This is a genomic window from Micromonospora rubida (assembly GCF_009908295.1).
Taxonomy (GTDB): Bacteria; Actinomycetota; Actinomycetes; order Mycobacteriales; family Micromonosporaceae; genus Micromonospora; species Micromonospora rubida.
In genome coordinates, this window is the sequence record NZ_JAAALO010000006.1 from 228,355 (window position 1) to 343,187 (window position 114,833).

Below are 114,833 nucleotides of genomic sequence, written 5' to 3' on the forward strand. Positions count from 1 at the left end.
TTGCCGTCGACGTAGCGCAGGCCGGTGCCGGTCTTGCCGGCCACCTGGTAGCCGGGCACCGCCGCGGCGAGCCCGGTGGCCCCGTCGACCGTGGTGACCGCCTGGAGCAGGGTGCGCAGCGCCGCCGCGTTCTGCGGGCTGAGCACCGAGCGGGTGACCGGCGCCTTGCTCGGGGTCCGGCTGCCGTCCTTCCCGTTGATCACCGCTCTGATCAGGTGCGGCTGGACGTAGGTGCCGTTGTTGGCGATCGCCCCGTACGCGGCGGCCATCTGCAGCGGCGTGGCGTCGACGCTGTGCCCGATCGGCACCGACCCCTCCGACGACCCGCTCCACGCCTCGGCGGGGAGCAGCCGGCCGCTGGCCTCGCCCGGCATGCCCTCGCCGGTGGGCTGGCCGAGCCCGAAGCGCTTCTGGTAGTCGATGAGCCGGTCCCGGCCGAGCTTGTCGGCGACCTCGATCGTGCCGACGTTCGACGAGTACGCCAGCATGCCGGCGAGGCTCATCTTCTGCCCGTTGGCCGGGTGGGTGTCGCGGAAGACCGTGTCGCCCTTGGTGATGGTGTTGGCGATCGGCAGCGTGGTGTCGGGCGTGACGACGCCCTCCTGGAGCGCCGCGCCGAAGGTGATCGCCTTGTGGATCGAGCCGGGGTCGACCACGAAGCTGCTGGCGGCGTCCTCCCGGTCGGTGGGCGCGCTCTCCTCGTGCTTCGCGGCGTTGTAGGTGGGGTGGCTGGCCTGGGCCAGCACCTCGCCGGTGGGCGCGTCGAGCACGACGACCGCGCCGACGCTGCCCCGGGCTTTGTCCGTCTGGTCCTTCAGCACCTGCTGCGCCTTGAACTGGAGGTCCCGGAGGATGGTCAGCTCCAGCGAGCTGCCCGGTTTGGGCGGGGTGGTGCTGCTGTAGCCGCCCGGGATGGGGGCGCCCAGGTTGCCCTGCCCGGCCTCGTACACCCGGCGGCCGGTCTCGCCGCGCAGCAGGTCGTCGTAGCGGGCCTCCAGGCCCTCCAGGCCGACCATGTCCTGGCTGGTGAAGCCGAGCAGGTTTGCGGCCAGGTCGGCGCCGGGCACCTCGCGCCGCTCGTCGCGGTGCACGCCGATGCCGGCCAGGTCCAGCGCCATGATCTTTTTGGCGGTGGGGATCTCGACGCCGCGCGCCAGGTACTGGAACTGGGACTGGCGGCCGTTCTCCAGGGTGCGCGGTTTCATCCGCCCGGCCAGCTCCGAGGCGGGCAGGCCGAGCAGGGGCGACAGCGCCCGCGCGGTCGCCGCGCGGTCCTTGACCTTGGTGGGGTCGGCGAAGACGTACCGGGCCTCGACGCTGTTCGCCAGCGGGGCCCCGGTGCGGTCGTAGATGGCCCCCCGGGGAGCGGGCAGGTCGACCCCGGTCAGCCGGTCGTCGAGTCCGCCGCCGGCGTACGCCGGGGTGTCGACGGCCTGGAGGAAGACCAGCCGGATGCCGATGGTGGCGAACAGCACGAGGACGAGCAGGGTGCCCAGGCGCAGCCGGCGCCGGGGGTCGGCCAGCCGGGGTGGCTTGCGGGGCTTGCGCGGCGAGCGCCGGGCGGTGGGCCGCTCCGGGCGGCGCGGGGCGCGCGGGCCGGGCCTGCGGCGCGGCGGGGGCGACGCGTCATCGTCGTCGGCCGGAGCGCGGGCCGACCGGGCCTGGACGGTGCGGATCACCCCGGAGCGCCCGGCCGGGACGCCCTCCCGCCGGCCCGCGCGGGTCGAGCCGACCCGGCCGCCGTCGAGCACCTGCAACGCCGGCCGGAACGGGTCGCCGCCGGCCCGGGTGCTGCGGGGGGTACGCCGCTGCTCGGCGCCCCCGGCGCTCGGCCGGCCGAGCGCGCCGCGCTCCTCGCGGATGGTCCGCCCCCGGGGGGTGTACGCCCGCGCGTCGGAGATGCCCCCCACGCCGGGCTCGCCGGCACGCGGCTCGCCCCGACCGCTGGTGGAACGCGACGAACCGCGCCGGGACCCCGTGGGGTCCCGGCGCGGATCCTCCGATCTCGGCGGCACCGGTCAGCCTCCCGCGCCCTGCTGGCTGGTGACCGAGGGCTGGCCGTTGGCCGGCTGCGGCACGCCGATGATCCGGCCGTCCGGCATTCGGATGTACGCCGGCTCCTCGGCCTCGACCAAGCCCAGCCGCTTCGCGGAGGCGGTGAGGCTGCCGGGGGCCTCCGCGTCGGCGATTTCCTTCTCCAGCTGCTGCTGGTCCACGTCGAGCTTGGCCTGCTGCTGCTGGAGCCGCTCCAGCCGGAAGGAATTCTCGTTGATCTTGGTGTTGACCAGCAGGATGCCGAGCACCCCGCCGACGACCAGCACCAGGATCAGCGCGACGAAGGGCGCCCGCGGCACCGACACCGGCGGCGGCGGGGCGACCCGCAGCCGTGGCGACGGGGTCGCCGCCGGGCTGGTCCGCTCGGCCGGGCTGGTCCGCTCGGCCGGGCGCAGCGCGGCGCTGCCGCTGGTCGGGAACTCGCGCGCCCCCCGGGCGCGAGCCTCCCCCTGCCGGTCGAACCGGCCGGTCCCCGACGCCGGAACCCCGGTCCGCGTGGTCCGCTGCGCCGCGGTCCGGCCCCCCGACCGCGGTGTGCGCTGCCCAACGCCGGTGTCCCGGCCGTCGCGCTTGTCAACGTTCATCTTCCCTCCCCCTCTTCGTCCGTCCCTGCCCCTCGCCCGGCACCGGCCGCGGATCCGCCGACCCCGGTTGGTGCATCGCCCTGACCCGCCGGCGGGACCGTTCGCGGTCGGCCCGCCCCTGCTGCTCCGCCTCCGGGTCGATCCGTTCCGCGGCCCGCAGGCGCACCGAGGCGGCGCGCGGGTTCGCGGCGACCTCCTCCTCCCCGGGCAGCTCCGCGCCCCGGCTGAGCAGCCGGAACGTCGGAGCCGAACCGGGAAGTTCGACCGGGAGGTCGACCGGGCCCTTGCTGCGGACCCGGTCGGCGAGGGCCGCCTTGGTGAGCCTGTCCTCCAGCGAGTGGTAGGACAGGACCACCATGCGACCACCCACGGTGAGCTTGTCGAGAGCAGCCGGCAGCGCCGTCTCCAGCGCTGCCAGCTCCTTGTTTACCTCGATCCGTAAAGCCTGAAACGTTCTCTTGGCCGGGTGTCCGCCCGTCCGTCGGGCTGCTGCCGGGATGCTCTCCCTGACCAGTTCGGCCAGCCGCGCCGACGAGGTGATCCGGGCCCGCTCGCGCTCCCGGAGGATCGCCGAGGCGACCCGCACGGCGAACTTCTCCTCGCCGTACACCCGCAGCACCCGGGCCAGGTCCGGGTGGGGATAGCTGTTGACCACCTCTTCGGCGGTCACCCCCCGGGTCTGGTCCATCCGCATGTCCAGCGGCGCGTCCTGCGCGTAGGCGAACCCGCGGTCGGGCGCGTCCAACTGGAGCGAGGAGACGCCCAGGTCGAACAGAATGCCGTCGATCGCCGGGTAGCCGAGCCGGTCCAGCACCTCGGGCAGCTCGTCGTAGACGGCGTGCTCGAGGTGGACCCGGTCGGCGAACCGGGCCAGCCGGACCCGCGCGTGGGCGAGGGCCTCGGTGTCCCGGTCCAGCCCGATCAGCACCGTGCGCGGATGCCGTTCCAGCACCGCCTCGGCGTGACCGGCCAGACCCAGCGTGGCGTCGACGTGGACCGTGCGGTCGCCCCTGTCCAGCGCGGGGGCCAGCAACTCGAGACACCGCTCAAGCAGCACAGGCACGTGCGTGCCGCGAAGCTCCCCCATGTCGACCCCCACTGGTGTGATCCGTCCGTTTCTCTCCGCGCCTGCCGCCGGACGACGCCTCCGTCGTACCGCCAGATCCCCATCCGCTCCCGCCCTCCGGAGGCCGCGGCCCTCCGATGAGATCGTGCGCCTGGCACCGGGGAAGGGGTGCCAGGAACTCGAAAGCGGCTGGAGATCTCGCAGTACGTCGGTCGGGCGCCGTCACGCCCTACAGACCGCCCGGCAGCACCCCCTCCTCGATGTCGGCGAAGTCGTCTTCGCTCTCGGAGAGGTAGGTCTCCCAGGCCACCTTGTCCCAGACCTCCACCCGCGTGCTCGCCCCGATCACCACCAGGTCCCGGTCGAGCCCGGCGTACGCCCGCAGGTGGGGCGGGATGGTGACCCGCCCCTGCTTGTCCGGGACCTCGTCGTGCGCGCTGGCGAAGAAGACCCGGCTGTACGCCCGGGCCGCCTTGTGCGTCATGGGTTGCGCGCGCAACTGGTCGGCGATGCGCTGGAACTCGGGCATCGGGAAAACGTAGAGACAGCGATCCTGCCCTTTGGTGACCACGACACCCCCCGCCAACCCATCCCGGAACTTCGCCGGAAGGATCAACCGGCCCTTGTCGTCCAGGCGCGGAGTGTGGGTGCCGAGAAACATCGGCCCAACCCCCTCGCCCTTTCAGCGGCGTTCGCGGCGCCGCTTCCCCCCGGGCCGGTGGGCCCTACCGGCCTCACCATTGGGCCCCACTCTACTCCACTTCCCTCCACCTGCAACCAGAATCACCCGTGCGGCGCGGCGTTTCCGAACGCAAAACCGCACGTCAAAGGGGGTGGAGCGGAGTGGAGGGGCGGAGCGCCCCCACCGGGGCGTCCACTACCCGACATAGATCGACTCCATCCGGTCGAGCGCGCGCTGACCGTCCGCCGGACGTCCCCGGCCGAACGGTTCACAGTCGGCGGCGATCTGGCGGGGGCGGCGGTCCGGTAACCTCGCTCGGGTGACGGACGCGAAGATGCCCCTGCGGGCGAAGGTGGCCAGCTCGGTGTCGCGGACCGCCGCGGCGCTGTCGAGAGCCGCGGGTCGTGGTGACGGTTCGGTGATCGGCGGGTGGATCGGCCTGAAGATCGACCCGGACCTGCTCGCCCACCTGTCTGCCGGGCGGGCCATCGCGCTCGTCTCCGGCACCAACGGCAAGACGACCACCACCCGGCTGGCCGCCGCGGCGGTCGGCGTCCTGGGCCGGGTGGCCACCAACTCCTTCGGCGCCAACATGCCCACCGGCCACACCTCGGCGCTGGCCAAGGCCGGCAGCACCCCGTACGCGGTGCTGGAGGTCGACGAGCACTACCTGGCCCAGGTTCTGGAGGCCACCGAGCCGCACGTGGTGGCGCTGCTCAACCTCTCCCGGGACCAGCTCGACCGGGCCAAGGAGGTCGCCATGATGGCGCAGCTCTGGCGGTCCGCGCTGGTCAACCACCCGGACGTGCGGGTGGTGGCGAACGCCGACGACCCGATGGTGGTGTGGGCCGCCACCCCGCCCGGCGACCCCGCCCGCGGCATCCGGCCGCCGCACGTCACCTGGTTCAGCGCCGGCCAGCGCTGGCACGACGACTCCTGGGTCTGCCCCGAGTGCGGCCACACCATCCAGCGCTCCGGCGAGCAGTGGTGGTGCAGCGGCTGCCCCCTGCGTCGGCCGCAGCCGCAGTGGGCCGTCGAGGACGACGGGGTGCTCGACCCGACCGGGGCCTGGCACAAGGTGAGCCTCCAGCTCCCCGGCAAGGTCAACGTGGGCAACGCGGCGACCGCCCTGGCCGTCGCCGCCGAGTTCGGCGTACGCCCGGTCGACGCGGTCTCCCGGCTGGGCTCCGTCACCTCGGTCGCCGGCCGCTACGCCCAGGTCGACCGGGACGGGCGCAACATCCGGCTACTGCTGGCGAAGAACCCGGCGAGCTGGCTGGAGGCGTTCGAGATGGCCGACGTGGCCCCGACGCTGCTGTCCATCAACGCCCGGGACCCCGACGGGCTGGACACCTCCTGGCTGTTCGACGTCGACTTCGCCCCGCTGCGCGGCCGGCAGGTGCTGATCACCGGCGACCGGGCGTACGACCTGGCGGTCCGCCTCGACGTCAACGGGGTGCCGTTCCAGCACGTGCGGACGTTCGCCGAGGTGGTCCGGGCGGTGCCACCCGGCCGCCTGGAGGTCATCGCCAACTACACCGCCTTCCAGGACATCCGAGCGGAGCTGGACCGTGTCAACTGAGAGCCTGCGTATCGTCTGGATCTACCCCGACCTGCTGTCCACCTACGGCGACCGGGGCAACATGCTGATCCTGGCCCGCCGGGCGCAGCAGCGCGGGATGCCGGTGGAGGTGCTGGAGGTCCGCTCCGACCAGCGGCTGCCCGCCACCGCCGACATCTACCTCGTCGGTGGCGGCGAGGACGGCCCACAGGCGCTCGGCGCGCAGCGGCTGCGGGCCGACGGTGGCCTGCACCGGGCCGCCGCCCAGGGGTCGGTCGTGTTCGGCGTCTGCGCCGGCTACCAGCTCCTCGGCACCTCGTTCTTCGCCAAGGGCGTCCAGTGCACCGGGCTGGAGCTGCTCGACCTCTCCTCCGACCGGGGCCCGAGCCGCGCCGTCGGCGAGCTGGCCGGCGACATCGACCCCCGGCTCGGCGTGCCGGCGCTCACCGGCTTCGAGAACCACGGCGGCCGGACCCACCTCGGCCCGGGGGTGTCCCCGCTGGCCCGGGTGACCGCCGGGGTCGGCAACGACGGCGCCACCGAGGGCGCGTGGCGGGGCAAGTTGCTCGGCACGTACTCGCACGGCCCCGCCCTGGCCCGCAACCCCGCCCTGGCCGACCTGCTGCTGCGCTGGGCCACCGGCGCACACCAGCTTCCGCCGCTGGACGACACCTGGGCAGACCGGCTCCGCGCCGAGCGCCGCGCCGCGGTGACCGCAGCCCGGGCATGATCCAGGCGGTCCGGCGGCTGCTCCGGCAGCCGTCGGCACGCCGGTTCGCCCTGCTGCTGCTCCTGCTCGCCGCCTTCGGGGCAGCGCTGCTCGTCGTCGGCCTGCCCACGGCGGAGGAGCTGCCCGGGCTGGCCGACCGGCTGGGCGGGCTCGCCCCCGTGGCGGCGGTCGTCGGCGGGGCGCTGCTGCTGGTCGCCCTGGTCCCCCGCACCTTCGTCACGCTCGCCGCCGGCGCGATCTTCGGCCCGCTGGAGGGTGCCGCGTACGCGCTGGGCGCCGCGCTGCTCGCGGCGGCGCTGGGCTTCGCGGTCGGCCGCCTCCTCGGGCGGGAGTTCGTCGCCGACCGGGTACGCGGCCGGCTGGCCCGCCTCGACGGCTGGTTCGCCCGGCAGAGCGTGCTCGGTGTGATCACCGTACGGCTGCTGCCGATCGCCGGGTTCGGGCTGGTCAGCTACGGCTACGGCACCACCGGGGCCCGGGTGCTGCCGTTCCTCGCCGGCAGCGTGATCGCCTCGGCGCCCACCGCCTTCGGCTACGCGGCGGTGGGCGCTGCGGTCACCTCCCCGGGCCACGTCAACTGGTTCGGCGTGGCCCCCGCCGCGCTCGGCCTGGTCGCCAGCGTCGTGCTGATCCGCCGCTGGTGGCGCGCCGAACGGCAACGCCGCCCCACCCCACGCTGAGCCCTCCGCACGCCCCCCCGCACCCCCACCCTGCGCGCCCCGCACCCCCACCCCGCGCACCCCGCACCCCGCCCCCGCCCCCGCAAATTCACGGAAAGAGTGGCCATTCCACGCGTGGATGCCACTCTTTCCGTGAATTTGCCGCCCCCCTCCCCCTCCCCGCACCCCACGGGGGGGCGGGGGAAGGGGGCGGGGTGGGGAGGGGTCAGGCGACGACGGAGACCATTCGGTCCTTGATCACGATGACCTTGCGGGGGGCCTTGCCGGCCAGCGCGGACTCGACCGCCGCCAGGGCCGCCGCGCGTACGTCGTCCTCGGACGCGTCGGCGGCGACCTCGACCCGGCCGCGGACCTTGCCGTTGATCTGCACCGGGTACGTCACCGTCTCGGCGACCAGCAGGCCTGCGTCGGCGACCGGGAAGTCCGCGTACGCCAGCGAGGCGTCGTGGCCCAGCCGGCGCCACAGCTCCTCGGCGACGTGCGGGGCGAACGGGGCCAGCATCAGCACCAGCGGCTCGGCCACCTCGCGGGGGGTGGCCGGCAGCCGGGTCAGCGCGTTGGTCAGCTCGATCAGCTTGGCGATCGCGGTGTTGAACCGGATCCCCTCCATGTCGCCGCGTACCCCGTCGACCACCTTGTGCAGCAGCCGCCGGGTGGCCTCGTCGGCCGGGGCGTCGGTGACCCGCAGCTCGCCGGTCTGCTCGTCGACGACGGCCCGCCAGACCCGCTGCAGGAACCGGTACGACCCGACGACCGCCCGGGTCTCCCACGGGCGGGACACCTCCAGCGGGCCCATCGACATCTCGTACACCCGGAAGGTGTCCGCGCCGTACGCGGCGCACATGTCGTCGGGGGTGACCACGTTCTTCAGCGACTTGCCCATCTTGCCGTACTCGCGGCGCACCTCCTCGTCGCCCAGGAACCAGGCGCCGTCGCGCTCGACGACCTCCTCGGCCTGGACGTAGGAGCCCCGGGGGTCGACGTACGCGTACGCCTGGATCATGCCCTGGTTGAACAGCTTGCGGTACGGCTCGAACGACGAGACGTGGCCCAGGTCGTACAGCACCTTGTGCCAGAAGCGCGCGTACAGCAGGTGCAGCACGGCGTGCTCGGCGCCGCCGACGTACAGGTCGGTGCCCCCGCAGTCGCCCTCGGCGCGCGGGCCCATCCAGTACCGCTCGTTCTCGGCGTCGACGAACCGGTCGGAGTTGGTCGGGTCCAGGTAGCGCAGCTCGTACCAGCAGGAGCCGGCCCACTGCGGCATCACGTTGGTCTCCCGGGTGTACCGCTTCGGCCCGTCACCCAGGTCCAGCTCCACCTCGACCCAGTCGCGCCGGCGCGACAGCGGGGTCTCCGGGTTGCTGGCGGCGTCGTCGGGGGCGAACGTCTTCGGGGAGAAGTCGTCCACCTCCGGCAGCTCGACCGGCAGCATCTCCTCCGGCAGCGCGATGGTCGCCCCGGTCTCGTCGTACACGATGGGGAACGGCTCGCCCCAGTAGCGCTGCCGGGAGAACAGCCAGTCGCGCAGCCGGTAGGTGACCGCGCCCGTGCCGTGCCCGTTCGCCTCCAGCCAGGCGATGATCGCCGCCTTGGCGTCGGCGACCCCCAGGCCGTTCAGGTCCAGGCCGCGATCGGGCGCGGCGCTGTTGACCGCCGGGCCGTCCCCGGTGTACGCCTTGCCGTCGAAGCCGTCGGCGGGCTGCACGGTGCGCACGATCGGCAGGTCGAAGACCTCGGCGAACGCCCAGTCCCGCTCGTCCTGCGCGGGCACCGCCATGATCGCGCCGGTGCCGTAGCCGGCCAGCACGTAGTCGGCGATGAAGATCGGGACCTGCCCGCCGGTGACCGGGTTCGTGGCGTACGCGCCGACGAAGACGCCGGTCTTCTCCTTCGTGTCGGACTGCCGCTCCAGGTCCGTCTTGGCCGCCGCCGCCTTCCGGTACGCCTCGACGGCCGCCCGGGGGCTGGTGTGCCCGCCGGTCCAGGCGTCCTTCGTGCCCTCCGGCCAGGCTGCCGGCGCCAGCGCGTCGACCAGCTCGTGCTCGGGGGCCAGCACCATGTAGGTGGCCCCGAAGACGGTGTCGGGCCGGGTCGTGAACACCCGCACCGGCGCGACGGCGGTCGGGAAGTCGATGTGCGCCCCTTGCGACCGGCCGATCCAGTTGCGCTGCATCAGCTTGATCGGCTCGGGCCAGTCCAGCGTGTCCAGGTCCTCCAGCAGCCGGTCGCCGTACGCGGTGATCCGCATCATCCACTGCTTCAGGTTCCGCTTGAACACCGGGAAGTTGCCCCGGTCCGAGCGGCCGTCGGCGGTGACCTCCTCGTTGGCCAGCACGGTGCCCAGCCCCGGGCACCAGTTCACCGGCGCCTCCGAGACGTACGCCAGCCGGTGGTCGTCGACGATCTTCCGCTGCTCGGCGACGGTCAGCTCCGCCCAGGGGCGGCCGTCGGGGGTGGGCCGGGTGCCGCCGGCGAACTCGGCAATCAGCTCGGCGACCGGGCGGGCCTTCTTCGCGTCCTGGTCGTACCAGGAGTTGAAGACCTGCAGGAAGATCCACTGGGTCCAGCGGTAGAAGTCGGTGTCGATGGTCGCCACCGAGCGGCGGTCGTCGTGGGCCATTCCCAGCCGGCGCAGCTGTTCCTTGTACCGGGCGACGTTCGCCTCGGTGGTGGTGCGCGGGTGGGTGCCGGTCTGCACCGCGTACTGCTCGGCGGGCAGCCCGAACGCGTCGAAGCCCATCGCGTGCAGCACGTTGCGGCCGGCCATCCGCTGGTACCGGGCGAAGCAGTCGGTCCCGATGTACCCCAGCGGGTGCCCGACGTGCAGGCCCGCCCCCGACGGGTACGGGAACATGTCCAGCACGTACAGCTTCTCCGCGCCGGCCCGTGGGTGGTCGGGGTCGGCCAGCGGGCCGGTCGGGTTCGGGGCGTGGAAGGTGCCCTCCCGCTCCCAGGTGTCCTGCCAGCGCCGCTCGATCTCGTCGGCCAGGGCCGCGGTGTACCGGTACGGGGGGATGTCGCCCGCCGGTGCTGCCTCACTCATGGTGTCTCCTCGCTTCGCTCGTCGCCGCCGGCCACGCCCCGGCCGGGCTGGGTGCTGACCTCGCTCGGCGCGGTCATGTGTCAATGGGGAGTGCTCCGCCCGCCCGCCGCCGCGCGGCGGCAGGGACCGTGTCGCCCGTCGCCGGAGGGGGCCCGACCGGCGGAGGGCACAAAAAAGCCCCTCGCGCAGGAGGGGCCGCCGTGCTGTCGCGCGTCAGCGCATCAGCACGGCCCGGTAAGAAGCAGGAAGACTCCGGCCATGTCGGGGAGTGTACCCCGCGGGCCGGGCGCGCACGTCGCCCGCCACCGCGACGCGGAGCCGGGGCCGGGCGCGCACGTCGCCCGGCACCGCGACGCGGAGCGCCGGCGCGGCCCGTTCACCGACGGGGCGGACTCCCCCGTCCGGCGAATATTCGGGGCGTAACCGGCCGAGTTCCTGCGGGGGTCGGCTATCGCGACAAACATGGTTAGCCTGAGGGGCCTGTGAGATTTCTGCGGCAGACGAGAATTCTTTCCGCTGCGAACCCAACGGCGGGTCCAGGTGCTCTGTACAGAGCTGCCGTTCCGGCGACGAGGAGGAGGCCCGTGACACAACAGACCTGGGACGAGGTGGGCGGTCTGCTACCGCACGACGAGTTCCGCGCCGCCAGCGAGGCCATCGTGGCCAACATCGAGCAGGTCATCGAGGGCAAGACCGCCACAGTGCGGCTCGCCCTCGCCGTCCTGCTCGCCGAGGGTCACCTCCTCATCGAGGACGTCCCAGGCGTCGGTAAGACCAAGCTGGCGAAGTCCCTCGCCCGGTCGATCGACTGCTCGGTACGCCGCATCCAGTTCACGCCGGACCTGCTGCCCAGCGACGTCACCGGGGTGAGCGTCTACAACCAGGAGACCCACGACTTCGAGTTCCGGCCCGGGGCGGTCTTCGCCAACCTGGTCGTCGGCGACGAGATCAACCGTGCGTCGCCGAAGACCCAGTCCGCGCTGCTGGAATGCATGGAGGAGCGGCAGGTCACCGTCGACGGGGTCACCTACCAGCTGCAGACCCCGTTCATGGTGATCGCCACCCAGAACCCGATCGAGATGGAGGGGACGTACCCGCTGCCCGAGGCGCAGCGGGACCGGTTCACCGCCCGGATCGCCATGGGATACCCGGACCCGGCGGCCGAGCTGGCCATGCTGGACGGGCACGGCGCGGCCGACCCGCTCCAGGAGTTGGGGGCCGTCTCCGACGCCGACACGGTCCGCCGGCTGATCGCCACGGTCCGCGAGGTGCACGTCGCCGACGCGGTGAAGCAGTACGCGGTCGACCTGGTCACCGCCACCCGGGAGTCTCCCGACCTGCGACTGGGCGCGTCCCCCCGGGCCACTCTCCAGCTCCTGCGCACCGCCCGGGCCGTCGCCGCCCTGGAGGGCCGCGACTACGTCCTGCCCGACGACCTCCAGGCGCTCGCGGTGCCGGTGCTCGCCCACCGGATCATCCCGACCGCCGACGCCCAGCTCGCCCGGCGCACCACCGACGCGATCGTGTCCGAGCTGGTGCACCGGCTCCCGCTGCCGCACGACCGCCAGCGCTCCCCGTACGACACCCGGCCCAGCGGCGAGGGCAACGGCCGAGCCCCGTACGAGCCCCGGAGGCGGTGACCGTGCGCGACGGGCTCCGGGGCCTGACCACCCGCGGCCGTTCCTTCCTGGCAGCGGCGTTGGCCGCGGGCGTCTCCGCCGCGATCCTCGGCGAGAAGGACCTGCTGCGGGTGGCGGTGCTGCTGGCCGTCCTGCCGCTGATCGCCGCCGCGTACGTCGGGCGCAGCCGGTACAAGCTGGCCTGCAACCGGTCCCTGGAGCCACACCGGGTGCCGGTCGCGGCCAGCTCCCGGGTGGTGCTGCGGTTGCAGAACATGTCCCGGCTGCCCACCGGCACCCTGCTGCTGGAGGACCGGCTGCCGTACGCGCTGGGCAGCCGGCCCCGGGTGGTGCTGGAACGGCTCGGCGCGCACCAGGCCAGCTCGGTGGCGTACACCGTCCGCGCGGACGTGCGCGGCCGGTACGGGCTGGGCCCCCTGGTGGTCCGGTTGACCGACCCGTTCGGGCTGTGCGAGCTGAGCCGGGCCTTCCCCGGCACCGACCACCTCACGGTGATCCCGCAGGTCACGGCCCTGCCCTCGGTCCGGCTCCCCGGCGAGTACGCGGGCAGCGGCGACAGCCGGGCCCGCTCGGTGGCGGTGCACGGCGAGGACGACGCGGCGACCCGGGAGTACCGGGTGGGCGACGACCTGCGCCGGGTGCACTGGAAGTCGACCGCCCGCACCGGGGAGCTGATGGTCCGCCGCGAGGAGCAGCCCTGGGAGAGCCGGGCCACCGTCGTCCTGGACACCCGGGGGTACGGCCACCAGGGCGACGGGCCGACGGCGAGCTTCGAGTGGACCGTCTCCGCGGCGGCCAGCATCGCCGTGCACCTGCGCCAGGCCGGGTACAAGCTGCGCCTGGTCACCGGCGGCGGCGCGGACGTCGACGCGACCGAGGGTGCCGGGGACGGCGTGCTCCTCGACCACCTCGCCGAGGTTCGGCTCGACGGGCGCGGCGAGATCACCACGCTGGTGCAGCGGGTCCGGCAGCGCGCCGACGGCGGCCTGATCATCGCGCTGTTCGGCTCGCTGAGCACCGCCGAGGCCGAGCTGCTCGCCGGGCTGCGCGGCAACAACGCGACCTGCGTCGGCTTCCTGCTGAACAGCTCCACCTGGCTGAACCTGCCGGCCCGGGCCCGGGCCGAGGCCGACCACGCGCACGGCGCCGCCGCGCTCGCCCTGGTGCGGAACGGGTGGCGGGTGATCGGGGTCGACCACGGGGCCCGGCTGCCGGCTCTCTGGCCGCAGGCCGGCCGGGGCTCGCAGGGGTTCGCCCTGCGGGCGGCGCTGGCAGAGACGGTCGCGGGCGGCGTGAAGTGACGCTCCGGCCGGGGCGGCGAACCGACGCTCCGGCCGGGGCGGCGAACCGACGCCCCGGCCGGAGTGGCGAACCGACGCTCCGGCCGGGGCGTGAGGTGACGCTCCCCGGGCGGGAGCACGCGAGGGGCCCGGCACGCCGGGCGTGACACACACCGGAAGGGTGGTCCCGTGACCGCGACCCGCAACCTCGGCTTGGTGGCCGCCGCAGCGACCCTGCTCGCGGCGGCCCCACTGTCGGCCATCTTCGAACGCTGGACCTGGCTCATCCAGGCCGTCATCGCGGTCGCGGTGGTGGCCGGGGCGGCGGCGTTGACCCGGCTGATCCGGGCGCCGCTGTGGGGGCAGGTGCTGGGCATGCTCGCCGGGCTGGTGCTCGCGCTGACCTGGATCTTCCCCAGCGGCGGGGAGCTGGTGGCGCTCGTGCCCACCCCGGCCACCTTCGCCCACTTCGGCGAGTTGGTCGGGGCGTCCGCGCAGGACATGCGCTCGTACGGGGTCAAGGTGCCCGACGCCAAGCCGCTGCTGTTCGTCAGCGCGCTCGGCATCGGCGGGGTGGCGGTGGTGGTGGACGTGCTCGTCGTCGGGCTACGCCGCCCGGCCCTGGCCGGCCTGCCGATGCTCGCCATCTACTCGGTGCCGGTCGCGGTGTACGTCGACAGTGTCCCCGCCGTGCCGTTCGTGGTCGGCGCCGCCGGCTACCTCTGGCTGCTGGTCGCCGACAACGTCGACCGGGTGCGCCGGTTCGGCCGCCGGTTCACCGGTGACGGCCGGGGCGTCGACGTGTGGGAGTCGTCCCCGCTGGCCGCCACCGGCCGCCGGCTGGCCGTGGTGGGGGTCGCGCTGGCGGTGGTGCTGCCGCTGGCCGTGCCGGGGATGACCGGCGGGCTGCTCGACACCCTCGGCTCCGGGGCGGGCAACGGCACCGGCCGCGCCGGCCAGGGCGGCAACCCGAGCAAGGTCGACCTGTTCGCCGCGCTGAGCGGCGAGCTCAACCAGTCCGAGGTCGTCGAGATGGTGAAGGTGACCACCACCGAGCCGAGCCCGTTCTACCTGCGCTTCGGCGTCTTGGACAAGCTCCGGGCGGACGGCTTCCGGATGGGCGACCCGACCGGCCGGCCGGTTACCCGAGGGCTGCCCGACCCGAGGCGGGCCGGGGAGGGCGTCGAACAGCAGCAGCACCGGGCCACCGTCGAGGTGACGAAGAACTTCCCCATGCCCCTGCTGCCGGTCTACGGCGAGCCGGTGCGAACCGAGGAGCTGGGCGGCAACTGGCTGTACGACTCGGCCCTCCAGGTGATCTTCTCCAACCGGGACAACTCCCGCGACAAGCGCTACTCGTTCGACTACATCCGGTCGACGTACAGCACGACGGCGCTGCGCCGTGCCCCCTCGCTGCCGGCCGACCACCCCGTCCGGGTCCAGCAGACCGAGACCCCGCCGGTGCCGCAGGTGGACACCCTCGTCTCCGAACTCATCCAGGGCAAGCGCACCGACTACGACAAGGTGCGGGCGATCTACGACTACTTCTCCTCGGACAACGGCTTCACCTACAGCCTGACCACCAAGGGCGGCACCAGCGGGCAGGACATCGTCGACTTCCTCAACAACAAGGCCGGCTTCTGCCAGCAGTACGCGGCGGCGATGGCGTGGCTGGTCCGGGCGGCCGGCATCCCGGCCCGGGTGGCGCTCGGCTTCACCAACGGCACCGGCCGCACCGGCGAGGGGTACGTGCTGACCAACCGGAACCTGCACGCCTGGACGGAGGTCTACTTCGACGGGATGGGCTGGGTGCCCTTCGACGCCACCCCGGCGGGCGGGGTGCAGGGGTCGACCCGCTCGGCGTGGGCCCCGGACACCGACGCCCCGGAGTCCGTCGCCCCCGACCCCGGCACGTCGAGCGCCCCGGGCGAGAACGGCCCCTCGCCGGAGGCCGACGGCCCGGACCCCGCCGACCGGGATACCGACGCCGGGCTGGCCATCGGGGCCGGCGGCCCCACCCGGCAGGCCCCGGTCTGGCCCTGGTGGACGGCGGGCGTGCTGCTCCTGCTCATTCTGCTCGCGGTGCCGGCACTGCGCCGGGCGGCGCTGCGTCGACGCCGGGGCACCCGGGTGGCGGCGGCCCCGAAGGCGACCATGGTGGACGCCGGCACCGGCCGGGACGGCGTCGAGCGGACGATCGTGGTCGGGGTGGACCCCGCCCGGGCCCGGGCGGACGCGCACGCGGCCTGGGACGAGCTGCTCGACACCCTGGTCGACTACCGGGTCCGGGTGGACCCGACGGAGACCCCCCGGGCGACGGCCGAACGCCTGGCCACCGACGCGCTGACGGAGGACGCCTCCGCCGCCGCGGCGGCGCGGCTGCTCGGGCGTGCCGAGGAGCGGGCCCGCTACGCCCGGGACCCGCTCGCCGGTGAGGACCTGACTCCGGCCCTGCGCAGCGTCCGCGGCGTGCTCGCCGTCCGGGCCGGCCAGCGGACCAGGCTGCTCGCCACCGTGTTGCCCCCGTCGGTGCTGCTGCGCTGGCGGACGGCGGTGAGCGACACGTCCTCGCGGGTGGTGGCCACCACCGGCGCCGCCCGGTACCGGTTGTTGCGCTGGAACCCCCGCCGCCTGCTGGCCTCCCGCAGCAGCCGCTGACCCACCGGGCAGCAGACCACCACTCCCATCTCGTCGGCCAGGCGCAGGACGTCGAGGCTCGCCGCCGCCGATGGTGCCCGACGGTCAGTCACGGAGATCGTCTGTCGCGTGCCGGCATCCCGCCCGGCGTGTCGTGCCGGTGACTCGCAGACGATCAAGGGGCGACACAGAAGGACAGCGGCGGCACAGAAGGAAGCCGGCCGCCCCTCGGCAGCCGAGAAGGCCCGCGCGGCATCGGCGTGGACACGCAACAGCGGCCCGTCGTCGGACAGGCCGAACTCAGCGCGGTCCCGCCGGGTCGGCGGGACCGGGAATCAGCGGAGGGGCCGGGTCAGCGGTGCCCCTCCGGGCGCTGCCGCCACCGGTCCTCCATCCGGTCCAGGAACGACGACCGCCGGCCTGACCGCCCACGCGGACGGCGCCGACTGGTCGTCCCGCCGACCACGTGCAGGTCGGGGGACTGCGCCCGCCGGTGCGACTGCACCGCGTACGCCGCCGAACCCAACATGATGACGAACCCCGCCACCGCGAGCGGTGGAGTCTTGATCACCGCACCGTAGACCAGCAGGGCCAGCCCAACGATGATCGCGCCGGCAGCGACAAGCAGGCGACGCCGCGCATGGAAGCGCGGATCGCTGGCACGCACGGCCGAGGCGAATTTGGGGTCCTCGGCAAGCGACCGCTCGATCTGATCGAACAGCCGCTGCTCGTGCTCCGAGAGCGGCACGGCACTCCTCCCCGGTCACGTAGGTCGGCCCGGGCGGGCCGACAGACCGTGGCAGCCGACCGGCTGCTTACCGCCAAGTCTACGAGGGGGGTCGCGCGTCGGAAAGCGGGACGACCTATGGGCGGGGTGGATTTTCATTTCGCCCTCGGTCGCGACGACCGAGCAGACTCGCCGGACCTATGACGGACCGCCCGAAACGGGCAGCTGCGGCGTCCGCGGCGGCCTCCGCCTCCCGCCAGCCGCGCTCGGGGGCGCCGAGGGTGAGCTGCTGCGGGGTCTGCTCCGCCGGCGCGAGGCCCTCCAGCCGCACCCCGACGAGGCGGATCCGCTCGCCAGGGTCGAGAACGGTGTAGAGCGCCCATGCCGTGTCGAAGATCTCCCGGGCGGTATCGGTGGGGACACCGAGGGTGCGGGAGCGGTTGACCGTGCGGAAGTCGGCCATCCGCACCTTGATCGACACCGTCCGGCCGACCTGACCGGCCCGGCGCAGCCGGACGCCCACCTTCTCGGCGAGGGCGAGCAGCGACCGGCGGATCTCCAGCGGGTCGCCGACGTCGACGTCGAAGGTCACCTCGGCGCCGATCGACTTCTCCACCTGCTCCGGGCTGACCCGGCGTGGGTCCCGCCCCCAGGCCAGCTCGTGCAGGTGGCTGGCGGCGGCCGCCCCGACCGCCTTGCGGAGCATGCCGAACGGCGCCTCGGCCAGGTCACCGACGGTGGCCAGCCCGAGCCGGCGCAGCGTCTCGGTGGACCGCTCCCCCACCCCCCAGAGCGCGGAGACCGGCAGCGGGTGCAGGAAGTCGAGCACCCGGTCGGCGGGCACCACCAGCAGCCCGTCGGGTTTGGCGCGGGTGGAGCCGAGCTTCGCCACGAACTTGCTCGGCGCCACCCCCACCGAGCAGGTCAGCCCCTGCTCCCGCTCGACCCGGGCGCGGATGCGCCGGGCTATCCCGGCCGGTGCGCCGAAGAGCCGGCGGGCGCCGGCCACGTCGAGGAACGCCTCGTCGAGCGAGAGCGGCTCGACCAGCGGGGTGACGTCCCGGAAGATCTGCATGACCGCCTGGGAGGCCGCCGTGTACTGCGCGAAGTCGGGCGGCAGGTAGACCGCGTGTGGGCAGAGCGCCCGGGCCCGCCCGGTGGGCATGGCGCTGCGTACGCCGTACCGTCGGGCCTCGTAGCTGGCGGAGCTGACCACGCCGCGCGGCCCGACCCCGCCGACCACGACGGGCCGGCCGCGCAACTCGGGGCGGCGGCGCACCTCGACCGAGGCGAAGAAGGCGTCCATGTCGACGTGCAGGATCGGGCAGCCGGAGTCGTCGCCATCGGGCCCGAAGCGCGGGTCGCCCCCGCGCGGCAACGACTGACTGCGGCCCATCCCCGCAGGCTAGCCCCCGGGTACGACGCCCCGGGGACCGCACGGCGGCTCAGCCGCGGACCACCAGCAGCGGGATGGTCATCTCGGCGGCCGTGTCCGCCCCGTGGTACGCCACCAGGCGCGACTCGATCGGCTGCTCCGACCGGGTGGCCACCACCGCGGACGTGCCCCGGCAGACCACCACCACGTCGCCGACCCGGCGCAGGTGCTCCTCCGGCACCGGGCCGAACCAGCCGGTGGCCACCGCCTCGCCCCGGTGCAGCACCCGGGCCGCGTCGCCGAGCACCGCCGACCAGGCCGCCACCACGTCGTCGGCCGCGCCGGGCTCGACGTGCAGGTAACGGACCCGGGGTTCGCCGGCCAGCACCCGCACCCCGGCCCGCAGCCCGGGGTCGGCGTCGAAGTCGACCCGGTCCGCCACCGGCACGTCGAGCTGGCCGTGGTCGGCGGTGACCAGCAGCGCGGCGTCCTTCGGGAGGCCGTCGACCAGCCGGGCGAGCAGCCCGTCCACCACGGTGGCGGCGACCCGCCACGGCGCGGAGTCCACCCCGCTGAGATGGCCGTGCCGGTCCAGGTCGGGGTGGTATCCGGAGACCAGGGTCGGCCCGGTACCGGCGGCCAGCGCGGTGAGCATCGCGGCGGCGAGCGCGTCGGCGTCAGCGGCGCCCCGGTAGTCGCCGCCCCGGTTGGCGGCCAGGGTGAGGCCGCTGCCGGCGTGCTCGGGGCGGCTCACCACGGTCACCGCGACCCCGGCGGCGCGGGCCCGTTCGAGCTGGGTGGCGACGGGCTGCCAGCGCAACGGCTCCGGGTCGCCGGCCCACTCGATGTGGCTGAGCACCCGGTCGGTGCCGGGCACCCGGACCTTGAAGCCGAGCACCCCGTGCGCGCCGGGGGCCACGCCGGTGCCCAGAGTCACCAGGCTGGTCGGGGTGGTGGACGGGAAACCGCAGGTGAGCGGGCGGCCGACGGTCGCTGCCAACCCGGCCAGGGTCGGGGCGTACGGGGCGGCGGTGGGGATCTGGTACCAGCCGAGCCCGTCGACCAGCAGCACGGCTACCCGCCGCACCCCGGCCAGCCGGGGGGCCAGCCCGAGCAGGTCCGCAGCCCCTGGCACGCCGAGCACCGCCAGCGCGCTGGGCAGCACGTCGGCCAGGCTGCCGCCGCCGTACCGGGGCGCGACCGGCTCCAGCGGCGCGACCGGGAAGTCCGGCCCCGGCGCCGGGCGGTCCGGCGCGACCGGGAACACCGGCCCGACCGACGGATCGCCGGGCGGGGGCGACACGGGCCCGGTCACGCCGGGCGGCGGGCGAACAGGTGCAGCTGGGCGGCGAGGTCCCGGTACGGCGGCCGGGAGGCCAGGGCCCGCTCCAGCTCGACCAGGGCGGCCGGCTGGCCGTCCGCGACGGCGGCGGGGAGCAGGTCGGCCAGGACGCGTACCCCGTGGATCTCCTCGACCGCGAGACCCCCGTCGGTGAGCAGCGCCGCGGCGCGGTCGGCGTCGTAGCGCCGGAGCAGGGTGTCCCGGGGGCCGGCGGCCCCGGCCGGGTCGGCGGCCACGGTGGCGGCCAGGTCGAGGTGGCCGTTCATCGCCCGGCCCAGCACCGCGGCGGCCTGCCCGGCGACCAGGACGCTGGCGGCACCGCCCGGGCGCAGCGCGGCCACCAACGCGGCCACCACCGGCGCGGGGTCGTCGACCACCTCCAGCACCGAGTGGCAGAGCACCAGGTCGACGCTCGCCGGCTCGACCAGCCCGGCGAGCGCGTCGCCGTCGCCCTGCACGGCGCATACCCGGTCGGCGACGCCGGCCTCGGCGGCCCGCCGGGTCAGCGCGGCCAGCGCGTCGGGGCTGGCGTCGACCACGGTGACCCGGTGCCCGGCCTGGGCCAGCGGCACGGCGAACCCGCCGGTGCCGCCGCCGACGTCGAGGACGGTGAGCAGGTCATCGGCGCGGCGGTCCAGCTCGGCCCGGAGCACGGACCAGATGACGGCGGTACGGGGGGTCAACGGCGGGCCGGTGAGCCGGCCACGGGTCTGCTCCACACGGTCGAGCCTAGTCACCTGGTCCAGCCGCCCGGCGCATCCGGTGGCCGGGGATCGGCGACCGGTGGAGCCGGGCGGGCTCCCGACCAGGGTGGGTCAGGACTCGCCGCCGCCGGCCGGGTCCTCCTCGGCACGGGACCGGCGGGCGTTGGCCACCGGGCCGTCGGTCACCGAGTACTCGCGAATCTCGGTGGTGTGCGCCGCGACCCAACCAGCATCGAGCCGGGTGCGTCGGACGTTCGCCACCGCACCGTTGTAAGTGTCGTTACCCGCCACTTGCTCTTACCCCCTCATGGAACCCGGGCGACTCTGCCCGCGCGCGATCAGCAAGTCTCCCTCGCGATCGCCCGCCACACTGTAACGTCGATCACCGGAAGTCGCGGGAGGCCGGGGCGACCGGCGGCTCGATCGGGTCGAGCCGGTCGGCGGTGAGACTGGTCACCCCCTCGTGCCGCTGCAACCGGCCGCGCACCACCAGGGCGGCGCTGGTCCGCGCCACCCGACGGTAGCGCTGCCACAGCCCCGGCGAGCAGGTGACGTTGAGCATCCCGGTCTCGTCCTCCAGGTTGAGGAAGGTGACCCCGCCGGCGGTGGCCGGCCGCTGCCGGTGGGTGACGATCCCGCCGACCCGGATCCGCCGACCCGGCTCCACCCGGCCGAGCCGGGCGATCGGCACCGCGCCGAGGGCGTCCAGGCGGTCCCGGATGAACCGGGCCGGGTGGCTCTCCGGCGACAGCCCGGTCGCCCACACGTCGGCGACGAGGCGGTCCACCGCCTCCATCCCCGGCAGGGTCGGGGCGCTCGTGCCGGTCACCGTGCCCGGCAGCCGGCCCGGCCGGTCCTGGGCCGCCGCCCCGGCGGCCCAGAGCGCCTGCCGCCGGGTCAGCCCGAAGCAGGCGAAGGCGTCCGCGGTGGCCAGCGCCTCCAGCTGCGCGGCGGTGAGACCCACCCGCCGGGCCAGGTCCGACATGTCCCGGTACGACCCGTGCGCCGCCCGCTCCGCCTCGATCCGCTCGGCCACCCCGTCGCCGAGGGTACGCACGCCGCCCAGCCCGAGCCGGACGGCCGGCCCGCCGAGCCCCCACTCGTGCGGGGGCTCCCCGGGGGCGCTGCCCCACCGGGTGGTCGGGGTGGATTCGAGCACCGCCTTCGCGCCGCTGGCGTTGACGTCCGGCCGGCGCACCTCCACCCCGTGCCGGCGGGCGTCGTCGACCAGGGTCTGCGGCGAGTAGAAGCCCATCGGCTGGGCGTTGAGCAGGGCGGCCAGGAACGGGCCCGGGTGGTAGCGCTTGAGCCAGGAGCTGGCGTACACCAGGTAGGCGAAGCTCATCGCGTGGCTCTCCGGGAAGCCGTAGCTGGCGAACGCGGTGAGCTTGCGGTAGACGTCGTCGGCCAGCTCCCCGGCGATGCCCCGCTCGGCCATCCCGGCGTAGAGCCGGTCGGCGATCTGCGCCATCCGCTCCACCGAGCGCTTGGCCCCCATCGCCCGGCGGAGCTGGTCGGCCCCGGCCGCGTCGAAGCCGGCCAGGTCGATGGCGAGCTGCATGAGCTGCTCCTGGAACAGCGGCACGCCGAGGGTCTTCTCCAGCGCGTTGCGCATCAGCGGATGGGCGAACGTCACCGGCTCCTGGCCGTTCTTGCGCCGGATGTACGGGTGCACCGAGCCGCCCTGGATCGGGCCGGGACGGATCAGCGCCACCTCCACCACCAGGTCGTAGAACTCGCGGGGCTTGAGCCGGGGCAGGGTGGCCATCTGGGCGCGGCTCTCCACCTGGAACACCCCGACCGAGTCGGCCCGGCAGAGCATGTCGTACACCTCGGGGTCGTCCAGCGTCATGTCGCCCAGGTCGAGGGTCTCGCCGATCATGTCGTAGCCGTAGTGCAGGGCGGAGAGCATGCCGAGGCCGAGCAGGTCGAACTTGACCAGGCCGACGGCCGCGCAGTCGTCCTTGTCCCACTGGAGCACGCTGCGGCCGGGCATCCGGCCCCACTCCACCGGGCAGACCTCGATCACCGGCCGGTCGCAGATGACCATCCCGCCGGAGTGGATGCCCAGGTGCCGGGGGAACGTCTGCAACTCGTCGGCGTACGCGACGACCTGCTCCGGGATGCCCTCCACGTCGACCGACGCGACGGAGCCCCAGCGGTCGATCTGTTTGCTCCAGGCGTCCTGCTGGCCGGGCGAGAAGCCGAACGCCTTCGCCACGTCCCGCACCGCCGACCGGGGCCGGTACGAGATGACGTTGGCGACCTGGGCGGTGTGCTCCCGGCCGTACCGGGCGTAGACGTGCTGGATCACCTCCTCCCGGCGGTCGGACTCGATGTCGACGTCGATGTCGGGTGGGCCGTCGCGCTCCGGGGCGAGGAAGCGCTCGAAGAGCAGCCGGTGCCGGACGGCGTCCACGTTGGTGATCCGCAGCGCGTAGCAGACCGCCGAGTTCGCCGCCGACCCCCGACCCTGGCAGTAGATGTCCTGCTGGCGGCAGAACGCGACGATGTCGTACACCACCAGGAAGTAGCCGGGGAAGCCCAGCTCCTCGATCATCCGCAGCTCGTGGTCGAGCTGCCGGTACGCGTCCGGGTGCGCCTCGCGGGGGCCGTACCGCTCCTGGGCCCCCCGCTCCGTCAGGTGGCGCAGCCAGGTCATCTCGGTGTGCCCCGGCGGCACCGGGTACGCCGGCAGCCGGGGCGCCACGAGCTGGAGGTCGAACGCCAGCTCCGCGCCGAACTCGGCGGCCCGGGCCACCGCACCCGGGTACGCGGCGAACCGGGCCGCCATCTCCTCCCCGCTGCGCAGGTGCGCGGTGGACGCGGCGGGCAGCCAGCCGTCGATCTCGTCCAGGCTGCGCCGGGCCCGCACCGCGGCCAGGGTGGTGGCCAGCCGGCGTCGGCCCGGCGTGGCGTAGTGCACGTTGTTCGTGGCCACCGTGGGCAGCCCCGCCGCAACGGCCAGCTCGGCGAGGGCGTCGTTGCGGTCGGCGTCGACCGGATGGCCGTGGTCGGTCAGCTCCACCGCCACCGTGGCCGCCCCGAACAGCGCGGTCAGCCGGTCCAGCTCCCGGGCCGCCGCGTCGACGCCCTCGGTGAGCAGGGCCGCCGGCACGTGCCCCTTGCGGCAGCCGGTGAGCACCAGCACGTGGTCGCGCAGCTCGGCGGCGACCTCCTCCAACTCGCCGTAGTCCGGGCGGCCCTTCTCCCCGCCGCGTAGCTGGGCGCGGGCGATGGTGCGGGCCAGCCGGGCGTACCCCTCGGGGCCGTGGGCCAGGGCGAGCAGGTGGGTGCCGCGCGGGTCGGCCTCGCCGTTCTGCGGGCCGGGCAGGCCCAGCGACAGCTCCGCGCCGATCACCGTGGGCAGCCCCAGCGTACGGGCCGACTCGGCGAAGCGGACCACGCCGTAGAAGCCGTCGTGGTCGGTGACGGCGAGCGCGGTGAGCCCGAGCCGGGCCGCCTCCTCGGCCAGTTCCTCGGGGTGGCTGGCCCCGTCCAGGAAGCTGAAGTTGCTGTGCGCGTGCAACTCGGCGTAGGGCACCGCGCCGCCGGGGCGGGACAGCTCCGGCGGCCGGTACGGCTCCCGGCGGCGGCCCCAGGCCGGCCCGTCGCCCCCGTCGGCGTCGACGGCGAGCGGGTCCACCACGTGCAGGTGCCGCCCGCCCGCCGTACCGCCCGCCGTACCGTCGCCGGATCGCCCGGAGAGCACCCGCTCCAGCTCCACCCACGGCATCCGCGGATTGTGGAAACTCACCACGCCCCCGGCTCGGCGGAGATCTTGGAAGATTCCGGCCCCTGGAGGGGCCCAAATCTTCCAAGATCCGCAGGCAGGGCGGCCCGCCGGTCAGTCATAGATGGCCTCCACCAGCCACTGGCCGGCCTCGATCGCGAGGAGGAGGGCGGCGCCATCGGCCAGGCAGACCTGGAACCGGGCCCGGCGGCGGGCCTCGGCCGGCGCCCACCAGCGCTCGTCCACCGGCCACGGGCCGGCCCAGCCGACGATGTCCACCGGACGGGCCGTGCCGACCACCAGTCGGGCGGGGGCGGCGCTCACCTGGAGCCGGGCGCTGACCCCGACCGGCTCGCCAACGGCGTCGTACACCGTCGCGGCCAGCGGCGCGGGGAGCACCACGGCCGGCGCGGGCGGCGGAAGGCGCCCCGGCCACGGGGGAACACCGGCCCCGGCGGCACCATCGGACCGTGCCGACCCGGCGGCACCATCGGACCACGCCGACCCGGCGGCACCATCGGACCACGCCGACCCGGCGGGCCTGGTCGCCCGGCCCGGCACCGACACTCCACGCTGCCTGGCGGTGCCACCGGACGGCGTCGGCCCCGCCGACCGCACCGCGCCACCGGACCCCGTCGGTTGCACCGGCGCCGGCAGGGCCTCCTGGCCCGGCCAGCTGGGCTCGCCCGGGCGGGCGGGCAGCCGCTCGTCACCCCAGGGCACCAGCCGCACCTGGTCGGCCGGGGACCGCCCGCCGCCGAGCACCGCGGTGACCACCGCCTCGGGGCCGAGGATGCCCTGCACCCGGCTCAGCGCCCGGTGCGCACGCTCCCGCTCCTCGCCCGCCTCCCCCCACAGCCCGGGTTGCAGGCCGGCCTGGGCGAGCACCCCGTCGGGCACCAGCCGCAACCGGATGATCCCGGCCGTCGGCCGGGCCGGGCGGGCGCCGGGCCGCCCGGTGCTGCCGGAGAGCCAACCGTCGAGCTGCCAGCGCACCCGGTCGGCGATGGCCGCGGCGGTGAGCAGGCCGTCGTGCCGCCAGACCCGGTGCAGCTCCTGACCGTGCGCGGTGACCGCCTCGATGCCGAGCCGGGTGCAGGCCAGGCCGTGCGCGGCCAGCCGGTCGTGCAATCGCTCAGCCAGCGCACGGGCGGCGAAGGCCGCCGCGTCCACCCGGTCGATCGGCTCGTCGTGGTCGGCGGTCACCGCCAGGTCGGCCGGGGGCTGACGGACGGCCAGCGGCCGGTGGTCCCGGCCCGCGGCGAGCCGGTGGGCCAGCACACCGTCGAACCCGAACCGGGCCAGCACGTCCCCCGCCGGCAGCGCGGCGAAGTCCCCGAGGGTACGGATGCCGAGCCGGCGCAGCAGGTCGGCCAGGGCCGGCCGGCCGAGTGCCTCCACCGGCAGGCCCGCCAGGAATCCGGGCGTGCCGCCGGCGGGCACCACCTGCCCGACGCGGGCGGCGAGGCCGGCGGCGAACACCCCGTCGGCGATCCCCACCTGGCTCTCCACCGCGCAGGCCTGCGCGACGTGCTCGATGATCCGCTCGGCGGCTGGCTCCTCGCCGCCGAGATAGCGGCTCGGACCCCGCGCAGCCAGCGCGCAGGCGCCCGGGCGGACCACCTCGACCCCGGCGGCGACCTCCTCGACCGCGGCGACCACCGGCTCGAACGCCCGGGCGTCCCGGCCGGGATCGTGGTCGACGACGGTCAACTGCGGGCAGCGCCCCTGCGCCTCCCGCTTGCGCAGCCCCCGGCGGACGCCCTCGGCGCGGGCCCGCTCGGAGCAGGCGACCACCCGGTTGGCGTGCAGCACGGCGACCGGCCCGACGGCCGGCACCCCGTCGACGATCTCGGCGGCGAGCACCGGCCAGTCCGGGCACCAGAGCAGCAGCGTGCGCGTCGGCACCCCGGTCACCCCGGCACCGACCGCGAACCCGGCGAGCCTGAGTCGGCCGGTGCCGAGGGACCGGCCACGGCAAGCCCGCCACGGTCGGGCGGGACGTCGGAGGCAGGCGCGCCACGACGGGGTGGGGCGTCACGACGGGGTGGGGCGTCACGACGGGGTGGGACGTCACGACGGGGTGGGACGTCGGAGGCAGACGCGCCACGACGGGGTGGGACGTCGGAGGCGGTCGGGAACGTCGGGAACACCGGGGGCGACGGGGGTACCGGGCGGAGCCGGCCGGCGGTCGACCGGCCGGTGACGGAGGCGGTCGGGATGGCGGCCGACCGGGGGATGACCCGGGTGAGCCCGTCGCCGGGGAGCCAGACCTTGATCTCCTTGGGCCGGGCTGCCGCGCCCCGCCCTCGGGCGGAGACGGTGACCTCGCGCCGGCGCAGCCGGCCCCGGCCCTGTCCCAGCCCCTCCCAGACGCCCCGGACCACCTGCAACGTGACGTCCGCGCCGTCCCAGCGGCCGTACGGGACGAGCACGCTGCCCCGCTGCCGGGCCCGGGCCGCCAGCCGGTTGGCGACCGAGGCGGAGACGGTGGCCGGCACGGCGGCCACCACCACGTCCACCCCGTCGATCAGCGCGGCGACGACGGTGGGCCACTCCGGCCCCGGCTGCGGCACCAGGGCGAGCCGGTCCAGGGCGATCCCGGCCTCGGCCGCCGCGCCCGCGCCGAAGGTCGGCACCCCCACCACGGCGCACCACGAGCCGGCTCGGGACGCCTCGGCGAGCAGCGCCAGCACCAGCGACGTGCCGCCGCTGCGCCGGGGCTGGCCGACGGCGACCGCGATCGTGCTGCCCCGGCGCAGCCCCCGGTTGGGCAACAGGCCGGTCAGCTCGGGGGGCACCGGGAGCACCCGCTGCCCGCCGGCCGGATCCGGCGCGCTGGCCGGGCGTACCAGGCCCGCGAGCGCGGCGGAGCCGACCACCATCAGGCCCGCCATCGGACCTACCCCCCGTCGTGCTCGTCGTGCCGGAATCGTGCGTGCTGGGCCGCCCCGCCGATGACCAGCGCCCGCCGGGCGGCTCGCTCAGGCGGCCAGGCCGTCGAGCGCCGGCTGGTGGGCCAGCCCGAGGGTGCTCTCCACCACCGTCACGAACTCCTCGGCCGCCCGGAGCAGGTCGTCGGCCTGCCGGGCGGTGACCACCCGGGGGATGCCGGCCTCGGCTGCGGCACGCTTGCTGGCGCCGGCGGCGAAGAACGCTGCCCACTCGTCGAGCTCGGGGGCGACGGCGGCGAGCAGGACCCAGACGCTGGTGATCCGGTTGCGCCGGACCGGGGCGGGACGGGCACGGGCGGCGAGCAGGGCCGCGGCGGCGCGCAGCGCGGCCAGGTGGGCCGCCGCGTAGCGCAGCCCGTCGGGGCCGGTCCGGGCGGCCTCGGTCAGCCCGTGGCGGGCCACCGCGAGAAGCTGGGCCGGGGTGCGGTGCGGCAGCACGTGTGCCGGCACCGTCGGTGGCTGGGCCGGGTTGGTCGGCATGGGCTGTCTCCTCCACGTGGCCGGGCGGGGCGCGGACGACCGGGGCCGCCGGCGCGCGGGCCGTCGAGTGGTGCGGAGGAAGACGCACCGGCGGGAGCCGGCCGGGTGTGGACGCTTCCCCACACCACACCCGGCCGGCGTACCGGCGGGTTCGTCGCCCGCCGCCCGGGGGTCGTGGGCGGCGGGCGACGCTCCTGCCTGTCGGGCCCGGACTCGCGACTGCCCAGGGCCCAAGGTGCGGCCCGCGAAGCCGCACCGCCCGGGGCCGGCGCCGCGAAACACCGCCCGGGCCGTTGGAACGGGTGTTCGAGGCAATCGAACACTCGTTCTAACTGCTGCTGACAGTACACCCCGCGCCCGACGAAAACGCAACGTGTGGCGGACGGCGCGGCGGGGCGACGACGGCCGGTCGGCCCCGCACGTCGGACCGGCTCCCCACACCCGACAGGACCCGACCGCCCGGCGCCCGGGCGGGGCCCGGACGGGTAACGAGCGCATGCCCCTGGGCCCCCTGACGACCACGGCGCTAGCCTCTGCTCGTGACGACCCCCCGCCCCGCCCTCGGCGTCGCCATGGTGCTCGGCTCGGGCGCCCTGTTCGCCGTCAACGGCACGGTCTCCAAGCTGGTGCTCCGGGCCGGCCTGAACGCCCAGCAGCTCACCCTGCTGCGTGCGCTCGGCGCCGTCGCGGGCCTGCTCCTGCTGAGCCTGCTGCTGCGCCCGGGCGCGCGCCGGCTCCGGGTCACCCCCCGGCAGATCCCGCTGCTGGTCGCGTACGGCCTGACCGGCTTCTTCCTGGTGCCGATGCTCTACTTCGTCGCCATCTCCCGGCTGCCGGTCGGCCTCGGCCTGCTGTTCGAGTACTCCGCCCCGCTGCTGGTCGCCCTCTGGGCCCGGTTCGGCCAGCGGCACCGGGTCCGCCCCCGCCTCTGGGCGGGCCTGGCGCTGAGCCTGGCCGGGCTGGGCTGCGTGGCCGAGGTGTGGGGCGAGTTGAAGCTGGACGGGCTCGGCATGCTCGCCGGCCTCGGCGCGGCGGTCTTCCTGGCCGTCTACTACGTGCTCGGCGCACGCGGCGTGCAGGGGCGGGACGCCCTGTCGCTGTGCACCTGGGCGTTCGGCGCGTCCGCCGTGGCCGGGCTGCTCACCCGGGTCGCCGCCGGCACCGGCGGCTGGGAGCCGCTGACCGGCAGCGCGGCGGGCGTCCCGGTCGCCCTGCTCTGCGGGTACGTGGTGGTGCTCGGCTCGATCGTGCCGTACCTGCTGGTGGCGGGCGCGATGCGGCACCTGCCGGCGACCAGTGTCGGGATCGTCGGCATGGTGGAGCCGGTGCTCGCCGCGGCGGTCGCCTGGATGGTCATCGGCGACGGCGAGACGCTCAACGCCGCCCAACTCGGCGGCGGGGCGCTGGTGCTGCTCGGGGTGGCGCTGGCCGAGACGGCCCGGGTGTCCACGCCCCGGGCGACCGCGCCGCCCGCGCCCGACACCGTCCCGCTCGGCACGGCCCCGCCCACCCGGCCGGTCGGGGGGCCGACCAGGTCGAGGGTGGCGGGGAAGCGGGGGCGGCAGTGCCGCCAAGACGCCGCACTTCGTGCTTCTGGACAGCGGACTGGCGGGAACGAGCGGGCCTGACGAGGCTCGGGCCGCCCCTGGGAGCCGGGCGGGAGCGGGCCGGGAAGAATGGGCGGCATGCAGCCACACCCGAACGTGCGGGCCGTGCAGGAGGCCCTCGATGCCGCGGGCGCGCGGGACGGCTCCGGCCGACCCAGCGCGGTTCGCCTGCTGCCCGAGGCGGTGCACACCGCCGCCGCGGCGGCCGAGGCGCTCGGCGTGGGCGTCGGCGCCATCGCCAACTCGCTGGTCTTCGCCGCCGACGACGCGCCGCTGCTGGTGCTCACCTCCGGCGCGCACCGGGTGGACACGGCCGGCCTGGCCGCGTCCCTCGGGGTCACCCACCTGCGCCGGGCCACCCCCGAGTTCGTCCGGCAGCACACCGGCCAGGTGATCGGCGGGGTCGCCCCGCTCGGCCACCCCGCGCCGCTGCGCACCCTGGTCGACACCGCCCTGGAGGGGTACGACGAGGTCTGGGCGGCCGGCGGGGTGCCCCGGGCGGTCTTCCCCACCACGTACGCGGAGCTGCTCCGGATCACCGCCGGCACCCCGGCCGAGGTGGCGTGAGCGGCGTACCCGAGCTGGTCACCCTGCACGTCTGGCGGATCGGTCGGGCCGCCCTGCCCGGTGCGCTGGCCCGGATGGCGACGCACCCGACGCGGCTGCGCCGCACCCCCGGGGTCCGGTTCGGCAAGCTGCTCGGCACCGGGACCGGCACCGGCTTCGGCCCCGGCGACGCCGACCTGACCCGCTGGGCCGCGCTGGCCGTCTGGGACTCTCCGGCCGCTGCGGCCGGCTTCACCGACTCGCCGGTGGGCCGCTCCTGGGCCCGCATCGCCCACTCCCAGGTACGGGTCGACCTGCGCCCGCTGACCAGCCGGGGCGAGTGGTCCGGGCGGCGGCCGTTCGGCGAGCCGTCCGGCGGCCGGGTCGCCGGCCCGGTGCTGGCGCTGACCCGGGCCCGGCTGCGGGCCCGCCGGGCGGCCACCTTCTGGCGGGCGGTGCCGCCGGTGGCCGCCGCCCTGCACGCCGCGCCCGGCCTGCTGGCCCGGTTCGGCGTCGGCGAGGCCCCGCTGGGTTGGCAGGGCACGGTCAGCGTGTGGCGCGACACGGCGGACCTCGTCGCGTTCGCGTACCGTCACCCCGAGCACCGCGCCGCGATCACGCGCACCCCCACCGCGGGGTGGTACGCGGAGGAACTCTTCGCGCGGTTCGAGGTGCGCGACGTGGTCGGCGACCGGTCGGTGCTGGGTTGGGTCGCCGACGGCGATCCGAAGACGGCGAAGGATGGGCGGGCATGAGGTTGGTGCGCTGGACGCCGGACGACCTGGTCCGGCGGCTGGACGACGTGGTGACCGTCTACGGCGAGGCGATGAACTACCGGACGGACCTGTTGGCGGCCCGGCGTGGCTACATCGCCGCCCACGTGCGCCGCCCCGGTTTCCGCGCCGTCGCCAGCCTCACCTCCGAGGGCCACCTGGCCGGCTTCGGGTACGGGTACCTCGGCGCGGCGGGCCAGTGGTGGCACGACCAGGTGCACCGGGCGCTGGACGGCGACGCCCGGCGGCGCTGGCTGGCCGACTGCTTCGAGGTGGTCGAGCTGCACGTCCGGCCGCCCGCGCAGGGGCACGGCCTGGGCGCCCGCCAGCTCACCGCCCTGCTCACCATGGCACCGGGCAGCACCACCCTGCTGTCCACCCCGGAGGCCGACGAGCAGCGCTCCCGCGCCTGGCGGCTGTACCGCCGGTTCGGCTTCGTCGACGTGCTGCGCCACTTCCACTTCCCCGGCGACGAGCGCCCGTTCGGCATCCTCGGCCGGGACCTCCCGCTCACCCCGCAGGCCCCCGTGGACCGGGCGGCCGCCGCCCCGGGCCCGGGCGTGCCGTGACCCGACCCCGACCACCCCGACCCCGGCTGCCCTGGGCCGGGCTGGACCGCCGGCTACCCCGAGCTGGGCTGGACCGGGCCGGGCTGGACCGCCGGCTGCCCTGGGCCGGGCTGGGCGTGCTGGTCCTGGCCCAGATCTGCTACCCGCTCACCACCGGTGCCACCCGGGCCGGGCTGACCGTGGCCACCGTCGTGCTCGGGTACCTGATCTCGGTCGGTCACGCGCTGCTCACCCGGGGGGTCCGCGCGGCGGCGGCGCTGGTCGCCGTGGCCACCGGCGGCGGCTTCGCGATCGAGGCCCTGGGGGTGGCCACCGGCTTCCCGTTCGGCAGCTACGACTACTCCGGCGAGTTGGGCCCGAAGCTGGCCGGGGTGCCGCTGATCATCCCGCTCGCCTGGACGTGGATGGCCTGGCCGGCCTGGCTGACCGCGGCCCGGCTCACCCCGCCCGGGGTCGGCCGGGTGGCCCTCGCCGCCGTCGGGCTGGCCGCCTGGGACCTCTTCCTCGACCCGCAGATGGTCGCCGAGGGCTACTGGGTGTGGCGGGACGCCACCACGGTGCTGCCCGGCCTGCCCGGCGTGCCGGTCAGCAACTACCTCGGCTGGCTGCTGTTCGCGGTGTTGCTGATGGCGGCGCTGCGCCCGCTGGCCGGGCCGGTGGTCGGCCATCCGGACCCCCGGGACGCCCCGATGTTCGCGCTCTACCTGTGGACGTACCTGTCCAGCATCCTGGCCCACGCGGTCTTCCTCGGCCTGCCCGCCTCGGCGGGGTGGGGCGCGGCCGGGATGGCGGTGGCCGCCGTGCCGCTGGCCCTGGCGCTGGGCCGGGACCGCCGAAGGCGCCAGCCGCCCCGGCCGGTCGACGCCACCGCATGACCGGCGTCCTGCTGCTGGTAGCGGGCGTCGCCGGGCTCACCCTGCACACCTGGGTCAACGCCACCCGGTGGCTGCGCCGCCCCGCCGACGGGCCGGTCGAGGTCGCCGAGACCGTCGCGGTGCTGCTGCCGCTGCGCGACGAGGCCGCCCGGGTCACCCCGTGCCTGCGGGCGCTGCTCGCCCAGCGGGGCGTGCCCGACCTGCGGATCATGGTGCTCGACGACGGCTCGGCCGACGGCACCGCCGACGTGGTCCGCGCGGTGGCCGGCGCCGATCCCCGGGTCACCCTGCTCACCGGGGTCGCCCCGCCGCCGGGCTGGCTGGGCAAGCCGCACGCCTGCCACCAGCTCGCCACCCGGGCCGGCCCGGCCGCCACCGTGCTGGCGTTCGTCGACGCCGACGTGGTGCTCACCCCGTACGCGGTGGCGGCGGCGGTGGCCGAGCTGCGCGCCGCGCGGGTGACGCTGCTGTCGCCGTACCCCCGGATCGTGGTGGCGACGGCGGCCGACCGGCTGGTGCAGCCGCTGTTGCAGTGGCTGTGGCTGACCTTCCTGCCGCTGCGGGCGATGGAGCGCTCGCCGCGGCCGTCGCTGGCCGCAGCCGGCGGGCAGTTCCTGGTGGCGGACCGGGCCGGGTACGACGCGGCCGGCGGGCACGCCGCCGTGCGCGCGCGGGTCCTGGAGGACATCGAGCTGGCCCGGGCGGTCAAGCGGTCCGGCGGCCGGATCGCCCTCGCCGACGGCTCCCGGCTGGCCGCCTGCCGGATGTACGACGACTGGCCGCAGCTGCGCGACGGCTACACCAAGTCGCTGTGGGCCACGTTCGGCCACCCGGGTGCGGCTGCGGCCGTGCTGGCCCTGCTGCTCCTGCTGTACGCCGCTCCCCCGCTGATCGCGCTGGTCGCCCTCGCGGCCGGCGCGCCGGCGGTCGCGGCGCTGGCGTCGCTCGGCTACCTGCTCGGGGCCGCCGGGCGGGCGGTCAGCGCCCGGGCGACCGGCGGCCGGTGGTGGCCCGACGCGCTCGGCCACCCCGTGTCGGTCGTGGTCCTCGGTTGGCTGACCCTGCGGTCGTACCATCTGCGGAAGCGGCACCGCCTGTCCTGGCGCGGCCGCCCGGTCAGCTAGGAGGGCACGTCATGGCGCGGATCGTGGTCGTCGGCGCCGGGGTGGGCGGGTTGGCCACCGCCGCCCGGTTGGCCGCCACCGGGCACGAGGTGACCGTCTTCGAGCGGGCCGACACCGTCGGCGGCAAGCTCGGCCGGTACGTCCACGACACCCCCGGCGGGTCGTTCCACTTCGACACCGGGCCGAGTCTGCTCACCCTGCCGGAGGTCTTCCACGACCTGTTCGAGGCGACCGGGGCGAAGCTCGACGAGTACCTCGACCTGGTCCCGGTGGACCCGATCGTCCGGCACGTCTTCCCCGACGGGGCCACGCTCGACTCGTGCGCCGACCCGGCGGAGTTCGCTGCCCGCGTCGGGACGGCGTTCGGCGACCGGGCCGCCGCCGACTGGCAGCGGCTGTGGCGACGCGCCGCCCGGGTCTGGGACGCCTCGCACTCCGACGTCCTGAGCCGGGCCGTCGACTCCCCGCTGGACCTCGCCGGGCTGGCCTGGCGGGTGGGCGACCTCGCCGCGATCGGTCCCGGCCGCACCCTGCGCGGGCTGGGCCGCCGGCACCTGTCCGACCCCCGGCTGCGGATGCTGCTGGACCGGTACGCCACCTACACCGGGGCCGACCCCCGCCGGGCCCCGGCCGCGCTGGTCGCCGTGCCGTACGCCGAACTGACGTTCGGCGGCTGGTACCTGCGCGGCGGCCTGGGCACCCTCGCCGACGCGCTGCTGACCCGGTGCCTGGACCTCGGCGTGGTCGTGCGGACCGGCACCGCGGTCACCCGGATCGACGCCGCGGGCGGCCGGGTGCACGGGGTACGCCTGGCCGGCGTCGCCGCGCCCGTCCCCGCCGACGTGGTGGTGGCCAACGTGGACGCGCTGACCGTCTACCGGGACCTGCTGCCCAGCCCGCGCCGGCTGGCCGGGCTCACCGACCGCAGCCTCGCCGGCTTCGTGCTGCTGCTCGGGGTGGCCGGCGACACCGGGCTGGCCCACCACAACGTGTTCTTCCCACGCGACTACGACGCCGAGTTCGACGCGGTCTTCGGCCACCCGGGGCGCGGGATCCGGGCCCGTCCCGCGCCCGACCCGACGGTCTTCGTCACCGTCGCCGACGACCCGGCCGTCCGCCCCGAGGGCCACGAGGCGTGGTTCGTGCTGGTCAACGCCGCCCGACACGGCACCGCCACCGGGGCGGTGGACTGGCGCCGGCCGGGGCTCGCCGACGCGTACGCCGACCGGGTCCTCGACGTGCTCGCCGAGCGGGGCGTGGACGTGCGGGACCGGCTGGCGTTCCGGGAGGTCCGCACCCCGGCCGACCTGGACGCCACCACCGGCGCGCCCGGCGGGTCGATCTACGGCACGGCCGGCGGCCTGCTCCGCCCGGCCAACCGGGGCCCGGCGGCCGGCCTCTGGCTGGTCGGCGGCTCCAGCCACCCGGGCGGCGGCCTGCCGATGGTCGCCCTCTCCGCGCAGATCGTCGCCGACGAGATCGGCCCCGCCTGGGCCTAACCCCCCACCCTCCCCACGCCCCAAGATCATCGCAAATTCACGGAAAGGGTGGCCTCGACGAGCCTGGAGGCCACCCTTTCCGTGAAACTGCGCGCCGTCGGGGGGTGGGGTGGGGTCAGGGGGCGTTGACGAGGGCGCGGCGGACCGTGGAGAGGAGTTGGCCCAGGCCGAAGCCGGCTAGCAGCACCCAGACCGCAGTGGCCATGGTGATGGTGCCGGCGGTCAGGTCCGGGTCGATCAGTCCGGCCAGCCCGGCCAGCAGCAGCCCGACCAGGGCCACGCAGACCCGGGTGGGACGCTCCCCCACGGTGACCGCGCCGATCTCCCGCATCCCCGCCGAGACCGCCCGGGCCCGGACGTACTCGTGCAGCCAGGACAGCCCGCCTGCGGCTACGACCAGCGCGCCCGGCGCGCCCAACAGCCAGAACGCGGCCAGCCAGGCGACCTCGCCGAGCCGGTCGGCCACGGAGTCGTAGACGTACCCGAGCCGGGTGGTGCGGTTGGTGGCGACCGCCACCGCACCGTCCACGCTGTCGGCCACCGAGGCGGCCAGCACGAACAGCGCCCCGATGACCGGCCCGTTCACCGGCCGGACGGCGAACAGCGGCACACAGAGGCAGAGCAGCACGCCCGCCACGGTGACCGCGGTCGGAGTGACCCGCAGCCGGCCCAGCACGTACCCGACGTGGTAGGCGAACCGCAGCCAGGCGCGTACCACCGGGGCCGCCGCCCGGGGGTCGAAGCCCCCGTGCAGCCGCGCCCACGCCGTCGCGTACTCGTCCCAGTTCAGCTGACTGCCCACCACGGAACAACCGTCGCATCGGCGCCCAGGTGTCGCCCCACGGGGGTCACACCCTGGTGCCGACCTGCAACTGCTGCCAGACCTCCCGGGTCGCGGTGGACCGGTTGAGGGTGATGAAGTGGATCCCGGGGACGCCCTCGTCCAGCAGCCGCCGGCACATCTCGGCCGCCTGCTCGATGCCGAGCCGGCGGACCGCCTCCGGGTCGTCGGCGACCTCGGCGAACCGCGCGGCCAGGGCCGGCGGGAACGGCGCCCCGGAAAGCTGCGCCGAACGCTCGATGGTGCTCAGCTGGGTGACCGGCATCACCCCGGCCAGGATGGGGGTGTCGCACCCGGCCGCCGCCACCCGGTCGCGCAGCCGCAGGTATTCGTCGGCGTCGAAGAACATCTGGGTGATCGCGAACTCCGCGCCGGCCCGGCACTTGCGGACGAAGTGCGCGGTGTCGCCGGCCACGTCGGCCGAGCGCGGGTGCTTGTACGGGAAGGCAGCCACCCCGACGCTGAAGTCGCCGGCGTCGCGGACCAGCCGGACCAGGTCCTCGGCGTAGAGCACGCCCTCGGGGTGGCGGACCCACTCCCCGCCCGGGTCGCCCGGCGGGTCACCCCGCACGGCCAGCATGTTGCGCACCCCGACGCCGGCCAGCCGGCCGATGACGTTGCGCAGCTCGGCGACGGAGTGGTTGACCGCGGTCAGGTGCGCCATCGGCAGCAGGGTGGTCTCGGTGGCGATCCGCTCCGTCACCGCGACCGTGGTGTCCCGCGTCGACCCGCCGGCCCCGTAGGTGATCGACACGAACGACGGGCGCAGCGACTCCAGCTCGCGGATCGCCTGCCAGAGCAGCCGCTCGCCGTGCGCGGTCTTGGGCGGGAAGAACTCGAACGAGAAGGTCGGCTGACGGTCGCGGATCAGCTCCCCGATCGCCGGCTGCGGATTGGGGAGGACCGAGGGAAGACCGAGCGCCACGGATCGACTCTAGCCGCAGGCGCGTGCCGGAGACAGAGTCCTTCCCACAGAGCGCGACGGACACGCCCCGGCGGACACACCCCCCGGCGGCCAGGGCCGTCATGCCCTGGCCGTCAGGGGGTCGAGGCGCTGCTGGAGGCGGCACCGCGGGTACTCCTCGACGGGCGTCCGCAGGCGTCGATGTGATCGATCCGCGCCGCGTCCCCGACGACCGGCCGGGCAGACCGTCGTACCCCCGGGGTAGACAGTTGGGCAGCGCGGGTGGGGCCGGCGGGAGCCGGCTTCGGGGGGCCCGCGCGGGGGTCAGCACCGACTGCGGCACACCGGTCCCGCCCATCCGGGAGGGACCGGCGTCGCCACCGCGCCGACCCCCTGGAGGACCGATGACGCCGCCCACGCCACCCGGCCCCGAGTTGCTCGGGCCGCTGCTCGCCCGGCTCCGCCTGGCCCGGGGCCGCAGCCAGCAGCTCCTCGCCGCCGAGCTGTGCGCCGCCTCGGGCGTGCCCACGCTGAGCCGGCACGAGGTGTCCCGCTGGGAGCGGCAGCTCCGCGTGCCGGGGGGCTTCTGGCTGGGGTGGCTCGCCGTGGTCCTCGCCGTGCCGGTCGAGCTGCTGGCCGAGGCCGCCGCGCACAGCCGGCGGCCGGGCCCGCCGCCCGGGGCGGTCGATCCGGCGGGCTCCCGGTCCCGCGCGGCGCGCTGGTGCGGGCCCGGACCGGGTACGCCGGGTCCCGACGGCACGCCAGCCCCGGCCTGCGGGCGCTGCTGCTGCACCGGGTGGCCCTGGCCGCGGCCCTCGGCGGCCGGCCGGAGGCGGCCCGGCAGGCGCTCGCCGCGGCCGGGCGGTTCACCGGGGCCGTCGAGCCGGACCGGGAGCCGCCCTGGCTGTGCTGGCTCGATGGGCCGGAGCTGGCGACGATGACCGGGCGGACGCTGGCCGCGCTGGGCCGGCCCCGGCGGGCCGACCACCGGGCGGGCCGACCACCGGGCGGGCCGACCACCGGGCGGGCCGACCACCGGGCGGGCCGACGGTCACCGCCCGTGACCAGAAACTGAACCCGTCGCGACGAGATCGACGGCCGGGGCGGTCCACAGCACGCCACGGGCCACGGATGCGGCACGGTCCCAGGCGACCCGCTAGCGTCGGGGCGTGACCCACGCTGCTCCCGTGTCCCCCGTCGACCGCGCCGGCCTGCGTCAGCGGGTCGACAAGGCCCTGACCGAGTTCCTGGCCGGCCAGCGCACCTGGATGACAGGCGTCGACGACGCCCTCGTGCCGGTGGCCGAGGCGATCGAGGCGTTCGTGCTGGGCGGCGGCAAGCGACTGCGACCGGCCTTCGCGTACTGGGGATTCCGGGGTGCCGGCGGGGGTGACTCGGACCAGGTGGTGACCGCGCTGGCCGCGCTGGAGTTCGTGCAGGCCAGCGCGCTGATCCACGACGATCTGATGGACCGCTCGGACACCCGGCGCGGCGAGCCGGCGGTGCACCGGCGGTTCGCCGCCCGGCACCGGAACGCCGGTTGGGGCGGCGACGCCGACGGGTTCGGCGACGCGGCGGCGATCCTGCTCGGCGACCTGTGTCTGGTCTGGTCCGACGAGCTGCTGCACTCCGCCGGGCTGGACCCGCGGATCGTGGCCCAGGCCCGCCCGGTCTTCGACGAGATGCGCACCGAGGTCACCGTCGGGCAGTACCTCGACGTGCTCACCCAGGCCACCGGCGACACCTCGGTGGAGCGCGCGGGCAAGGTCGCCCGGTACAAGTCGGCGAAGTACACGGTCGAGCGTCCGCTGCTGCTGGGCGCCGCGCTGGCCGGCGCGGCGGCGGACGTCCGGGCGGCCTACTCGGCGTACGGGCTGCCGCTGGGCGAGGCGTTCCAGTTGCGCGACGACGTGCTGGGGGTGTTCGGCGACCCGTCGCAGACCGGGAAGCCGGCCGGCGACGATCTGCGCGAGGGCAAGCGGACGTACCTGGTCGCGGTGACCGTGGAGGCCACCGACGCGGCCGGCCGGGAGCTGCTGCTCGGCCGGCTCGGCGACCCGGGCCTGGACGAGGACGGGGTGGTCCGGCTGCGTGAGCTGATCACCTCGACCGGGGCGCTGGCCCGCACCGAGGAGCGGATCGCCACGCTGACCGACACGGCGCTGGCCGCGCTGGCCGCCGTCGACCTGGAGACGGAGGCCCGCCAGGCCCTGGTCGACCTCGCCATCGCCGCCACCCGCCGCGCCGACTGACACCCGCCTTACCCGCCACCCCGCCTGCCCGTCCAGCCTGCCCACGCCAGCCTGGCCGGCCGGCCGGCCTACCAGGTGCGGCCCGGCCGGTGTGACGGGAACAGGGGTCGGGCGGGCGGGTCAGGGGGTCAGAAGCCGAGGGCCTGGGCGCGGCGCTTGACCTCGCGGGCGTGGTCGCCGCCGAGCGTGGCGGCCGGGGTGCCGCCGGACAGGGTGTCGTCGGGCTCGTAGAGCCAACGCAGCGTGGCCTCGTCGTCGTAGCCGGCGTCGGTCATCAGGGTGAGCACCCCGGGCAGGTGCTTGAGCACTGTCTGGTTGGCCACCAGGTCGATGGGAATCCGGCGAATGCCGTCGCGGCGCACCGCGAGCAACTCCCGGTCCCGGATCATCTGGTGGATCTTGCTGATCGACAGGTCGAGGCGCTCGGCGACGTCCGGCAGGTTCAGCCAGCGGGCCGGATCGGTCGGGCCGGCGGGGCCGGCGCCGGAGGCAGCCTGGTCGGAGGGTACGGAGTCGGTCACCCGATCACCCTGCCACGCCGCCGGCAGCAGCGGCGAGGGCACCCCCTCGACCGGTCCGGACGGGTGCCGGGAGGACTCCGGAGGGCGACGTGAGCACGGCGGGCCGGATCCTGTCGCCAGCCGGCTGTAGCATCCTGTTCAACCTCCACCCTCTGGACACATAGACTGCCTGCCGATGGACACACAGGTCGCCGACACGTTGCTGGGCTCGCTGATCGACGGGCGCTACCGCATTCGCGGTCGCGTGGCCCGTGGCGGCATGGCGACCGTGTACACCGCCACCGACGAGCGCCTGGAGCGCACCGTCGCAGTCAAGATCATTCATCCGACCCAGGCCGCCGAGACACGGGCCCGGATGGCCGGGTTCCTGGAGCGGTTCACCGACGAGGCGAAGACCATCGCCCGGCTGACCCACCCGAACGTGGTGGCGGTCTACGACCAGGGCACCCACGCCGGCCTGCCGTACCTGGTGATGGAGTACGTGCGCGGCCGGACGCTGCGCGACGTGCTCGCCGAGCGGCGCCGGCTGCACCCGGACGAGGCGCTGGCGATCATGGAGCAGATGCTCGCCGCGATCGCCGCCGCGCACCGGGCGGGCCTGGTGCACCGCGACGTCAAGCCGGAGAACGTGCTGGTCGCCGAGGCACCCACCGGCGGGGTCGCCAACCTGGTCGACAGCGTGGTCAAGGTCGCCGACTTCGGGCTGGCCCGCGCGGTGGAGGCCAGCGCCGAGGACGAGCCGGGCAACCAGCTCATGGCCACGGTGGCGTACGTCGCGCCGGAACTGGTCACCGACGGGCGCTCCGACACCCGCACCGACGTCTACTCGGCCGGCATCGTGCTGTTCGAGATGCTCACCGGCCGGGTCCCGTACGACGGCGACCGGCCGGTGGACGTCGCCTGGCAGCACGTCGACAACGACGTGCCGGCCCCCTCGACGCTGGTGCCGGGGCTGCCGAAGACGCTCGACGACCTCGTCGCCCGGGCCACCCGACGCGACCCGGAGGCACGGCCGGCCGACGCCGGCGTCCTGCTGGCCGAGGTCCAGGTCGTCCGCGACGAGCTGGGCGACCAGAACGCGCACACCGCCGTGCTGCGTGTGGTGACCGACGACGCAACCCCGCTGACTCAGCCCACCATGGTGGTCGCGGCGGTCCGGCCCGCCGAGCGCCCCGCCTGGGCCCGGCTGCCCGAGCACAAGGAGCAGCGCCCGCACCGGCGGCGGGCCGAGCCGGAGAGCCCCGGTCCGAGCGGCCGGATCGCCGCCCTGCGGGCCCGGGTGCTGGGCGACCAGCGGGGGCGGGTGGGCCTGCTGGCGGCGGCCGTGGTGCTCGTCCTGATCGCCGCGCTCACCGGCTGGTGGTTCGGCGTGGGCCGGTACACGGTCGCCCCGGAGCTGGTCAGCCTCAGCAAGGCCGAGGCGCAGGCGCAGGCGACCCGGGGCGGCTTCACCCTCGAGTACGCCGAGCCCCGCTACGACGAGAAGGTCCCGCGCGACGGCGTGGTGGCGCAGAGCCCCGCCTCGGCCGCCCGGATCCTCAAGGGCGGCGCCATCACCCTCACCCTCTCGCTGGGGCCGGACCGGTTCCCCGTGCCGGACGTGGTCGGCAAGGAGTTCGAGCTGGCCGAAGCCGACCTGGTCAACGCCAAGCTGGTCGTCGCCAAGGGCACCCCCCGGTACGACGACAACCTGCCCGAGGGCGTGGTGTTGGACACCAACCCGAAGGTCGGTGCCGAGGTGAAGCCGGGCGCGAAGGTCACCGTCATCCTGAGCAAGGGCAAGGCCCCGATCTCGGTGCCGAACCTCGTCGGCAAGAACGTCAACGAGGCCCGCACCGCCCTGGCCCAGCTCGGCCTGGTGCCGGTGGAGACGTACAAGGACTCGGACAAGCCGAAGGACGAGATCCTCGGGCAGAGCCCGGCGGACGGCGCGGGCGTGGAGAAGGGGGCCCAGGTCAAGCTCGACGTCAGCAAGGGCCCCGCCCCGGTGGTCGTGCCCCGGGTGCTCGACCTGCCCTGCCAGCAGGCCAAGCAGCAGTTGGAGGGCCAGGGCTTCCCGGTGAACGTGCAGTTCAACCCGAACGGCATCGTCCGGTTCCAGAACCCGGGCGAGAACGCCCAGGTGGCGCCGGGCACCCAGATCACGATCGGGTGTCTGTAGAGATGTCGGCGTCCGCTCTCCGCCGGCCGGTCGGCTCGCACACCCCCACGTCGGGTGGGCTGGCGAAGGCGGCTTTGCCGTACGTCGACGCCGCCGGCTCCGAGGCCGTCCAGGTCTACGTCTCCAACTCCCGGGGCTGGGCGCTCCCGACGGGCGACCCGGCCCAGGACGCGCTGTTCCGCGAGGGCTGTGCCGAGCGGGGCGTGCCGGTGTTCGTCCACGCGTCGCTGCTGGTGAACCTCGGCTCCCCCACCCCGGCCACGGTCGAGCGGTCGGCGCAGACCCTGGCCCACGCGCTGCGCCGGGGGCGGGCGATCGGCGCCCTCGGGGTGGTCTTCCACGCCGGCAGCGCGGTCGACGCGGGCCACGCCGACGCGGCCATGCGTCAGGTACGCGAGGCGCTGTTGCCGCTGCTCGACGAGACGCTGGCGACGGGTGGCCCGCTGCTGCTGGTCGAGCCGAGCGCGGGTGGCGGCCGGTCGCTGGCCTCCCGGGTGGAGCATCTCGGCCCGTACCTGGACTCGGTGGACCGGCACCCCGGCCTGGGCGTCTGCTTCGACACCTGCCACGCCTGGGCCGCCGGGCACGACCTGGCCGTCGACGGCGGCATGACGGCCTGCCTGGACACGCTGGTCGCCACGGTCGGGCCGGACCGGCTGCGGCTGGTGCACGCCAACGACTCGAAGGACCTGTGCGGCTCGACCCGGGACCGGCACGAGAACATCGGCAAGGGCAACATCGGCGAGTCGGCGTTCGCCGAGCTGATGACCCACCCCGCCACGGCGGGCATCCCGGTGGTGGTGGAGACCCCCACGGAGAAACACGAGGGCCACGCCACCGACATAGCCACCCTCACCCGCCTCCACCCCTGACCCACCCACACCCCCCACCGGCCCGGCGTCCGCCCGCCCGTCTCGCCCCGCCCGTCTCGCCCCGGTGATCAAGAGGTTTACGTCACCCGAGCGCCGGATCCTGACGTAAAGCTCTTGATCACCGGGGCGATCGGGGGCGATCGGGGGTGGGGTGGGTGGGGTTAGGGGTTGAGGAGGGTGGTTAAGGTCTGGGCGGCTTGGGTGATGGCCGTGTCGTCGACGTCCAGGTGGGTGACCAGGCGGGCGGAGCGCGGGCCGAGGACCGAGATCAGCACGCCCTCGGCGCGGGCGGCAGCTGCCAGGCCCCGCGCGTCGAGCGGGGACTTCGTCAGGTCCAGCGGGACGATGTTCGTCCGCACCGCTGTGGCGAGCACCCCGAACGGGGCGACCGCCTCGGCCAGCCGGGCCGCCTTCGCGTGGTCGTCGGCGAGCCGCTGGACGTGGTGCGCCAGGGCGTACCGGCCGGCGGCGGCGAGCACGCCGGCCTGGCGCATTCCGCCGCCCATCCGCTTGCGGACGAACCGGGCCCGCTCGATCTTCTCCGCGCTGCCGACGACGAGCGAGCCGACCGGCGCGCCGAGGCCCTTGGACAGGCAGACCGACATGGTGTCGAACAGGGCGCCGTAGGCGGCCAGCGGCACGCCGTCGGCGACGTGGGCGTGCCAGATCCGGGCGCCGTCGCAGTGCAGGGCCAGCCCGTTGGCGTCGGCGACCCGGCGCAGCTCGCGCAGGGTGGCCAGCGGGATCACCCCGCCGCCGCCCCGGTTGTGGGTCTGCTCCACGGCGATGGCCCGGGTCGGCACCGCGAAGTAGCCGTCCGGCCGGACCATGTTGGCGACCAGGTCGGGGTCGATGTCCGCGCCGACCGCCGGCCAGGTCCGCGACGAGATCCCGCCGTACGCCGCCGCCGCTCCGATCTCGTACGTGACGATGTGCGCGTCGGCGTCGCAGAGCAGCTCGTCGCCGGGCGGCACCGCCAGTTGCAGGGCGATCTGGTTGGCCATCGACCCGGTCGGGGCGAACAGCGCCGCCTCGTGCCCGAACAGGGCGGCGACCTCGGCCTCCAGGGCGTTGACCGTCGGGTCCTCGCTGTAGACGTCGTCGCCGACCTCGGCGGTGGCCATCGCCTCCCGCATCCCGGCGGTGGGCCGGGTCACGGTGTCCGACCGCAGGTCGATGAGATGGTCAGCCACGGTTGTCCCTTCGGCCGCCGACTGCGGGGCTCGCAAGCTCACTCCTCGGGTCAGCCACGGAGCATCTCCGCCACCAGGAAGGCCAGCTCCAGCGACTGCTGGGTGTTCAGCCGCGGGTCGCAGGCGGTCTCGTACCGGTCCGGCAGGTCGAGGTCCTCGATGCCCTGGGCGCCGCCGAGGCACTCGGTGACGTTCTCTCCGGTCAGCTCGACGTGCAGGCCGCCCGGGTGGGTCTCTAGGCCCCGGTGCACCTCGAAGTAGCCGAGCACCTCGTCGACGATCCGGTCGAAGTGCCGGGTCTTGTAGCCGTTGGAGGACTCGTGGGTGTTGCCGTGCATCGGGTCGCACTGCCAGACGACCTTCGCGCCGGCGGCGGTGACCTTCGCCACGATCGGCGGCAGGGCGTCGCGGACCCGGTGGTTGCCCATCCGGCTGATCAGGGTCAGCCGGCCGGGGATGTTCTCCGGGTTGAGCTTCTCGCAGAGCTCGATCGCCTCGTCCGGGGTGGTGGTCGGGCCGAGCTTCACGCCGATCGGGTTGGCGATGCGGGAGATGAAGTCGATGTGCGCGCCGTCGATCTGCCGGGTGCGCTCGCCGATCCACAGGAAGTGCCCGGACAGGCCGTACGCCCGGCTGTCGGAGACCCGGGTGAGCGCCCGGTCGTACTCCAGCGCGAGGGCCTCGTGGGAGCAGTAGAGGGTGACGGTGCGCAGCGCGTCGTCCTCGGTCATCCCGCAGGCGTTGATGAAGGCCAGCGCCCGGTCGATCTCCCGGGCGATCGCGTCGTAGCGCTCGCCGGCCGGGGAGCTCCTGACGAAGCCCTTGTTCCAGTCGTGCACCGCGTGCAGGTCGGCCAGCCCGCCCGCCAGGTACGCCCGGAGCATGTTCATCGCGGCGGCCGAGTTCGCGTACGCCCGGATCATGCGCTGCGGGTCGGCGACCCGCGCCTCCGGCGTGGCCTCCAGCGAGTTGATCAGGTCGCCGCGGTAGGCCGGCAGCCCTCGGGCGTCGGTCGGCAGCGATCGGGGCTTGGTGTACTGCCCGGCGACCCGGGCGACCTTGATCACCGGCAGGGACGCGCCGTAGGTCAGCACGATCGCCATCTGGAGCAGGGTGCGGGCGTTGGCGAGCAGGTGGCTCTCGGTGTTGTCGACGAAAGTCTCCGCGCAGTCGCCGCCCTGGAGCAGGAACGCCTTGCCCTCGCAGACCAGGGCGAGGCGGTGCCGGAGCTGGTCGACCTCGTAGGGCGCGACGACCGACGGCACGGTGTCGAGCACCTTGCAGACCTCGGCGACCGCGGCCGGATCCGACCACGGCGGGATCTGCGTCCGGGGCAGGTCCCGCCAGCGGTCCAGGCCGAGGGCGGCGTCCTCGGCGGAGTCGACGGTCGGACGGCTGGTCTGGAGGCCGGGGCTGCCCACCGCGGGATGGCTCAGCTGATGCCACTCATGGCGCATGGGGAAAGCCTACGGCGGCCCCCGGAGGGGCCGGGCGTCGAGGGGGACGGTTCCGGAGGTTGGGAGCCCCGGGCCCCCACGGCCCGGGATGGCGGGAGGTGGTCAGGGGGTGACCGTCGGCTCCGGGGTGTGCCCGCCCGGCGCCTCCCCCGCGACGCACCAGTCGGCGCCGCTGCGGGTGACGGTGAACAGCAGCGGCCGGGTGGCCTCGCGGGCGCCGACGGTGACGGTGATCGACGTGCTGACCTCCTGCCCGGCCGTACCGGGGCGGACGTCGGTGATGGCCGCCTCCGTCACGGTGAAGTGGTCGGCGAAGTCGCCGTTCGGGCCGGTGGCGGCGGAGTCGAAGCCCTCCTGGGCGGGGGCGCAGAGCTGGCCGCGCCCGGCCGCGGTGTCCTTGGCGATCATCGCGTCGAGGTAGGCCTGCACCCGCTCGCGGGCCTTGGTGGCCGCCTCCTCGGCGGGTGCCCGCCCGGGCTGCTCCGCCGCCTTCTCGTCGTCGTCGCCGAGCCCGCAGCCGAACAGGGTGAACGGCAGGAGCGCGAGCGCCGCGACGAGCGCCGACCTGGAGTGAGTCACAGCCATCCGTCCCTCCCCTCGACCCGGCACGGGCAGGTGCCGATGCGCGAGTCTGACACATCGCCCCGGTCCCGCCGAGCACCCGGTGCGCCACGGCGGACGCCGCGCCGGGGCCGACGAGCGGGCGGGGAGGGACCGGTGCGTGGTCCCTCCCCGCCGGGTGGGTGTTGCGTCGGCCCTCGGCTCAGCCGAGGCCACCCTTGATGGCGCCGATCAGCTCACCGTTGCTCGTGTCACCGGAGAGCTCCCAGAAGAACGCGCCACCGAGGCCCTGGTTCTTCGCGTACGTCATCTTGCCGCCGATGGTCGACGGGGTGTCGTAGCTCCACCAGTTGCTGCCGCACTTGGCGTACGCGGTGCCGGCGACGGTGCCGGTGGCCGGGCAGGTGTTCTTGAGGACCTTGTAGTCCTCGATGCCGGCCTCGTACGTGCCGGGGGCCGCGCCGGTGGCGGTGCCGCCCGGGGCGGCCTGGGTGACCCCGGTCCAGCCCCGGCCGTAGAAGCCGATGCCGAGCAGCAGCTTGTCGGACGGGATGCCCTTGCTCTTGAGCTTCTGGATCGCCGCGTCGCTCCAGAAGCCCTGCTGCGGGATGCCCGTGTACGAGGTGAGCGGCGAGTGCGGGGCGGTGGGACCCTGCGCGGCCCAGGCGCCGAAGAAGTCGTACGTCATCGGCATCAGCCAGTTGAGGTTCGGTGCCGCGCCGGCGTAGTCGGTGGCGTCGATCTTGCCGCCGTTGCTGCCGTCGGCGGTGATCGCCGCGGTGACCAGCGCCGAGGAGCCGAACCTGGTCCGCAGCGCGGAGATCACGTTCTTGAAGGCGTTGGGGCCGCTGGCGTCGCAGGTGAGACCGCAGGCGTTCGGGTACTCCCAGTCGACGTCGATGCCGTCGAAGACGTCCGCCCAGCGCGGGTCCTCGACCATGTTGTAGCAGCTCTCGGCGAACGCGGTCGGGTTCTGCGCGGCCTGGGTGAAGCCGCCCGACCATGTCCAGCCGCCGACGGAGTAGATGACCTTGATGTTCGGGTACATCTTCTTCAGCTTGCGGAGCTGGTTGAAGCTGCCGCGCAACGGCTGGTCCCAGGTGTCGGCGATGCCGTCGACGCTGTCCGCGGCGGTGTACGCCTTCTCGTAGTCGGCGTAGCTGTCGCCGATGCTGCAGCGACCGCCGGTGGTGTTGCCGAAGGCGTACAGGATGTGGGTCATCTTCGCGGCGGACCCGCTGGTGTGGATGTTCTTGACGTGGTAGTTGCGGCCGTAGACGCCCCACTCGGCGAAGTAGCCGACGACCTTCTTGCCGCCCGGCGGCGGCGTGGTCGGCGGAGGGGTGGTCGGCGGCGGGGTCGTGGGGGGCGCGGTGGTCGGCGGGGCGGTCGTCGGCGGCGCGGTGGTCGGCGGGGTGCCCCCGCCGCACGGGGCGCCGTTGATGGTGCAGTTCAGCGGCGCCTTGTACGCCCCGGCGCCGTTGTAGCCCCAGCTGAAGCTCGCCCCGGGGGCGAGCGGGCCGGCCCAGCTCTTCTTCACTGCGACGTAGTGGTTGCCGCTGCTGGTGACGTCGGCGTCCCAGGAGCTGCTGATGGTGGTGCCGGCAGGCAGGTCGAACTCGATGCGCCAGGTGCTGATGCTGGCGGCGGAGTCGTTGGCGACGGTCACCCGGGCTTCGTGACCGGTCCCCCAGTCCTGCGCCTTGGCGAACGTGGCGGTCACACTTCCGGCGCCGAACGCCGAGGTCATCGGGACCGCCGCGACGGTCACCGCGATCACGGCGCCGGCCCAGGCGGCCCGGCGGAACGATCTCTTCATGTGGCGTCTCCCCAAACAGTTAGGAAACTTTCCTAAAGGATGGTGAGACGCTACTCACGACGTCATCACTTCGTCAAGATGTACATACGTCGATATTTGGGAACCCCGGTTCCGTCCGGCCCGTCGCGGCCGGTCGGTAGCCTCGGCGGATGACCGTCTTCGACACCCAGATCGACGCGCTGACCGGCGGCCCGGCGGACCTCGCCCGCCACCGGGGCCGGGCGCTGCTGGTGGTGAACGTGGCCTCCCGCTGCGGCCTCACCCCGCAGTACGCCGGCCTCCAGGCCCTGCACGAGACCTACGCCGACCGGGGCCTGGTGGTGCTCGGCGTGCCGTGCAACCAGTTCGCCGGCCAGGAGCCGGGCACCGCCGCCGAGATCGGCGAGTTCTGCCAGGTCAACTACGGGGTGACCTTCCCGCTGACGGAGAAGGTCGACGTCAACGGGCCGGCCCGGCACCCCCTGTACGCGGAGCTGGTGACCACGCCGGACGCCGACGGGCACACCGGCGACGTGCGGTGGAACTTCGAGAAGTTCCTGGTGGCGCCGGACGGCACGGTGGCCGCCCGGTTCGCCCCGACCGTCGCGCCGGACTCCCCCGAGCTGCGCGCCGCGATCGAGAAGGTCCTGCCGGCGTAGCCCGGCGACCCCTTCCCCGAATTGATCGAGGCCGCGCGCCCACCCGGTGGGTGGGGGCGCGGCCTCGGAGGTCACCGGCCGGGGCTGGCCCGGTCAGCCCGCAGCGGTGCGGAACACCGGGTAGTAGCCGCCGGACTGGCCGGCCGCCGTCGGGTGGTACGAGACGCCGATGTTGAGGAAGTTCAGGGCGTGCATCCACTTCTCGCCGTAGCTGCACAGCTGGTGGCCGACGAAGGCCGAGCGCACGTCGGCGAACGTGAACCCGGCCGAGGTGGCGGCGGTGCGGATGATGTCGTCAACCAGGTTGATGCCCGCGTTGAGCTTCGTCCGGGAGGTCACGGTGAGGCCGACGCAGGTCGTGCCGAGCTGGTAGAAGACCGGGTAGCCGACGACCACCACCCGGGCCGAGGGCGCCTTGGCCTTGATTCCGTTGTAGACGTTCGCCAGCTTGCCGGGCAGCTCGGTGCGGGCCTTGGTCTCGGCGGCGGCCACGGCGGCCACGCAGGCGCTCTCGCCCTGGAGCACGCAGGTCGACATGATGGTGGAGAAGCCGACGTCGTTGCCGCCGATGGTGACGCTGACCAGCGTGGTGCTCGACGACAGCGCCGAGAGCTGATTGTTGATCACGTCCGTGGTGACCGCTCCGGAACAGGCCACCGACTTGTACGAGGCGGGCTTGATCTTGGTGTTGTACAGCGCCGAGTACGCGTTTGTGCTGCGCTTACAGGCACCGCTCTCGGAGGTGTAGCTGTCCGCGCCGACGCCGGAGGCGTACGAGTCGCCGAGGGCGACGTAGTGGTCGCTGGCCGACGCCTGGGCGGGAACGGCCAGCGTGAGCGTGGCACCGAGGGACGCCGCAACACTCACGGCGAGGGTAATGAGGCGGGATCTCCGCACGTCGCACTCCTGGGGGTGGGGGAAGTGGTGGTGAGAGATAGGTATCACTAGATGCAGGCTTTATGGAAGATCACCGATTGCCTACAGGGGTGAATAGGGGTGGTCGGTCCGCAACCGTCCAGAGTGGCAGAAGGCGATAACCAACCCGGCCGTCCGAACGGAGCGGCACTCGGGCCGATCGTCGGTGATCCCGGACAACCGCCCACCCGGCACGTACTCGAAGATCATCTCCAGGCTCACAAGCAACTCCCACAGGAGAACCCCGAGATGATCAACAAGTACGCCGGGCGCTGCGGCACGTGCAGCGCACGGGTGGAGGCCGGCGCCGGTCAGGCCGTCAACGTCGATGGTCGTTGGAACTCGTACCACCACGGGTGTGTCCCGGTCCGGGTCGCGCCGCCGGTCGGCCGTCACGCCGGGTGGCACGACCTGCCGGTGGTGGGCTTCGACCTCGAGGGCACGCTGCCCGAGCCGATGGAGACCCGGATCATCTCCGCGGCCCTGGTCCACTCGGACGGGACGACGCAGGAGTGGCTCATCGACCCGGGCGTGCCGATCCCCGCCGACGCGACGGCCCGGCACGGCATCACCGACGAGATGGTCCGGGGCGGCGGCCGGCCCGCCCGGGAGGCGCTGGCGGATCTGGGCACGGCGGTCGCCAAGCTGATCGCCGACGAAGTTCCGCTGGTGGCCTTCTGCGCCCCGTACGACGTCACGGCCCTGCACACGGAACTGGCCCGGCACGGCCTGCCCGCCATCGACTGGGACCGAGCCGTCATCATCGACCCGTCGGTGCTGCACAAGGAGGTCGAGCCCCGCTGGTACGGCAGCAGGCAGTTGGGCGATCTGTGCCGGTACTACGAGGTCACGCTGGAGACCGCCCACGAGGCGGCCAGCGACGCGCGGGCGGCGGCCGACATGGCCCGGTCGATCGCGGCCCGGCACGAGCGCATCGCCCGGATGCGGCCGGACCTGCTGCACCAGGCACAGGTCGGCTGGTACGCCGAGCAGTCCCGGGACCTCCAGAGCTACTTCGACCGGCAGGGCCGGGACGAGACGGTCAGCACGCAGTGGCCCCTGGAGACGAAGTCGCGCGACTGACGGCGGACCGGCCGGGGCAGCCGTCAACGGGTGAAGGTCTCGGGCAGCCGGCTGCGCCCGGCGGGAACCCCCGCCGCGCGCAGCCGCAGCCGCGCGCCGGCCAGCATGGCCGGCGGCCCGCAGACGTACACCTCCTGCCCGGGCTCGTGGTGATCAAGGGCCACGGTGAGGGCGTCGCCCCGCTCGGCCGGCTCGGCGAAGACGTCGTGTGAGAACGCCGGCACGATGGTCAGCCAGCCGTGGGCGCGCTGGAGCCTGTCCAGGCTGATCGCGTCGTACAGGTCGGCGAAGGTGCGGGCACCCACGACGAGGGTGACCCGGCGGCCGTCCGGGGCGGCGGCGGCCTGCTCGACGAGGCGGGCCGCCGCGTCGGCGTACCGGAAGGTCGCCGCCCACGACGCGGCCTCGGTGGCGGCCGGCGGCCCGGCCTCGTCGGCGAAGGCCCGGCCCGCCGCCTCGACCGCCGCCGCCGGCAGGTCGCGCGCCAGCAACACCCCGGTCAGGTAGTCGACCACCCGCCGGTGCTGCGCCTCGGTGAGCCCGAGGCCGCGCCACGCGCCCGCCGCCGGGCGGGCGATGTCGCCGGCCGGGCCGCCGAGCGCCGTCGTGAGGGTCAGGGCCAGGTGCCCGGCGAGCCGGGCCTGATCAACCCCGACGAGGTACGGCGACAGCTCGGCGTCCGCAGCGACCAGCCGCAGCCAGCGCGTCACCACGTCACGCACCCCTGCCGGCCCGAGCCGGCCGAACGATCCCATCCGGTACGTCACCGCTGGCCTCCGTTGGTGGAGAAGTGGAACGGCACCGGGGCGGGCGGGGACGGTGGAAGCGCTCGGGGTGACGCTCCCACCGGAGCCCGGCACCCGCCCCGGGCCATGCGTCCACCCTCGCCGGCCCCGTGACCAGGGGCTACAGCGTCAAAGGAGCTGAAATGTCGCACAACTGAGGCATCTGGGTATCTGCCGAACGTACGGAGCGTCACTAGAGTGGTCCCGAGCACGAAGGGACGGTGCCCGTGGCACTCAAGCGACACCGGCTGTGCCAGCGCCGTAAGACACTCGGCTTCAGTCAGGAACGGCTCGCCGAAACACTCGGCGTCGACCGTTCCACCGTCGTCAGGTGGGAGAACGCGGAGACCGACCCTCAGCCTTGGCATCGCACCCGCATCGCGGCTGCCCTCCAGGTCACGCCCGACCAGCTCGACGGCATGCTGGGCGATGTATCGATCGCACGGAGGCGAGGGCAAGTCGTGGGAGATGACGCGAAGGCAGCCCCGGCTCGCACAGAGCTACTAGACCCCTTGCGGGCCTTCCTCACCACCAGCTACCTGCCGCCAGCAATTCGGCTCGCGCCTCGCACCGTGGATGTCCGGCGTAGCGTCGGGCAACTCCATCGCTTGTACCAGCAAGCTAGCTATGACGACGTGGCCCGCCAGGTTCCAGACGTCCTCAGCCAAGCGACCGTTCTGGCGGGCAACAGCTCGGGTCTACAGCGGAGCACAGCCATCAAACTGCTGGCTGCCGCATACCTGGCCGCGTCGAAGCTGGCTGTCAAGGCCGGAGACGGAGAGATCGCCCTCGTCACCGCTGACCGCGCCGCCACCGCCGCACATCTCGTCGAGGACAAGGCCCTCGCCGGAGTGGCTGCGTATCAGGCATCCTGCGCCTACCTGCGCTTGTCTGGCCACATGCACGAGGCGGAACAGACGGCGCTGGCGAGCATCGAGCAGTTGTCAGTACGCCAACGGGTCGATGATCCGGACCTGCTCTCCGTTCGCGGCGCACTGACACTGCTGAGTGCCGTCGTCGCAGCCCGGCTCGGCCGTTCAGACGACGCGAACTCACGCCTCGCAGACGCCGAGCGGTTGGCCGCGAATCTAGGGGCGGACGGGAACCGGATGTGGACCGCATTCGGGCCGACCAACGTGGTCATTCACCGCGTTTCGGTAGCAGTCGATGCCGGCCAGTACGACCGAGCATTTGAGGTCAGCAAGCCCCTTGACACCTCAAAGCTTCCGGCGGGCTTGGTCAGCCGACGAGCTCAGGTTCACCTCGACCTCGCAGTAGCCAGCGCAGCGGGCAACGAGGGACCGTCACTGGCCGTGCTCCACCTCCTGGAGGCCGAGCGGGTTGCGCCAGAGACGATCAGCGCCAACATTCATGCCCGCACGCTTGTGACGAACCTGCTGTCGAAGGAGCGCCGATCAGCAACGCCCGGGCTTCGGCCGTTGGCTATGCGAGCTGGGCTGATTTCGTGACCGGCCGTCCGGTCCTGTACCTGGTGGTGTGCGCCGCTCCCCCGGCGCAGCGGATCGGCGAGCTGGTCGAGCTGCTGATGCGCGACGGGTGGACGGTGTGCGTCATCGCCACGCCGACGGCGGCCACCTGGATCGACCGGCAGGCCCTGGCGGAGCAGACCGGTCACCCCGTCCGCTGGAGGCCGCGGCTGCCGGGGGAAACCGACCCGCATCCGAAGGCCGACGCGGTCCTGGTGGTCCCGGCCACCTTCAACACCCTCAACAAGTGGGCGCTCGGCATCAACGACACCGTCGCCCTCGGCATCCTGAACGAACTGCTCGGCTCGGGGCTGCCGATCCTGGCCTCTCCGTACGCCAAGGAGTCCCTGACGGCGCATCCCTCGTTCGGCGGGCACCTGCGGCTGCTCGCCACGGCCGGTGTCGAGTTCACGAAGACGGACGCGCTCAGGCCGAGCGAGCCGACGGCCACGTTCCGGTGGCCGCTGATCGTCGCACGGGCGGGGCGGCACCTGCGGGCGTCCGACGCCTGACCCGCACCCGTCGGCCGACGGGTGCGCCTGCGGCGGCGGACGCGTCAGCCGGCGGGCGGCAGGCTCAGGCGCAGCGTCGGGCCGGTGGTGGGCACGAACCCCAGCGACCGGTACAGCGGCTCACCGTCCGCCGACGCCCGCAGGTCGATCTTGCCCACCCCGCGCTCCCGGTACCAGTCGAGCAGCGCCTCCAGGCAGGCCCGCGAGTACCCCCGCCGCCGGTACGCGGGGGCGGTGACCACGTTGAAGACGTACCCGACCAGGCCGGTGGGGTTGGCGGGGCCGCCGAGCCGGCGCTCGATCGTGCCGACCGCGACGGCGGCCAGCTCCCCCGGTCGGTCCGGCTTGTCGACGACGAAGACGCCCATCGTGTCCTGCGGCTCGGCCAGCCGGTCACGCAGGTTCTTCCGCGCGGCGTCCTGCCAGGGGCCGGGCGCGGGCTCCGCCCCGTCCACCGACGCCAGCATGACGCCACGGAGCCGGATGACCTCGGCCGCGTCCCCGACGACCGCGCGACGTACGTTGATCATGTCCGGACCGTACCCCGGTCCCGGCGATCGCGGGGGGCGAGCGGCGGGTGGTTGGTGGGTGCCCTTTCAGACGGGGCGGCGGCCGGCGAAGCCGCATTCGACGCGGTGGTACCACCGCACGTCGGAGTCGCCCTCCAGCCAGCACCACAGCACCGGGCGGCCGGCCCGCTCGCCGGGGAAGTCCAGCAGCACCGGGGCGATGCCCTTGATCTGGATGTCGTGCTCGTGCAGCTCGTCCACGATCCCGTGCAGCCGGGCCTCCAGGCCCTTGACCTCGGCCAGGCCGCCGAGCGGGCTCAGCCCACCGTCGGCGAGGTCGACCCGCAGCTCGGCCAGGTCGGCCCGGAGCCGGATCAGCTCGTCGACGCGTGGGTGCAGGGTGGCCACGAGGTACCGCGCCTGGGCGAGTGTGAACACCGCGACAGTATGGGGCACCCGGGTCATCACCGCGTGCCACCCGCCCGCCGACGGGACCGTGAGGTGGACGGCCGGCGCGACGTGGACGGCAGAGGCCCGCCCGCCTCGGGCTACTCGGACTGGGCGGCCAGTTCCCGGGCCCGGTCGCGGGCCGCCTCCAGCGCGGCGAGCATGGCCGCGCGGACGCCGTGGTTCTCCAGCTCCCGGATCGCCGAGATCGTGGTGCCGGCGGGCGAGGTGACCGCCTCGCGCAGCTTCACCGGGTGCTCGCCGGAGTCGCGCAGCATCACCGCCGAGCCGATCGCGGTCTGCACGATCAGCTCGTGGGCGACCTGCCGGGGCAGGCCGAGCAGGATGCCGGCGTCGATCATCGCCTCGACCAGCAGGTAGAAGTACGCCGGCCCGGAGCCGGACAGGGCGGTCACGGCGTCCTGCTGGGACTCGGGGACCCGGACGGTCGCGCCCAGCGGCTTGAACATCTCCTCGGCCAGGGCCAGGTGCTCGCCGGTGGCGTGCGCGCCGGCCGAGATCGCGCTCATCGCCTCGTCCACCAGGGCCGGGGTGTTGGTCATGACCCGGACCACCGGGGTGCCCTCGGGCAGCCGCCGGTTGAAGAAGGCGGTGGGCAGGCCGGCGCAGAGCGAGATGACCAGCTTGTCGGCCGGCACCTTCAGCCCGATCTCGTCGAGCAGGGCGGCGGCGTCCTGCGGCTTCACGGAGATGGCCAGCACCGCCGCCTCGTCCACCGCGGTCAGGTTGTCGACCACCCGGACGCCGTAGCGGGCCGTCAGCTCCTCGGCCCGGCTCGGCCGCCGCGCCGTGGCGAGCAGCCGTTCCGCCGGCCACCCGGACCGCAGCAGCCCGGAGAGCATCAGCTCGCCGATCTTGCCGGCCCCGATCACCGCCACGGTGTGTGTCCCCGCCGCCATGGCCGTACCCCCTCCGTCGCCCGCCTCGCGTCGCTCCAGGGTGTCGTCGCCGCCCGGTCGGACGCCCGGCCCGGGGGCCGCGCCAGCGCGACGGCCGCCGCGGACGCCCTGGACCGGCCGCGGCGGGAGCCCGGCGGCGCGTGCGGCGCCCCGCCAGGGGGTGCCGCACGCGCCGCGTGGGCGTCAGCTGCCGAAGAAGACCTCGGCCTCTTCGTACCGCTCGATCGGCACGGTCTTCAGCTCGCGGGTGGCCTCGGCCAGCGGCACCCGGACGATGTCCGTGCTCTGCATCGCGACCATCTTGCCCCAGTCGCCCTCGTGCACCGCGTCGATGGCCTGGAGGCCGAGCCGGGTGGCGAGCACCCGGTCGAACGCGGTCGGGGTGCCACCGCGCTGGATGTGGCCCAGCACGACGGTCCGCGCCTCCTTGCCGGTCTTGGCCTCCAACTGCTCGGCGAGCCACTGGCCGATGCCGCCGAGGCGGACGTGGCCGAACGAGTCGAGCTCCTGGTTGTGCAGCACCATCTGGCCGTCCAGCGGCTGGGCGCCCTCGGCGACCACGACGATCGGGGCGTACTGGTGCTGGAAGCGCTTCTCGACGTACCCGGCGACCTGCTCGACGTCGAACTGCCGCTCGGGCAGCAGGATGACGTTGGCGCCACCGGCCAGGCCGGCGTGCAGGGCGATCCAGCCGGCGTGCCGGCCCATCACCTCGACGACCAGGGTGCGGTGGTGGCTCTCGGCCGTCGTGTGCAGCCGGTCGATCGCCTCCATCGCGATGTTGACGGCGGTGTCGAAGCCGAAGGTGTAGTCGGTGGCGCCGAGGTCGTTGTCGATCGTCTTCGGCACGCCGACCACGTTGACGCCCAGCTCGTACAGCTTGGTGGCGACACCCAGGGTGTCCTCGCCGCCGATCGCGATCAGCGCGTCCACGCCCTGCGCGGCAAGATTGTCCTTGATCCGCTCGACGCCGTTCTCAATCTTGAACGGGTTGGTGCGGGACGAGCCGAGGATCGTGCCGCCGCGCGGCAGGATGCCCCGCACCTCGGCGATGCCCAGGGGCTTGGACAGGCCCTCCAGCGGACCCTTCCAGCCGTCCTGGAAGCCCACGAACTCGTGACCGTAGTTGGCGACGCCCTTGCGGACCACCGCCCGGATTACCGCGTTGAGACCCGGGCAGTCGCCGCCGCCGGTGAGCACGCCGATACGCATGATCTGCATCCTCCTGGAGCATCAGGTGAAGCCCGATTTGCCCCAGGATATGTGTCAGATCAGACCATCGGCGCCATTGCCGGCCCGGGGCGGGCCGTCAGTGCGAACTCTAGCCGCCGTACCCGCACAGCGACCGCGCGCCCCGGGCAGCCCCGCCTGCCGCTCAGAAGGTCACCTCCCGGTTCTCCCCCGCCCTCGGCTGCTTCCCGGTGACCGCCGCCCTGGCGAAGCCGAGCAGGCTGACCACGGTGCCGCTCGGCGAGCCCCAGTACTCCGCGGAGCTGGCGTGCACCTTGATCAGCGTCAGCCCGGGGGTGTCCGGACCGTCCGGGAACCAGGTCTTCAGCAACGGGTTCCACAACTGTTCGGCGCGGGCCCGGTCGTACCCCTCCTGCGCGGTGCCGGACAGCGACACCCAGGCGTTGTTCCGCTGGTCGGAGAAGCCCACGTTGACCTGCGGGTTCACCCGGAGCTGGCGGACCTTCGCCGAGTCGGCGTGGGCGAAGAACCACAGGTCGCCGTCGAACTCCGCCGCCTGGAGCCCCATCGGCCGGCTGACCAGCCGCCCGTCGAGGCCGATGGTGGTCAGCATGCAGATCCGCGCCTCGCGGACCAGCTCGGTGACCCGGCGCCGGGCGTCGGCGGCACTTGTCAGCTCACTGCTCATGGCGGTACCCCCTCTATCGACCGGATGTCGAGGCGGTGCCCGGGACAGACCGGGCCAAACCTGAGGGAGCCGACGAAGGTCAGCGGGCGGTCATCGCGTGCCAGCGGGCGAGGTTGTGCCGGGCGTCGACCAGAGCGTCGTGCCGGGCGGCGTCGGCGTTCGGCAGCGACGGCCGCCCCCGGTCGTCCCAGAGCTGCCGAAGGTCCTTGGTGAACCGGGGGATCTCCCGGGGCAGCGCCGGCATCGCCCCCCAGAGCTGGGCCAGCACCACGTGGTCGTACGCGGCATACCAGGCCCACAGCTCCAGTTGCTCGCCAGGCCGGTCCCGGACCGGCTCGACCAGGAACTCGTAGAGGTCGTCGCGGATCCGCTCCCGCGACCGCCAGGCCCGGTCGGCCGGCGAGGGGAGCTTGTCCAGCACGTTGCGGCGCACCCAGGGCACGGCCCGGGAGTCATCGAACTCGGTGGAGACGGCGTAGAACTCGCGCCCGTTCTCGTCGACGACGCCGATCGACACCAGGTCGACGGTGCGCCCGTCCTCGATGAACTCGCAGTCGTAGAAATAGCGGTAGACCATCGTGCCCATCCTGGCCCACCCGCGTCACCCGCCGTCGGCCGGGGCCCGCCCCGCCGCCCTTCGTCGCAGCTCGGGAGTGTCACGGAAGTGTTTCCAGGGGTGTACAGCAAGCGACTGGACCGTCATGATCTGATGTGTACCGCTACCGGACGCCGAACCGGTTCAGAACCTCGCACCGGGGCTGTCAGATTCGCCCGGATGCGAGTTGTGGTCCTTGACCGGGGAGGGGTTGGGCCGTGGAGATGCGCCTGCCGGAGCCGGGTGACGCCCTCACCGGCGTCGACATGTTCGCCGGCCTCGAGCCGGAGGTGCGCCAGCGGGTGATCGCGGCGGCGGTGCCGCGGACGTACCGCAAGGGTCAGTTGCTCTTCGTCGAGAACGACCCGGGCGAGTCGCTGATCGTGCTGCGCCGGGGCGCGGTGGCCGTGTTCCGCACCGCGCCGACCGGCGAGCGGGCCGTGCTGTCGGTGATCCGACCCCCGGACGTGCTCGGCGAGGTCTCCCTGCTCGACGCGTCCACCCGCTCGGCGTCGGCCGAGGCAATCGAGGACTCCGCGGCGCTCGCGCTGTCCCGCCCCGCCTTCATGGAGCTGGTGCACTCCAACCCGCGCATCCTCGACGCGGTGATGCGCTCACTCGGCGGGCTGATCCGCCGGCTGACCGAGCAGAACGCCGATCACGTCTTCCTGGACCTGCCCGGCCGGGTCGCCAAGACGCTGGTCCGGCTGGCCGGCGAGAGCCAGGCCCCGATGATCACGATCGAGCTCAACCAGAGCCAGCTCGCGGAGATGGCCGGCGGCTCCCGGCAGAGCGTCAACCAGGCGATCGGCTCGTTCGCCAGCCGGGGCTGGCTGCGTACCGAGGGCCGGCGAATCGTGGTCACCGACGTGGGGGCGCTGCGCCGCCGGGCCGGCATGAACGACCGCTGACGCCACTCCGGCCGAGCCCGGCGGCCCCTGACGACGAAAAGGGCCGGCGGGCGAGGCCCGCCGGCCCTTTCACGTGTTATTGATGTGTCCCGTTACTCACTTGCCCGGCTCGTCCGCGGGCGGCGCACCCGGGCCAGGACCGATCGGTGTCGGATCGGTCGGCTTGGGCGGCGGCGGGGGCGTCGACGAGGTGTTCGAGGTGTTCTCGGGACCAGTGCCCTGGCCTTCCGGTGCTTCTACCATGCCTTGCTCCTCCAGTGAGGCGAGAGTGACGGCGTCGACCTCTACCGTGTCACCCGGGGCCCACAGGGTCCCGCGCGAATCCGTCCACGGGGCGGACAGTCGTACGTGCACGGCACTCTCCTGACGGTGTATCTCCTGAGTGGAAGCTTAGTGTGGCCCGATCAGCCGCACAGTCCGCCCACATATCGGGTAGCCGACTCGGCGGCGGGGGCGTGATACTGGGGCTACCTCGCGCTATGGAGCCGACCATCGACCTCAAGTGTGGACACTGCTCACGCGGAGCCGGTCCCGACGACCGCTTCTGCGGCGGGTGCGGGCAGGCACTGAGCCGGAGCTGCGCCCGCTGCGGGCACCCCAACAGCGCCGAGGCCAACTTCTGCACCAGCTGCGGCCAGCCGCTGCACGACCGGCCGGTGGCCGCGCAGGAGGACCGCCGCCAGGTCAGCGTCCTGTTCATCGACATCGTCGACTTCACGACGTACGCCGAGCAGGCCGACCCGGAGCAGGCCCGCAGCCTTCAGCAGGGCTACTTCGCCACGGTGCGCCGGCTGGTGCACCAGTACGGCGGGGTGGTCGAGAAGTACATCGGCGACGCGGTGATGGCGCTGTTCGGGGCGCCGGTGGCCACCGACAACGACGCGCTGCGCTGCGTACGCGCGGGGCTGGAGCTGCAACGGAACCTGGCCCGCCAGCCCGCCGGCCCGCACCCGCCGCTCGGGTTCCGGGTCGGCATCGCCACCGGCGAGGCGCTGGTCGACCTCTCCGCCGCCCGCGACGGCGGGCAGGGCTTCGTCACCGGGGACGTGGTGAACACGGCCTCCCGGTTGCAGTCCCTCGCCCCCTCCGGCGGGGTGGTGGTGGACGAGAGCACCTGGACGGCCACCCGGCACGACATGGAGTACGCCGTCCAGCCCTCGGTGACGCTGCGGGGCCGCTCGGCGGTCAGCCGGATCTGGCTGGCCGTCCGCGCGCTGCCCCAGCGGGACCTGAGCACCGCCGAGCTGAGCCCGATGGTCAACCGGGAACACGAGCGCGGCCTGCTGGTCAACGCCCTGCACCGGACGATCACCGAGCGCACCTCGCAGCTGGTCACCGTCTTCGGGCCGGCCGGGGTGGGCAAGAGCCGGCTGCTGCGCGAGCTGGCCCGGCACGCCGCCAGCCTGCCCGGGCCGCCGGTCACCTGGCTGGTCGGGCAGTGCCCGCCGTTCGGCGAGAACGTCGCGTACGCGGCCCTCGCCGACATCGTCAAGGGATGGGTCGGCGTGTCGGAAGTCGACGACCCGGCGGCCCTCGACGACCTGCTGCGGCGCCGCCTGGGCGGGCTGGCCGACCGGCACGGCGTCCGGCTGGCCGGTCAGCTCGGCCCGCTCATCGGCCTGCCCGGCGAGCGGCTCACCCCGGGCGAGACCGAGGCGTCCTGGCGGCGGTTCCTGCTCACCCTGGCCGCCACCGGCCCGACGGTGCTGGTCTTCGAGGACATGCACTGGGCCGACCAGTCCATGCTCGCCTTCGTCGAGCAGCTCGGCGCGGCGGCACGCGGCGTACCGCTGCTGGTGTTGGCCACCGCCCGCCCGGAGCTGCGGGAGCGCCACCCCGCCTGGACCGGGACGATCAGCGGGGCGATGTCGATCTCGGTGCCGCCGATGCACGACGCGGACATCGACACCCTCTACTCGCTGCTGCTCGGGCAGTCCGCGCTGTCGCCGGAGTCCCGGGGGCCACTGATCGAGTTCGCCGACGGCAACCCGCTCTACGCCCAGGAGTACGCCCGGATGCTGCTCGACGGCGGGATGCTCGCCGCGACCCGGCCGGACGGGCGGCTCGACCCGGCCGGCTCCCCGGGGATGCCGCGCACCGTGCAGGCGGTCATCGCCAACCGGCTCGACCTGCTCGACGCGTCCGACCGGGCCGTGCTCCAGGCCGCCGCCGTGGTCGGGGTGCAGTTCTGGCCGGGGCCGGTGGCCACCGCACTGAGCCGGCCGGTGGAGTGGGTCGAGCGGGCCCTGGACCGGCTGCAACGCCGCGACCTGGTCTACGAGCAGCCCATCTCGACGATGCCCGGCCAGCCCGAGTACCGCTTCCGGCACATCCTGGTCCGGGACGTCTGCTACCAGCGGCTGCCTCGGGCCGAGCGGGTGCTGCGCCACCAGCACACCGCCGACTGGCTGGAGCAGGTCACCGACGGCCGGCAGCACGACCTCGTCGAGGTGCTGGCCAACCACCGCTGGACGGCGCACGAGATCGCCCGCACCGTCGGCCTGGACACCGCCCCGTACGCCCCGGCGGCGCGGGCCGCCCTGCACCGCGCGGCCCGGCGGGCGAACGAGCTGCACGCGCTGGACACCGCCGCGATCCTGGTGGGGCGGGCGCTGGCCCTGGCCGGCGAACCCGACCCGACGCTGGAGCTGTTCGACGCCGAGCTGGCGTTCTACCGCGACGGCGACGCGTTCCTGGTGGCCGGGGGCACCGGCAGACTGACCCGGCTGGCCGACCGGCTGGCCGAGGCCGGCGAGCGGACGGGGGCGGCCCGGGCCTGGACGCTGCTCGCCACGGCGGCGTGGAGCCGCGCCGACCGCTCGGAGACGCTGCGCTGCCTGGACCGGGCGCTGGGCATCTACGTCGACCTGCCGGACACCGAGGAGAAGGCGGGCGCCCTGCTGGAGCTGGCCCGGGTGCACATGCTCAACGCGGAGACCGACCCGGCCTGCGCGGCGGCCCGGACCGCCGCCGGGCTCGCCGAGCGCCTGCAACTGCGCGAGGTGAGCGCGAACGCCCAGATCACCCTCGCCGTGGCCCGCTACCTGTCCGGCGTCGGCGAGGCGTACGCCGAGCTGGCCGAGATCACCGAGCACTGCCGGGTGGAGCGGCTGACCAGCCGCCGCCGGGCGGTGCACAACCTGGCCTGGGTGTTGCAGGAGGAGGGCGACCTGGTGGGGTCGGCCCGGCTGGTGGACGAGCAACGCTCGCTGGACCTCGGCGGCGAGCACAGCCTGGCGACGAGCTTCGAGGACCAGTGGGCCCGGTCGTACTACGCCGGGGACTGGGGTTCGGCGGCGGCGCTGGTGGCCGAGTCGACCCGGCGGCCCACCGCCGAGTGGGACCTGCACATCGTCGCGGTCTCCGGCTGGCTGAGGGCGCTGCGCGACCACCCGGAGCGGGCCGGGGCTGCCGCCACCGGGGCGGATGGGGGCGCGGCGGGCGGGGGCGCGGCCGTCAACGGGGGCGCGGCCGAGGAGGGCGGCGAGGGCGATCAGGTGGAGCGGGCGGTGCTGGCCGCCCGACGCTCGGGCTTCCACCGGGTGCTCCGCTCGACGCTGGCACACGCCGCGCTCTGCCAGGCGGTGCAGGGACGCGACGCCGAGGCGCTGCGGCTGCTCACCGAGCTGGACGAGGACTGGCGGCGGACCCGGATGATCCCGTTCGCCGAGTGGGTTCCCGCGATCGGGCACGTCGCGGTGGTGCTCGGCGGGGACGCCGCCCGACGGGTCCGGGAGCTGCTGGCCCGCTCGCCACGGACGACCCCGTGGGCCCTGGCGGCCGGCCAGGAGGCGGAGGCCGCACTCGCCCGGGCGGCCGGGGACACCCTCGCCGCCGCCGGGCTGTTCCGGTCGGCGGCCGAACAGTACCGCCGGATGGGCGACGCCACCGACCACGCGCTCGCCCTCGCGCTCGCGCTGCCCACCCTGCGCGAGGTGGACCAGCAGGACGCGACCCGGGTGCTGGCCGAGGTGCGGGAGTTCGCCGCCCGCAACCTGGCGCCGGGCCTGCTCCGACTCGCGGGCGTCGCCCCGGAGGCGTAGCCCTCCCGCCGCCAGGCGCTTGCCCGGCACGCGCCCGTCAGGCGGTGACCGCCTTCCGTGGGGACGCCTCGGCGGACGGCGGGGACTTGCCCTTTTGCGCGTAGACGTCGACGTACTCGCGCCCGGAGAGCTCCGTCAGCCAGCCCTTGAGCCCCTTACCGGTGAAGTACTCCGCTTTGGCGATGAATGTGACTTTTCGCTTGACGACCAGCGGCGTGAAGATCGAATCGGAGAAGGACAGGTGGTTGCTCGCGAGGATGACCGGCCCGACGTCGGGCACGTGGCGCAGGCCCTCGACCCGAGGGCGGAAGATCAGCCTCAGCAAGGGGCCGAGGATGATGTACTTCATCAGCCAGTACAGCATCGGTGTCCTTCCCGAGAGGCGGCCGCGACGCCACCGCGGCCGGCGGGCCGGGCGCCTGGGAAGCGCCCGGGCGGGCCCGCGAGGGCGCCGTCGGCGAGCGGGACTGTCGGCCATGAGCCGACGAACCAGGAGCGGCACGCCACAACGCACTCCCGGAACGGGGCCCCGACGTGTCACGATTCAGGGCACGGCGTGTGGGCGCCGGGGCGACCGCACCGTGAGGTGCGCCGAGGGAGGATGTCCGGTGTCAGCGGGTGGGGCCCGCCGAGGGCGGCGGGACAACGGGCTCGACGCGAGCGAGTACGCCGTCGCCGGCGACGTGGATCCGCGCGTCGGCGAGCATCTGCTCGACGTGCTGGCCGCCGGCGGCATCGCGGCGTACCTCCAACCGTCGGCCGACCTGAACCCCGTCACCCGCACCACCACCGTTCCGTCCCGGCCGGTCGACCGGCTCTACGTCGACCGGTCGCACCTGACCACGGCGCGTGACTACCTCACCCAGCTCGCCGACGAGGCCCCCGCCGAGCCGGCCCGCAACGAGCCGGACGTGGACGCCGAGTGGGCCCGCATCGTGGCCGGCTTCCACACCGCCCCGGCCGCCGGGGCACACCCCTGGCCCGCGGCGGAGGACGTCGACGACGAGCCGGGCGAGCCGGCGGCGGGCGGAGCCGGCCGGGTCGGGGTGGACGAGGGCGGGACCGCCACCGACGTGCGCCGGCTGCCCTGGGCCGCCGACGTCTCCGGCGTCTCCTTGGGCCAGGGCCGGCAGGACGAGCCGTCGCTGCTGGACGGGCTGGACACCTTCGGCGCCGACCTGCCCGACGACGCGGAGGACCGCTACACCCCGCCGCCGCCCCCACCCCTGCCCCGGATCTCCAAGTACGCGGTGGCCGGCGTGCTCGCCATCATCGTCGGCTTCGTGCTCTTCCTGAAGCCGACGCTGCTGCCGGTGGACTCCTCGGTGGTCACCCTGTTCGGGTTCACCGGGATACTGGCCGGCTTCGTGACGCTGGTCTGGCGGCTGCGCCCCGGTGACTCCGACGACGACGACCCGGGCAACGGCGCCCAGGTCTGACGCCCCAGTCAGGCCCCATCCGATCGCCCACCCGTCCCGACCCATGATCATGCCCGGCCCGCAGCGAGCAGGCAGCAGGCTCCGTCGCGTACCGTTCCCGGGCACGGACGCCGGGTGCCCGAATTGCGGGACGCCCGCCGCCCGCCGCGACAGGCGTAACAGTGGTGTAACTTACTGTCAGTAGGAATACCGCTGTACGTCAATTCCCCCACTGACTGCCCGGTTGTTCCTCGCTCGTGGTGGTCGGTCTCTGCTGATCGGAATGCCCGAGATGCGACAGAGTTCACTCGTGGTGGTGGCCAACCGCCTCCCCATCGACGACAGTGTGGCGCCCGACGGCGCCTGCGAGTGGCGGAGCAGCCCCGGCGGGCTGGTGAGCGCCCTGCACCCCCTGCTCCGGCACACCCCGGCCACCTGGGTCGGCTGGGCGGGCGGCACCGGGCCGGCGCCGGCCCTGCCCGACGTCGACCGCGTCCGGATGCACACCGTGCCGCTGAGCTCCGAGGATCTTCGCGACCACTACGAGGGCTTCGCCAACTCCACCCTGTGGCCGCTGTACCACGACGCGGTCGAGCAGCCCGAGTACCACCGCCGCTGGTGGGAGGCGTACCAGCGGGTCAACCAGCGGTTCGCCGAGGCGACCGCCGAGGTGGCCGAGCGGGGCGCGGTGGTCTGGGTGCAGGACTACCACCTGCAACTGGTCCCCGGCCTGCTCCGCGAGCTGCGCCCCGACCTGCGGATCGGCTTCTTCCTGCACGTGCCGTTCCCGCCGCCGGAGCTGTTCATGCAGCTCCCCCGCCGGGCCGAGCTGCTGCGCGGCATGCTCGGCGCCGACCTGATCGGCTTCCAGCGCGCCCAAGCCGCGCACAACTTCGCCCAACTGGTGGCCAAGGTGCTGGATCTGCCGGCCACCGACCGGCGGGTCGGCGTCGGCGACCGGGTGGTCCGGATCGGCGCGTTCCCGGTCTCGATCGACACCGCCGAGATGGCCGCCCTGGCGGGCCGCCCCGACGTGGCCGCCCGGGCCCGGCGGCTGCGCCACGACCTCGGCGACCCCGACCACGTCATCCTCAGCGTCGACCGGATGGACTACACCAAGGGCATCGAGCAGCGCCTCAAGGCGTACAGCGAGCTGCTGGCCAGCGGGCACGTCAAAGTGCGCGACACGGTGCTGGTGCAGGTGGCGGTGCCCAGCCGGGAGCGGGTGACGCAGTACCAGATCCTCCGCGACCGGGTCGAGCGCGAGGTGGGGCGGATCAACGGCGAGTTCGGCCGGGTCGGCGAACCCGCCATCCACTACCTCACCCAGCCGTTCGACCGGGCCGAGCTGGCCGCGCTCTACCGGATCGCCGACGTGATGGCGGTGACCCCGCTGCGGGACGGGATGAACCTGGTCGCGAAGGAGTACGTGGCGGCGCGGGTCGACGACACCGGCACGCTGCTGCTCAGCGAGTTCGCCGGCGCGGCGGCGGAGCTGCCGCAGGCGTACCTGGTCAACCCGCACGACCTGGAGGGGCTCAAGCAGAAGCTGCTGACCGCGCTCCAGGCCGACCCGGCCGACGTCACCGCCCGGATGCGCGCGATGCGCGAGCACCTGCACCGCAACGACATCCACGCCTGGGCGCGCTCCTACCTCAGCGCCCTCGACGACGGCGGCTCGCTGCTGAACCACATCAGCACGACCGGCTGACCGGCCTGACCCGCGCCGGCACGGCCGCCGCCCAGGCCGCGCCGGCGCGGGTCAGGCCGGGGTGTGCTCCTTCTCCAGCCAGTCCAGGATCGCGTCGATCGGCTCCCGCCAGCGGGCGTCCAGCATCAGGTCGTGCCCCATCCCGGGGAAGAGCAGCGGGGCGCCGCCGTGCCGCCGGGCGGCCCGGGTCAGCGCGGCCGGCGGGACCACCCGGTCGTCGGGGCTGCCCAGCACCAGCACCGGCGGGTGCCCCACGGCCGGCTCCGGGTCGCGGTGGGTCAGCAGCTGCCACTGCGCGCGCCGGCCGGCCCGGCCGATCCGGGCGGCGTACCGGCGGGCCTCGGCGTCGGGCAGCTCACGGCTGAACAGCTGCCGGCGGCTCAGCCGCAGCCCGCCGCCGACCAGGGCCGGCAGGGTGCCGCCGGGGTTGCGGCGCAGCGCGGCGCCCAGCGTCCCCCACTCGCCGAGCACCGGGGCGACCAGCACCGCCGCCCGGGCCGGGTAGCGCGCCAGGGCGTGCCGGACCACCAGGGCCCCGGCGCCGTGCCCCACCAGCACCGCCTGGCGCGGCAGGCCCGCCGCCACCTGCGTCACGTCGTGGGTGTACGCCCGCAGCGTCGCCTCCGGCGCCGGCTCGCTGCCGCCGTGCCCGCGCAGGCTCAGCGCGTACGCCGGGAAGCCGCGCCCGGCGGCGTGCTCCAGCCAGTGCTCGGCGAACGCCCACGCGCCGTGCCCGAAGCCGGGCACGAACAGCAGCGGGGGGCGGCCCTGCTCCAGCTCGGGGAGCACGCTGAGCACCTCGCGGCGGGCCGGGCGGACCGGGCGGGCCCACTCCCGGCCACGCAGGACCCGCACCCGCTCCCCGCCGCCGCTCACTTCTCCTCCAAGTCGTACATCGCGCGCTGCACGGCGCGCAGGTAGTCGGCGTGGCCGACCTCGAACCAGTGCCGGCTGCTGTCCTTGACCTTGCCGGCGTAGCGCTCGCCGACCCCGGCCGCGGCCCGCTTCGCGAACGCGGCGGCCCGGTCGGGCCGGGTGATGCGCAGCGCGAGCAGCCGGGCGAAGAGCACGGTCTGCCAGTGCGACAGGGTGAAGATCCCCGAGTCGGACTGGACCAGACCGGCGACGGCGAGGGTCGGATGGCCGGGGGCGAAGGCGTTGAGCCACAGCCGGGGCCGGCCCGACCCGTCGGCGTCGCCGAGGATCCTCGGGTCGAGGAACTCGAAGCGAGGAAGGTAGCCGGTGGCGAAGACGACCAGATCCGGCTCGATCCGGCGGCCGTCGGTCAGCTCCACGGCCTTGGCGTGGAACCGGGCCACGTCCGGCACCGGGGCGATCTCGCCGTGCCCGACGTAGTAGACGAGCTGACTGTTGGCGATCGGGTGGGTCTCGTAGACCCGGTGGTCGGGCTTCGGCAGGCCGAACCGGGTCAGGTCGCCGACGGTGAGCCGCAGCGTCCAGTGGTAGAGCCACTGCCGGATCCGCAGCGGCACCCGCAGCGCCAGCAGGCGGTCGTTGACCTGGTCGGTGGGGCGCCCGAGGACGTACTTCGGGGCGTACCAGTAGCCGCGGCGGGTGGAGTGCCAGCAGTGGGACGCCTGCTGGGCCGCCTCGACCGCGATGTCGCAGCCGGTGTTGCCGGCCCCGACGACAAGCACCCGCTTGCCGCGCAACTGGGCCGGGTCCTTGTAGGACGAGGCGTGCATGATCTCGCCCCGGAACTCCTCCAGCCCCTCGTAGCGGGGCAGCTTCGGCGACCAGTTGTGGCCGTTGGCGACGACCACGGCGGCGTACCGGGAGGTGCGCTCCGGGCCGTACCCGCCGGTGCTGCGGGTGGTGACGTCCCAGCGGTCGCCGGCGACCGGCTCGACCCGGACCACCTCGGTGCCGAACCAGACGTGCTGGCGCAGGTCGAAGTGGTCGGCGTAGCGCTCGAAGTAGGACAGCAACTGGCTGTGGTGCGGGTAGTCGGGCCAGTCGTCCGGCATCGGGAAGTCGGGGAACTGGGTGAACGGCGGCGACGAGATCAGGTGGGTGCTGGCGTACACGGGGCTGCGGTCGTGCCGCCAGTTCCACGCGCCGCCGACGCCGGTCTCCCGTTCGTAGCAGTCGACGCCGAAGCCGTGTTCGCGCAGGTTCTTCACCGCGGTCAGGCCGCTGGCCCCGGCCCCGATGACGCAGACCGTGTCGCCCCGGTCGGAAACCGGGCGACCGTCCCGGGGCGGGGCGAGCGTCGCCGCGTCCGGATCGGGGCGGTCGGGATCGGTGGAGGGGGACACCGGATTCTCCTTAGGTGCGGCACGAGTGCCGGTCGCTGCGAAATCCTTCCGGTAACCCGACCGGTTTGTCCAGCCCTTGTGGAGGGCCGGACGCTCCGGGACGGTCAGCCGGTGGCCGGCAGCAGCAGGTCGACCAGGACGGGGAAGTGATCGCTGGCGCGGCGGGTCTGCGGGGTGTCCACCACGTCGTAGTCGACCACGGTGATCCGGGGGTCGACGAAGACCGCGTCGATCCGCCGGCGCGGGTCGGCGCACGAGTAGGTGTGCCGGTCGGCCCGGTCGGCCGCGACCGCCGTGTCGGTCAGCCCCTCCCCCACCGTCGCCCAGGCCGCCCCGTCGGGGCCCTCGTTGAGGTCGGCGGCGGCCACCACGGGCAGCTCGGCGGCGGCCAGTTCGCGCTTGAACGCCGCCGCCTGGGCGGGGCGCTCGGCCGGGTCGGTGGACAGGTGCGAGCCGGCCAGCAGGAACCGGGCCCCGCCCACCCGGCACTCGGCGTACGCGGCGCCGCGCAGGTGCCGGCCCGGGGTCAGCGGGTAGCGCTGGCAGCGGGTGTCGAGCACCCGCACCCGCAGGCTGGTCAGCAGCAGGTTGCCCAGCGACGGCAGCCCACCGGCGGCGACGACCAGCCCGAACGACTCGGCCAGCGTGGCCGACTTCTGCCGCCACCGGAACCGCCGGGGGGCCTCCTGCACGATCACCACGTCCGGCGCGGCCTCGCGAACCACCGCGGCCAGCGCGGCGGCGTCGTCGCGCTGGCTGTGGATGTTGTACGACACGACGCGCAGCGGCACGCCCACGCTCTCGCTCATCCTGGCCCGCCTCAGGCCCGACGGGCCAGGTCGGCGGCGCCGATCACGCCGGCGGTGTTGCCCAGCTCGGCGGGGCGCACCTCGGCGACCGGGAGCCGGTTGCGCTGGGCCAACGCGTCGGCGAAGGACCGCCGGGTCGGGCCGAGCAGCAGGTCGCCGGCCTCGACGACGCCACCGCCGACGACCAGCACCTGCGGGTCGAGGATCTGCGCCATGTCGGCGAGGCTGGTGCCGAGCCAGCGCCCGACCTGGGCGAACGCCTCGGCGGACACGGGATCGCCGCCCTGGGCGGCGGCGGTCACCATCGGGCCGGTGACGGCCTCGGCCTCGCCGCCGGCCAGTTTCAGCAGCGCGGTGGCCCGGTGCGGCTCCTGGCGGGCGGCGGCGCGGGCGAACCGGACCAGGGCGCTGCCGCTGGCGTACTGCTCGATGCAGCCGAGCCGGCCGCAGCCGCACTGGTGGCCGTCGGGGACGGTGAGCATGTGGCCCAGCTCGGCGGCGATGCCGTTGGCCCCGCGCACCAGCTCACCGCCGAGCACGATGCCGCCGCCGACGCCGGTGCCGATGGTGAACATGACCATCGAGTCGTCGGCCTGCCGGGCCGCGCCGTAGCGGAACTCGGCCCAGGCCGCGACGTTGCCGTCGTTCTCCACGATCACCGGCAGGCCGGTCGCGACGCTGACGTACTCACGCAGCGGCTCGTCGCGCCAGGCCAGGTTCGGGGCGAAGAGGACGGTGGAGCGCTTGGCGTCGATCCAGCCGGCCGCACCGATGCCGACGGCGGCGATCTGCCGGCCGGCGGCGAGTTCGGTGACCACCTCGATGATGACGTCGCGGGTCTTGGCCACGTTGTCGGCAGGGGTGTCCCGTCGGGCCTGCACGAGGACCTTGCCGGTGTCGTCCACGACACCGCCGGCCACCTTCGTGCCACCGACGTCGACTCCGATGGTCAGCGTCACCGCTGCCACTCCCCTCTGCTGTGCTGTTGTCCGGCGCCGTCACGGCGAACCGCCGTGGGGTGGGCCGGGATGTCCGGTGGTCAGGCCTCGTCGCCTGGTGCGTCCTCGCCCGCGCCGCCGGGTGTCCGCGAGGCGGGCCCCACGGGTTGGCCGGCCGACTGCCGGGAATCCCGCGGCGCGGCCGGCCCGGCGTCGTCGGCGGGCGGCACGTCGGCAGCCGGAACGCCCCGACCCTCCCCCCGGGTCGCGGCGGACCACACGTCCTGCTCCGGCGCCGGCTGAGAATCATGCCCGGTGCGGGTGGCCTCGCGCCACACGTGATCGCCCGACCCCTGCTGGGCCCCCGTCCGGGGCGGGGGCGGCGCGGCTTCGCCCGGCTCCTGCGGGCGGTGGGCGGGATCACCGGCCGAGGCGAACGCGCGCATCAGGCTGGCCACTCCGGCCGCCAGATCACCCGCTCCGGTGGCGAGCCGCTCGGCGAATTCCGGACTCGGATCCCGTAACGCCGCGATACCGCGACAGACCGGGCAGATGCAACACTCTGCCGCGCCGGTGGCGAAACCAACCCGGCCCGCCTCGGCGGGTTCGCCGGCCGTACGCCCGGCGCTGTGACCGAGGACACTCGACAGGATCCCACCGACCGGACCCCACGGGCCCTCCCCGGAACCGGAACCAGCGCCCGCGCGGGCCCCGGCCAGCCGGGCCGCCGCGAGCACCGTGGCGACCAGCCGCTCCGCCTCTTCCCGGGCCGAGCCCGGCTCAGTACCCCCCATGGTCGGCTCCTCTACCGTGCCGGGCGTGCCGCAGCAGGTCGCGTCACCGCGCCGCGCCGGATTCTTCTACCCGGAGCTTGAGCTGCTTCAACGCCGTATCCATGATCATTTTTTCGGCCTTGCGCCGAAACATGCCCAGCATGCCCACGGAGAGCTCAACCTCCAGGGTGTAGGTCACCGTGGTCGTCCCGTCCGGGTTGCCGGCCAGGTCGTACGCCCCGCGCTGGGAGCGCTGCATCTTCGAGGGCGCCACCAGGTGCCACTCGACGCGGGTCAGGTCCTCGGAGTACTCGTAGGCGAGCGTGTACTCGTCGGCCAGCACCCCGGCGTCGATGGTGAACCGGACCTGGCTGGCGTAGCCGTCCTCGTACTCCTCGACGACCTCGGCCCGGCGCATCGCCTCGGTCCACTCGGGGTAGCGCGCGAAGTCGCAGATCACCGCCGCGACCCGGTCCGGTGACGCGCCGACGACGATCGACTGGGTGGAGGAGTCCGCCATGTGGGGAGGCTACCCGGCGGCGGACGGACGCGTCCCGGTCCACCCCCGGCCGCGCAACGGCCCGTCGCCGGCGGACCCGGCCCGAGCGGGCCACGGTCGGGACCGATTCGGGCGGCGGCGCGGGCAACCTCCCACCGCAATCACCTGGGCGGGCGGGTAGGTTTCGACAGAGCCGACCCGTCCGGGCCCCTGCCCGCCCGGCCAGTGCGAGCACGAGGGAGTGCAGGTGCGCGAGTTCTCCGTTCCGCCGATCGTCACCGTCGGCGACTCGGCCAACCTGACCCAGCCGGTCTGGGACAACGCCGAGGCGGCACCGGAGGCGGTGCAGTTCGTCCGCCCGGTCCCGTCGGCCGGCGAGGCGGGCCCGGCCCGGGAGGACGTGACCTGCCGGCAGTTCCGCGACGAGGTGGTCGCGGTGGCCCGCGGGCTGGTCGCGGCCGGCGTGTCCCCCGGCGACCGGGTCGCCCTGATGAGCCGCACCCGGTACGAGTGGACCCTGTTCGACTACGCGATCTGGGCGACCGGTGCGGTCACCGTGCCGATCTACGAGACCTCCAGCGCCGAGCAGGCCGCCTGGATCCTGGAGGACTCCGGCGCGGTCGCGGTCGTGGTCGAGAGCACCGCGCACGCCACCCTGGTCGCCGGCGTCCGGGACCGGCTCCCCGAGCTGACCCACGTCTGGCAGATCGAGCTGGACGCGGTCGGCGACCTGGTCGCCGCCGGCGCCCCGGTCGACCCGTTGGAGATCGACCGGCGCCGCACGGCGGTCCGGGCCGACGACATGGCGACCATCATCTACACCAGCGGCACCACCGGCCGCCCCAAGGGCTGCGTGCTGACCCACCGCAACATGTACGCCGACATCGCCAACGCGGTGCCCGTACTGCCGAACCTGTTCCTGCGGCCGGGCGCGTCGACCCTGCTGTTCCTCCCGCTCGCGCACGCCTTCGCCCGACTCATCCAGATCGGTGTGGTGCAGGCCCGGGCCACCATGGCGCACTGCCCCGACCCCAAGGACCTGATGCCCGAGCTCCAGGCGTTCCGGCCGACCTTCGTCCTCTCGGTGCCCCGGGTCTTCGAGAAGGTCTACAACGGGGCCCGGCAGAAGGCCGAGGCCGAGGGCAAGGGGAAGATCTTCGACCGGGCCGATCAGGTCGCGGTCGCGTACAGCGAGGCCCTGGAGAAGCCGGGCGGGCCGGGCCTGGCGCTGCGCGCGCAGCACGCGGTCTTCGACAAGCTGGTCTACCGCAAGCTGCGCGCCGCCCTGGGCGGCCGGTGCCGGGACGCGATCTCCGGCGGCGCGCCGCTCGGCGCCCGGCTCGGCCACTTCTTCCGCGGCATCGGGGTGACCATCTGCGAGGGGTACGGGCTCACCGAGACCTCCCCGGCCGCCGCCGCGAACCTGCCCGACGCCACCCGGATCGGCACCGTCGGCCGCCCGCTGCCCGGGGTGACCGTCCGGATCGACGACGACGGCGAGATCCTGATCTCCGGCGACCTGATCTTCCGGGGGTACTGGCGCAACGAGGCGGCCACCGCCGAGGCGCTCAGCGCGGACGGCTGGTTCCGCAGCGGCGACCTGGGGCAGCTCGACAACGACGGCTTCCTCAGCATCACCGGCCGGAAGAAGGAGATCATCGTGACCGCCGGCGGCAAGAACGTCGCCCCGGCGATGCTGGAGGACCAGGTCCGGTCGCACCCGCTGATCAGCCAGTGTGTCGTGGTCGGCGACCGCCAGCCGTTCATCTCCGCGCTGGTCACCATCGACGAGGAGGCGCTGCCGAAGTGGCTGGCCGCCCACGGCCGCCCGGAGACCACCCCGATCGCCGACCTGCGTGACGACGAGGCGCTGCGCGCCGAGGTGCAGGGCGCGGTCGACCAGGCCAACCAGTCGGTCTCCAAGGCCGAGGCGATCAAGGTGTTCCGCATCCTGCCGCACGACTTCACCGAGGCCACCGGCGAGCTCACCCCGTCGCTGAAGGTCAAGCGGCAGGTCGTGCACAAGACGTACGCGGCGGAAATCGCCGACGTCTACCGGCGCTGACTACGATCCGTCACGTGCCAGCCTCCTCGACACCCGCCCGGCCGCCCACGCAGCCACTCGCCACCGCCGCGCGCCTGGTCATGCTCGCGCTGGTCGCCGTTCTCACCCTCCTCGCGACCCGCGACGTCGGGCAGCTCTGGTGGATCGCCCTGCTGGGCGTCGCCGGCCTGCCCGCCGCCCTGGCCCCCCAGCACCGGCTGCTCGGCCCGCTCAGCCGCTTCGCCGAGGTGGTGGTGCTGGGGCTGGCCGCCAGCCAGGTCGCCGCCGACACCACCCTCGACGGCGCCGCCAACGGGCTGGGCGCCTCGGCCGTGCTGGCGTACCTCGCCGTCCCGGTGACCGTGACCGCGCTGCGCCGCCGGTTCCGCGAGGGCGCGGCGCTGCTCGCCGTCTGCGCCGCCACCCTGCTGATCAGCGCCGCGCTCACCGGGGTCGACGGCGGTCGCCAGCTCGGCCAGCCCGGGTACCTCGCGGTCTGCGCCCAGTGGCTGATCCTGGCCGGGCTCGGGCTCTACACGGCCGGCACCCTGCACCGGGTGATGCGGGTCCGCGTCGAGGGCAAGCCCCAGCCGTACGCCGAGGCCACCCGGCTGCTGACCCAGCTCCGCACGGTCGCCCGGCAGCTTCCCGGGGCCACCCTCGACCCGGGCGGCATCTCCGAGCACCTGCTGGAGGAGCTGCGCACCGTGGCCCGGGCCGAGCGGGCGGCGGTGCTCTCGGCCAGCGGCGGCGGGCGGCTGGTGGTGCTCGCCCAGGTGGGCGTGGACCGGGTCGACTGGGAGACCACGCTCGACGCGGACTCGGCGATCGCCGACGCCTGGGCCAGCCAGCAGCCGCAGACCGCGAGCCGCTCGCAGGCCCGCTCGCACGCCGGCGGCGACGTGTCGGCGCTGATCGTGCCCCTGGTCGCCGGCGTCCGCACGATCGGCATGCTCGTGATGGAGGCGGACGCCGCGCAGGCGTACCCGCCGCCGGTGGTGTCCCGGGTGACGGCGCTGACCCGCCCGGCCGCGCTGCGGCTGGAGGCCGCCCTGCTCTTCGACGACGTGCGCTCGCTGGCCACCAACGAGGAGCGGCAGCGGCTGGCGCGGGAGATCCACGACGGGGTCGCCCAGGAGCTGGTCATGGTCGGGTACGGCATCGACAACGCCCTGGCCACCGTCTTCGAGGACGCCGACGAGACCGCCGAGTCGCTGCGCCAGCTGCGCCAGGAGGTGACCCGGGTGATCACCGAGCTGCGGCTGAGCCTGTTCGAGCTGCGCAGCGAGGTGGACCGGCAGGGTGGCCTGGCCGCCGCGATCGCCGAGTACGCCCGCACCGTCGGCGCGTCCGGTGGGCTGCGGGTGCACCTGTCGCTGGACGAGTCGACCGCCCGGCTGCCCGCCGCGACCGAGGCGGAACTCCTGCGGATCGCGCAGGAGGCAGTCACCAACGCCCGAAAGCACGCCGGGGCGTCGAACCTGTGGGTCACCTGCGAGGTGGACCCGCCGTACGCGCAGATCGAAGTGTCGGATGACGGTCACGGCATCGGTGAGCAGCGCCCGGACGGGCACTACGGTCTTGCGATCATGGCCGAGAGGGCGGAACGTATCCGGGGCCGGTTGGAGATCAGGCCGCGGCGACCCACCGGCACGACGGTGGCGGTGGTTCTCGGCTCCTCGTCCCGGCGCGATAAGGTGCGCGGCAACGCCGCAGCAGCAGAAGGGGAGTAACCCGAGGATGACCACAAGCCCGACACCGGCGACCCGCACCAAGGTCCTCCTTGTCGACGATCACGACCTGATCCGCAAGGGACTGCGGCACGCCTTCGAGCGGGACCGGCAGTTCGAGGTCGTCGGCGAGGCCGCCACGGCGGCGGAGGGCGTACGGCAGGCCGGCGCCCTCCAGCCCGATGTGGTGATCATGGACCTGCGGCTGCCCGACGGCAGTGGCCTGGAGGCCACCCGCGCGCTACGCAAGTCCAGCGCCTCGATGGGCATCGTCGTGCTCACCATGTACGCCGGCGACGACCAGCTCTTCGGCGCCCTTGAGGCCGGGGCGAGCGCGTTCGTGCCCAAGACGGCCCCGGCCGACGAGGTGGTGGCCGCCGCCCGGCATGCCGCCTCCTCGCCGAGCGCATTCACCGCGGCCGACCTGGCCGAGGCGATGAAGCGGCGGCTCGCGCCGTCCGGCCCGCAGCTCTCCCCCCGGGAGGGCCAGGTGCTGCGGCTGCTTGCCGACGGCATGAGCGTGGCGGGCATCGCCAAGCAGCTCTTCGTCAGCGAGTCGACGGCCAAGACCCACATCTCGAAGCTCTATGAGAAGTTGGGCGCGGCCAACCGGGCGCAGGCGCTGATGACCGCGCTGCGGCTCGGCCTGCTCGAGGCGCCGGACGCCCCGAAGTTCTGACCGCTTCCCCGCCCGGCCGGCAGTCGCCGGTCGGGGGTTTCCGCGACGGCCGGCGGGTCCGGTCAATGGGACCTCCCGACCGGCCGGTCGGGCGGGGAACGGCCCTCTCTGGTCACCCGTGTGGCGGGCGGGGCAGAATACCCGGAATGACCCGCGCGGGACGACGTGTTCCGCGTCGTTGACAAAAGGGGTAGGGCATGCAGCGGCCGGACTGGGCACCCGACACCATCGACATCGAGCGCCCCAGCGTGGCCCGCATGTACGACTACTACCTCGGCGGCTCGCACAACTTCGCCGCCGACCGGGCCGCCGCCCGGGCGATGGTGGACGCGGTGCCCGAGGCGCCACTGATGGCCCAGGCGAACCGGGCGTTCCTGCGCCGGGCGGTGCACTTCCTCGCCGAAGCCGGGATCCGCCAGTTCCTCGACATCGGCTCCGGGATCCCGACGGTCGGCAACGTGCACGAGATCGCCCAGCGGATCGACCCCACCTCCCGGGTGGTCTACGTCGACGTCGACCCGGTGGCGGTGGCGCACAGCCGGGAGATCCTCAGCGGCAACGACCGGACCGCCGTGGTCCAGGAGGATCTGCGCCACCCCGAACGGATCCTGGCCCACCCCGACGTCACCGGGATGCTGGACCTGTCGCAGCCGGTCGCGGTGATGATCGTGGCGGTCCTGCACTTCGTCCCGGACTCGGACCGGCCGGCGGAGATCCTGCGGACGCTGCGCGAGGCGCTGGCGCCCGGCAGCTACCTGGTGCTCTCCCAGGCCAGCGACGAGGACCGACACCACACCGGGGAGCGGGCGGAGGCCGAGGCGGTCTACCGACGCACCGACAACCCGCTGTTCATCCGCAGCCGCGCCGAGCTGATCTCCCTCTTCGACGGCTTCGAGCTGGTCGACCCGGGAGTGGGCTGGGTGCCACGGTGGCGCCCCGAGACACCGGAGAGCGCGGAGGACGCCGAGCAGGCGGTCTTCATGGGCGGCGTCGGGCGGCTCGGTGGGTGAGCGGTCCGACGGGCACCTCACCCCGCGCCCCGGTGCCTTCGCCCGGGCCTGGGCGAAGGCGGTCTCCGGCACCAGCTACCTGCCGATGACCCAGGCCCAGTTGGAGGCCCTGCTGCAACGGCTCACCGATCGGCTGGCCGAGGCGCTGGTGGCCGAGCCGTTCGACCTGCGCGTCGGCCACCAGGTCGGGGCGGAGCTGGTCGAGTCGCACATCGCCTCCGCCGAAGGGCTGGGCCGCACGATCGAGGTCGCGCAGCTCCGGCTGCTGCGTGACCTGGGGCTGGCCGGCGAGGACGTCGAGAACAGGCTGGCCCGGCTGCTGGCCACCGTGGCCACCGGTTACGCCCGGGCGCTGCGGGCCTGCACGCTGGACGAGCAGGAATCCATCCGCCGGGCCGCGATGGTGGCCCGGGCGCAGGCCGAGCGGGCGCTGCGCGACAGCGAGGCCCGGTTCCGGCACCAGGCCACCCACGACCCGCTGACCGACCTGCCCAACCGCACCCTGTTCACCGAGCGGCTCGCCGCCGCGATCGACACCCCGGGCCGGGGAGCCGACCGGGTCGGGGTGTGTTTCCTCGACCTGGACCGCTTCAAGGTGGTCAACGACTCCCTCGGCCACCAGGTCGGCGACCGGCTGCTGGTCTCGGTCGCCGACCGGCTGCGCCGGGCGCTCGACGAGCATCTGGTCGCCCGCCTCGGCGGTGACGAGTTCGTCATCCTGGTCGAGCGGACCGCCTGCACCGACGACGTGGTGAAGGTGGCCGAGGCGGCGCTCGCCGCGGTCGGCGAGCCGGCCCTGATCGACGGGCACGAGCTGACCGTGTCGGCGAGCATCGGCATCGTCGAACGCCCGGTGGCCGGGACCACCCCGGTCGACCTGATGCGCGCCGCCGACGCCACGCTGCACTGGGCCAAGGCCGCCGGGGGCGCCCGCTGGTCGCTGTATGACGCCGACCGCAACCGCCGGGAGCTGGCCCGGTACGCGCTCTCCGCGGCGATCCCCGCGGCGCTGGAGCGGGGCGAGTTCTACCTGGACTACCAGCCGCTGACCTCGCTGTGCGACGGCACCGTGCTCGGCGTCGAGGCCCTGGTCCGCTGGCGGCACCCCGTGCTCGGCGAGCTGCGCCCGGACAGCTTCATCGGGCTGGCCGAGGAGACCGGGCTGATCGTCCCGCTCGGCGGGTGGGTGCTCGCCGAGGCCTGCCGGGAGGCGGCGACCTGGGCCGGGCCGGGAGGCGCCCCGCCGTTCGTCAGCGTCAACCTGGCGGTGCGGCAGGTGCACCGGCCCGACCTGGTGCACGAGGTGCGCGCCGTGCTCGACCGCACCGGCCTGCCGCCCGAGCGGCTCCAACTGGAGGTCACCGAGAGCACCATGATGAGCGCCGTCGAGGAGCCGGTACTCGCCCTGCGGGTGCTGGCCGACCTCGGCGTGCGGATCGCCATCGACGACTTCGGCACCGGCTACTGCAACCTGGCGTACCTGCGGGACCTGCCGGTGACCGAGCTGAAGGTGGCCGGGGAGTTCGTGGCCGGGCTGCGGGCCCCGGCGGACGACCCGGCCAGCCGCACCGACGAGCGGATCCTCGCCTCGCTGGTCTCGCTGGCGCACGCGCTGGACCTGACCGTCACCGCCGAGGGGGTGGAGACCGCCGGGCAGGCCGACCGGTTGCGTGCCATCGGCTGCGACGCCGCCCAGGGCTGGCATTTCGGCCGACCGGCACCGCCGCCGCTCTCCTGGAGCACCTGACCCCTCCGACCGGACGCCGGCCTGACCGAGACGCCGGCCTCTCCGAGACGCCGACATGGTCGGGGCACCGGCCTCGTTGGGGTGTCACCACATGGTCACGGCCGTCGCGGGCCGCGGGCCATCGCTGGTCACCGGCCGTCGCTGGTCACCGGCCGTCGCTGGTCGCGCTGAGCACCTCTATCGGGGCGCGGCTCCCGCAGGGACACTCTCGGCACGCCCTTTGGAGCTGCCCGCGCAAACGGGGCACCGGGCCGATGACAGCCAGGGCAGGGGCCGTCACAGCCCTGGGCGCAGGTAAGGACGGGAGACAGCCCGGGCGTAACTAAGGGCGGGAGACAGCCCCGGCGGCCGACGCGTGCGTGGGCACCAACACCAACACCAACCAGCAGAGAGCAGCCGACATGCCGGCGCGGCCTGGGCACGAGCCTCAGCCGGCACAGAGCAGCCGACATGGCGGGGCCATGGGGCGGGCACCACGTGCGGCGGCCGACACGGCGCGGGTGCACAGACGGGGCAGCTCCACAGGGCCGCGACCGGCGTCCCCCGGCGGCGACTCACTCCCGATCTTGCGCCAACCTTGGGGACGACGACCGGCCAAGAGCGGCGACCAACCAAGAGCGGCGACGGGCGGAGAGCGAGCAGCCAAGCCGCAGTCGGCCAGAGACAGCCGGCCGAGGGGCAGCCGGCCGAGGGGCAGCCGGCCGAGGGGCAGCGGTCAGCCGGCGAGGAGGGTGGCCATCCGGGCGGCCTGGGTCTCCCAGCGCCACTCCCGCTCCACCCAGGCCCGGCCGGCCGCGCCGAGCTGCCGGGCCAGGTCGCGGTCGGCGAGCAGGGTGGCCACCCGGTCGGCGAGCTGGGCGACGTCGTGGCCGGAGACGACGTACCCGGTCTCGCCCTCGCGGACGGCGTCCGGCGCACCCCCCGAGTCCCCCGCCACCACCGGCAGGCCGGTCGCGGACGCCTCCAGGTAGACGATGCCGAGCCCCTCGACGTCCAGGCCCCGGTTGCGGGTGCGGCAGGGCATGGCATAGACGTCGCCGGCCGCGTAGTGGGCGGGCAGGTCCGCCGAGGGCACCGAGCCGGTGAAGACCACGTCCCGCTCGACGCCCGTCTGCCGGGCCAGCTTCTCCAGGGTGCCCCGGTACGGCCCACCGCCGACGACCAGCAGCGCCGCGTCCGGCACCCGGCGGCGGATCGCCGGCAGGGCGCGGATCAGCATGTCCTGGCCCTTGCGGGGCACCAGCCGGGAGACGCAGACCACCACCGGCCGGTCGGCCAGCCCGAGCCGGGCCCGGACCGGCTCGCCGTCGACCGACGGATGGTACGTCTCGACGTCCACGCCGGGAGCCAGCCGGTGCAGCTCGGTCACCCCGTGCAGCGCCCGCTCCAGCCGAACCCGGGTGTACTCGCCGAGGTACGTCACCACGTCCGTGCCCCGGCCGATCCGGCGCAGCGCGGCCCGGGCTGCGGGCAACGCCGCCCAGCCCACCTCGTGCCCGTGGGTCAGGGCCACCACGCGGCGGACGCCGGCGCGGCGGCGCAGCCCGGCGGCGAGCAGCCCGAGCGGGGCCGCCGCGCCGAACCAGACGGTGTCGCAGTCGTACTCGCGGGCCAGCCGGGCGGCCCGGCGGGCGACCAACGGGGTGGGCAGCAGCACCCGGGTGCGCTCCCGGACCACCTCGAACGGCTGGTCGGCGTCGAACTTCTCCGCCCCGCGCCAACTCGACGCGTAGACCACCACGGAGCCGGTGGGCTGGCGGACGGCGAGGTTGTGCACGAAGGACTGGATGCCGCCCGGGCGGGGCGGAAAGTCGTTGGTGATCAGCAGCGTACGGCTCATCGGCCGGTCTCCCTGGCGTAGGCGCGGGCGGCGGCCATCCGCTCGACCGTGGACGGGTGCGACGCCGAGTAGAGGTACTCCCAGCGGGGCGGATCGGGATCGGCCAGGTTCACCCCGGCCAGGCGGCGCTGCATCGCCTCGAAGGTCGCCGGGTCGCCGGTGAGGGCGAGGGCGTGCGCGTCGGCCCGGGCCTCGACCCGGCGGGACACCAGCGCCTGGACCGGGGCGGTCACCAGCCCGGCCACCGTGACCAGCGCGATCAGCAGCGGGAACGCGCGCGGCTCGGCGATCGAGTCGACGCCGGCCAGCCGCAGCAGCGGGCCGGCCGAGCCGAGCAGGTAGAGCACGACCACGGCCAGCGCGGCGCCCAGCGCCCCGGTCAGCGTGCCCGTCCACACGTCCCGGTCCTTGGCGTGCCCCAGCTCGTGCGCGACGACGCTGGTCACCTCGGCCGGGGTGGCCTCGCGCAGCAGGGTGTCGTAGACGACGACCCGTCGGGTCGGCCCGAGCCCGGAGACGTACGCGTTGACCGCGCGGGTACGCCGGGACGCGTCGGCGACCAGCACGTCGCGCACCGGCACCCCGTCGCGGGCCGCCATGCCCATCAGCTCGGTGCGCAGCGGGCCCTGCTCCATCGGGGTGAACCGGTTGAACACCGGCTCCACCAGCACCGGCAGCACGAACGACAGCAGCACCACCAGCCCGGCGGCGCCGGCCGCGCCGAACGCCCACCACCAGCGCGGGGCGAGCCGGGTCACGGTGTAGAAGCCGAGCAGCGCGAGCGCGCCGATCACCGCGCTGACCGCGTACGACTTGAGCAGGTCGGCCGTCCAGCCGGCCCAGCCCTGGGTGCTCAGCCCGTACCGGGTGAGGATCGTCTGCCGCCAGGCGGAGAGGGGCAGGGTGAGCAGGTCGGCGACGAGCACCACGGCCAGGCCACCGAGCACCGCCTGGGCGATCCAGTTTCCGCCGAACGGGCGCCCTGCCAGCTCCACGAGGCGACTGCCCAGCGGGGTGAGCCCGAGCGCCACGGCCACCAGCAGCCCGAGGGCGAGACCCGCCCAGCCGGCGGGGCGCAGCGCGGCCCGGAACTCCCGGCTGTGGGCGACCTGGTCGACGGGCAGGTCCCGCAGCGCGGCGAGCTGGTCGGCGCGCGGGGCCGGCGGCCGGTGCCACGGCACCAGCAGGACGCCGACGACGAGCAGCGCCACGGCCAGCCCGGCGAGGGTGAGCATCGCCCAGCCGCGCGGCGTCATCCCGCCACCCCCGCCCCCAGGCCACGGGCCAGCGGGACACCGGCCGACGGGACATCGGGCAGCGGGACACCGGCCGACGGGGCACCGAGCAACGGGACATCGGGCAACGGGGCGCCGGGCAGCACTCGGCCGGGCGCGGCGGGGACCTCCGGTGGGCAGGTCGGCGTCGCGTCGCGTGCACCGCCGTCGCGTCGTACCCGCGTCATGCCACTCCTCCCGCCGTGAGCGCCCATCCTATGGCCCGACGGCGGCGGGGCCTCCCTGGGCGGGCGGCCGGCGGCGGTCGTGCCGACGGCCCGCGACGGCCCCCGCCCCGACCGGCGGCAGGCGACAGGCGGGCAGACGGGCGGGCGGTTACGCCACCCGACGGCGGGCCGGGCGGGCGCGGGGCGCCCGGGCGGGCACGGCGGGCGGGAGCACCTCGACGTCGAAGCCGGCCCGGGCGAACACCTCGATCGCCCGCTGCTCGGCGGCACCGAGCTCACCCCCGGGCCCGTCGGCGTCGAACAACGCGGTCACCAGGCAGCCGGAGCAGCCCGCGCCCCGGATCGCGCACCTGTCGCAGTCGATCAGCATCGTTCCTCCTGAAGCGATGCGTCGGCGGCGGGCGGAACCGACCTGGCCGACCACGTCGTCGCCCAGGTCGCCGTCGTCGCCGCCCGGCCACCGTCGGTCATCCCGACGCTACGGCCCGGGTACGACAGAATCGGACAACCAGCCTGCTACGCCCCCAGACCCGAGCAAGCGCCCCGGATCAGGAACGGGCCAGCCGGCGCAGCAACGAGTCGGCGCCCAGCGGGTACGCGCCGTGCCGGCGCACCCCGTCGGCGACCTCCCGGTCGGAGGAGACCACCACCACCGGCCGGCCGGCCGGCTCGGCCCGGACCAGCCGCCGGATCAGCTCGTCGGCGGTCTCGCCCTTGTGGGAGAAGAGCACCCGCACGCCGCGCGGGGTGGGCGGCAGGCCGTGCATCCGCTCCGCGCCGTCGAAGACGACGGTGACCTCGTCCCCGGTCTGGGCCGCGATCCCGCCCAACCCGGTGATCAACCGCTTGCGCTGCTGTTCCAGGGACATCTCGCCGAAGCCGCGCTTGGTCACGTTGTAGCCGTCGACCACCAGGTGCGCCTTGGGCAGCGCGAGGAGCTGGTCGAGCCGGGCCGGGTCGTCGGTGTCGCGGGCGCGGGTGGCGGCGCGGGCCGGGGTGGGCGCCGACCGGTCGGCGAAGGCGTCGGCGACGAAGTCGGCGGGGAGCTGGTCGACCGGGTCCAGCGCCAGCTCGCGGCGCAGCCCGACGGCTGCCTGCCCGATCGTCTCCAGCAGCAACCACAGCCTCGCGTCATCGACCGAGCGGGCCTCCTTCGCGCTGACCCGGGCCACGCCGGCCGCCGCCTCGGCATCGGCCAGCCGGGCCCGGGCGCGGCGCAGCTCGGCGTCCGCGTCGGCCGCGGCCCGGGAGGCCCGGCCCCGCTCGGTGGCCAGCAACTCGCCGGCCTTGCGCTCCCGGGCCTGGGTCTCCCGCAGGGTACGGGCGAGCTGGCGGCTCTCCTCGCGGAGCTGGCCGAGCTCCTCGCGGACCCGGGCCAGCTCGTCGCGGAGCTTGTCGGCCTCCACCCGGGCCACTGCCCGGTCGTGCTCGGCCCGGCCGGCCCGCTGCTCGGCCTCGCGGATCAGCTCGTCGACGACGGCCTTGTCCGCCTCGGCCCGCACCGCCGCGCCGCTGGCCTCGATCAGCTCGCGCCAGCCCCGGGGCCGGGCCAGGTACGCCAGGGCGGCCACCTCGACCGGGTCGGCGGCGGCCGGGGCGGTGCCCTCGACCACGGCGGCGCCGAGGTCGCCGGCGTCGGCGAGCACCCGGGCGGTGATCCGCTGCCGGAACAGCGGGTCGGCGGCGAGCTGGGCGGCGATCACCGACGCGCCGAGCCGGGCCCGGCGGTTGGGGGCGAACTTGGCCACCCGGCGCAGCGGCACCGGCACCTCGTCGCCGGGCAGGACCGGCAGCACGGCGGCCGTGAGCGCGACGATCCGCTGGCGTACCGGCTCCGGCAGTGTCGGCTCCGGCTCCCCGGGGGGCGGCTCGGACGGGTCGGGGCGCGACGGGTCGGGCCCGTGACGCAGGTCGGACGTGGGGTCGGTGTCCGGGGAGTCCTCACCGGGGTGGCGCATGGCACCGGCCGACACCTCCCCCGGGAGGTTGTCGTCGTGGGGCTCGGTGAGGGGCATGTGGCAAGTCTCCCACCGCGGCCGGGCCCACCGCCCGGTGAGTGAGCCGATCTCTCATCCTAGACCGGTGACGACGTCTGGGGCCGCTGATGCGGGAGTGTCGCACCTACGGACTAGCGTGCCGCAGGTGGCACGAGAGGAGTACGTCCAGCAGGCGCTGGCCGGTCTGGACCGGGCCGCCGGCGACGGGGTGGACCCGGCCCTGCCGCTGTACGCGACGACCTTCGTGGTGGTCGACCTGGAGACCACCGGCGGCGCGCCGGACGGCGGCGGGATCACCGAGATCGGCGCGGTCAAGGTGCGCGGCGGCGAACAGCTGGGGGTGCTGGCCACCCTGGTCGACCCGGGCGTGCCGATCCCGCCGTTCATCACCGTGCTGACCGGGATCACCCAGGCCATGCTGATCCCCGCCCCGCCGATCGAGCAGGTGCTGCCGAGCTTCCTGGAGTTCATCACCGACGCCGTGCTGGTCGCCCACAACGCCCCCTACGACGTCGGCTTCCTGAAGGCGGCCTGCGCGCGGCACGGCTACCGCTGGCCCAACCCCCGGGTGCTGGACACCGCGGCGCTGGCGCGCCGGGTGCTCACCCGCGACGAGGTGCCCAACCGCAAGCTGGGCACCCTGGCGGCGTACTTCCGCACCGCGACCCAGCCCACCCACCGGGCCCTCGACGACGCGAAGGCCACCGTCGACGTGCTGCACGGGCTGATCGCCAGGCTGGGCGGGCATCGGGTCGACACGGTCGGCGAGGCGATCGAGTTCGCCCGGGCGGTCACCCCGACCCAGCGGCGCAAGCGGCACCTCGCCGACGGGCTGCCGAAGGTCCCCGGGGTCTACATCTTCCGGGCCGCCGACGACCGGCCGCTCTACATCGGCACCTCCGGCGACATCGCCACCCGGGTGCGCAGCTACTTCACCGCCGCCGAGAAGCGGGCCCGGATCTCCGAGATGCTCGCCGTCGCCGAGCGGGTGGACGCCGTCGAGTGCGCCCACTCGCTGGAGGCGGAGGTGCGCGAGCTGCGGCTGATCGGCGCGCACGCGCCGCCGTACAACCGGCGGTCGAAGTATCCCGAGCGGATGGTCTGGCTCAAGCTCACCGACGGGCCGTACCCCCGGTTGTCGGTGGTCCGGTCGCTGGCCCCCGGCGACGAGGCCTACCTGGGGCCGTTCAGCTCCCGGCGGGCGGCCGAGCTGGCCGCCGCCGGCTTCCACGACGCCGTGCCGCTGCGCCAGTGCACGCACCGGCTGTCGTTGCGCACGGTCACCCCGGCCTGCGCGCTGGCCGAGCTGGGCCGCTGTCCGGCGCCCTGCGAGCACCGGATCACCCCGCAGGAGTACGACGACCGCGCCGTCGCGCCGTTCCGCACCGCCACGGCCAGCGACCCCGGTTCCGTGGTGGAGGCCCTGCGGGCCCGGATCGAGGCGCTGGCGGCCGACCAACGCTACGAGGAGGCGGCCGTGGTGCGCTCGCGGCTCGCCGCGGTGCTGCGCGCGACGGTACGGATGCAGCGGCTGGCCGCGCTCGCCGGCATCGCCGAGCTGGCCGCCGCCCGCCCGGCCGCCCGGGGCGGCTGGGAGCTGGCCCTGGTCCGGCACGGCCGGCTGGCCGGCGCCGGGGTCTCCCCGGCCGGCGTCCACCCGCGGCCGACGCTGAACGCGATCCGGGCGACGGCCGAGACGGTCCCGCCCGGGCACGGCCCGGCGCCCCGGGCCTCCGCCGAGGAGTCGGAGCGCATCCTGTCCTGGTTGGAGCGCCCCGAGACCCGGCTGGTGGAGATGTCCTCCGGATGGTCGTCGCCGGCGACCGGTGCGGGCCGCTTCCGTGACCTGCTCAGCAAGGCCGAGGGCGCCTCGTCCCACCAACTCTCGACCGAACGCCCATGACCAAGTGACCGATCGGACTACCCCGCCTCGCTTAGGCTGTTAAGGAAGTGCAGTACTGCCCGTTTCGTGGGCCTGCTCCCGGTTGCCATGCCCGGCTGCCGTGGAGCCGGGGTGAGGAGGTGTCCCTCGTGGACGTCGACGCCGGACACGGCGCCGCCCTGGGGGGCGCGCTCCCGACCCAGCCGGGGGAACTGCCCCTGGCCCGTCGGCTGCGGTCGCTGCTGAGCTGGCCGAGCACCGAGACAGACCCGGTCACCCACCTCGTCCGCACCCACCGGGCGATCCACACCGGCACCGACCCGTCGGTGCTGCGCCGGGCGTACACGATCGCGGAGAACATGCACCGCGGCCAGTTCCGCAAGAGCGGCGAGCCGTACATCACCCACCCGCTGGCGGTCGCCCAGATCTGCGCGGAGCTGGGCATGGATCCCACCACCCTGGTCGCCGCGCTGCTGCACGACACGGTGGAGGACACCCGCTACACGCTCCAGGCCCTGGCCGAGGACTTCGGCGGCGAGGTGGCCCATCTGGTCGACGGGGTGACCAAGTTCGACAAGGCGTTCTACGGCAAGGCCGCCGAGGCGGAGACCACCCGAAAAATGATCATCGCGGCCGGCAAGGACGTCCGGGTGCTGATCATCAAGCTGGCCGACCGGCTGCACAACATGCGCACCCTCGGGGTCCGCTCGGCCTCGTCGCGGGAGCGCATCGCCCGCAAGACGCTGGAGGTGCTGGTCCCGCTCTGCGACCGGCTCGGCATCCAGACGCTCAAGCGCGAGCTGGACGACGTGGTGCTGCTGCACCTGGAGCCCGACGAGCACGCCCGGATCGCCCGGTTCGTGCACGACCGGCCCGGCTGGGACGCATACCTCGGCGACGTGGTCGCCAAGGCCAAGGTGGCGCTGCGCCGCAGCCGGGTCGACGCGGAGGTGGCTCCCCGGCCCCGGCACCTCTACTCGATCTGGAAGGACACCGTCGCCGGCAGCCACGGCACCCCGTACGACCTGCCCCGGATCGTGATCGTGGTGGACGGCCCGACAACCGACTGCTACGCGGCCCTCGGCGCGGTGCACGGCCTCTGGCGGCCCGCACCCGGCCGGTTCAAGGACTTCATCGCCTCCCCCAAGAACAACCTCTACCGCTCGCTGCACACCAGCGTGTGCGGCCCGAAGAACCGCACGGTCGAGGTGCTGATCCGCACCGCGGAGATGCACCGCGCCGCCGAGTACGGCATCGCGGCCGACTTCCGGTCCCCCCGCACCGCCGGGGCCGCCGCCCGCGCCCAACAGCTCGACTGGCTGCGCCGGGTGCTCGACTGGGAGCAGGAGACCGCGGACCCGGCGCAGTTCCTCCAGTCGCTGCGCTGCGACCTCGCCGAGGCGCAGATCCAGGTGGTCACCGAGGGCCGGCAGGTGGTCCTCCCCGCCGGGGCGACCCCCGTGGACGTGGCATACGAGCTGGGCCCCGAGCGGGGCGACCGCTGCCTGGCGGCCCGGATCAACGGCCGCCTCGCCCCGCTCTCCTCCGAGCTGGACGAGGGCGACGTGGTGGAGATCTTCACCGAGACCGACGCCGAGACCGGCTTCGAGGCGGACGTCGCCCCGCGCGGCCCCCGCAAGGAGTGGCTCGGCTTCGTGAAGTCCCCGCACGCCCAGATGCAGATCAACCGGTGGTTCGCCGAGCACACCGAGCCGGGCATCTCGATCGCCGACAAGGTCCGCCTCGGCCGGGCCACCATCGGGCTGACCCTGCGCAAGCACAACCGGGGGCTGGCCAACGACCTGCCGCTGCTGCGGCTGTCGGAGGAACTGGGCTACCCGGATCTGGAGACCATGCTGGTGGCGGTGTTCGACCGGGCCATCGAGCCCGACGCGGTGGTGCTCCAGCTCATCGACCTGGTCGACCATCGGCACTGACCGTTCTCCCCCCGGTGGCCGGCCCGGCCCGCGCCGGCCACTAATCTGGACCCATGATCCCCCGCTCCCGCGCCACCGGACGGGCCTTCGCCTATCAGGTCTTCTACCGGCTGCCCGTGTCGGTGCGGCGCCGGCTGGTCCGGCTCGCCACGCCGAAGTACATCGTCGGGGCGGTCACCCTGGTCCGCGACACCGAGGCCGACGGACCCGGCCGCCTGCTGCTGCTGCGCCAGCCGCCGGGCCACAGTTGGACGCTCCCGGCCGGGTTGCTGCAACGCGGCGAGGACCCGGTCGTCGGCGCGGCGCGCGAGCTGTTCGAGGAGTCCGGGGTCCGGCTCGCCCCGGACCGGCTCCGCCCGGCGGTGCCGAACGCGCTGGTGCACGCCAAGGGCTGGGTGGACATGGTCTTCGAGACCGAGATCCCGGCGTCGACCACTGAGCTGAAGGTCGACGGCGCGGAGGTCTACGAGGCCGCCTGGTACCCGCTGGACGACCTGCCCCGGCTGAGCCGGGCGACGGCGAATCTGCTCGGGTACTACGGCATCGGGCCACGGGCCGGCGAGGTGCCGCCGCCCCGCCCGACGGCGTGACCGCCCCGGCGTCCGCCGGGGGCGGGCCGGAGGTCTGCGCGGTGGTGCTCGCCGCAGGCGAGGGGACCCGGCTGCGCCCGCTGACCGAGCGGCTGCCCAAGGCGCTCTGCCCGGTCGGCAACACCCCGCTGCTGGACCGGGCGCTGGCCCGGCTCGCCGGGCTCGGCCTCACCGGCCCGGCCCGGGTCGCGGTGAACGCCTGCTACCTCGGCGATCAGGTGGTCGCGCACGTCGGCGGCCGGGCCCACCTGTCGGTCGAGCCCGGAGACCCGCTCGGCACGGCCGGCGGCGTGGCGAACCTGCGGGACTGGATCGCCGGCCGGGGCGTGCTGGTCGGCAACGCCGACGCGTACCTGGCGGATCCGGCCGCCGCGCCGGGCCCGGACGTCGCCGCGTTGCTGGCCGGCTGGGACGGCGAGACCGTGCGCCTGCTCGGCCAGCCCGCCGACGACCCGGCCGCCCCCGGCACCTTCGACGGCCATCGGTTCGTCGGCTTCTCGCTGCTGCCCTGGCGGCTGGTGCGGAGCCTGCCCGTCGAGCCGGGCGACCTGGTCCGGGCGGTGTGGCGGCGGGCCGAGGCGGCCGGGGCGCTGACCGTGGTGCCGTACCGGGGCATCTTCTACGACACCGGCACCCCGGCGGACTACCTGGCGGCGAACCTGCACGCCGCGGGCGGCGGCAACCTGGTCGACCCGAGCGCCACGGTCACCGGTCGGTGCCGGGAGGCGGTGGTGGGCGCGGGGGCGACGGTGCGGGGCGAGGTGACCCGGTCGGTGGTCTGGCCGGGCGCCGAGGTGGCCGCCGGGGAGCGCCTGACCGGGGTGGTCCGCGCGGCCGGGGGCCTGACCGTCCCGGCAACGCCCCGCTGAGGGCGGCCCGCCGAAAGCGACCCGTTGCGGCCTGCCGGTCCCGGTCCGGGCGGATCGGGCGGCCTCTAGCATGGTGATCGACGCCGACCGGCGGGAGTGGACGCACGACGAAGGAGCAGACCCTTGATCACCGCGATCGTACTGATCGACTGCGCCACCGACTCGATCCCCGAGGTGGCCGAGAACCTGGCCAACCTGCCCGGGGTCAGCGAGGTCTACTCCGTGGCCGGGCACGTCGACCTGATCGCCGTCGTGCGGGTCCGTCAGTTCGAGGAGATCGCCCAGGTGATCGCCGGCAGCATCTCCAAGGTTCCGGGCGTGTTGGGCACGGAGTCGCACATCGCCTTCCGGGCGTACTCCCGGCACGACCTGGAGGAAGCGTTCGCGATCGGCCTGGCCAGCGCGGACTGACCCGCCCACGTACGGCGGTAGCCAGCCCACCGGTCGGTGAGCTGGCTACCGGCGGTGCTACGACGTCAGCTCACGCTCGGAGCCGGCGTCTCGGTGTTCTCCGGGGCCGGCGACTCGGTGGTGCCACCCGGAGCCGGCGACTCGGTGCCACCCGGAGCCGGCGACTCGGTGGTGCCACCCGGGGCCGGCGTCGTGGCGCTGCCACCCGGGCTGGGCGTGCCGCTGGCGCTGGTCTGCGGGACCGGGACGCCCAGGGTCTGGGCCAGGGCCACCAGCGCGTCGTAGTGCGCCTGGAGCACCGGCAGGGCGTTCTGGGCCAGCTGGACCACCGACTGCTCGGAGCCCTGCGAGATCTCGGTCTGGGTGGCCTGGATGGCCTGGACGTGGCCGGCCAGCTCGGCGGTCACCCACGCCTTGTCGAACTCGGCGCCGCTGAGGTTCTTCAGCCTGTCGATGACCTCCTGCTGGTCGGCGGTCGGCGCGTCCGGCAACTGGACGTTGAGCTGCTGCGCGGTGCTCTGCACCGTCTGGTCCAGCTGGGTGTGGTCCGTGACGAATTGGGCACCGAGGTCCTTGACCTGCTGGTTCTGGCCCTTTTCCTGCGCCAGCTTCCCGGTTTCCATCTCCGTCAGGTTCACCTGGTGCATCGCCTGCAGGTACTGGGTGTCCTGCGTCGACGGCTGTGCCCCGGCCTGCGCCGCCGCCGCGGGCGCCAGCCCGACCACCACCAGGGCGGCGAGCAGTCCGAGGCGTTTGAGACCCAACATCTTTCCCCCCCTTTTTCGTTGGACCGCACGGATACCCGGCTGACCCGGATTAACCCTGCCGGTTCCGCAGCCACCGTGCATGCGGCACCGGGGGCACCCCCGGCGGTCGGCGGCCACCCGGAGGGCGAAAAAGGACGTGGCGCCCGCCGGAGGGATCCGGCGGGCGCCACGCTTGCAATGTCTCGGGCGGCTCAGCGGCGGCTGTCGCCGCTGCCGATCTCCTCCCGCTCGGGCCGGGACTCGACCGGCGGGTGCCCCGGCGAGACCGGCGCCTCGGCCGGCTTCTCGATCGGGTAGAAGAAGCCCCGGATGGCCGGGCCGAGGGCGCCGAGCCGGTTCATCTTCTTGGGCACCACCCAGCCGACGTACTCCAGTTCGCCGTGGCCGTCGTCGCCCGCCGCGGTGAGCGGCTGGTGGACCTCCTCGAACCGGCCGTTCGGCAGCCGCCGGATAATGCCGGTCTCCACGCCGTGGGCCAGCACCTCCCGGTCGTGCTGCTGCAGGCCCAGGCAGAGCCGGTACGTCACGTAGTACGCCAGCGGCGGAACGATACGCCAGCGGCGGAACGATCAGCAGGCCGATCCGGCCCGCCCAGGTCATCGCGTTCAGGCTGATCTGGAACTTGTCCGCGATCACGTCGTTGGCACCGGAGAGGGTCAGCACGATGTAGAACGCCACCGCCATCGCGCCGATCGCGGTCCGCTCCGGGGCGTCCCGAGGACGCTGGAGCAGGTTGTGGATGCGGGTGTCCTTGAGCCGGCGGGCCTCCACGAACGGGTAGAGCGTGGAGAGGCCGACCAGGATGCCCGGCAGCACGACCGTGGGCCAGAACAGCGGCGGGATGACGTACCCGTCGCCGATCGGGATGTTGATCTCCCAGGCCGGCATGAGGCGGGTGGAGCCGTCGAGGAACATGACGTACCAGTCGGGCTGGCTGGCGGCCGAGACCACCCACGCCTCGTACGGGCCGAAGTACCAGATCGGGTTGATCTGGAACAGGCCACCCATCAGGGCGATCACGCCGAAGACGACCATGAAGAAGCCGCCCTGCTTCAACGCGTACCGCGGGAACATCCGCTCGCCGACCACGTTGTCGTTGGTCCGGCCGGGGCCGGGCCACTGGGTGTGCTTCTGCTTGAACACCAGGCCGAGGTGGGCGCTGATCAGCGCCACCAGCAGACCCGGGACGAGCAGCACGTGGGCGATGAAGAACCGGCTCATGATGATCTCGCCCGGGAACTCCCCGCCGAAGATCGACGAGGTGACCCAGGAGCCGATCACCGGGATCGACAGCATGATCGCGGAGGCGATCCGCAGGCCGGTGCCGGACAGGCCGTCGTCCGGCAGCGAGTAGCCGGTGAAGCCGGCCAGGAAGCCGACCCAGAACAGCAGCGAGCCGATGATCCAGTTGGTCTCCCGCGGCTTGCGGAACGCGCCGGTGAAGAAGACCCGCAGCATGTGCACGACGATCGCGGCCATGAACAGCAGCGCCGACCAGTGGTGCATCTGCCGCATGATCAGGCCACCGCGAACATCGAACGAGATGTCCAGGCTGGAGGCGTACGCGGCCGACATCGGCGTGCCCCGCAGCGGGGCGTAGCTGCCGTTGTAGACCACCTCGGTCATCGCCGGCTCGTAGAAGAAGGTGAGGAAGACACCGGTCAGCAGCAGCACGACGAACGAGAACAGCGCGATCTCGCCGAGCAGGAACGACCAGTGGTCCGGGAAGACCTTGTTCAGCAGCTTGCGCAGCGGGGTGGAGACCTGGAGTCGCTCGTCCGCCCCCACCGCAGCCTTGCCCGGCATGGACGCCATGTCCAACTTACGACGCTTCACGGCCGCTCCCAGAAGTCAGGCCCGACGGTCTCGGTGTAGTCCGACCGCGCCACGAAGAAGCCCTCTTCGTCGACCTCGATCGGCAACTGCGGCAGCCGCCGGCTGGCCGGGCCGAAGACCGGCCGCGCGTTGTCGGTGATCAGGAACTGGGACTGGTGGCACGGGCAGAGCAGGCGGTTGGTCTGCTGCTCGTACAGGCTCGCCGGGCAGCCCGCGTGCGTGCAGATCTTGGAGAACGCCGCGTAGTTGCCCCACATGTAGTCGCCGTGGCTGGGCTCCGTCCGCGCGTTGGCCGCCCGGGACTGCTGGGCGTCGTCCTCGCGCAGGTGGATCAGCAGCGTCGGGGAGTCGGCGTGCTTGTTGCTCACCCCGTGCTCGATACCGGGAAAGACGGTGAGCTGGCCGCCGACGCTGACGTCGGCCGGGCGGATCGGCCGGCCGTCCTCACGGACCAGCCGGATCTTCTTGCCCCCGGCCGGCGCGAAGCCGGTGGTGAACATCTGGTTGTTCTTGTGCGGGTTGGAGATCAGGCCACCGACCAGCGGCGCCGCGGCGACCGCAGCGACCGGAGCCAGGCCGGCCAGCAGCGAGATGCCCAGCAGCGGACGGCGCTTCACGCCCAACTCGTCGGCGAGGAAGAGCATCGTCTCGCCGGTGATCTTGCGGCTCTCCGGCGCGTCGGGGTCCACCACGTGCCGGTCCTGGATCGACACCTCCTTGGGCAGCAGCTTCTTGCCCCAGGTCAGGATGCCGAAGCCGACGCCCAGCAGAGCCAGGCCGAGGGTGACGCCGAGCAGCGGGGTGTAGTACTTGTCCCCGCCCGAGCCCGGCTCGTACTTCCAGGGCCACCAGATGTAGACGATCAGGAAGGCGGTCGCGGCCAGGCCGGTCAGCAGGAAGAACGAGGCGACCGTGCGGGTCAGCCGCCGCTCCGCCCGGCTGCCGGGGACGACCTGCTCCTCGTAGTGGACGATCTCGATGTCGTCCCGACGCGCGCCCTCCCGGACGATGTCGAACCGGCTCAGCCGCGGATCGTGGACGTCGAGCGGCTCCGGGCCCTGGTGGGCCTGGTGCTCGGTCTTGGTGCTCATGCCGTCACCTCGCTACGGGCGGTGCCGGGCTGCGGCACCACAGCGCTGAATCGAATGATCCGCTCGGTCACGACTTGCCCGCGATCCACAGGCTGGCGAAGACGAGCGCGACGATGCCGACCAGGAAGATCGCCAGGCCCTCGGTGGACGGCCCGTACCGACCGAGGTTGAAGCCACCCTGATCCTGGTCGGACTTCAGGGTGTTCTGGATGTAGGCGATGATGTCCGCCTTCTGCTCCGGGGTGATCTGGTTGTCCCCGAAGACCGGCATGTTCTGCGGGCCGCTCAGCATGGCGGCGTAGATCTGCCGGTCGGTGGCCGGGCGCAGGCTCGGCGCGTACTTGCCGGAGGACAGTGCGCCGCCGCCACCGCCGAAGGCGTGGCACTGCGAGCAGTTGATCCGGAACAACTCACCGCCGGTCGCCAGGGTGGCGCCCTCGCGCAGGTCACCCTCGGGCACCTGCGGGCCGCCGCCGAGCCCCTGGACGTACTGGCCGAGCTGGCGGACCTCCTCGTCGGTGAACACCGGCGGCTTGCGCATGGCCTGCGCCTCCTGGCGGACCATCGGCATGCGGCCGGAGCTGACCTGGAACTCGACCGAGGCCGCACCGACCCCGACCAGGCTCGGGCCGCGATCCTCGACGCCCTGCGCGTTGCGACCGTGGCAGGACACGCAGCTCACGTCGAACAGCGCCTTGCCCTCGGCGGCGGCGCCGGTGATCGGCGGGTTTTCCTGCGCCTGCACGCCGGGGGCGAAGACGGTGTAGGCGCCGCCGGCCAGCGTCAGCGCGGCGATCAGCCGGAACGTGGCGCCCAGCCGGCGACGGCCCCTGCTGCGCGCCGCGGGCCGCTCGCCGCGCAGCCGCGCGAGCAGACCGCGTCGGCGGTCGTTGTCAGAAGTCATGACCTGTGTCCTTAACCGGTGGGACCTTGTCTCAGGGGACGGGGCAGCGGCGCGGTTCGTGACGCCGCCATGATCACTGAAGCCAGTAGATCATGGCGTAGAGGCCGATCCACACGACGTCGACGAAGTGCCAGTAGTACGACACGACGATCGCCGACGTGGCCTGGGCCGGGGTGAACCGGCCCATGGTCGTGCGGACCATGAAGATGATGAAGGCGATCAGACCGCCGGTCACGTGCAGGCCGTGGAACCCGGTGGTCAGATAGAACATCGACCCGTACCCGTCCCCGTTGATCTTCACGCCCTCGTGGACCAGGGTCCGGTACTCGTTCACCTGACCGAGCACGAAGATCAGACCCATCACGAAGGTGATCGTGAACCAACGCCGGAGGGCGTGGACGTCACCCTTCTCGGCGGCGAACACACCGAGCTGGCAGGTCACCGAGGACAACACCAGGATCACCGTGAAGGTGGTCGCGTACGGGATGTTGAGGTGCTCGGTGTGCTTCTCCCACTGCTCAGGCGCCGCCGCGCGGATGGAGAAGTACATCGCGAACAACGCCGCGAAGAACATGAGTTCACTGGAGAGCCACACGATCGTCCCGACACTGACCATGTTCGGCCGTGTCAGAGAGTGGATCCGGCTCTTGTCAATGGCTGGGGCCGCAGTCACGCGGTCATTATTGCCCCTGACCACGGCCGGCGATCAGCGGGGGGGCAAACCGGTGGCACAGGTGGCCCGATCGTGGAGGTCCGGTTCGCCTGGCCTAGCCTGAAAAGCGTGCTGCACGTCGATTCGATCTTCACCGCCACCTCGGCGGTCGCCGCACCGCAGGCCGTCGCGGCCGGCGGCGACCCGCTTCCGCCGCCGTTCACCGTGGCCCGGGTGTTCACCGAGACCCGGCTGGACAGCTGGCTGGCCCTCGGGCTGGTGCTCGCCGCCGGGCTGTACCTCTACGGGGTGCACCGGCTCCGGCTACGCGGGGACCGCTGGCCGGTGGCCCGTACGGTGTTCTTCCTCGGCCCGGGCCTCGGCGGGATCGCCGCGGTCACGGTCAGCGGCCTGCACGCGTACGACACCGCGATGCTCTCGGTGCACATGGTGCAGCACATGGTGCTGTCGATGGTCTCGCCCATCTTCCTGGCCCTCGGCGCCCCGATCACCCTGGCCCTGCGCACCCTGCCGGTCCGGCCGCGCAAGCGGCTGCTGGCGATCGTGCACAGCCGGATCGCCCGGATCTACAGCTTCCCGCTGGTGGCGTTCGCCATCTTCGTGGTGAACCCCTTCGCGCTCTACTTCACCGACCTGTACGGCTACACCCTCGAACACGCCTGGGCGCACGAGCTGGTGCACGCGCACTTCATCATGACCGGCTGCGTGTTCTTCTGGCCGCTGCTCGGGCTGGACCCGCTGCCCGGCCGGTGGCCGTACCCGGGTCGGGCGCTGCTCATGGTGCTGTCGGTGCCGTTCCACACCGTGCTCGGGCTCACGATCATGCAGAGCACCACGCTCTTCGGCGGCGACTGGTACCCGTCGCTCGGCCTGACCTGGTCGAACCCCTGGGACGACCAGGTGGTCGCCGGCGGGGTCCTGTGGGCCGGCGGCGAGTTCGTCAGTGTGACGATGCTCGCGGTGCTGGTGGTGCAGTGGATCCGCCAGTCCGAGCGGGAGGCCCGCCGGCTCGACCGCGAGCTGGACCGCCAGGAGGCCCGCCAGCGCGCCGCGGAGGCGGCGGGAACAGCGGAAACAACCTCCTGACCTGCCCTTTCGGGTACGCCGACCGCGCCGAGTGGGCGCAAGGTCGACCGGCCGGCGGCGGCGGGTACGATCAGCGGGCAGCTACGAGGTGGGAGCCAGCCAGCGATGAGCGATCGTCTTTGCACCGTCCTGCTCTACAGCGACGACCCGCAGGTCCGTGACCGGATGCGGCTGGCCGTCGGCACCCGGCCCGCCCCCGGGCTGCAGGTCGAGTTCGTCGACGCGTCCGACTACGCCGGGTGCATCCGGCTGGTCGACGAGTACGAGATCGACCTGATGCTGCTCGACGGCGAGGCGAGCCCCGGCGGGGGCCTCGGCATCGCCCGGCAGATCAAGGACGACCGGGACGACGCCCCCCCGACCTGCCTGGTGATCGCCCGCGCCGCCGACCGCTGGCTGGCCGCGTACGCCGAGGTCGACGCCACCCTGGTGCACCCGCTCGACCCGGTGACCACCGGCACCACCGTGGCCGAGCTGCTGCGCAGCCACGCCCCGGCCTGACCCACACCACGCCCCGGCCTGAGCCACCGCGCCCCAGGCCTGATCCACTGCGGCCCGGCGCCACCGGCGACGCCCGGCCCGACGCGCCGGCCCACACCGGTCACCACCCGTCCCCGCACCCCCACGCCCGATCGGGAGGCCCGCCATGGGCGAACGGACCTGGCCGCACCTGATCTCCGTGCTGCTGCGCGGCGAGGAACTCTCCACCGCGGACACCGCCTGGGCGATGGGCGAGATCATGGCCGGGTCGGCGGGTTCAGCGCAGATCGCCGGCTTCGCCGTCGCGCTGCGGGCCAAGGGCGAGACCCCGGCCGAGCTGGCCGGACTGGTCGAGGCGATGCTCGGCGAGGCGATTCCCGTCAAGCTGCCGGAGGAGCTGCGGACGTCCGCGCTCGACGTGGTCGGCACCGGCGGTGACCTCGCCCACACCGTGAACATCTCCACCATGGCCGCCCTCGTGGTGGCCGGCGCCGGGGCCCGGGTGGTCAAGCACGGCAACCGGGCCGCCTCGTCCCTGTGCGGCACCGCCGACCTGCTGGAGTTCCTGGGCCTGCCGCTGGACCTGTCCCCCGAGGGGGTGGCCCGGTGCGTGGCCGAGGCCGGCATCGGCTTCTGCTTCTCCGGCCGCTTCCACCCGGGCATGCGGCACGCCGGCCCGACCCGGCGTGAGCTGGGCGTGCCCACCTTCTTCAACTTCCTCGGCCCGCTGACCAACCCGGCCCGGCCCCGGGCCGGCGCGGTCGGCTGCTTCGACCTGCGGATGGCGCCGGTGATGGCCGCCGTCTTCGCCGGTCGGGGCGACTCGGTGCTGGTGCTGCGGGGCGAGGACGGCCTCGACGAGTTCACCACCGCCGCGCCCGCCCGGGTCTGGGTGGCCCAGGCAGGCACCGTCAGGGAGACCCTGGTGGACGCCACCGACCTCGGGGTGCCCCGGTCCACCCTCGCCGACCTGCGGGGCGGTGACGCGGCGTACAACGCCGGCGTGGCCCGGCGGCTGCTGGCCGGCGAGACCGGCCCGGTGCGGGACGCGGTGCTCGTCAACGCCGCCGCCGCGCTGGCCACCCAGGGCCCGCTCGACGGCGACCTGGTCGAGGCGCTGCGCGCCGGGATGGCCCGGGCCGCCGAGTCGATCGACTCCGGCGCCGCCGCCGCCTCGCTGGACCGCTGGATCGAGATCGCCCGCTCCGCCTGACCGGCGGCGGCCTCACGGCCGAGGCACCGGCGGACGTGTCGGACCTCCGTGGGAAACTACATCCGAGTAGTTTTCCGATGCCCGTTCCGGCTCGACCGCCGGTCGGGCCGCCGGCCACCACGTCGGCACGCGCCGGCCACCAGGCCGGCCGACGTCCCCGTGAGTCCCCGGTCAGCCGCCCGACGGCACCGCGCGACCACGACGGCGTCCAGCAACGAGAGGAGACGCCCGTGTCGGACCGCGAGCTCTACTGCGACACCTGCGAGGGCGTACAGCCGTTCGAGGCTCCACCGTGCGCGGACGGCCACGGAGCCGACTGCCCGGAGCTGGCCTGCACCGGCTGCGGCGCGGCCGTGATGGTCGGCACGTTCGCCTTCCCGGCCACCCAGCCCGCCGGCCGCCGTCACCGCGCACCCCGTCACCGCGCGGCCTGACCCGCACGCCCCCGTCACCGCGCGCCCCGCCACCGCGTGGCCTGACCGGCACAATCCCGTCACTGCGCACCCCGCCGTCGCGTGGGCCTGACCGGGCACGGCCCGCCATCGCGCGCCCCGCCATCGGCGTCAGCGTGCCACCTGACCTGCGCGCACCCCGCCGGGGCGGGGGCGGACGCACGGAAGCCCGCGCCCCCCGAAGGGGTCCGCGGGCTTCCGGAAGTGCCGGGTCGCCGGTCAGTGCTCGGCGGTGCGCCGGGTGCCGGTGTAGTACTCGAAGAGCAGGCCGCAGGCGGCGAAGATGACCAACACCAGGCCCAGGCCGACCAGCCAGAACTGCCAGAACACCAGGCCGAGACCGGCGATCGCGGCGGACAGCGCCAGACCGAACGGCCAGTAGCTGCCCGGGCTGAAGAAGCCGATCTCGCCCGCGCCGTCGACGATCTCGCCGTCCGGCCGGTCCTCCGGCCGCAGGTCGATGCGGCGCGAGACGAACCAGAAGAAGCCACCGCACATCGTGCAGAGCAGGAACGACAGCAGCAGTGCGACGGTGCCGATCCACTCGACACGTCCGTCGGCGCCGTGCGTCCAGACACCGTAGAGGACCGTCACGCCGAAGAGGAACCCGGCGATGACCAGGAAGATACGCCACTCGGTCTTCATGCCCGCTCCCTCAGCTTCCCGCGCCGGCGGCAACGTCGTCGGGGTTGAAGTTGGCCGTGCCGCGCCGCGTGTCGAACGGCCGCGTCTTGGAGGCGTACGGGTCCTCACCGATCGCGGTGAGCGCCTCCTGCGTCGACTTGCCGTCCCGCTTCGCGGCCAGGAACTGGTCGTACTGCTCCGGCGAGACGACCCGCAGCTCGAAGTTCATGAACGCGTGGTAGGTGCCGCACAGCTCGGCGCAGCGACCGACGTACGCGCCCTCGGCGTCGAGGCTGGAGACCTCGAAGACGTTGCGGATGTTGCCCGGCATGACGTCCCGCTTGAACAGCATCTCCGGCACCCAGAAGGAGTGGATGACGTCCTTGCTGGTCTCCTCGAACCGGACGGACCGGCCGGTCGGCAGGACCAGGATCGGGATGACCTCGCTGGTGCCGAGCACCGACGCGACCGTGTTCGCGTCCTTGCCCTGGCCGTCGCGGTAGTTGAACTGCCAGTTCCACTTGAAGGCGACGACCTCGACCGTGATGTCCGGGTTCTTCGTCGTCTTCGTCACGTCGGTCTGCACGACCGCCGTGTAGTAGAAGAGCACCGACACGATCAGGATCGGGGCGATCGTGTAGAGGAACTCCATCGGCATGTTGTAGCGGGTCTGCACCGGCAGCTCGTTGCCCCGCTTCCGGTAGCGCACCACGCACCAGAAGATCAGGCCCCAGACGAACACGCCGACCGCGAGCGCCGCGATGCAGGACGCGATCCACAGGTCGTACATCCGGTGCGCCTCGGGCGTGATGCCACCCTGCGGCCAGCCGAAGCCGCCGAACGTCTTGCCGACGTCGCAGCCCGTGAGCAGGACCAGCAGCGCCGCGCCGCCAAGACCGAGCCCGGCGAGCCGACCAGCACCACGCCGCCGGCGTCCACCGACTCCCGGAGAAGCGCTGTGCCGTACGGCGGACTGCCGTACCTCCGAACTCCTTGCGACCACCTGGTCCTGCCTCCCTAGCGCGCCGCGGTGGTTGTTGTCCCCGACCAGCGGCAAAGGCGTCACCGACGGTCGCAGATTACTCGACCATGACGGGCCTGACCGTGTTGGGGTCAAGGTCCGCCCCCATCGGGGGGATCTTGACCATACCGGCACGATACCGTCGGGGCCGTGAGCGCACCCCCGGTCTACCTGGACGCGGCCACCGCCGCCCCGCTGCATCCGGTCGCCCGGCAGGCCCTGCTGGCCGCCCTCGAAGACGGCTGGGCCGACCCGGCCAGGCTCTACACGCAGGCCCGCCGCGCCCGGCAGTTGCTCGACGCCGCCCGCGAGGCCGCCGCGGACACGCTCGGTGTCCGCGCCGACGAGCTGTCCTTCACCCCCAGCGGTACGACCGCGGCGCACTCGGCGGTGCTCGGCGGCCTGGCCGGGCGGCGCCGGGCGGGCGGGACGCTGGTGCACTCGGCGATCGAGCACTCGGCCGTGCTGCACGCCGCCGAGTGGCACGTCGCCGCGGGCGGCACGGCGACCAGCGTGCCGGTGGACCGGCTCGGCCGGGTCGACCCGGACGCCTGGTCCGTGGCGGTCGCCGCCCCGGGGGTGGCCCTCGCCGCCCTGATCGGGGCCAGTCACGAGGTGGGCACCGTGCAGCCGGTGGCCGAGGCCGCCGCCGCGTGCGCCGCCGCCGGGGTGCCGCTGTACGTCGACGCGGCCCAGCTCGTCGGGCGGGCCCCGGTGCCGGGCGGCTGGTCGGTGCTGACCGCCAGCGCGCACAAGTGGGGCGGCCCGCCCGGCGTCGGGCTGCTGGTGGTGCGCAAGGGCACCCGGTGGGAGTCGCCGTGGCCGGCCGACGAGCGGGAGTCGGGGCGTACCCCCGGGGTGGTGAACCTGCCCGCGGTGGTGGCGGCGGCGGCGAGCCTGCGCGCGGCGGCGGCCGACGCGGCGGCCGAGGCGGCCCGGCTGGCCCCGCTGGTGGACCGGATCCGGGCCCGGGTGGCGGCCGAGGTGCCGGACGTGGAGGTGGTCGGCGACCCGGTCGACCGGCTCCCCCACCTGGTCACCTTCTCCTGCCTGTACGTCGACGGCGAGGCGCTGCTGCATGCGCTGGACCGCCGGGGGTTCGCGGTCTCCTCGGGATCGTCCTGCACGTCGTCGACGCTGCGGCCGTCGCACGTGCTGGAGGCGATGGGGGCGCTCTCGCACGGCAACGTGCGGGTGTCACTGCACCGGGAGACGACCGGGGCGCAGGTGGAACGGTTCCTCGCCGAGCTGCCCGGGATCGTCGCGGGACTGCGCGCCGAGGCGGGGGCGGTGGGGCTGTGACCGGGCCGGACGAGGTGACCCGGCCGGCGGCACCGACCGACCCCGCCGAGGTACTGGACTGTCGGGGGCAGCGCTGCCCGCTGCCCGTGATCGGGCTGGCCCGGCGGCTGCCCGAGCTGCCTGTCGGTGCGGTGCTTCGGGTCCTCGCCGACGATCCGGCGGCGGCGCTCGACATCCCGGCCTGGTGCCGGATGCGGGGCCAGGAGTTCGTCGCCGCGCAAGCCGAGGGCCCCGGCTACGACGTCCGCCGCACCCACTGAGCCGCCGCACCCGCTGAGCCGTCCCGCGAGCCACTTGGCCCTGTAGCGACATCCACCGTCACGGGGGTAAGTGCGGTAGCTGCGGCTTGATCGATGAACTGCGGCGAAAACCCTGATCATTTTGTAGGCCCTGGCCGTTTCGGGTGGGCGGGTGAGGTGTGCAGCGGTCCGGCCGTCCGAGCGGCTGGGGTGCCGGGCGGGTAGTGCCACCTCGCCCCCTTTGCTCTGCTGCCGCCACCGCAACACCAGCATCTGCCTGCAACACCAGCACCGCCGTGCAACACCAGCACCAGCGTCGCGCGGTCGCTTCGGGTCGGGTGCCGGGCCGGGCACGAGAGGCGGCAGAATCGTCACGCTTCGCGAGCGTTGCGCCGGGGGCGGCAGAGCAAAGGGGCGCTGCGGGGTTGCCCGCGGGTCGGCGACGACGTCAGCGTCGGCGTTCCCGCCCCGCCCCCTGGGGTGGGGCTTCATGATCGTCTGCTGATTTTGGAGAATCCGCCCGGCGTGTCGTCTCACAAATCCGCAGACGATCATGCCACGGCAGGCAGCGGTGCACCCCGACGCCAACCGCGCACATCGTTGCCACCGAAGGGTGGGACTCCGACACAGGCCTAGCCGCCGCACCCCACTGAGCCGTCACACCCACGGAGCCGTCCCGCGACCCGCGCCTCACGCGCTCGGGACGTCGATCCAGATCAACCGGAGCTGACGACCGGCGCGGGCGAAGAGCCGCAGCGCGCTCTCGGCGTTCGGGAAGCGCCCGGTCGAGGCCCGCCCGTCGTCGCAGAGCAGCGCGCCGTCGGTGAACGCCATGCCCCAGGCGAAGACCCCGCCGTCGACCCGGTCGCCGTACTCCTCGCAGATCGCGAACCGCCGAGGCGCGAAATCAGTCACCAGATCGACGAGCATCCGCTGGAACTCCTCGGGCGTGCCAAGCAGCTCGGTCGTCGGGTCAGTCGGGTCCGTCGGGTAAGGCTGATGGCACCACGAACGGACCCTTCCGCGCTGCGCTGGCTGATCGGGGCGGAGCTGGGCCGCTATCGACGCGAGTCGCCGATGGCGCTGACCGAACTCGCGGCCAGCACCGGCATCGGCAAGCCGGAGCTCGGCCATATGGAGACCGGCCGCTACCAGCAGTTCCCCGAGGACATCGCGAACATCCTGCGGGCCTGCGGGGCCGACCAGCCCGCGATCGACCGGCTCACCCCGCTCGCCCCCGCTCGCCCCCCGCTCGCCCCCCGCTCGCCGCTGAGGCCACCCCGAACTGGTAGATCTTGGAAGCAAACGGCCCTTCCAGGGGCCGAAATCTTCCAAGATCTACCCGATCTCCGCTCAGGCGGGACGAGATGCCATGGGGTCGGGGGCGGGTCTGGTCTGGTCTGGCACATGGTGGTCGGTGCCAACTACCGCATGTTCGGGTTCCACGATCCGACGTGCGAGGAGTCGGAGAACCTCGCCACGGCGATCTCCGCCGCGAGCCGTGAGGTCGTCGGCTGGGCGGCGAACGCGGTGATGGTGCACGTGGTAACCGACCTCGTCGGCATCGACGTGCGGATCGAGGTCTTCCACGAGGCGCCGGCCCCCGACGATTCGGCTGATCTTCTGCGGGACGGGCAGATCGAGGTGCCCGGCGGGTTGATCAGTGTGCTGTATTCGGTCGACGACAAGTTCCAGCGCGGCGTGGACCTTCCGGCTGGCCCCGGCAGTACGGGGTGCGGGTGTGCGGCTACGGCCGCACTCGGGCACGGCAGCTATGGGAGAAAGGCGCGGAGCCGGGCGGGTGGCCGGCGAAGGCGGCGTCGGCGCGTCCCGGCAACGCGGTTGTAGCCTCGGCCCCTATGAGTTGGCTGCCCGACGACTTCGTCCACCCCGTCCACGTGCCCGTGCCCGACACCGCGCTTCACCTGCGGCCGATCCGGGAGGCGGACACCGCACTCGACTACCCCGCCGTCATGGGCTCTCGTGAGCGCCTGTGGGAGATCTTCGGCCCGGCCTGGGCCTGGCCCCGGGAGACGATGACCTACGAAGAGGACCGCATCGACCTGCTGCGGCACGAGGAGGAGATAGCCGCCCACCAGTCGTTCAACTACGCGCTGCTGGACGAGGAGGAGACGGCGATCCTCGGCTGCGTCTACATCGACCCGCCCGAGCGCACCGGCTCCGACGGCGAGGTCTCCTGGTGGGTGGTGGACGACCTTGTCGGCGGCGAGGTGGAGCGGGCGCTCGACGCGCTGGTGCCGCAGTGGATCGCCGCCGACTGGCCCTTCCAGCAGCCCCGCTACCTGGGCCGCGACATCACCTGGCAGGGCTGGCTGGCGTTGCCGCGCGCCTCGTGACAGCCCTGACCTTCTCTTGATCGTCTGCGGCTGAGCGGCAACTGTCCCGGCGTGTCGTGCCGCTCAGCCGCAGACGATCACCGCGTGCCCGCGCCGGGCAGCCCGGCACCCCGGGCGTTGACGGGCCTACGGCAGCAGGTGCGGCCGGACGTCCTCGGCGGCGACGTCGCCGTACGACTCGGCGAGTCGCTTGACGAACAGGTCGTGGCGCACCTCGTACTCCTGGGTGCCGACGGTCTCCAGCACCAGGGTGGCCAGCAGGGAGCCGACCTGGGCGGACCGCTCCAGACCAAGGCCCCAGGAGAGCGCGGCGAAGAAGCCGGCCCGGAAGCCGTCCCCGACGCCGGTGGGGTCGATCGCCTTGGTCTCCCGGGCGATCGGCACGTGGATGGTGTCGAAGTCCCGGCCGGCGATCTCCGCGCCGTTGCTGCCCAGCGTGGTCACCCGGACCTTCACCCGGTCCAGCAGCTGCGCGTCGGTGAGGCCGGCCTTGCTCTGTAGCAGCGACTTCTCGTACTCGTTGGTCATCAGGTAGTCGGCGCCGTCGATCAGGCCCACCACGTCGTCGCCGCCCATCCGGGCGAGCTGCTGGGACGGGTCGGCGACGAAGGCGTACCCGCGCTCGCGGCACTCGGCGGAGTGCCGCAGCATCGCGGCGGGGTCGTTGGCGCCGACCAGCACGAGGTCGAGCCCGCCGAGCCGCTTCGCGACCGGGGCCAGCTCGATGTTGCGTGCCTCACTCATCGCGCCCGCATAGAAGGATGCGATCTGGCACATGTCGGTGTCGGTGGTGCAGACGAACCGGGCGGTGTGCGCCACCTCGCTGACGTGCACCGAGTCGCAGTCGACGCCGTGCCGCTCCAGCCAGGAGCGGTAGTCGGCGAAGTCGGCGCCGACCGCGCCGAGCAGGATCGGGCTCAGGCCGAGCTGCCCCATGCCGAAGGCGATGTTGGCGGCCACCCCGCCCCGGCGCAGCACCAGGTCGTCCACGAGGAAGGACAGCGAGACCTTGTCGAGCTGGTCGGCGATGAGCTGGTCGGCGAACCGGCCGGGGAAGCTCATCAGGTGGTCGGTCGCGATCGAGCCGGTCACGGCGATCTTCATATCAACCCTCGTGGTCGGGAGCACGGCGCGGGTCAGCCTACCGGGCGGTCCGGCGTCGTGGCCCCGGGTCGGAGAGAGATCGTTCATGTTCTGCTCGACAGCGCGTCGCCGGCCGGCCGGCCGGCGTCCGCCGGGGAACGGATCTGCCCTGGTCTGCCCACCGCGACGTCACCCGTGGGCGGCTGCGGAGGGTGAGGCCGTCCGACAAAAAAGACAGCGGGGCCACCCCGGGTCGGGGGCGGCCCCGCCGCATCGGCCGAGGGGCGTCGATCAGCTGAACGAGTCGCCGCAGGCGCAGGAGCTACCCGCGTTCGGGTTGTCGATGGTGAAGCCCTGGGCGTCGATCCGGTCGGCGAAGTCGATCGTGGCACCCGACAGGTAGGGGGCGCTCATCCGGTCGACCACGACCTCGACGCCGTCGTAGTCGGTGACGACGTCACCGTCGAGCGAGCGCTCGTCGAAGAAGAGCTGATACCGAAGGCCGGAGCAGCCGCCCGGCTGCACCGCCACCCGGAGCCGCAGGTCGTCGCGGCCCTCCTGCTCGATCAGGGCCTTGACCTTCTGCGCCGCGACGTCGGTGAGGACGATGGAAGTAGGGGCCTCGGTCGACTCGGTCGACTCGGTCTGCGCTGGCGTGGTCACGTGGAAATCTCCCTGCGCGGTCTGGGTCTGGACGCACTGGCCAACGTCTCGCGTCGTCCAGTGATTCCCGATGTGGTCGCAGACCCGATGGTACGCCGCCCCGGCCCGGACCACCCGGCCGACGTGATCCGGGCCCGGATCAGGGGCGGGTCAGGCCCCGGCTCAGCGGCTCCATTGGCGGGCCAGGCGGGCGCCGAGCTGGCGCAGCCCCTCCGCCGGGCGGCTGAGCGCCGCGTCCAGCCCGCCGCGCTCCTCCCCGCCGAAGTGCTCCACCAGGCTGTACGCGTCGGTGACCCCGGCCGAGGCGGCCTCGCGCCGCCCGGTGCTCACCTGCCCCGCCAGCACCACACAGGGCACCCCCCGGTCCCGGGCTGCCCCGGCCACCCCGGCGACCACCTTGCCGCGCAGCGACTGGTGGTCGAAGGAGCCCTCCCCGGTGACCACCAGATCGACCGCGTCGAGCGCGGCGGACAGCCCGATGGCCTCGGTGACCAGGCCGATGCCGGACTCGCACCGGCCGCCGAGGGCCAGGATCGCCGCGCCGAGGCCGCCGGCCGCACCGCCGCCGGGCAGCGCGCCGAGGCCCGCCGGGCAGCCGGGCAGGTCCCGCTCCAGCACGTCGGCGAAGCGCTCCAGCGCAGCGTCGAGCAGCAGCACGTCGGAACGGGTCGCGCCCTTCTGCGGGCCGTAGACGCTGCTGGCACCGTGCAGCCCGAGCAGCGGGTTGTCCACGTCGGTGGCGGCGACCAGGGTGGCGCCGCGCAGCCGGGGCGCGCCGTCCAGCCCGGCGATCCCGGCCAGCGCCGCCCCGCCGTACGGCAGGGCCCGGCCGGTCTCGTCGAGCGCGGTGACGCCGAGCGCGGTGAGCAGGCCGGCCCCGCCGTCGTTGGTGCCCGAACCGCCGAGCCCGATCACCACCGTCCGGGCGCCGTGCTCCACAGCGGCGGTGACCAGCGCGCCGAGCCCGTACGAGGTGGTGTCCTTCGGGTCGCGCTCGGCGGCGGCGAGCAGGTGCAGGCCGCAGGCCTGGGCGCTCTCCAGGTACGCCGTGCCGTCGTCGGTGAGCAGGATCTCACCGTCGGTCGGCCGGCCGAGCGGATCGACGGTCGACACCGGCACCCGGCGCCCGCCGAGCGCCTCGGCGAGGACGGCGACGAAGCCGGGGCCGCCGTCGGCGAGGGGGCGAATGAGCAGGTCGTCCCCACCGGCCACTTCCCGCCAGCCCTCGGCCACCGCCGCGGCGACCTCCTGAGCCGGCAGCGTGCCAGCGAACTTGTCGGGACAGAGCAGCACGCGCATGCCGAGCAGTGTGGCAGGGCTCATCGCGCGAGGCAGTGCGGCGGCCCACACCGCTACGAGCCGCCTTCTCCCAACTGTGGAACCATGAGGGCGTGACTTTGACCTGGGCGGAACCCTCTGACACCGCGACGGCCCTGTTGCTGCTCGGCCGGGGCAGCGACCCGGCCACCGAGCGTGGCGTGGAATGTCCGGGCGACCTGCCGGCGCCAAGCGACCCCGACCTGGTGGCCCGAGCCGCGGCGGCGAAGGCGGCGCTGGGCGACAAGGTCTTCGTGCTGGGCCACCACTACCAGCGCGACGAGGTGATCCAGTTCGCCGACGTGACCGGCGACTCGTTCAAGCTGGCCCGGGAGGCGGCGGCCCGGCCGGACGCGGAGTACATCGTCTTCTGCGGCGTGCACTTCATGGCCGAGAGCGCCGACATCCTCACCACCGGCAGCCAGAAGGTGGTGCTGCCCGACCTGGCCGCCGGCTGCTCGATGGCGGACATGGCGGTGCTGTCCCAGGTCGAGACCGCCTGGGACGTGCTGACCGAGCTGGGCGTGGCGCAGGACACCGTTCCGGTGACGTACATGAACTCCTCGGCGGACATCAAGGGCTTCGTCGGCCGCAACGGCGGCGTGGTCTGCACCTCGTCCAACGCCAGGCGGGCGCTGGACTGGGCGTACGGGCAGGGTTCGAAGGTGCTGTTCCTGCCCGACCAGCACCTGGGCCGCAACACCGCCGTGCTGGAGATGGGCTTCTCGCTCGACGACTGCGTGCTCTACAACCCGCACAAGCCGAACGGCGGGCTCACCGCCGAGCAGCTCCGCGACGCGAAGATGATCCTGTGGCGCGGGCACTGCTCGGTGCACGGCCGGTTCACCCTGGACAGCGTCAACGACGTCCGCGAGCGGGTGCCGGGGGTGAACGTGCTGGTGCACCCGGAGTGCCGGCACGAGGTGGTCACCGCCGCCGACTTCGTGGGCTCGACGGAGTACATCATCAAGGCCGTCGAGGCCGCCCCGGCCGGCTCGGCGTGGGCGATCGGCACCGAGCTGAACCTCGTACGCCGGCTGGCGCTGGCCCATCCGGACAAGCAGATCATGTTCCTGGACAAGGCGGTCTGCTACTGCTCGACGATGAACCGGATCGACCTGCCGCACCTGGTGTGGGCGCTGGAGGAGCTGGTGGCCGGCCGGGTGGTGAACCAGATCACGGTGGACCCGGACACCGCGCATCACGCCAGGGTGGCGCTGGACCAGATGCTGGCCCTCCCCGCCGCCGACCCCGCAGCGCCGACAACCTGAACACCCTGCGTGACATTTTGGGTGCGTTTGCGCACGTGACACCCCGTTTCATGCCCTCGGGGGCGATGTGACCGCATCCACTCTGGTCACCGAGGGCTATGCTGCCGGGGCGACGACACGCGCGGATCCGTTTACCGCCGGCCGCATCGCGGGTACCACCGAAAACTCCCGCATCATGACAAACACTGCAGCACCCGACGCGCTGGAGGTTGCGTTGACCGACGACGTCCTGGTCGTACACGGAGGTACTCCGCTGGAAGGGCGGATCCGCGTGCGCGGCGCGAAGAACCTGGTTTCCAAGGCGATGGTCGCCGCCCTGCTGGGCGACAGCCCCAGCCGACTGTTCGACGTGCCGCGCATCCGCGACGTCGAGGTGGTCCGCGGGCTGCTCGGCCTGCACGGGGTCAAGGTCACCGACGGCGCGGAGACCGGTGAGCTGGTCTTCGACCCGGCCAACGTCGAGAGCGCCAGCACCGACCAGATCAACGTGCACGCCGGCTCCAGCCGCATCCCGATCCTGTTCTGCGGGCCGCTGCTGCACCGGCTCGGCCACGCGTTCATCCCGGACCTGGGCGGCTGCCACATCGGGCCGCGCCCGATCGACTTCCACCTCCAGGCACTGCGCGAGTTCGGCGCCACGGTCGACAAGACCCCGGAGGGGCTGCACCTGTCCGCCCCGAACGGGCTGCACGGCACCAAGTTCGCCCTGCCGTACCCGAGCGTCGGCGCGACCGAGCAGGTGCTGCTCACCGCCGTGATGGCCGAGGGCGTCACGGAGCTGCGCAACGCCGCGGTCGAGCCGGAGATCATCGACCTGATCTGCATCCTGCAGAAGATGGGCGCGATCATCAAGGTCCACACCGACCGGGTGATCGAGATCCAGGGCGTGCCGAAGCTGCACGGCTACACCCACCGGCCGATCCCGGACCGGATCGAGGCGGCGAGCTGGGCGGCGGCGGCGCTGGCCACCCGCGGCCACGTCGAGGTGCTCGGCGCGCAGCAGGCCGACATGATGACCTTCCTGAACATCTTCCGTTCGGTCGGCGGCGAGTACGAGGTGACCGACTCCCGGCCGCCGAAGCTGGGCGACCCGGGCCAGGAGGGCGGCATCCGGTTCTGGCACCCGGGCGGCGAGCTGAACGCCGTGGCGCTGGAGACCGACGTGCACCCCGGCTTCATGACCGACTGGCAGCAGCCCCTCGTCGTGGCGCTGACCCAGGCCCGGGGCCTGTCGATCGTCCACGAGACGGTGTACGAGCAGCGGCTCGGCTACACCGAGGCGCTGAACACGATGGGCGCCAACATCCAGGTCTACCGCGACTGCCTCGGCGGCACCCCGTGCCGGTTCGGCCGGCGCAACTTCAAGCACTCCGCGGTGATCGCCGGCCCGAGCAAGCTGCACGCGGCCGACCTGGTCATCCCGGACCTGCGCGCCGGGTTCAGCCACCTGATCGCCGCGCTCGCCGCCGAGGGCACCTCCCGGGTGTACGGCGTCGACCTGATCAACCGGGGCTACGAGGACTTCGAGGCCAAGCTGGCCGACCTGGGCGCCCACGTCGAGCGGCCGTAATCGGGCTCGCTGCCGGGTTCGACCGTAACCTCGCTCACTCTCGTTCCGCGCCCGGTGCACCGCGATGTGCACCGGGCGCGGACGCTTGGCTACCCTTTCCTGGTGCTGTCGCCGTTTCGCCGCAAGTCCTCCGCCCCCGTCGACGAGTCCGTCACCTCGGTGACGCCCGACGAGGCGTCCGCGTCCGTTCGCCGGAGCTACACCCCGAGCAAGAAGGAACTGGGGCGGGAGACGCCGAAGCGGCCCGTCGCCGGCCGCCGGCCGGCCGGCCCGACCAAGCCGCTGAGCAAGGATGAGGCCCGGGAGCGGCGGCGGCGGTTGCGCGCCGAGTCGTCGGCCGAGTTCCGCCGCGAGGGCGGCCCCCGCGACCGCGGCCCGGCGAAGCTGCTGGCCCGTAACGTGGTCGACTCCCGCCGCACGGTGGGCACCTGGTTCTTCGGCGGGGCGCTGATCGTGCTGCTCGGCTCGAACCAGGCGATGCCGCCGATCGTCCGGCTGATCTCGAACATCCTCTGGGGCGTGCTCGCCCTCGGCGTGGTGATCGACTCGATCCTGATCAGCCGCAAGATCAAGAAGCTGGTCCAGGAGCGCCTCCCGACCAGCGGCGAGCGGATGGGCTCGCTCTACCTGTACGCGATCATGCGGTCGATCACCTTCCGCCGGATGCGCGCACCGGAGCCCCGGGTCAAGGTCGGCGACCCGGTCTGACCCGCGCCCGCCCCGGTCTGAACTGCGGCTGCGCCGGTCTGGCCTGCGCCGGTCTGGCCCGCGCCTGCGCCTGCGCCTGCGCCCGCGCCTGCGTCTGCGTCTGCCGGGGCGGCTGTCACGGTGCCGCCCCGGAGGCGTCGACGAGGGGCCCCTCCCCCCGGCCGTAGAGCCGGGCGACGACCTCCTCGATGTCCGGCTCGACGATCGAGATGTCGCGCAGGGTGGCCAGCCCGGCCAGGGCGGCCACCACCTCGGCGGCGCCCGTCGACTCCAACGCGAAGACCAGCCGGTGCCCGTCGGCCTCCACGCCACGCAGCGGGGCGCCGGGCAGCTCCGGCGGCTCCGGCAGGGCCGCGTCCAGGTCGGCGACGACGAGACGACGCGAGCCGTACCGGTCGTGCAGGGCGGCGATCGTGCCGTCGTGCACCACCCGGCCGTGGTCGATCACCACGAGCCGCCGGCACAGCCGCTCGATGTCGGCCAGGTCGTGGGTGGTGAGCACCAGGGTGGTGTCGCCGACCCGGCCCAGCTCGCCCAGGAAGCCCCGGACGGCCTGCTTGCTCACCACGTCCAGCCCGATGGTCGGCTCGTCGAGGAAGAGCACCTCCGGGCCGTGCAGCAGGGCGGCGGTCAGCTCGCCGCGCATCCGCTGGCCGAGGGAGAGCTGCCGGACCGGGGTGTCCAGGAAGCCGTCCAGGTCGAGCAGGTCGCGGCAGCGGCGCAGCCGGGCGGCGTGTGCGTCGGCCGGCACCCGGTAGACGTGCCGGAGCAGGTCGAACGAGTCCCGCAGCGGCAGGTCCCACCAGAGCTGGGAACGCTGGCCGAAGACCACCCCGATGCGCAACGCCAGCCGGGTGCGCTCGGGCACCGGGCGCAGGCCGCAGACGCGTACCTCGCCGGAGGTGGGGGTGAGCACGCCGGTGAGCATCTTCAGGGTGGTGGACTTGCCGGCGCCGTTCGGGCCGATGTAGCCGAGCATCTCGCCCCGCTCGACGAGCAGGTCGACCCCGTCGACCGCGGCGACGGTGCGCTTGACGCGGCGCAGCCGCCCCGCCTTCACCCGGACCGTGAACTCCTTGCGCAGGTACCGTGCCTCGATGACGCTCATGACCCCGTACTCCGGTAGTGGCGGACCCCGACGCGCCAGGCGGTGGCGGCGAGCGCGGCGGCGACCAGCGCGACCGCCGGAGCGGCCCAGCCGGCCCAGGCCGGCAGGCCGAGCGGGTCGGCGCGGCCGAGCAGCGCCAGCGCCGGCTGATAGCTGACGAAGGCGAACCCCATCCCGTACGCGAAGGCCGCGCGGAACCAGCCGTCGAAGACCGTGACCGGGTACGAGGTGAAGTCCTTGCCGCCGTAGGTGATCGAGTTGGCCAGCTCCCCCGACTCGGTCCAGTAGAACGAGACGGTGGCGGTGGCCACGAAGACCGAGCCGAAGAAGACCACCCCGGCCAGCGGGGCGATGAGCACCAGCGCCACCCGGCCCGGGGTCCAGTCGATCCCCGCCGAGCCGACCGCCACCACCAGCACGGCCAGCCCGAAGACCGCCCGGGACAGCTTGCGCAGCGGCAGGTCCATCAGCAGGAGCTGGGGCAGCGCGCCGAGCGGCCGGAGCAGCACGGCGTCGAACAGGCCGGTGCGCACGTACCGGGGCAGCCGCTCGACGTTGCCGACCAGCAGGTCGGCGATGGCGAACGCGCAGGCGGACAGGCCCACCATCAGCAGCGTCTCGCGGAAGGTGAACCCGCCCAGCTCCCGGGTCACCCCGAAGATCACCAGCACGGTGATCACGTCGAGGACGGTGGCCCCGACGTTGCCGACCAGGTCCACCACGAACGACGTCCGGTACGCGGCCTGGGACCGGGCCTGCGCCCCGAGCAGCGCCCAGTACGCGGCCAGCCGGCCGGACGGCGGCCGGGGACGCCCCGGTGGCCGCTGCCGGGGCAGCACGCCCCGCTCAGCCACCCTGCACCACCAGCCGTCGCTCGGCTCGGCGCTGCACCAGCCGGCACAGCGCGAGGGCCGCCACCGTCCAGCCGGCCTGCACCGCGACCAGCCCGACCTGGGTGGCCGTCGAATCCCGCTCGACCAGCACGTCGAGCGGGATCTGCAACAGGCTCGGGAACGGGGTGCCGAACTGCAACGCCAGGTACAGCGCGTCGGGCAGGAAGGGCAGCGGGAAGTAGAGCCCGGCGAACGCGCCCGAGGCGAGGGTCCAGAGGATCTGCGGCCCCCGGACGTCCTCAAGCCAGTAGGCGGTGGCGTTGACCAGGTACCGGCAGCCGAAGCTGAGCACCACCGCGAGCAGCACGGAGGCCACGAACAGCGGCACGGTCTGCCAGCGGGCGGGCAGGTGGACGTCGAAGAAGAGCGGGCCCACCAGCACCGGCGGCAGCAGCCGGGACACGCCGGCCCAGCCCGCCCGGCCCAGGTCGGTGGCGAGGTAACTGGTCACCGGGTGCACCGGCCGCAGCAGGTCGCTGGCCACCTCTCCGGTGCGGATCCGGTCGGCCAGGTCGGTCCAGCCCCAGAACAGGATCACCGCCAACAGGCCCTGCCCGGCCCAGACGAAGGTGGCGAGCTGCGCCCGGTCGTACCCGGCGACGCTGCCGGCCGCGCCCGCCACGGCGAGCAGGAGGTAGCAGCGCAGGAACCCGAAGACGGTGTTGGTGACGGCTCCGGCCACCGCCGCCTGGCGGTACGTGGCGTATCGTCGGAATCCCGATCCCGCTATCGCCCCGAATGTCCGAAACCATAGGATAACGTTTGACGCGGTGGGCGGTGCCACAGTGGCGGTGACAGAGCCCACGCCGTTACCCTCCTTCCGCAGCCACGCCATGCCGGACCGGACGACTTTACCGGCGGGCGGGGCGCCCAGCGCGACAATTTCCAACGCGAGGTGACATCGCCGTGAGCGAGCGACGCGAGCCGGGCGCCGGGGCTCGCCACGCGAGCGGCGACGAGGCCTTGCGATGAGCGGCGACTTCTACGACCGCTGGCGGGACCCGGCCGAACCGTCCTGGGTCTTCGAGCCGACCTCGGAGTGGCAGCCGCAGTTCCCGGGGCAGCGCTACCCCGGCGACATCGGGCTGCGACACCTGCCGCACCTGCCGCCCCAGCACCGTGGCCGGGCCGCCGTCGTCGGCCGGGCCGAGGCGCGGCCGGTCAGCCCCGCCCCCGACCCCGGACCGGCGAGCCCCGCGCCGGGCGGGCGCGACGGGGCGTACCCCTTGGAGGTCCCCGCCCCGGGCGGCCACGCCCGGCGCAGCTGGGACGACCGCCGCGCGGGCCCGGCCGAGCCGCGCCGGCCCGACGCGCGCCCGGCCTGGGCCGGCCCGGCCCGGGACCACGCCACCCCCGTCGACGACCGCACTGCCGGGTACGACACCCGGCCGCCGGCGCGCGAGGAACGGCCCCCGACGCACGGCGACCAGCAGCGGCAGGGCGGGGACGACCGCCGCCCCGCCCCGACCGACCGCCACCCCACCCCGACCGACCGCCGTCCCGGCCCCACCGACCGCCACCCTGGACCGGCCGACCGCCGTCCCGGCCCCACCGACCGCCACCCTGGACCGACCGACCACGACGGGCACGACCGCCGGGGCCGCGACGAGCGGGATCCCGACCGGCACGGCCGCGACGAGCGCGAACAGGCGTGGCGCCCGCGCGGCGCCGGGGCCGCAGAACACCACGAGCGCGGGTACGGCCTGCGGGGCGAGGACCGCCGGCCCGAGGCGACGGACCACGACCGGTACGGCCACCAGGGCCGCGACGACAGCAGGTGGCGCCGCGACCAGCATCCGGCGGACCGGGGACCGGTCGAGGCGTACCCGCTGCGGCCCGATCCGGACCGGCCCCCGCGCCACGAGCCGCGCCGGCCCGAGTGGACGGTGGATCGCGACCCGGCGGCCGGCTGGCACGGTGACCGGTACGACCAGCGGCACCCCGCCGACCCCGGCCGGCGGACTCCCCCACCCGGGGCGGCGGCGCCGGTGTCCCCCGCACACCGGCCGGAGCCGGGGTGGTTGCCCGAGCCGGAGGAGCGCCCGCACCGCCCCCACGACCGGACGACCGGCGACCGAAGCGGTTCCGAGCGGCCCGGACCCGACCGTCCCGGCTGGCCGGACCGTCACCGGCCCACCCTGGACCGCGACGACCGCCCGAGCCAGGACCGCGACGGCCGGACCAGCCTCGACCGCGACGACCGGACGGCTTCGGACCGCGACGACCGGACGGCTTCGGACCGCGACAGCCGGACGGCCCCGGACCGCGACAGCCGGACGGCCCCGCCCGGAACCGGCCCCGCGCGGCCCGCGCGGCCCGTGGACGGGCCGGTGCCCGTGGACGGGCCGCGGAATGCCGGGCGGCCCGGCGTCGGCCAGCCGGACGCCGGCCGACCCGCTGCCGGGACGCCGCACCGCCCCGTCGATCGGGACGGGCAACCTCACCGGGACGCCAGCCGGGAGGCCGCCTCGTGGGCGGAGCCGTACCGCCACCCGACCGGTCGGCCGTCGCCGGCCCGCGACGGTGGTCTGCCCTGGCCGGAGCCCGGTCACCTACGGCCGGACCTCGGCCGGATGCCCGGCCCGGATCGGGGACCCACGCGCCCCGGCGACGCTCCTCGCCCCGACGCCAGCCCGACCGGCCCGGCCCGCCCCGAGGCGCGGCCGGTCGACGGCACACGGCCGGTCGAACGCGCGGGACAGGTCGAACGCGCGGGACAGGTCGACGGCACACGACAGGACCCCTGGTTCGCGGACGCCGCCCGGGGCGACCTGCACCGCCCGGACGGACCGGCCGAAGGCCGGCCCGACGCGCGGTCCACCACCGACCGGTACGGACGCCCCGCACCGGTCGACCGGGACACCCCGCCGGCCCGCGAGAACCGGCCCGTTCCGCCCACCCGCGACGAACGGCCCGCCCCTGCGCCCCGCGACGAACGGCCCGCCCCGCCGCCTCGCGACGAACGGGGCACGCAGCCGCTCCGCGACGACCGGCGGTTCGCCGGGCACCCGACCGAAGCCCCGGTCCGGCCCGTACCCGACGCCGACCAGCCGGCCGCACGCCGGCCCGGGCCGGATCCGGTCCACCCGGTCCACCCGGACCGACCGGCCGAGCGCCCGACCACCGAGCAGCGGCCCAGCGACGCTCCCCGGCTCGGCCCACCGCCGCACCGGCCGGCCGCACCGCACCGGCCACCGGTCGAGCCTGCCGCCGGCGCATCGCAGGACGAGCACCGCACCCCGCCCACGACCGACGCGCCCGTCTCGGCCGTCCCGGTCTCCGGTGTTCCGGTCTCCGGTGTTCCGGGCCGGCCGGTCTCGGGCCCGCCGGAGCCGGACCGGGTGGTGGCGGGTCCGCCCGTGGCCGGACAGCCTGTTCCGGAGCGGCCCGTCTCGGGTCCTCCGACCTCTGGGCCGCCGCTGGCCGGGCCGTCGGCTCCCGGCACGCTCGGTCCCGAATGGCCGGCACGAGGCATGCCGGTTGCCGGTGCCCCCGTATCCGGCCCGCCGGTATCCGGTCCACCCGCGCCGCCCGTCCCCGCGCAGCCGGTGGCACCGGTTTCCCCGCCGCCCGCCACCCAGGCGGCCACGGGCCCGACGTCCGTCGTGCCGGCATCCGGGCCGCCCGCGCCACCGGCATCCGGGCCACCCAGCCTGCCTGCGCCACCGGTACGGCCCGTCTCCGGGCCGCCCGGGGGCGCGGCGTCCCCTGGTCCGGTCGAGCCGGTCTCCGGGCCGCCAGCGCCCCGGCTTCGACTGGAGTTCCTGCCGGCCCCCGAGCCGGTCCAGCGCACATCCGCACCCGCACAGCAGGACGAACCACTGGTGGGATCCGCCCCGCGCGCCGACCCGCCGCCAGCAGCGGACGCGGCGAACGCAACGGACACGCCAGACGCGATGGACGCGGCGGCCGGCGAATCCGTGCCGGTGGATGTTGCCGGGTCAGTGCCGCCCACCCCGGCAGATCACCTCCCGGCCGC

General features: G+C 74.2%; 100 protein-coding genes and 5 pseudogenes (1 of these 105 running past the window's edge). 48 read left to right on the top strand and 57 right to left on the bottom strand.

Annotated features, from left to right (window positions below; translation table 11 throughout):
• From GVV04_RS22890 to mraZ, 4 genes and pseudogenes are all read right to left on the bottom strand, one after another.
• Positions 1-2,015, bottom strand: the 5' portion of a protein-coding gene (locus tag GVV04_RS22890; RefSeq protein ID WP_161690217.1) for a peptidoglycan D,D-transpeptidase FtsI family protein. Its footprint begins 211 nt before the window's first position; 2,015 of the gene's 2,226 nt are visible here — the first part of the coding sequence; the start codon lies at positions 2,013-2,015; its stop codon lies off the left edge, out of view.
• A 3-nt stretch (positions 2,016-2,018) separates the two neighbouring features.
• The gene (locus tag GVV04_RS22895; protein WP_161690220.1) at positions 2,019-2,639 is read right to left on the bottom strand and encodes a hypothetical protein; all 621 of its coding nucleotides are present in this window, start codon (positions 2,637-2,639) and stop codon (positions 2,019-2,021) included.
• Positions 2,636-3,726: pseudogene (rsmH, locus tag GVV04_RS22900) on the bottom strand (16S rRNA (cytosine(1402)-N(4))-methyltransferase RsmH). Before rsmH ends, GVV04_RS22895 begins: the two are co-directional and overlap by 4 nt.
• A gap of 208 nt (positions 3,727-3,934) precedes the next feature.
• Positions 3,935-4,366, bottom strand: a complete 432-nt coding sequence (mraZ, locus tag GVV04_RS22905) for a division/cell wall cluster transcriptional repressor MraZ (protein ID WP_161690223.1) — start codon at positions 4,364-4,366, stop codon at positions 3,935-3,937.
• A 355-nt stretch (positions 4,367-4,721) separates the two neighbouring features.
• On the opposite strand from mraZ, the gene GVV04_RS22910 reads away from it, so the two are divergent.
• From GVV04_RS22910 to GVV04_RS22920, 3 genes are read left to right on the top strand one after another with little or no spacing between them, the layout of a single operon-like run.
• Positions 4,722-5,969 (top strand): MurT ligase domain-containing protein, encoded by a 1,248-nt coding sequence (locus GVV04_RS22910; protein WP_161690585.1) that lies wholly within the window; start codon positions 4,722-4,724, stop codon positions 5,967-5,969.
• A complete protein-coding gene (locus GVV04_RS22915; RefSeq protein ID WP_161690225.1) occupies positions 5,959-6,678 on the top strand; it encodes a type 1 glutamine amidotransferase in 720 nt (239 codons plus the stop codon). Before GVV04_RS22910 ends, GVV04_RS22915 begins: the two co-directional genes overlap by 11 nt.
• A complete protein-coding gene (locus tag GVV04_RS22920) occupies positions 6,675-7,358 on the top strand; it encodes a TVP38/TMEM64 family protein (protein ID WP_161690228.1) in 684 nt (227 codons plus the stop codon). Before GVV04_RS22915 ends, GVV04_RS22920 begins: the two co-directional genes overlap by 4 nt.
• Positions 7,359-7,563: 205 nt before the next feature.
• Here GVV04_RS22920 and leuS read toward each other — a convergent pair whose 3' ends face one another.
• On the bottom strand, positions 7,564-10,401 hold the full coding sequence (gene leuS, locus GVV04_RS22925) for a leucine--tRNA ligase (protein ID WP_161690231.1): 2,838 nt from the start codon (positions 10,399-10,401) through the stop codon (positions 7,564-7,566).
• A 258-nt stretch (positions 10,402-10,659) separates the two neighbouring features.
• Between leuS and GVV04_RS22930 the strand changes: the two genes are divergently transcribed.
• The 4 genes from GVV04_RS22930 (at position 10,660) to GVV04_RS22945 (ending at position 15,979) form a co-directional block, all read left to right on the top strand.
• A complete protein-coding gene (locus GVV04_RS22930; RefSeq protein ID WP_161690233.1) occupies positions 10,660-10,824 on the top strand; it encodes a hypothetical protein in 165 nt (54 codons plus the stop codon).
• Positions 10,825-10,985: 161 nt separating this feature from the next.
• A complete protein-coding gene (locus GVV04_RS22935; protein WP_161690236.1) occupies positions 10,986-12,041 on the top strand; it encodes an AAA family ATPase in 1,056 nt (351 codons plus the stop codon).
• 2 nt (positions 12,042-12,043) lie between these two features.
• Positions 12,044-13,342: a DUF58 domain-containing protein gene (locus GVV04_RS22940; protein ID WP_161690239.1), complete on the top strand. Its 1,299-nt coding sequence runs from the start codon at positions 12,044-12,046 to the stop codon at positions 13,340-13,342.
• A 168-nt stretch (positions 13,343-13,510) separates the two neighbouring features.
• Positions 13,511-15,979: a transglutaminase family protein gene (locus GVV04_RS22945; RefSeq protein ID WP_161690242.1), complete on the top strand. Its 2,469-nt coding sequence runs from the start codon at positions 13,511-13,513 to the stop codon at positions 15,977-15,979.
• A gap of 331 nt (positions 15,980-16,310) precedes the next feature.
• On the opposite strand, the gene GVV04_RS22950 is transcribed toward GVV04_RS22945, so the two are convergent.
• From GVV04_RS22950 to GVV04_RS22990, 9 genes and pseudogenes are all read right to left on the bottom strand, one after another.
• A complete protein-coding gene (locus GVV04_RS22950; protein ID WP_161690245.1) occupies positions 16,311-16,706 on the bottom strand; it encodes a DUF3040 domain-containing protein in 396 nt (131 codons plus the stop codon).
• A gap of 115 nt (positions 16,707-16,821) precedes the next feature.
• On the bottom strand, positions 16,822-18,081 hold the full coding sequence (locus GVV04_RS22955) for a DNA polymerase IV (RefSeq protein WP_161690248.1): 1,260 nt from the start codon (positions 18,079-18,081) through the stop codon (positions 16,822-16,824).
• A gap of 49 nt (positions 18,082-18,130) precedes the next feature.
• Positions 18,131-19,375, bottom strand: coding sequence for an alkaline phosphatase family protein (locus GVV04_RS22960; protein ID WP_407938828.1), 1,245 nt, complete (start codon positions 19,373-19,375; stop codon positions 18,131-18,133).
• The gene (locus GVV04_RS22965) at positions 19,372-20,139 is read right to left on the bottom strand and encodes a methyltransferase domain-containing protein (RefSeq protein WP_161690251.1); all 768 of its coding nucleotides are present in this window, start codon (positions 20,137-20,139) and stop codon (positions 19,372-19,374) included. Before GVV04_RS22965 ends, GVV04_RS22960 begins: the two co-directional genes overlap by 4 nt.
• A 78-nt stretch (positions 20,140-20,217) precedes the next feature.
• Positions 20,218-20,367, bottom strand: a complete 150-nt coding sequence (locus GVV04_RS22970) for a hypothetical protein (protein WP_407938829.1) — start codon at positions 20,365-20,367, stop codon at positions 20,218-20,220.
• A gap of 121 nt (positions 20,368-20,488) precedes the next feature.
• Positions 20,489-23,863, bottom strand: coding sequence for an error-prone DNA polymerase (locus tag GVV04_RS22975; RefSeq protein ID WP_161690257.1), 3,375 nt, complete (start codon positions 23,861-23,863; stop codon positions 20,489-20,491).
• A gap of 90 nt (positions 23,864-23,953) precedes the next feature.
• On the bottom strand, positions 23,954-25,756 hold the full coding sequence (locus GVV04_RS22980; RefSeq protein WP_161690259.1) for a DNA polymerase Y family protein: 1,803 nt from the start codon (positions 25,754-25,756) through the stop codon (positions 23,954-23,956).
• Positions 25,757-25,998: 242 nt separating this feature from the next.
• Positions 25,999-26,736, bottom strand: a pseudogene (locus tag GVV04_RS22985) (hypothetical protein); the annotation flags it as partial.
• An 87-nt stretch (positions 26,737-26,823) separates the two neighbouring features.
• On the bottom strand, positions 26,824-27,273 hold the full coding sequence (locus tag GVV04_RS22990) for an SAV_6107 family HEPN domain-containing protein (protein WP_161690261.1): 450 nt from the start codon (positions 27,271-27,273) through the stop codon (positions 26,824-26,826).
• Positions 27,274-27,812: 539 nt separating this feature from the next.
• On the opposite strand from GVV04_RS22990, the gene GVV04_RS22995 reads away from it, so the two are divergent.
• The 7 genes from GVV04_RS22995 to GVV04_RS23025 all read left to right on the top strand — a co-directional run bounded on the left by GVV04_RS22995 (position 27,813) and on the right by GVV04_RS23025 (position 34,266).
• A complete protein-coding gene (locus GVV04_RS22995) occupies positions 27,813-28,901 on the top strand; it encodes an EamA family transporter (protein WP_161690262.1) in 1,089 nt (362 codons plus the stop codon).
• Positions 28,902-28,958: 57 nt separating this feature from the next.
• Positions 28,959-29,447: a YbaK/EbsC family protein gene (locus GVV04_RS23000; protein WP_161690264.1), complete on the top strand. Its 489-nt coding sequence runs from the start codon at positions 28,959-28,961 to the stop codon at positions 29,445-29,447.
• A complete protein-coding gene (locus GVV04_RS23005; RefSeq protein ID WP_161690266.1) occupies positions 29,444-30,181 on the top strand; it encodes a monooxygenase in 738 nt (245 codons plus the stop codon). Before GVV04_RS23000 ends, GVV04_RS23005 begins: the two co-directional genes overlap by 4 nt.
• Positions 30,178-30,768, top strand: a complete 591-nt coding sequence (locus tag GVV04_RS23010; RefSeq protein ID WP_161690268.1) for a GNAT family N-acetyltransferase — start codon at positions 30,178-30,180, stop codon at positions 30,766-30,768. Before GVV04_RS23005 ends, GVV04_RS23010 begins: the two co-directional genes overlap by 4 nt.
• Positions 30,769-30,851: 83 nt before the next feature.
• Positions 30,852-31,643, top strand: a complete 792-nt coding sequence (locus tag GVV04_RS23015; protein ID WP_161690589.1) for a carotenoid biosynthesis protein — start codon at positions 30,852-30,854, stop codon at positions 31,641-31,643.
• A complete protein-coding gene (locus GVV04_RS23020) occupies positions 31,640-32,767 on the top strand; it encodes a glycosyltransferase (RefSeq protein WP_161690271.1) in 1,128 nt (375 codons plus the stop codon). Before GVV04_RS23015 ends, GVV04_RS23020 begins: the two co-directional genes overlap by 4 nt.
• An 11-nt stretch (positions 32,768-32,778) precedes the next feature.
• Complete coding sequence (locus tag GVV04_RS23025) at positions 32,779-34,266, top strand: phytoene desaturase family protein (protein WP_161690274.1); 1,488 nt, start codon at positions 32,779-32,781, stop codon at positions 34,264-34,266.
• 115 nt (positions 34,267-34,381) lie between these two features.
• Here GVV04_RS23025 and GVV04_RS23030 read toward each other — a convergent pair whose 3' ends face one another.
• Positions 34,382-35,071, bottom strand: a complete 690-nt coding sequence (locus GVV04_RS23030; RefSeq protein WP_161690277.1) for a CDP-alcohol phosphatidyltransferase family protein — start codon at positions 35,069-35,071, stop codon at positions 34,382-34,384.
• Positions 35,072-35,114: 43 nt separating this feature from the next.
• Complete coding sequence (metF, locus tag GVV04_RS23035; protein ID WP_161690280.1) at positions 35,115-36,032, bottom strand: methylenetetrahydrofolate reductase [NAD(P)H]; 918 nt, start codon at positions 36,030-36,032, stop codon at positions 35,115-35,117.
• Positions 36,033-36,415: 383 nt separating this feature from the next.
• Here metF and GVV04_RS34480 point away from each other — a divergent pair.
• From GVV04_RS34480 to GVV04_RS23045, 3 genes and pseudogenes are all read left to right on the top strand, one after another.
• Positions 36,416-36,592: pseudogene (locus GVV04_RS34480) on the top strand (helix-turn-helix domain-containing protein); the annotation flags it as partial.
• A gap of 140 nt (positions 36,593-36,732) precedes the next feature.
• Complete coding sequence (locus tag GVV04_RS34485; RefSeq protein ID WP_328822542.1) at positions 36,733-37,086, top strand: hypothetical protein; 354 nt, start codon at positions 36,733-36,735, stop codon at positions 37,084-37,086.
• 94 nt (positions 37,087-37,180) lie between these two features.
• Complete coding sequence (locus GVV04_RS23045) at positions 37,181-38,263, top strand: polyprenyl synthetase family protein (RefSeq protein ID WP_161690283.1); 1,083 nt, start codon at positions 37,181-37,183, stop codon at positions 38,261-38,263.
• A 128-nt stretch (positions 38,264-38,391) separates the two neighbouring features.
• Here the strand turns inward: GVV04_RS23045 and GVV04_RS23050 are convergent, their stop codons facing one another.
• Positions 38,392-38,784 carry an Rv2175c family DNA-binding protein gene (locus GVV04_RS23050; RefSeq protein WP_161690286.1) on the bottom strand — a complete coding sequence of 131 codons (393 nt, stop codon included), beginning with the start codon at positions 38,782-38,784 and terminating at the stop codon, positions 38,392-38,394.
• 175 nt (positions 38,785-38,959) lie between these two features.
• Between GVV04_RS23050 and pknB the strand changes: the two genes are divergently transcribed.
• Positions 38,960-40,945 carry a Stk1 family PASTA domain-containing Ser/Thr kinase gene (gene pknB / locus GVV04_RS23055; RefSeq protein WP_161690288.1) on the top strand — a complete coding sequence of 662 codons (1,986 nt, stop codon included), beginning with the start codon at positions 38,960-38,962 and terminating at the stop codon, positions 40,943-40,945.
• Positions 40,946-40,947: 2 nt separating this feature from the next.
• Positions 40,948-41,817, top strand: coding sequence for a deoxyribonuclease IV (locus tag GVV04_RS23060; protein ID WP_161690291.1), 870 nt, complete (start codon positions 40,948-40,950; stop codon positions 41,815-41,817).
• Positions 41,818-41,978: 161 nt separating this feature from the next.
• Here the strand turns inward: GVV04_RS23060 and GVV04_RS23065 are convergent, their stop codons facing one another.
• The 4 genes from GVV04_RS23065 to GVV04_RS23080 all read right to left on the bottom strand — a co-directional run bounded on the left by GVV04_RS23065 (position 41,979) and on the right by GVV04_RS23080 (position 46,847).
• The gene (locus tag GVV04_RS23065; protein WP_161690294.1) at positions 41,979-43,010 is read right to left on the bottom strand and encodes a threonine aldolase family protein; all 1,032 of its coding nucleotides are present in this window, start codon (positions 43,008-43,010) and stop codon (positions 41,979-41,981) included.
• A gap of 50 nt (positions 43,011-43,060) precedes the next feature.
• On the bottom strand, positions 43,061-44,467 hold the full coding sequence (locus GVV04_RS23070) for a class II 3-deoxy-7-phosphoheptulonate synthase (protein WP_161690297.1): 1,407 nt from the start codon (positions 44,465-44,467) through the stop codon (positions 43,061-43,063).
• Between the two features lie 102 nt (positions 44,468-44,569).
• Entirely contained in the window at positions 44,570-45,052 is a 483-nt protein-coding gene (locus GVV04_RS23075) for a hypothetical protein (protein WP_161690299.1), read from the bottom strand.
• Between the two features lie 178 nt (positions 45,053-45,230).
• The gene (locus GVV04_RS23080) at positions 45,231-46,847 is read right to left on the bottom strand and encodes a glycosyl hydrolase family 18 protein (protein WP_161690302.1); all 1,617 of its coding nucleotides are present in this window, start codon (positions 46,845-46,847) and stop codon (positions 45,231-45,233) included.
• A gap of 149 nt (positions 46,848-46,996) precedes the next feature.
• Here GVV04_RS23080 and GVV04_RS23085 point away from each other — a divergent pair, with 149 nt between their 5' ends.
• On the top strand, positions 46,997-47,485 hold the full coding sequence (locus GVV04_RS23085) for a glutathione peroxidase (RefSeq protein WP_161690304.1): 489 nt from the start codon (positions 46,997-46,999) through the stop codon (positions 47,483-47,485).
• A 93-nt stretch (positions 47,486-47,578) separates the two neighbouring features.
• On the opposite strand, the gene GVV04_RS23090 is transcribed toward GVV04_RS23085, so the two are convergent.
• Positions 47,579-48,352 carry an SGNH/GDSL hydrolase family protein gene (locus GVV04_RS23090; RefSeq protein WP_328822522.1) on the bottom strand — a complete coding sequence of 258 codons (774 nt, stop codon included), beginning with the start codon at positions 48,350-48,352 and terminating at the stop codon, positions 47,579-47,581.
• Between the two features lie 297 nt (positions 48,353-48,649).
• Here GVV04_RS23090 and GVV04_RS23095 point away from each other — a divergent pair, with 297 nt between their 5' ends.
• The gene (locus GVV04_RS23095; protein WP_161690309.1) at positions 48,650-49,483 is read left to right on the top strand and encodes an exonuclease domain-containing protein; all 834 of its coding nucleotides are present in this window, start codon (positions 48,650-48,652) and stop codon (positions 49,481-49,483) included.
• A 23-nt stretch (positions 49,484-49,506) separates the two neighbouring features.
• Here the strand turns inward: GVV04_RS23095 and GVV04_RS23100 are convergent, their stop codons facing one another.
• Positions 49,507-50,250 (bottom strand): hypothetical protein, encoded by a 744-nt coding sequence (locus GVV04_RS23100; protein WP_328822523.1) that lies wholly within the window; start codon positions 50,248-50,250, stop codon positions 49,507-49,509.
• 245 nt (positions 50,251-50,495) lie between these two features.
• Here GVV04_RS23100 and GVV04_RS23105 point away from each other — a divergent pair, with 245 nt between their 5' ends.
• Together GVV04_RS23105 and GVV04_RS23110 are read left to right on the top strand one after the other, a co-directional pair.
• Positions 50,496-51,737 (top strand): helix-turn-helix transcriptional regulator, encoded by a 1,242-nt coding sequence (locus GVV04_RS23105; protein ID WP_161690311.1) that lies wholly within the window; start codon positions 50,496-50,498, stop codon positions 51,735-51,737.
• Positions 51,734-52,267 carry a flavoprotein gene (locus GVV04_RS23110; protein ID WP_161690314.1) on the top strand — a complete coding sequence of 178 codons (534 nt, stop codon included), beginning with the start codon at positions 51,734-51,736 and terminating at the stop codon, positions 52,265-52,267. The genes GVV04_RS23105 and GVV04_RS23110 overlap by 4 nt, the downstream gene beginning before the upstream one ends.
• A 44-nt stretch (positions 52,268-52,311) precedes the next feature.
• On the opposite strand, the gene GVV04_RS23115 is transcribed toward GVV04_RS23110, so the two are convergent.
• The 6 genes from GVV04_RS23115 to GVV04_RS23140 all read right to left on the bottom strand — a co-directional run bounded on the left by GVV04_RS23115 (position 52,312) and on the right by GVV04_RS23140 (position 56,599).
• Positions 52,312-52,797, bottom strand: a complete 486-nt coding sequence (locus tag GVV04_RS23115) for a GNAT family N-acetyltransferase (RefSeq protein ID WP_161690316.1) — start codon at positions 52,795-52,797, stop codon at positions 52,312-52,314.
• Between the two features lie 66 nt (positions 52,798-52,863).
• Positions 52,864-53,214, bottom strand: coding sequence for a DUF2203 domain-containing protein (locus tag GVV04_RS23120; protein WP_161690318.1), 351 nt, complete (start codon positions 53,212-53,214; stop codon positions 52,864-52,866).
• Between the two features lie 110 nt (positions 53,215-53,324).
• Positions 53,325-54,143 carry a pyrroline-5-carboxylate reductase gene (gene proC / locus GVV04_RS23125; RefSeq protein ID WP_161690320.1) on the bottom strand — a complete coding sequence of 273 codons (819 nt, stop codon included), beginning with the start codon at positions 54,141-54,143 and terminating at the stop codon, positions 53,325-53,327.
• A 183-nt stretch (positions 54,144-54,326) separates the two neighbouring features.
• A complete protein-coding gene (locus GVV04_RS23130) occupies positions 54,327-55,355 on the bottom strand; it encodes a 6-phosphofructokinase (protein WP_161690322.1) in 1,029 nt (342 codons plus the stop codon).
• 163 nt (positions 55,356-55,518) lie between these two features.
• The gene (locus tag GVV04_RS23135; RefSeq protein ID WP_161690324.1) at positions 55,519-56,022 is read right to left on the bottom strand and encodes a pyridoxamine 5'-phosphate oxidase family protein; all 504 of its coding nucleotides are present in this window, start codon (positions 56,020-56,022) and stop codon (positions 55,519-55,521) included.
• Between the two features lie 79 nt (positions 56,023-56,101).
• Positions 56,102-56,599, bottom strand: coding sequence for a polyadenylate-specific 3'-exoribonuclease AS (locus tag GVV04_RS23140; protein ID WP_161690326.1), 498 nt, complete (start codon positions 56,597-56,599; stop codon positions 56,102-56,104).
• Positions 56,600-56,835: 236 nt separating this feature from the next.
• Between GVV04_RS23140 and GVV04_RS23145 the strand changes: the two genes are divergently transcribed.
• Positions 56,836-57,528 (top strand): Crp/Fnr family transcriptional regulator, encoded by a 693-nt coding sequence (locus GVV04_RS23145; protein WP_161690328.1) that lies wholly within the window; start codon positions 56,836-56,838, stop codon positions 57,526-57,528.
• Positions 57,529-58,007: 479 nt separating this feature from the next.
• A complete protein-coding gene (locus tag GVV04_RS23150) occupies positions 58,008-61,571 on the top strand; it encodes an ATP-binding protein (RefSeq protein ID WP_201753961.1) in 3,564 nt (1,187 codons plus the stop codon).
• 127 nt (positions 61,572-61,698) lie between these two features.
• Here the strand turns inward: GVV04_RS23150 and GVV04_RS23155 are convergent.
• Positions 61,699-61,935 (bottom strand): annotated as a pseudogene (locus GVV04_RS23155) (lysophospholipid acyltransferase family protein); the annotation flags it as partial.
• Between the two features lie 244 nt (positions 61,936-62,179).
• On the opposite strand from GVV04_RS23155, the gene GVV04_RS23160 reads away from it, so the two are divergent.
• Together GVV04_RS23160 and GVV04_RS23165 are read left to right on the top strand one after the other, a co-directional pair.
• Positions 62,180-63,010 carry a DUF308 domain-containing protein gene (locus tag GVV04_RS23160; RefSeq protein WP_161690332.1) on the top strand — a complete coding sequence of 277 codons (831 nt, stop codon included), beginning with the start codon at positions 62,180-62,182 and terminating at the stop codon, positions 63,008-63,010.
• A gap of 271 nt (positions 63,011-63,281) precedes the next feature.
• Positions 63,282-64,700, top strand: coding sequence for an alpha,alpha-trehalose-phosphate synthase (UDP-forming) (locus GVV04_RS23165; protein WP_161690334.1), 1,419 nt, complete (start codon positions 63,282-63,284; stop codon positions 64,698-64,700).
• Positions 64,701-64,751: 51 nt separating this feature from the next.
• Here GVV04_RS23165 and GVV04_RS23170 read toward each other — a convergent pair whose 3' ends face one another.
• From GVV04_RS23170 to GVV04_RS23195, 6 genes are all read right to left on the bottom strand, one after another.
• On the bottom strand, positions 64,752-65,576 hold the full coding sequence (locus tag GVV04_RS23170; RefSeq protein ID WP_161690336.1) for an alpha/beta hydrolase: 825 nt from the start codon (positions 65,574-65,576) through the stop codon (positions 64,752-64,754).
• On the bottom strand, positions 65,573-66,979 hold the full coding sequence (locus GVV04_RS23175; RefSeq protein WP_161690338.1) for a flavin-containing monooxygenase: 1,407 nt from the start codon (positions 66,977-66,979) through the stop codon (positions 65,573-65,575). The genes GVV04_RS23170 and GVV04_RS23175 overlap by 4 nt, the downstream gene beginning before the upstream one ends.
• Before the next feature lie 104 nt (positions 66,980-67,083).
• Positions 67,084-67,788, bottom strand: a complete 705-nt coding sequence (locus GVV04_RS23180) for an endonuclease/exonuclease/phosphatase family protein (protein WP_161690340.1) — start codon at positions 67,786-67,788, stop codon at positions 67,084-67,086.
• 11 nt (positions 67,789-67,799) lie between these two features.
• Complete coding sequence (locus tag GVV04_RS23185; protein WP_328822524.1) at positions 67,800-68,756, bottom strand: ROK family glucokinase; 957 nt, start codon at positions 68,754-68,756, stop codon at positions 67,800-67,802.
• A 71-nt stretch (positions 68,757-68,827) separates the two neighbouring features.
• On the bottom strand, positions 68,828-69,520 hold the full coding sequence (locus GVV04_RS23190) for a hypothetical protein (protein ID WP_161690343.1): 693 nt from the start codon (positions 69,518-69,520) through the stop codon (positions 68,828-68,830).
• 43 nt (positions 69,521-69,563) lie between these two features.
• The gene (locus tag GVV04_RS23195; RefSeq protein ID WP_161690345.1) at positions 69,564-70,019 is read right to left on the bottom strand and encodes an SRPBCC family protein; all 456 of its coding nucleotides are present in this window, start codon (positions 70,017-70,019) and stop codon (positions 69,564-69,566) included.
• A gap of 226 nt (positions 70,020-70,245) precedes the next feature.
• Between GVV04_RS23195 and GVV04_RS23200 the strand changes: the two genes are divergently transcribed.
• The 5 genes from GVV04_RS23200 (at position 70,246) to GVV04_RS23220 (ending at position 77,208) form a co-directional block, all read left to right on the top strand.
• Positions 70,246-72,063 carry an AMP-dependent synthetase/ligase gene (locus GVV04_RS23200; protein ID WP_161690347.1) on the top strand — a complete coding sequence of 606 codons (1,818 nt, stop codon included), beginning with the start codon at positions 70,246-70,248 and terminating at the stop codon, positions 72,061-72,063.
• Positions 72,064-72,137: 74 nt separating this feature from the next.
• Positions 72,138-73,775 carry a sensor histidine kinase gene (locus GVV04_RS23205; RefSeq protein ID WP_201754041.1) on the top strand — a complete coding sequence of 546 codons (1,638 nt, stop codon included), beginning with the start codon at positions 72,138-72,140 and terminating at the stop codon, positions 73,773-73,775.
• 7 nt (positions 73,776-73,782) lie between these two features.
• Positions 73,783-74,451, top strand: coding sequence for a response regulator transcription factor (locus GVV04_RS23210; RefSeq protein ID WP_007072219.1), 669 nt, complete (start codon positions 73,783-73,785; stop codon positions 74,449-74,451).
• Positions 74,452-74,648: 197 nt separating this feature from the next.
• Entirely contained in the window at positions 74,649-75,461 is an 813-nt protein-coding gene (locus GVV04_RS23215) for an SAM-dependent methyltransferase (RefSeq protein WP_161690351.1), read from the top strand.
• An 85-nt stretch (positions 75,462-75,546) separates the two neighbouring features.
• Complete coding sequence (locus GVV04_RS23220) at positions 75,547-77,208, top strand: putative bifunctional diguanylate cyclase/phosphodiesterase (protein ID WP_161690594.1); 1,662 nt, start codon at positions 75,547-75,549, stop codon at positions 77,206-77,208.
• 715 nt (positions 77,209-77,923) lie between these two features.
• Here the strand turns inward: GVV04_RS23220 and GVV04_RS23225 are convergent.
• The 5 genes from GVV04_RS23225 to GVV04_RS23245 all read right to left on the bottom strand — a co-directional run bounded on the left by GVV04_RS23225 (position 77,924) and on the right by GVV04_RS23245 (position 82,525).
• Positions 77,924-79,048: a glycosyltransferase family 4 protein gene (locus GVV04_RS23225; protein WP_161690353.1), complete on the bottom strand. Its 1,125-nt coding sequence runs from the start codon at positions 79,046-79,048 to the stop codon at positions 77,924-77,926.
• Positions 79,045-80,304: a M48 family metallopeptidase gene (locus tag GVV04_RS23230; RefSeq protein WP_161690355.1), complete on the bottom strand. Its 1,260-nt coding sequence runs from the start codon at positions 80,302-80,304 to the stop codon at positions 79,045-79,047. The genes GVV04_RS23225 and GVV04_RS23230 overlap by 4 nt, the downstream gene beginning before the upstream one ends.
• The gene (locus GVV04_RS23235) at positions 80,301-80,510 is read right to left on the bottom strand and encodes a hypothetical protein (protein WP_161690357.1); all 210 of its coding nucleotides are present in this window, start codon (positions 80,508-80,510) and stop codon (positions 80,301-80,303) included. Before GVV04_RS23235 ends, GVV04_RS23230 begins: the two co-directional genes overlap by 4 nt.
• Before the next feature lie 148 nt (positions 80,511-80,658).
• On the bottom strand, positions 80,659-80,880 hold the full coding sequence (locus GVV04_RS23240; protein ID WP_161690359.1) for a hypothetical protein: 222 nt from the start codon (positions 80,878-80,880) through the stop codon (positions 80,659-80,661).
• A 178-nt stretch (positions 80,881-81,058) separates the two neighbouring features.
• Positions 81,059-82,525: an NYN domain-containing protein gene (locus GVV04_RS23245; RefSeq protein ID WP_161690361.1), complete on the bottom strand. Its 1,467-nt coding sequence runs from the start codon at positions 82,523-82,525 to the stop codon at positions 81,059-81,061.
• Positions 82,526-82,652: 127 nt separating this feature from the next.
• Here GVV04_RS23245 and GVV04_RS23250 point away from each other — a divergent pair, with 127 nt between their 5' ends.
• The 5 genes from GVV04_RS23250 (at position 82,653) to GVV04_RS23270 (ending at position 88,196) form a co-directional block, all read left to right on the top strand.
• Positions 82,653-84,410, top strand: a complete 1,758-nt coding sequence (locus tag GVV04_RS23250) for a DEDD exonuclease domain-containing protein (RefSeq protein ID WP_161690362.1) — start codon at positions 82,653-82,655, stop codon at positions 84,408-84,410.
• Between the two features lie 128 nt (positions 84,411-84,538).
• Positions 84,539-86,326: a RelA/SpoT family protein gene (locus GVV04_RS23255; RefSeq protein ID WP_161690596.1), complete on the top strand. Its 1,788-nt coding sequence runs from the start codon at positions 84,539-84,541 to the stop codon at positions 86,324-86,326.
• Positions 86,327-86,379: 53 nt separating this feature from the next.
• Positions 86,380-86,916: an NUDIX hydrolase gene (locus GVV04_RS23260; RefSeq protein ID WP_161690364.1), complete on the top strand. Its 537-nt coding sequence runs from the start codon at positions 86,380-86,382 to the stop codon at positions 86,914-86,916.
• Positions 86,913-87,785 carry a nucleotidyltransferase family protein gene (locus GVV04_RS23265; RefSeq protein ID WP_161690366.1) on the top strand — a complete coding sequence of 291 codons (873 nt, stop codon included), beginning with the start codon at positions 86,913-86,915 and terminating at the stop codon, positions 87,783-87,785. Before GVV04_RS23260 ends, GVV04_RS23265 begins: the two co-directional genes overlap by 4 nt.
• Positions 87,786-87,908: 123 nt before the next feature.
• Positions 87,909-88,196 carry an Lrp/AsnC family transcriptional regulator gene (locus GVV04_RS23270; RefSeq protein ID WP_161690368.1) on the top strand — a complete coding sequence of 96 codons (288 nt, stop codon included), beginning with the start codon at positions 87,909-87,911 and terminating at the stop codon, positions 88,194-88,196.
• 65 nt (positions 88,197-88,261) lie between these two features.
• On the opposite strand, the gene GVV04_RS23275 is transcribed toward GVV04_RS23270, so the two are convergent.
• From GVV04_RS23275 to ctaE, 5 genes and pseudogenes are all read right to left on the bottom strand, one after another.
• Positions 88,262-88,963 carry a DUF4142 domain-containing protein gene (locus GVV04_RS23275; RefSeq protein WP_161690370.1) on the bottom strand — a complete coding sequence of 234 codons (702 nt, stop codon included), beginning with the start codon at positions 88,961-88,963 and terminating at the stop codon, positions 88,262-88,264.
• Positions 88,964-89,154: 191 nt separating this feature from the next.
• Positions 89,155-90,799 (bottom strand): annotated as a pseudogene (gene qcrB / locus GVV04_RS23280) (cytochrome bc1 complex cytochrome b subunit).
• On the bottom strand, positions 90,796-91,890 hold the full coding sequence (gene qcrA / locus GVV04_RS23285; protein ID WP_161690372.1) for a cytochrome bc1 complex Rieske iron-sulfur subunit: 1,095 nt from the start codon (positions 91,888-91,890) through the stop codon (positions 90,796-90,798). The pseudogene qcrB and the gene qcrA overlap by 4 nt, the downstream one beginning before the upstream one ends.
• A 67-nt stretch (positions 91,891-91,957) precedes the next feature.
• Complete coding sequence (gene qcrC / locus GVV04_RS23290) at positions 91,958-92,794, bottom strand: cytochrome bc1 complex diheme cytochrome c subunit (RefSeq protein ID WP_161690374.1); 837 nt, start codon at positions 92,792-92,794, stop codon at positions 91,958-91,960.
• Positions 92,795-92,867: 73 nt separating this feature from the next.
• The gene (gene ctaE / locus GVV04_RS23295) at positions 92,868-93,467 is read right to left on the bottom strand and encodes an aa3-type cytochrome oxidase subunit III (protein ID WP_161690376.1); all 600 of its coding nucleotides are present in this window, start codon (positions 93,465-93,467) and stop codon (positions 92,868-92,870) included.
• A gap of 108 nt (positions 93,468-93,575) precedes the next feature.
• Between ctaE and GVV04_RS23300 the strand changes: the two genes are divergently transcribed.
• The 4 genes from GVV04_RS23300 (at position 93,576) to GVV04_RS23315 (ending at position 96,680) form a co-directional block, all read left to right on the top strand.
• Positions 93,576-94,553 (top strand): cytochrome c oxidase assembly protein, encoded by a 978-nt coding sequence (locus GVV04_RS23300; RefSeq protein WP_161690378.1) that lies wholly within the window; start codon positions 93,576-93,578, stop codon positions 94,551-94,553.
• Between the two features lie 105 nt (positions 94,554-94,658).
• Entirely contained in the window at positions 94,659-95,054 is a 396-nt protein-coding gene (locus GVV04_RS23305) for a hypothetical protein (protein ID WP_161690380.1), read from the top strand.
• Positions 95,055-95,199: 145 nt separating this feature from the next.
• Entirely contained in the window at positions 95,200-96,246 is a 1,047-nt protein-coding gene (gene trpD, locus GVV04_RS23310; RefSeq protein ID WP_161690382.1) for an anthranilate phosphoribosyltransferase, read from the top strand.
• A gap of 230 nt (positions 96,247-96,476) precedes the next feature.
• Complete coding sequence (locus GVV04_RS23315; RefSeq protein WP_161690384.1) at positions 96,477-96,680, top strand: hypothetical protein; 204 nt, start codon at positions 96,477-96,479, stop codon at positions 96,678-96,680.
• Positions 96,681-96,917: 237 nt separating this feature from the next.
• Here GVV04_RS23315 and GVV04_RS23320 read toward each other — a convergent pair whose 3' ends face one another.
• Positions 96,918-97,343 (bottom strand): cytochrome c oxidase subunit 4, encoded by a 426-nt coding sequence (locus GVV04_RS23320; RefSeq protein ID WP_161690385.1) that lies wholly within the window; start codon positions 97,341-97,343, stop codon positions 96,918-96,920.
• A gap of 10 nt (positions 97,344-97,353) precedes the next feature.
• Positions 97,354-98,325 (bottom strand): aa3-type cytochrome oxidase subunit II, encoded by a 972-nt coding sequence (gene ctaC, locus GVV04_RS23325; RefSeq protein WP_161690597.1) that lies wholly within the window; start codon positions 98,323-98,325, stop codon positions 97,354-97,356.
• A gap of 168 nt (positions 98,326-98,493) precedes the next feature.
• Here ctaC and GVV04_RS23330 point away from each other — a divergent pair, with 168 nt between their 5' ends.
• Positions 98,494-99,645 (top strand): cysteine desulfurase family protein, encoded by a 1,152-nt coding sequence (locus GVV04_RS23330; protein WP_161690387.1) that lies wholly within the window; start codon positions 98,494-98,496, stop codon positions 99,643-99,645.
• Positions 99,642-99,905, top strand: a complete 264-nt coding sequence (locus GVV04_RS23335; protein WP_328822525.1) for a sulfurtransferase TusA family protein — start codon at positions 99,642-99,644, stop codon at positions 99,903-99,905. Before GVV04_RS23330 ends, GVV04_RS23335 begins: the two co-directional genes overlap by 4 nt.
• Before the next feature lie 669 nt (positions 99,906-100,574).
• Here GVV04_RS23335 and GVV04_RS23340 read toward each other — a convergent pair.
• On the bottom strand, positions 100,575-100,814 hold the full coding sequence (locus GVV04_RS23340; RefSeq protein WP_161690389.1) for a hypothetical protein: 240 nt from the start codon (positions 100,812-100,814) through the stop codon (positions 100,575-100,577).
• Positions 100,815-100,883: 69 nt separating this feature from the next.
• Here GVV04_RS23340 and GVV04_RS23345 point away from each other — a divergent pair, with 69 nt between their 5' ends.
• Together GVV04_RS23345 and GVV04_RS23350 are read left to right on the top strand one after the other, a co-directional pair.
• The gene (locus GVV04_RS23345; protein ID WP_161690391.1) at positions 100,884-101,732 is read left to right on the top strand and encodes a helix-turn-helix domain-containing protein; all 849 of its coding nucleotides are present in this window, start codon (positions 100,884-100,886) and stop codon (positions 101,730-101,732) included.
• Positions 101,733-101,743: 11 nt separating this feature from the next.
• Positions 101,744-102,241, top strand: a complete 498-nt coding sequence (locus GVV04_RS23350) for a GNAT family N-acetyltransferase (protein ID WP_161690393.1) — start codon at positions 101,744-101,746, stop codon at positions 102,239-102,241.
• 126 nt (positions 102,242-102,367) lie between these two features.
• On the opposite strand, the gene GVV04_RS23355 is transcribed toward GVV04_RS23350, so the two are convergent.
• The 3 genes from GVV04_RS23355 to GVV04_RS23365 form a co-directional block, all read right to left on the bottom strand.
• Positions 102,368-103,345: a carbohydrate kinase family protein gene (locus GVV04_RS23355; RefSeq protein WP_161690395.1), complete on the bottom strand. Its 978-nt coding sequence runs from the start codon at positions 103,343-103,345 to the stop codon at positions 102,368-102,370.
• Positions 103,346-103,615: 270 nt separating this feature from the next.
• Complete coding sequence (gene erpA / locus GVV04_RS23360) at positions 103,616-103,987, bottom strand: iron-sulfur cluster insertion protein ErpA (RefSeq protein WP_161690397.1); 372 nt, start codon at positions 103,985-103,987, stop codon at positions 103,616-103,618.
• Positions 103,988-104,149: 162 nt separating this feature from the next.
• Entirely contained in the window at positions 104,150-105,310 is a 1,161-nt protein-coding gene (locus tag GVV04_RS23365; protein ID WP_201753964.1) for a glycerate kinase family protein, read from the bottom strand.
• 68 nt (positions 105,311-105,378) lie between these two features.
• Here GVV04_RS23365 and nadA point away from each other — a divergent pair, with 68 nt between their 5' ends.
• The 3 genes from nadA (at position 105,379) to GVV04_RS23380 (ending at position 108,853) form a co-directional block, all read left to right on the top strand.
• Positions 105,379-106,575, top strand: a complete 1,197-nt coding sequence (gene nadA / locus GVV04_RS23370) for a quinolinate synthase NadA (protein ID WP_161690399.1) — start codon at positions 105,379-105,381, stop codon at positions 106,573-106,575.
• A 175-nt stretch (positions 106,576-106,750) separates the two neighbouring features.
• Positions 106,751-108,145 (top strand): UDP-N-acetylglucosamine 1-carboxyvinyltransferase, encoded by a 1,395-nt coding sequence (gene murA / locus GVV04_RS23375; RefSeq protein ID WP_235966725.1) that lies wholly within the window; start codon positions 106,751-106,753, stop codon positions 108,143-108,145.
• Between the two features lie 105 nt (positions 108,146-108,250).
• The gene (locus GVV04_RS23380) at positions 108,251-108,853 is read left to right on the top strand and encodes a DUF3043 domain-containing protein (protein WP_161690605.1); all 603 of its coding nucleotides are present in this window, start codon (positions 108,251-108,253) and stop codon (positions 108,851-108,853) included.
• A 115-nt stretch (positions 108,854-108,968) separates the two neighbouring features.
• On the opposite strand, the gene GVV04_RS23385 is transcribed toward GVV04_RS23380, so the two are convergent.
• The 5 genes from GVV04_RS23385 to GVV04_RS32310 all read right to left on the bottom strand — a co-directional run bounded on the left by GVV04_RS23385 (position 108,969) and on the right by GVV04_RS32310 (position 114,087).
• On the bottom strand, positions 108,969-109,961 hold the full coding sequence (locus tag GVV04_RS23385) for an ABC transporter ATP-binding protein (RefSeq protein WP_161690401.1): 993 nt from the start codon (positions 109,959-109,961) through the stop codon (positions 108,969-108,971).
• Positions 109,958-110,815 carry an ABC transporter permease gene (locus GVV04_RS23390; protein ID WP_161690403.1) on the bottom strand — a complete coding sequence of 286 codons (858 nt, stop codon included), beginning with the start codon at positions 110,813-110,815 and terminating at the stop codon, positions 109,958-109,960. Before GVV04_RS23390 ends, GVV04_RS23385 begins: the two co-directional genes overlap by 4 nt.
• Positions 110,808-111,659 (bottom strand): ABC transporter permease, encoded by an 852-nt coding sequence (locus GVV04_RS23395; protein ID WP_161690404.1) that lies wholly within the window; start codon positions 111,657-111,659, stop codon positions 110,808-110,810. The genes GVV04_RS23390 and GVV04_RS23395 overlap by 8 nt, the downstream gene beginning before the upstream one ends.
• 46 nt (positions 111,660-111,705) lie before the next feature.
• Positions 111,706-112,794 carry a hypothetical protein gene (locus tag GVV04_RS32305; protein ID WP_201754071.1) on the bottom strand — a complete coding sequence of 363 codons (1,089 nt, stop codon included), beginning with the start codon at positions 112,792-112,794 and terminating at the stop codon, positions 111,706-111,708.
• Between the two features lie 612 nt (positions 112,795-113,406).
• Positions 113,407-114,087 carry a hypothetical protein gene (locus tag GVV04_RS32310; RefSeq protein ID WP_201754072.1) on the bottom strand — a complete coding sequence of 227 codons (681 nt, stop codon included), beginning with the start codon at positions 114,085-114,087 and terminating at the stop codon, positions 113,407-113,409.
• Positions 114,088-114,833 lie beyond the last annotated feature (746 nt).

Excerpts from the sequence above, each read along its gene's own strand:
- trpD (WP_161690382.1), top strand. The coding sequence starts at position 95,200 with ATGGGCGAACGGACCTGGCCGCACCTGATCTCCGTGCTGCTGCGCGGC.
- qcrC (WP_161690374.1), bottom strand. The coding sequence starts at position 92,794 with ATGACTTCTGACAACGACCGCCGACGCGGTCTGCTCGCGCGGCTGCGC.
- GVV04_RS22910 (WP_161690585.1), top strand. The coding sequence starts at position 4,722 with ATGCCCCTGCGGGCGAAGGTGGCCAGCTCGGTGTCGCGGACCGCCGCG.
- GVV04_RS23365 (WP_201753964.1), bottom strand. The coding sequence starts at position 105,310 with ATGAGCCCTGCCACACTGCTCGGCATGCGCGTGCTGCTCTGTCCCGAC.
- GVV04_RS23165 (WP_161690334.1), top strand. The coding sequence starts at position 63,282 with ATGCGACAGAGTTCACTCGTGGTGGTGGCCAACCGCCTCCCCATCGAC.
- GVV04_RS23130 (WP_161690322.1), bottom strand. The coding sequence starts at position 55,355 with ATGCGTATCGGCGTGCTCACCGGCGGCGGCGACTGCCCGGGTCTCAAC.
- GVV04_RS23340 (WP_161690389.1), bottom strand. The coding sequence starts at position 100,814 with ATGCTCGTCGATCTGGTGACTGATTTCGCGCCTCGGCGGTTCGCGATC.
- GVV04_RS23240 (WP_161690359.1), bottom strand. The coding sequence starts at position 80,880 with ATGCTGATCGACTGCGACAGGTGCGCGATCCGGGGCGCGGGCTGCTCC.
- GVV04_RS23345 (WP_161690391.1), top strand. The coding sequence starts at position 100,884 with ATGGCACCACGAACGGACCCTTCCGCGCTGCGCTGGCTGATCGGGGCG.
- GVV04_RS23140 (WP_161690326.1), bottom strand. The coding sequence starts at position 56,599 with ATGGTCTACCGCTATTTCTACGACTGCGAGTTCATCGAGGACGGGCGC.
- GVV04_RS23115 (WP_161690316.1), bottom strand. The coding sequence starts at position 52,797 with ATGATCAACGTACGTCGCGCGGTCGTCGGGGACGCGGCCGAGGTCATC.
- pknB (WP_161690288.1), top strand. The coding sequence starts at position 38,960 with ATGGACACACAGGTCGCCGACACGTTGCTGGGCTCGCTGATCGACGGG.
- mraZ (WP_161690223.1), bottom strand. The coding sequence starts at position 4,366 with ATGTTTCTCGGCACCCACACTCCGCGCCTGGACGACAAGGGCCGGTTG.
- GVV04_RS23245 (WP_161690361.1), bottom strand. The coding sequence starts at position 82,525 with ATGCCCCTCACCGAGCCCCACGACGACAACCTCCCGGGGGAGGTGTCG.
- GVV04_RS22990 (WP_161690261.1), bottom strand. The coding sequence starts at position 27,273 with ATGCCGACCAACCCGGCCCAGCCACCGACGGTGCCGGCACACGTGCTG.
- GVV04_RS23385 (WP_161690401.1), bottom strand. The coding sequence starts at position 109,961 with ATGAGCGTCATCGAGGCACGGTACCTGCGCAAGGAGTTCACGGTCCGG.
- GVV04_RS23230 (WP_161690355.1), bottom strand. The coding sequence starts at position 80,304 with ATGACGCCGCGCGGCTGGGCGATGCTCACCCTCGCCGGGCTGGCCGTG.
- qcrA (WP_161690372.1), bottom strand. The coding sequence starts at position 91,890 with ATGAGCACCAAGACCGAGCACCAGGCCCACCAGGGCCCGGAGCCGCTC.
- GVV04_RS23320 (WP_161690385.1), bottom strand. The coding sequence starts at position 97,343 with ATGAAGACCGAGTGGCGTATCTTCCTGGTCATCGCCGGGTTCCTCTTC.
- GVV04_RS23260 (WP_161690364.1), top strand. The coding sequence starts at position 86,380 with ATGATCCCCCGCTCCCGCGCCACCGGACGGGCCTTCGCCTATCAGGTC.
- GVV04_RS23075 (WP_161690299.1), bottom strand. The coding sequence starts at position 45,052 with ATGGCTGTGACTCACTCCAGGTCGGCGCTCGTCGCGGCGCTCGCGCTC.
- GVV04_RS23275 (WP_161690370.1), bottom strand. The coding sequence starts at position 88,963 with ATGTTGGGTCTCAAACGCCTCGGACTGCTCGCCGCCCTGGTGGTGGTC.
- GVV04_RS23070 (WP_161690297.1), bottom strand. The coding sequence starts at position 44,467 with ATGCGCCATGAGTGGCATCAGCTGAGCCATCCCGCGGTGGGCAGCCCC.
- GVV04_RS23010 (WP_161690268.1), top strand. The coding sequence starts at position 30,178 with ATGAGGTTGGTGCGCTGGACGCCGGACGACCTGGTCCGGCGGCTGGAC.
- GVV04_RS23225 (WP_161690353.1), bottom strand. The coding sequence starts at position 79,048 with ATGAGCCGTACGCTGCTGATCACCAACGACTTTCCGCCCCGCCCGGGC.
- GVV04_RS23020 (WP_161690271.1), top strand. The coding sequence starts at position 31,640 with ATGACCGGCGTCCTGCTGCTGGTAGCGGGCGTCGCCGGGCTCACCCTG.
- GVV04_RS22920 (WP_161690228.1), top strand. The coding sequence starts at position 6,675 with ATGATCCAGGCGGTCCGGCGGCTGCTCCGGCAGCCGTCGGCACGCCGG.
- GVV04_RS23060 (WP_161690291.1), top strand. The coding sequence starts at position 40,948 with ATGTCGGCGTCCGCTCTCCGCCGGCCGGTCGGCTCGCACACCCCCACG.
- GVV04_RS23235 (WP_161690357.1), bottom strand. The coding sequence starts at position 80,510 with ATGACGCGGGTACGACGCGACGGCGGTGCACGCGACGCGACGCCGACC.
- GVV04_RS23190 (WP_161690343.1), bottom strand. The coding sequence starts at position 69,520 with ATGGGGGGTACTGAGCCGGGCTCGGCCCGGGAAGAGGCGGAGCGGCTG.
- GVV04_RS23095 (WP_161690309.1), top strand. The coding sequence starts at position 48,650 with ATGATCAACAAGTACGCCGGGCGCTGCGGCACGTGCAGCGCACGGGTG.
- GVV04_RS23210 (WP_007072219.1), top strand. The coding sequence starts at position 73,783 with ATGACCACAAGCCCGACACCGGCGACCCGCACCAAGGTCCTCCTTGTC.
- GVV04_RS23305 (WP_161690380.1), top strand. The coding sequence starts at position 94,659 with ATGAGCGATCGTCTTTGCACCGTCCTGCTCTACAGCGACGACCCGCAG.
- GVV04_RS22895 (WP_161690220.1), bottom strand. The coding sequence starts at position 2,639 with ATGAACGTTGACAAGCGCGACGGCCGGGACACCGGCGTTGGGCAGCGC.
- leuS (WP_161690231.1), bottom strand. The coding sequence starts at position 10,401 with ATGAGTGAGGCAGCACCGGCGGGCGACATCCCCCCGTACCGGTACACC.
- GVV04_RS23080 (WP_161690302.1), bottom strand. The coding sequence starts at position 46,847 with ATGAAGAGATCGTTCCGCCGGGCCGCCTGGGCCGGCGCCGTGATCGCG.
- GVV04_RS23350 (WP_161690393.1), top strand. The coding sequence starts at position 101,744 with ATGAGTTGGCTGCCCGACGACTTCGTCCACCCCGTCCACGTGCCCGTG.
- GVV04_RS22930 (WP_161690233.1), top strand. The coding sequence starts at position 10,660 with ATGTCGGGGAGTGTACCCCGCGGGCCGGGCGCGCACGTCGCCCGCCAC.
- GVV04_RS23150 (WP_201753961.1), top strand. The coding sequence starts at position 58,008 with ATGGAGCCGACCATCGACCTCAAGTGTGGACACTGCTCACGCGGAGCC.
- GVV04_RS23000 (WP_161690264.1), top strand. The coding sequence starts at position 28,959 with ATGCAGCCACACCCGAACGTGCGGGCCGTGCAGGAGGCCCTCGATGCC.
- GVV04_RS23180 (WP_161690340.1), bottom strand. The coding sequence starts at position 67,788 with ATGAGCGAGAGCGTGGGCGTGCCGCTGCGCGTCGTGTCGTACAACATC.
- murA (WP_235966725.1), top strand. The coding sequence starts at position 106,751 with ATGACAAACACTGCAGCACCCGACGCGCTGGAGGTTGCGTTGACCGAC.
- GVV04_RS23355 (WP_161690395.1), bottom strand. The coding sequence starts at position 103,345 with ATGAAGATCGCCGTGACCGGCTCGATCGCGACCGACCACCTGATGAGC.
- GVV04_RS23195 (WP_161690345.1), bottom strand. The coding sequence starts at position 70,019 with ATGGCGGACTCCTCCACCCAGTCGATCGTCGTCGGCGCGTCACCGGAC.
- GVV04_RS23220 (WP_161690594.1), top strand. The coding sequence starts at position 75,547 with ATGACCCAGGCCCAGTTGGAGGCCCTGCTGCAACGGCTCACCGATCGG.
- GVV04_RS23085 (WP_161690304.1), top strand. The coding sequence starts at position 46,997 with ATGACCGTCTTCGACACCCAGATCGACGCGCTGACCGGCGGCCCGGCG.
- GVV04_RS22955 (WP_161690248.1), bottom strand. The coding sequence starts at position 18,081 with ATGGGCCGCAGTCAGTCGTTGCCGCGCGGGGGCGACCCGCGCTTCGGG.
- GVV04_RS23025 (WP_161690274.1), top strand. The coding sequence starts at position 32,779 with ATGGCGCGGATCGTGGTCGTCGGCGCCGGGGTGGGCGGGTTGGCCACC.
- GVV04_RS23215 (WP_161690351.1), top strand. The coding sequence starts at position 74,649 with ATGCAGCGGCCGGACTGGGCACCCGACACCATCGACATCGAGCGCCCC.
- proC (WP_161690320.1), bottom strand. The coding sequence starts at position 54,143 with ATGGCGGCGGGGACACACACCGTGGCGGTGATCGGGGCCGGCAAGATC.
- GVV04_RS23135 (WP_161690324.1), bottom strand. The coding sequence starts at position 56,022 with ATGAGCAGTGAGCTGACAAGTGCCGCCGACGCCCGGCGCCGGGTCACC.